Annotated in this window: 113 protein-coding genes and 2 pseudogenes (2 of these 115 running past the window's edge); 55 read left to right on the top strand and 60 right to left on the bottom strand. The window is 64.2% G+C overall.

The window, feature by feature from the left end; translation table 11 throughout:
• From gatB to gatC, 5 genes are all read right to left on the bottom strand, one after another.
• On the bottom strand, nt 1-1243 hold the 5' portion of the coding sequence (gene gatB, locus MTX23_RS15805; protein WP_280977596.1) for an Asp-tRNA(Asn)/Glu-tRNA(Gln) amidotransferase subunit GatB. Its footprint begins 245 nt before the window's first position; only the first 1243 of its 1488 coding nucleotides appear in the window; it begins with the start codon at nt 1241-1243; the stop codon falls past the left edge of the window.
• Between the two features lie 469 nt (nt 1244-1712).
• Nucleotides 1713-2003, bottom strand: a complete 291-nt coding sequence (locus tag MTX23_RS15800; RefSeq protein ID WP_280977595.1) for a hypothetical protein — start codon at nt 2001-2003, stop codon at nt 1713-1715.
• 3 nt (nt 2004-2006) lie between these two features.
• Nucleotides 2007-3482: an Asp-tRNA(Asn)/Glu-tRNA(Gln) amidotransferase subunit GatA gene (gene gatA / locus MTX23_RS15795; protein WP_280977593.1), complete on the bottom strand. Its 1476-nt coding sequence runs from the start codon at nt 3480-3482 to the stop codon at nt 2007-2009.
• Nucleotides 3479-3709, bottom strand: coding sequence for a hypothetical protein (locus MTX23_RS15790; protein ID WP_280977591.1), 231 nt, complete (start codon nt 3707-3709; stop codon nt 3479-3481). The genes gatA and MTX23_RS15790 overlap by 4 nt, the downstream gene beginning before the upstream one ends.
• 26 nt (nt 3710-3735) lie before the next feature.
• The gene (gene gatC, locus MTX23_RS15785) at nt 3736-4023 is read right to left on the bottom strand and encodes an Asp-tRNA(Asn)/Glu-tRNA(Gln) amidotransferase subunit GatC (protein WP_280977590.1); all 288 of its coding nucleotides are present in this window, start codon (nt 4021-4023) and stop codon (nt 3736-3738) included.
• Between the two features lie 369 nt (nt 4024-4392).
• Here gatC and MTX23_RS15780 point away from each other — a divergent pair, with 369 nt between their 5' ends.
• Nucleotides 4393-4563 (top strand): hypothetical protein, encoded by a 171-nt coding sequence (locus tag MTX23_RS15780; protein WP_280977589.1) that lies wholly within the window; start codon nt 4393-4395, stop codon nt 4561-4563.
• On the opposite strand, the gene MTX23_RS15775 is transcribed toward MTX23_RS15780, so the two are convergent.
• Both MTX23_RS15775 and MTX23_RS15770 read right to left on the bottom strand, forming a co-directional pair.
• A complete protein-coding gene (locus MTX23_RS15775; protein WP_280977588.1) occupies nt 4554-5633 on the bottom strand; it encodes a nitronate monooxygenase family protein in 1080 nt (359 codons plus the stop codon). The two genes, MTX23_RS15780 and MTX23_RS15775, sit on opposite strands and share 10 nt — an antisense overlap.
• Nucleotides 5634-5739: 106 nt before the next feature.
• Nucleotides 5740-6756 (bottom strand): nitronate monooxygenase, encoded by a 1017-nt coding sequence (locus tag MTX23_RS15770; protein ID WP_280977587.1) that lies wholly within the window; start codon nt 6754-6756, stop codon nt 5740-5742.
• A 104-nt stretch (nt 6757-6860) separates the two neighbouring features.
• Here MTX23_RS15770 and MTX23_RS15765 point away from each other — a divergent pair, with 104 nt between their 5' ends.
• From MTX23_RS15765 to MTX23_RS15755, 3 genes are all read left to right on the top strand, one after another.
• Nucleotides 6861-7751 carry a LysR family transcriptional regulator gene (locus MTX23_RS15765; RefSeq protein WP_280977586.1) on the top strand — a complete coding sequence of 297 codons (891 nt, stop codon included), beginning with the start codon at nt 6861-6863 and terminating at the stop codon, nt 7749-7751.
• A gap of 85 nt (nt 7752-7836) precedes the next feature.
• Nucleotides 7837-8319 carry a Holliday junction resolvase RuvX gene (ruvX, locus tag MTX23_RS15760; RefSeq protein ID WP_280977585.1) on the top strand — a complete coding sequence of 161 codons (483 nt, stop codon included), beginning with the start codon at nt 7837-7839 and terminating at the stop codon, nt 8317-8319.
• Nucleotides 8320-8321: 2 nt separating this feature from the next.
• A complete protein-coding gene (locus MTX23_RS15755; RefSeq protein WP_280977584.1) occupies nt 8322-9248 on the top strand; it encodes an AEC family transporter in 927 nt (308 codons plus the stop codon).
• Between the two features lie 7 nt (nt 9249-9255).
• Here MTX23_RS15755 and MTX23_RS15750 read toward each other — a convergent pair whose 3' ends face one another.
• The 4 genes from MTX23_RS15750 to MTX23_RS15735 all read right to left on the bottom strand — a co-directional run bounded on the left by MTX23_RS15750 (nt 9256) and on the right by MTX23_RS15735 (nt 13545).
• Nucleotides 9256-10101, bottom strand: coding sequence for a carbohydrate ABC transporter permease (locus tag MTX23_RS15750; RefSeq protein WP_280977583.1), 846 nt, complete (start codon nt 10099-10101; stop codon nt 9256-9258).
• Between the two features lies 1 nt (nt 10102).
• Complete coding sequence (locus MTX23_RS15745; RefSeq protein WP_280978091.1) at nt 10103-10705, bottom strand: sugar ABC transporter permease; 603 nt, start codon at nt 10703-10705, stop codon at nt 10103-10105.
• 340 nt (nt 10706-11045) lie between these two features.
• On the bottom strand, nt 11046-12068 hold the full coding sequence (locus tag MTX23_RS15740) for an ABC transporter ATP-binding protein (RefSeq protein ID WP_280977582.1): 1023 nt from the start codon (nt 12066-12068) through the stop codon (nt 11046-11048).
• Between the two features lie 130 nt (nt 12069-12198).
• Nucleotides 12199-13545 carry an extracellular solute-binding protein gene (locus MTX23_RS15735; RefSeq protein WP_280977581.1) on the bottom strand — a complete coding sequence of 449 codons (1347 nt, stop codon included), beginning with the start codon at nt 13543-13545 and terminating at the stop codon, nt 12199-12201.
• 984 nt (nt 13546-14529) lie between these two features.
• Here MTX23_RS15735 and MTX23_RS15730 point away from each other — a divergent pair.
• Entirely contained in the window at nt 14530-15171 is a 642-nt protein-coding gene (locus MTX23_RS15730; protein WP_280977580.1) for an NAD(P)-binding domain-containing protein, read from the top strand.
• Nucleotides 15172-15250: 79 nt separating this feature from the next.
• On the opposite strand, the gene MTX23_RS15725 is transcribed toward MTX23_RS15730, so the two are convergent.
• The 3 genes from MTX23_RS15725 to MTX23_RS15715 are packed head-to-tail and all read right to left on the bottom strand — an operon-like array spanning nt 15251 to nt 18411.
• Nucleotides 15251-16021, bottom strand: coding sequence for a CPBP family glutamic-type intramembrane protease (locus MTX23_RS15725; RefSeq protein ID WP_280977579.1), 771 nt, complete (start codon nt 16019-16021; stop codon nt 15251-15253).
• A 10-nt stretch (nt 16022-16031) separates the two neighbouring features.
• Entirely contained in the window at nt 16032-17675 is a 1644-nt protein-coding gene (locus MTX23_RS15720; RefSeq protein ID WP_280977578.1) for an acyl-CoA dehydrogenase family protein, read from the bottom strand.
• A 25-nt stretch (nt 17676-17700) separates the two neighbouring features.
• The gene (locus tag MTX23_RS15715; protein ID WP_280978090.1) at nt 17701-18411 is read right to left on the bottom strand and encodes a M15 family metallopeptidase; all 711 of its coding nucleotides are present in this window, start codon (nt 18409-18411) and stop codon (nt 17701-17703) included.
• A 281-nt stretch (nt 18412-18692) separates the two neighbouring features.
• Between MTX23_RS15715 and MTX23_RS15710 the strand changes: the two genes are divergently transcribed.
• From MTX23_RS15710 to plsY, 3 genes are read left to right on the top strand one after another with little or no spacing between them, the layout of a single operon-like run.
• Nucleotides 18693-19646, top strand: a complete 954-nt coding sequence (locus tag MTX23_RS15710; protein WP_280977577.1) for an aspartate carbamoyltransferase catalytic subunit — start codon at nt 18693-18695, stop codon at nt 19644-19646.
• A gap of 5 nt (nt 19647-19651) precedes the next feature.
• Complete coding sequence (locus tag MTX23_RS15705) at nt 19652-20953, top strand: dihydroorotase (RefSeq protein ID WP_280977576.1); 1302 nt, start codon at nt 19652-19654, stop codon at nt 20951-20953.
• Between the two features lie 38 nt (nt 20954-20991).
• Entirely contained in the window at nt 20992-21588 is a 597-nt protein-coding gene (gene plsY, locus MTX23_RS15700) for a glycerol-3-phosphate 1-O-acyltransferase PlsY (RefSeq protein WP_280977575.1), read from the top strand.
• A 7-nt stretch (nt 21589-21595) separates the two neighbouring features.
• On the opposite strand, the gene MTX23_RS15695 is transcribed toward plsY, so the two are convergent.
• Nucleotides 21596-22834 carry an amidase gene (locus MTX23_RS15695; RefSeq protein WP_280977574.1) on the bottom strand — a complete coding sequence of 413 codons (1239 nt, stop codon included), beginning with the start codon at nt 22832-22834 and terminating at the stop codon, nt 21596-21598.
• Nucleotides 22835-22938: 104 nt separating this feature from the next.
• Here MTX23_RS15695 and dprA point away from each other — a divergent pair, with 104 nt between their 5' ends.
• Nucleotides 22939-24045, top strand: coding sequence for a DNA-processing protein DprA (dprA, locus tag MTX23_RS15690; RefSeq protein ID WP_280977573.1), 1107 nt, complete (start codon nt 22939-22941; stop codon nt 24043-24045).
• A gap of 214 nt (nt 24046-24259) precedes the next feature.
• On the opposite strand, the gene MTX23_RS15685 is transcribed toward dprA, so the two are convergent.
• Nucleotides 24260-24658: a helix-turn-helix domain-containing protein gene (locus MTX23_RS15685; RefSeq protein ID WP_280977572.1), complete on the bottom strand. Its 399-nt coding sequence runs from the start codon at nt 24656-24658 to the stop codon at nt 24260-24262.
• 99 nt (nt 24659-24757) lie between these two features.
• Between MTX23_RS15685 and MTX23_RS15680 the strand changes: the two genes are divergently transcribed.
• Nucleotides 24758-25366, top strand: a complete 609-nt coding sequence (locus MTX23_RS15680) for an FMN-dependent NADH-azoreductase (protein WP_280977571.1) — start codon at nt 24758-24760, stop codon at nt 25364-25366.
• Nucleotides 25367-25417: 51 nt separating this feature from the next.
• Here MTX23_RS15680 and MTX23_RS15675 read toward each other — a convergent pair whose 3' ends face one another.
• Nucleotides 25418-25588 carry a hypothetical protein gene (locus tag MTX23_RS15675; protein ID WP_280977570.1) on the bottom strand — a complete coding sequence of 57 codons (171 nt, stop codon included), beginning with the start codon at nt 25586-25588 and terminating at the stop codon, nt 25418-25420.
• A 166-nt stretch (nt 25589-25754) separates the two neighbouring features.
• Entirely contained in the window at nt 25755-26528 is a 774-nt protein-coding gene (locus tag MTX23_RS15670; RefSeq protein WP_280977569.1) for an SDR family oxidoreductase, read from the bottom strand.
• A gap of 109 nt (nt 26529-26637) precedes the next feature.
• Between MTX23_RS15670 and MTX23_RS15665 the strand changes: the two genes are divergently transcribed.
• Together MTX23_RS15665 and MTX23_RS15660 are read left to right on the top strand one after the other, a co-directional pair.
• Nucleotides 26638-27114, top strand: a complete 477-nt coding sequence (locus tag MTX23_RS15665) for a helix-turn-helix domain-containing protein (protein ID WP_280977568.1) — start codon at nt 26638-26640, stop codon at nt 27112-27114.
• A gap of 429 nt (nt 27115-27543) precedes the next feature.
• Nucleotides 27544-28512, top strand: coding sequence for an IS481 family transposase (locus tag MTX23_RS15660; RefSeq protein WP_280972113.1), 969 nt, complete (start codon nt 27544-27546; stop codon nt 28510-28512).
• 363 nt (nt 28513-28875) lie between these two features.
• Here the strand turns inward: MTX23_RS15660 and MTX23_RS15655 are convergent, their stop codons facing one another.
• On the bottom strand, nt 28876-29115 hold the full coding sequence (locus MTX23_RS15655) for a hypothetical protein (protein WP_280977567.1): 240 nt from the start codon (nt 29113-29115) through the stop codon (nt 28876-28878).
• 227 nt (nt 29116-29342) lie between these two features.
• On the opposite strand from MTX23_RS15655, the gene topA reads away from it, so the two are divergent.
• The 7 genes from topA (at nt 29343) to MTX23_RS15620 (ending at nt 38205) form a co-directional block, all read left to right on the top strand.
• Complete coding sequence (gene topA, locus MTX23_RS15650; RefSeq protein WP_280977566.1) at nt 29343-32108, top strand: type I DNA topoisomerase; 2766 nt, start codon at nt 29343-29345, stop codon at nt 32106-32108.
• On the top strand, nt 32109-34439 hold the full coding sequence (rnr, locus tag MTX23_RS15645; protein ID WP_280977565.1) for a ribonuclease R: 2331 nt from the start codon (nt 32109-32111) through the stop codon (nt 34437-34439).
• On the top strand, nt 34427-34867 hold the full coding sequence (locus MTX23_RS15640) for a DUF983 domain-containing protein (RefSeq protein WP_280977564.1): 441 nt from the start codon (nt 34427-34429) through the stop codon (nt 34865-34867). Before rnr ends, MTX23_RS15640 begins: the two co-directional genes overlap by 13 nt.
• Before the next feature lie 36 nt (nt 34868-34903).
• Nucleotides 34904-35644, top strand: coding sequence for an NUDIX domain-containing protein (locus MTX23_RS15635; RefSeq protein ID WP_280977563.1), 741 nt, complete (start codon nt 34904-34906; stop codon nt 35642-35644).
• 301 nt (nt 35645-35945) lie between these two features.
• A complete protein-coding gene (locus MTX23_RS15630) occupies nt 35946-37271 on the top strand; it encodes an LLM class flavin-dependent oxidoreductase (RefSeq protein WP_280977562.1) in 1326 nt (441 codons plus the stop codon).
• Between the two features lie 127 nt (nt 37272-37398).
• Entirely contained in the window at nt 37399-37566 is a 168-nt protein-coding gene (gene rpmG, locus MTX23_RS15625) for a 50S ribosomal protein L33 (RefSeq protein ID WP_212499080.1), read from the top strand.
• Between the two features lie 120 nt (nt 37567-37686).
• Nucleotides 37687-38205 (top strand): hypothetical protein, encoded by a 519-nt coding sequence (locus MTX23_RS15620; RefSeq protein WP_280990727.1) that lies wholly within the window; start codon nt 37687-37689, stop codon nt 38203-38205.
• Here the strand turns inward: MTX23_RS15620 and MTX23_RS15615 are convergent.
• The 3 genes from MTX23_RS15615 to MTX23_RS15605 all read right to left on the bottom strand — a co-directional run bounded on the left by MTX23_RS15615 (nt 38202) and on the right by MTX23_RS15605 (nt 41529).
• Entirely contained in the window at nt 38202-38330 is a 129-nt protein-coding gene (locus MTX23_RS15615) for a hypothetical protein (RefSeq protein ID WP_280977559.1), read from the bottom strand. The two genes, MTX23_RS15620 and MTX23_RS15615, sit on opposite strands and share 4 nt — an antisense overlap.
• A 72-nt stretch (nt 38331-38402) precedes the next feature.
• Nucleotides 38403-39797, bottom strand: coding sequence for an ammonium transporter (locus tag MTX23_RS15610; RefSeq protein WP_280977558.1), 1395 nt, complete (start codon nt 39795-39797; stop codon nt 38403-38405).
• 499 nt (nt 39798-40296) lie between these two features.
• Nucleotides 40297-41529 carry an MFS transporter gene (locus MTX23_RS15605; RefSeq protein ID WP_280977557.1) on the bottom strand — a complete coding sequence of 411 codons (1233 nt, stop codon included), beginning with the start codon at nt 41527-41529 and terminating at the stop codon, nt 40297-40299.
• 133 nt (nt 41530-41662) lie between these two features.
• Here MTX23_RS15605 and MTX23_RS15600 point away from each other — a divergent pair, with 133 nt between their 5' ends.
• A complete protein-coding gene (locus MTX23_RS15600) occupies nt 41663-42277 on the top strand; it encodes a TetR/AcrR family transcriptional regulator (protein WP_280977556.1) in 615 nt (204 codons plus the stop codon).
• A gap of 131 nt (nt 42278-42408) precedes the next feature.
• The gene (locus tag MTX23_RS15595) at nt 42409-43617 is read left to right on the top strand and encodes a serine hydrolase domain-containing protein (protein ID WP_280977555.1); all 1209 of its coding nucleotides are present in this window, start codon (nt 42409-42411) and stop codon (nt 43615-43617) included.
• Between the two features lie 103 nt (nt 43618-43720).
• On the opposite strand, the gene MTX23_RS15590 is transcribed toward MTX23_RS15595, so the two are convergent.
• Nucleotides 43721-45094 (bottom strand): PleD family two-component system response regulator, encoded by a 1374-nt coding sequence (locus tag MTX23_RS15590; RefSeq protein ID WP_280977554.1) that lies wholly within the window; start codon nt 45092-45094, stop codon nt 43721-43723.
• A gap of 15 nt (nt 45095-45109) precedes the next feature.
• Complete coding sequence (locus MTX23_RS15585; RefSeq protein ID WP_280977553.1) at nt 45110-45475, bottom strand: response regulator; 366 nt, start codon at nt 45473-45475, stop codon at nt 45110-45112.
• Between the two features lie 229 nt (nt 45476-45704).
• Between MTX23_RS15585 and MTX23_RS15580 the strand changes: the two genes are divergently transcribed.
• Nucleotides 45705-46004 (top strand): DUF3572 domain-containing protein, encoded by a 300-nt coding sequence (locus tag MTX23_RS15580; RefSeq protein ID WP_280978089.1) that lies wholly within the window; start codon nt 45705-45707, stop codon nt 46002-46004.
• On the top strand, nt 45983-47299 hold the full coding sequence (locus MTX23_RS15575; RefSeq protein ID WP_280977552.1) for a DNA polymerase IV: 1317 nt from the start codon (nt 45983-45985) through the stop codon (nt 47297-47299). Before MTX23_RS15580 ends, MTX23_RS15575 begins: the two co-directional genes overlap by 22 nt.
• Before the next feature lie 3 nt (nt 47300-47302).
• Here the strand turns inward: MTX23_RS15575 and MTX23_RS15570 are convergent, their stop codons facing one another.
• Together MTX23_RS15570 and MTX23_RS15565 are read right to left on the bottom strand one after the other, a co-directional pair.
• Nucleotides 47303-47704, bottom strand: a complete 402-nt coding sequence (locus MTX23_RS15570) for a RidA family protein (protein WP_280977551.1) — start codon at nt 47702-47704, stop codon at nt 47303-47305.
• A gap of 160 nt (nt 47705-47864) precedes the next feature.
• Complete coding sequence (locus tag MTX23_RS15565) at nt 47865-48731, bottom strand: cell envelope integrity EipB family protein (protein ID WP_280977550.1); 867 nt, start codon at nt 48729-48731, stop codon at nt 47865-47867.
• Nucleotides 48732-48990: 259 nt separating this feature from the next.
• Between MTX23_RS15565 and MTX23_RS15560 the strand changes: the two genes are divergently transcribed.
• The 5 genes from MTX23_RS15560 to MTX23_RS15540 all read left to right on the top strand — a co-directional run bounded on the left by MTX23_RS15560 (nt 48991) and on the right by MTX23_RS15540 (nt 53304).
• Nucleotides 48991-49458, top strand: coding sequence for a RidA family protein (locus MTX23_RS15560; RefSeq protein WP_280977549.1), 468 nt, complete (start codon nt 48991-48993; stop codon nt 49456-49458).
• A 3-nt stretch (nt 49459-49461) separates the two neighbouring features.
• Nucleotides 49462-50214, top strand: coding sequence for a glycerophosphodiester phosphodiesterase family protein (locus MTX23_RS15555; protein ID WP_280977548.1), 753 nt, complete (start codon nt 49462-49464; stop codon nt 50212-50214).
• Nucleotides 50215-50368: 154 nt separating this feature from the next.
• Nucleotides 50369-51616 carry a GNAT family N-acetyltransferase gene (locus MTX23_RS15550; RefSeq protein WP_280977547.1) on the top strand — a complete coding sequence of 416 codons (1248 nt, stop codon included), beginning with the start codon at nt 50369-50371 and terminating at the stop codon, nt 51614-51616.
• A 53-nt stretch (nt 51617-51669) separates the two neighbouring features.
• Nucleotides 51670-52092, top strand: a complete 423-nt coding sequence (locus MTX23_RS15545) for an HIT family protein (protein ID WP_280977546.1) — start codon at nt 51670-51672, stop codon at nt 52090-52092.
• Nucleotides 52093-52275: 183 nt separating this feature from the next.
• Nucleotides 52276-53304, top strand: coding sequence for an IS110 family transposase (locus tag MTX23_RS15540; RefSeq protein WP_280973967.1), 1029 nt, complete (start codon nt 52276-52278; stop codon nt 53302-53304).
• Between the two features lie 343 nt (nt 53305-53647).
• Here the strand turns inward: MTX23_RS15540 and tsaA are convergent, their stop codons facing one another.
• Both tsaA and MTX23_RS15530 read right to left on the bottom strand, forming a co-directional pair.
• Nucleotides 53648-54139: a tRNA (N6-threonylcarbamoyladenosine(37)-N6)-methyltransferase TrmO gene (gene tsaA / locus MTX23_RS15535; RefSeq protein ID WP_280977545.1), complete on the bottom strand. Its 492-nt coding sequence runs from the start codon at nt 54137-54139 to the stop codon at nt 53648-53650.
• Between the two features lie 120 nt (nt 54140-54259).
• On the bottom strand, nt 54260-55192 hold the full coding sequence (locus MTX23_RS15530) for a lytic transglycosylase domain-containing protein (protein WP_280977544.1): 933 nt from the start codon (nt 55190-55192) through the stop codon (nt 54260-54262).
• A gap of 121 nt (nt 55193-55313) precedes the next feature.
• Here MTX23_RS15530 and MTX23_RS15525 point away from each other — a divergent pair, with 121 nt between their 5' ends.
• The gene (locus MTX23_RS15525; RefSeq protein WP_280977543.1) at nt 55314-56249 is read left to right on the top strand and encodes a glycine/sarcosine/betaine reductase selenoprotein B family protein; all 936 of its coding nucleotides are present in this window, start codon (nt 55314-55316) and stop codon (nt 56247-56249) included.
• 40 nt (nt 56250-56289) lie between these two features.
• Here the strand turns inward: MTX23_RS15525 and MTX23_RS36370 are convergent, their stop codons facing one another.
• From MTX23_RS36370 to MTX23_RS15515, 3 genes are read right to left on the bottom strand one after another with little or no spacing between them, the layout of a single operon-like run.
• On the bottom strand, nt 56290-56403 hold the full coding sequence (locus tag MTX23_RS36370; RefSeq protein WP_348637559.1) for a hypothetical protein: 114 nt from the start codon (nt 56401-56403) through the stop codon (nt 56290-56292).
• 24 nt (nt 56404-56427) lie between these two features.
• A complete protein-coding gene (locus tag MTX23_RS15520; protein WP_280977542.1) occupies nt 56428-57483 on the bottom strand; it encodes a phenylacetaldoxime dehydratase family protein in 1056 nt (351 codons plus the stop codon).
• Between the two features lie 34 nt (nt 57484-57517).
• A complete protein-coding gene (locus tag MTX23_RS15515) occupies nt 57518-58534 on the bottom strand; it encodes a carbon-nitrogen hydrolase family protein (RefSeq protein ID WP_280977541.1) in 1017 nt (338 codons plus the stop codon).
• 205 nt (nt 58535-58739) lie between these two features.
• Here MTX23_RS15515 and MTX23_RS15510 point away from each other — a divergent pair, with 205 nt between their 5' ends.
• The 4 genes from MTX23_RS15510 to MTX23_RS15495 all read left to right on the top strand — a co-directional run bounded on the left by MTX23_RS15510 (nt 58740) and on the right by MTX23_RS15495 (nt 62606).
• On the top strand, nt 58740-59696 hold the full coding sequence (locus tag MTX23_RS15510) for a helix-turn-helix domain-containing protein (RefSeq protein WP_280977540.1): 957 nt from the start codon (nt 58740-58742) through the stop codon (nt 59694-59696).
• Between the two features lie 150 nt (nt 59697-59846).
• Nucleotides 59847-60200 (top strand): PilZ domain-containing protein, encoded by a 354-nt coding sequence (locus MTX23_RS15505; RefSeq protein WP_280977539.1) that lies wholly within the window; start codon nt 59847-59849, stop codon nt 60198-60200.
• An 86-nt stretch (nt 60201-60286) separates the two neighbouring features.
• Nucleotides 60287-60982, top strand: a complete 696-nt coding sequence (locus MTX23_RS15500) for a hypothetical protein (protein WP_280977538.1) — start codon at nt 60287-60289, stop codon at nt 60980-60982.
• 205 nt (nt 60983-61187) lie between these two features.
• On the top strand, nt 61188-62606 hold the full coding sequence (locus MTX23_RS15495) for an MFS transporter (protein ID WP_280977537.1): 1419 nt from the start codon (nt 61188-61190) through the stop codon (nt 62604-62606).
• 114 nt (nt 62607-62720) lie between these two features.
• On the opposite strand, the gene clpA is transcribed toward MTX23_RS15495, so the two are convergent.
• On the bottom strand, nt 62721-65126 hold the full coding sequence (gene clpA, locus MTX23_RS15490; RefSeq protein WP_280977535.1) for an ATP-dependent Clp protease ATP-binding subunit ClpA: 2406 nt from the start codon (nt 65124-65126) through the stop codon (nt 62721-62723).
• 257 nt (nt 65127-65383) lie between these two features.
• A complete protein-coding gene (clpS, locus tag MTX23_RS15485; protein WP_280977533.1) occupies nt 65384-65716 on the bottom strand; it encodes an ATP-dependent Clp protease adapter ClpS in 333 nt (110 codons plus the stop codon).
• 466 nt (nt 65717-66182) lie between these two features.
• Here clpS and MTX23_RS15480 point away from each other — a divergent pair, with 466 nt between their 5' ends.
• Nucleotides 66183-66635, top strand: coding sequence for a hypothetical protein (locus MTX23_RS15480; RefSeq protein ID WP_280977532.1), 453 nt, complete (start codon nt 66183-66185; stop codon nt 66633-66635).
• Nucleotides 66636-66741: 106 nt separating this feature from the next.
• Here MTX23_RS15480 and MTX23_RS15475 read toward each other — a convergent pair whose 3' ends face one another.
• Entirely contained in the window at nt 66742-67077 is a 336-nt protein-coding gene (locus MTX23_RS15475) for a phasin family protein (RefSeq protein ID WP_280977531.1), read from the bottom strand.
• Between the two features lie 417 nt (nt 67078-67494).
• Between MTX23_RS15475 and MTX23_RS15470 the strand changes: the two genes are divergently transcribed.
• Complete coding sequence (locus tag MTX23_RS15470) at nt 67495-69249, top strand: serine hydrolase (RefSeq protein WP_280977529.1); 1755 nt, start codon at nt 67495-67497, stop codon at nt 69247-69249.
• A gap of 274 nt (nt 69250-69523) precedes the next feature.
• Here the strand turns inward: MTX23_RS15470 and MTX23_RS15465 are convergent, their stop codons facing one another.
• The 4 genes and pseudogenes from MTX23_RS15465 to MTX23_RS15450 form a co-directional block, all read right to left on the bottom strand.
• Nucleotides 69524-70246, bottom strand: coding sequence for a DnaJ domain-containing protein (locus MTX23_RS15465; RefSeq protein ID WP_280977528.1), 723 nt, complete (start codon nt 70244-70246; stop codon nt 69524-69526).
• Between the two features lie 94 nt (nt 70247-70340).
• Nucleotides 70341-71108 carry a VWA domain-containing protein gene (locus tag MTX23_RS15460; protein WP_280977527.1) on the bottom strand — a complete coding sequence of 256 codons (768 nt, stop codon included), beginning with the start codon at nt 71106-71108 and terminating at the stop codon, nt 70341-70343.
• Between the two features lie 105 nt (nt 71109-71213).
• On the bottom strand, nt 71214-72155 hold the full coding sequence (locus MTX23_RS15455; protein ID WP_280977526.1) for an alpha/beta fold hydrolase: 942 nt from the start codon (nt 72153-72155) through the stop codon (nt 71214-71216).
• 385 nt (nt 72156-72540) lie between these two features.
• Nucleotides 72541-73463, bottom strand: a pseudogene (locus MTX23_RS15450) (division plane positioning ATPase MipZ).
• A gap of 304 nt (nt 73464-73767) precedes the next feature.
• Between MTX23_RS15450 and panC the strand changes: the two are divergent.
• Nucleotides 73768-74619, top strand: a complete 852-nt coding sequence (gene panC, locus MTX23_RS15445) for a pantoate--beta-alanine ligase (protein WP_280977525.1) — start codon at nt 73768-73770, stop codon at nt 74617-74619.
• 208 nt (nt 74620-74827) lie between these two features.
• Nucleotides 74828-75894 (top strand): IS630 family transposase gene (locus MTX23_RS15440; protein WP_280971795.1). Its coding sequence is split into 2 segments (ribosomal slippage): nt 74828-75314 and nt 75314-75894, totalling 1068 coding nucleotides; the frame shifts between segments, so codons are not numbered across the junction.
• Nucleotides 75895-75905: 11 nt separating this feature from the next.
• On the opposite strand, the gene MTX23_RS15435 is transcribed toward MTX23_RS15440, so the two are convergent.
• From MTX23_RS15435 to MTX23_RS15415, 5 genes are all read right to left on the bottom strand, one after another.
• Nucleotides 75906-76346: a DUF1489 domain-containing protein gene (locus MTX23_RS15435; protein WP_280977524.1), complete on the bottom strand. Its 441-nt coding sequence runs from the start codon at nt 76344-76346 to the stop codon at nt 75906-75908.
• A gap of 152 nt (nt 76347-76498) precedes the next feature.
• Nucleotides 76499-77416 carry a hypothetical protein gene (locus MTX23_RS15430; protein WP_280977523.1) on the bottom strand — a complete coding sequence of 306 codons (918 nt, stop codon included), beginning with the start codon at nt 77414-77416 and terminating at the stop codon, nt 76499-76501.
• Nucleotides 77417-77567: 151 nt separating this feature from the next.
• On the bottom strand, nt 77568-77771 hold the full coding sequence (locus MTX23_RS15425; RefSeq protein WP_280977522.1) for a hypothetical protein: 204 nt from the start codon (nt 77769-77771) through the stop codon (nt 77568-77570).
• Nucleotides 77772-78091: 320 nt separating this feature from the next.
• The gene (locus tag MTX23_RS15420) at nt 78092-78460 is read right to left on the bottom strand and encodes a YidB family protein (protein ID WP_280977521.1); all 369 of its coding nucleotides are present in this window, start codon (nt 78458-78460) and stop codon (nt 78092-78094) included.
• Nucleotides 78461-78576: 116 nt separating this feature from the next.
• On the bottom strand, nt 78577-79230 hold the full coding sequence (locus tag MTX23_RS15415) for a glutathione S-transferase family protein (protein WP_280977520.1): 654 nt from the start codon (nt 79228-79230) through the stop codon (nt 78577-78579).
• 104 nt (nt 79231-79334) lie between these two features.
• Here MTX23_RS15415 and MTX23_RS15410 point away from each other — a divergent pair.
• A pseudogene (locus MTX23_RS15410) lies at nt 79335-80010 on the top strand (DUF599 domain-containing protein).
• Between the two features lie 16 nt (nt 80011-80026).
• Here the strand turns inward: MTX23_RS15410 and MTX23_RS15405 are convergent.
• The 9 genes from MTX23_RS15405 to MTX23_RS15365 all read right to left on the bottom strand — a co-directional run bounded on the left by MTX23_RS15405 (nt 80027) and on the right by MTX23_RS15365 (nt 88484).
• Nucleotides 80027-80860, bottom strand: a complete 834-nt coding sequence (locus MTX23_RS15405; RefSeq protein ID WP_280977519.1) for a hypothetical protein — start codon at nt 80858-80860, stop codon at nt 80027-80029.
• A gap of 236 nt (nt 80861-81096) precedes the next feature.
• The gene (locus MTX23_RS15400) at nt 81097-81882 is read right to left on the bottom strand and encodes an aldo/keto reductase (RefSeq protein ID WP_280977518.1); all 786 of its coding nucleotides are present in this window, start codon (nt 81880-81882) and stop codon (nt 81097-81099) included.
• A gap of 118 nt (nt 81883-82000) precedes the next feature.
• On the bottom strand, nt 82001-82885 hold the full coding sequence (locus tag MTX23_RS15395) for an alpha/beta hydrolase (RefSeq protein WP_280977517.1): 885 nt from the start codon (nt 82883-82885) through the stop codon (nt 82001-82003).
• A 30-nt stretch (nt 82886-82915) separates the two neighbouring features.
• Nucleotides 82916-84328, bottom strand: coding sequence for a dihydropyrimidinase (gene hydA / locus MTX23_RS15390; RefSeq protein WP_280977516.1), 1413 nt, complete (start codon nt 84326-84328; stop codon nt 82916-82918).
• Nucleotides 84328-85092, bottom strand: coding sequence for an aspartate/glutamate racemase family protein (locus MTX23_RS15385; RefSeq protein WP_280977515.1), 765 nt, complete (start codon nt 85090-85092; stop codon nt 84328-84330). The genes hydA and MTX23_RS15385 overlap by 1 nt, the downstream gene beginning before the upstream one ends.
• Nucleotides 85089-85886 carry a GntR family transcriptional regulator gene (locus MTX23_RS15380; protein ID WP_280977514.1) on the bottom strand — a complete coding sequence of 266 codons (798 nt, stop codon included), beginning with the start codon at nt 85884-85886 and terminating at the stop codon, nt 85089-85091. Before MTX23_RS15380 ends, MTX23_RS15385 begins: the two co-directional genes overlap by 4 nt.
• On the bottom strand, nt 85883-86677 hold the full coding sequence (locus MTX23_RS15375; RefSeq protein WP_280977513.1) for an aspartate/glutamate racemase family protein: 795 nt from the start codon (nt 86675-86677) through the stop codon (nt 85883-85885). Before MTX23_RS15375 ends, MTX23_RS15380 begins: the two co-directional genes overlap by 4 nt.
• A 51-nt stretch (nt 86678-86728) precedes the next feature.
• Nucleotides 86729-88033 (bottom strand): MFS transporter, encoded by a 1305-nt coding sequence (locus MTX23_RS15370; RefSeq protein WP_280977512.1) that lies wholly within the window; start codon nt 88031-88033, stop codon nt 86729-86731.
• Nucleotides 88034-88046: 13 nt separating this feature from the next.
• Complete coding sequence (locus MTX23_RS15365) at nt 88047-88484, bottom strand: hypothetical protein (protein ID WP_280977511.1); 438 nt, start codon at nt 88482-88484, stop codon at nt 88047-88049.
• Between the two features lie 276 nt (nt 88485-88760).
• Between MTX23_RS15365 and MTX23_RS15360 the strand changes: the two genes are divergently transcribed.
• The 12 genes from MTX23_RS15360 to MTX23_RS15310 all read left to right on the top strand — a co-directional run bounded on the left by MTX23_RS15360 (nt 88761) and on the right by MTX23_RS15310 (nt 97413).
• A complete protein-coding gene (locus tag MTX23_RS15360) occupies nt 88761-89582 on the top strand; it encodes a sulfurtransferase/chromate resistance protein (protein WP_280977510.1) in 822 nt (273 codons plus the stop codon).
• A 117-nt stretch (nt 89583-89699) separates the two neighbouring features.
• Nucleotides 89700-89933, top strand: coding sequence for a PepSY domain-containing protein (locus MTX23_RS15355; protein ID WP_280977509.1), 234 nt, complete (start codon nt 89700-89702; stop codon nt 89931-89933).
• Nucleotides 89934-89985: 52 nt separating this feature from the next.
• The gene (locus MTX23_RS15350) at nt 89986-90321 is read left to right on the top strand and encodes a hypothetical protein (protein WP_280977508.1); all 336 of its coding nucleotides are present in this window, start codon (nt 89986-89988) and stop codon (nt 90319-90321) included.
• Between the two features lie 68 nt (nt 90322-90389).
• Complete coding sequence (locus MTX23_RS15345) at nt 90390-91334, top strand: DUF1259 domain-containing protein (protein WP_280977507.1); 945 nt, start codon at nt 90390-90392, stop codon at nt 91332-91334.
• A 143-nt stretch (nt 91335-91477) separates the two neighbouring features.
• A complete protein-coding gene (locus tag MTX23_RS15340; RefSeq protein ID WP_280977506.1) occupies nt 91478-92032 on the top strand; it encodes a c-type cytochrome in 555 nt (184 codons plus the stop codon).
• Between the two features lie 63 nt (nt 92033-92095).
• Nucleotides 92096-92227: a twin-arginine translocation signal domain-containing protein gene (locus MTX23_RS36365; RefSeq protein WP_348637558.1), complete on the top strand. Its 132-nt coding sequence runs from the start codon at nt 92096-92098 to the stop codon at nt 92225-92227.
• A gap of 15 nt (nt 92228-92242) precedes the next feature.
• Nucleotides 92243-92839, top strand: a complete 597-nt coding sequence (locus MTX23_RS15335; RefSeq protein WP_280977505.1) for a Fe-Mn family superoxide dismutase — start codon at nt 92243-92245, stop codon at nt 92837-92839.
• A 262-nt stretch (nt 92840-93101) separates the two neighbouring features.
• The gene (locus tag MTX23_RS15330; RefSeq protein WP_280977504.1) at nt 93102-93395 is read left to right on the top strand and encodes a hypothetical protein; all 294 of its coding nucleotides are present in this window, start codon (nt 93102-93104) and stop codon (nt 93393-93395) included.
• Nucleotides 93396-93947: 552 nt separating this feature from the next.
• Nucleotides 93948-94373 carry a hypothetical protein gene (locus MTX23_RS15325; RefSeq protein WP_280977503.1) on the top strand — a complete coding sequence of 142 codons (426 nt, stop codon included), beginning with the start codon at nt 93948-93950 and terminating at the stop codon, nt 94371-94373.
• 22 nt (nt 94374-94395) lie between these two features.
• The gene (gene chrA / locus MTX23_RS15320) at nt 94396-95577 is read left to right on the top strand and encodes a chromate efflux transporter (protein WP_280977502.1); all 1182 of its coding nucleotides are present in this window, start codon (nt 94396-94398) and stop codon (nt 95575-95577) included.
• A 70-nt stretch (nt 95578-95647) separates the two neighbouring features.
• Nucleotides 95648-96601, top strand: a complete 954-nt coding sequence (locus tag MTX23_RS15315; protein ID WP_280977501.1) for a hypothetical protein — start codon at nt 95648-95650, stop codon at nt 96599-96601.
• 23 nt (nt 96602-96624) lie between these two features.
• A complete protein-coding gene (locus tag MTX23_RS15310) occupies nt 96625-97413 on the top strand; it encodes a hypothetical protein (RefSeq protein ID WP_280977500.1) in 789 nt (262 codons plus the stop codon).
• A gap of 663 nt (nt 97414-98076) precedes the next feature.
• On the opposite strand, the gene MTX23_RS15305 is transcribed toward MTX23_RS15310, so the two are convergent.
• Both MTX23_RS15305 and mgtE read right to left on the bottom strand, forming a co-directional pair.
• Nucleotides 98077-98397, bottom strand: coding sequence for a helix-turn-helix domain-containing protein (locus tag MTX23_RS15305; RefSeq protein WP_280977499.1), 321 nt, complete (start codon nt 98395-98397; stop codon nt 98077-98079).
• A gap of 117 nt (nt 98398-98514) precedes the next feature.
• Nucleotides 98515-99936: a magnesium transporter gene (gene mgtE / locus MTX23_RS15300; protein WP_280977498.1), complete on the bottom strand. Its 1422-nt coding sequence runs from the start codon at nt 99934-99936 to the stop codon at nt 98515-98517.
• A 78-nt stretch (nt 99937-100014) separates the two neighbouring features.
• Between mgtE and MTX23_RS15295 the strand changes: the two genes are divergently transcribed.
• Both MTX23_RS15295 and MTX23_RS15290 read left to right on the top strand, forming a co-directional pair.
• Nucleotides 100015-100836, top strand: coding sequence for a polysaccharide deacetylase family protein (locus MTX23_RS15295; RefSeq protein WP_280977496.1), 822 nt, complete (start codon nt 100015-100017; stop codon nt 100834-100836).
• A 96-nt stretch (nt 100837-100932) separates the two neighbouring features.
• Nucleotides 100933-102270: a polysaccharide deacetylase family protein gene (locus MTX23_RS15290; protein WP_280977495.1), complete on the top strand. Its 1338-nt coding sequence runs from the start codon at nt 100933-100935 to the stop codon at nt 102268-102270.
• On the opposite strand, the gene MTX23_RS15285 is transcribed toward MTX23_RS15290, so the two are convergent.
• On the bottom strand, nt 102267-102641 hold the full coding sequence (locus tag MTX23_RS15285; protein WP_280977494.1) for a hypothetical protein: 375 nt from the start codon (nt 102639-102641) through the stop codon (nt 102267-102269). The genes MTX23_RS15290 and MTX23_RS15285 overlap by 4 nt on opposite strands.
• Nucleotides 102642-103274: 633 nt before the next feature.
• On the opposite strand from MTX23_RS15285, the gene MTX23_RS15280 reads away from it, so the two are divergent.
• Complete coding sequence (locus MTX23_RS15280; RefSeq protein WP_280977492.1) at nt 103275-103565, top strand: hypothetical protein; 291 nt, start codon at nt 103275-103277, stop codon at nt 103563-103565.
• A gap of 307 nt (nt 103566-103872) precedes the next feature.
• Here MTX23_RS15280 and MTX23_RS15275 read toward each other — a convergent pair whose 3' ends face one another.
• The 4 genes from MTX23_RS15275 to MTX23_RS15260 form a co-directional block, all read right to left on the bottom strand.
• Nucleotides 103873-104724, bottom strand: a complete 852-nt coding sequence (locus tag MTX23_RS15275; RefSeq protein ID WP_280977491.1) for a hypothetical protein — start codon at nt 104722-104724, stop codon at nt 103873-103875.
• 14 nt (nt 104725-104738) lie between these two features.
• Complete coding sequence (locus MTX23_RS15270) at nt 104739-105551, bottom strand: uridine kinase (RefSeq protein WP_280977490.1); 813 nt, start codon at nt 105549-105551, stop codon at nt 104739-104741.
• Between the two features lie 52 nt (nt 105552-105603).
• A complete protein-coding gene (locus MTX23_RS15265; protein WP_280977489.1) occupies nt 105604-107706 on the bottom strand; it encodes a WD40 repeat domain-containing protein in 2103 nt (700 codons plus the stop codon).
• A gap of 305 nt (nt 107707-108011) precedes the next feature.
• Nucleotides 108012-109148, bottom strand: coding sequence for an ABC transporter ATP-binding protein (locus MTX23_RS15260; protein WP_280990725.1), 1137 nt, complete (start codon nt 109146-109148; stop codon nt 108012-108014).
• Nucleotides 109149-109401: 253 nt separating this feature from the next.
• On the opposite strand from MTX23_RS15260, the gene MTX23_RS15255 reads away from it, so the two are divergent.
• Together MTX23_RS15255 and MTX23_RS15250 are read left to right on the top strand one after the other, a co-directional pair.
• Entirely contained in the window at nt 109402-110313 is a 912-nt protein-coding gene (locus MTX23_RS15255; protein WP_280977486.1) for an extracellular solute-binding protein, read from the top strand.
• Nucleotides 110314-110318: 5 nt separating this feature from the next.
• On the top strand, nt 110319-111125 hold the full coding sequence (locus MTX23_RS15250; RefSeq protein ID WP_280978088.1) for an ABC transporter permease subunit: 807 nt from the start codon (nt 110319-110321) through the stop codon (nt 111123-111125).
• Here the strand turns inward: MTX23_RS15250 and MTX23_RS15245 are convergent.
• Nucleotides 111102-111173, bottom strand: the final stretch of a protein-coding gene (locus tag MTX23_RS15245; RefSeq protein ID WP_280977485.1) for a hypothetical protein. The gene runs 1176 nt beyond the window's last position; the window shows 72 of its 1248 coding nt (coding positions 1177-1248); its start codon lies beyond the right edge, outside the window — the gene reads right to left on this strand; its stop codon occupies nt 111102-111104. The two genes, MTX23_RS15250 and MTX23_RS15245, sit on opposite strands and share 24 nt — an antisense overlap.

Raw genomic sequence — 111173 nt, 5'->3', positions numbered from 1 at the left:
CGATCTCGAACAAGTCCTTGGCGATCTTGCCGGAAATCGTCCCCTCACCGATCAAATCGACGATCGCGCCAAGCTGCGCAGCCGACACCGGCGACGATGCAATGTCGCGGCTCTCCTTGTTCAGTCGGCCGAACAGCTCGTTGATCACCCAGTTGGCGGCGAGCTTGCCGTCGCGTGTCTTGTCGGCAAGGCCGGACAGCACCGTCTCGTAGAAGTCGGCGCTCTCGCGCTCGGCGACCAGCACGCTCGCATCATAGGGCGACAGACCGAAGCCCGCAATAAACCGGATCTTCTTCTGGTCCGGCAGCTCCGGCAGATGCGCCTTGAGATCGTCGACGAAGGCCTGGGTGAACTCGAGCGGCAGCAGATCCGGATCCGGGAAGTAACGGTAATCGTGCGCCTCCTCCTTGGAGCGCATCGAGCGCGTCTCGCCCTTGTTGGGATCGAACAGGCGGGTCTCCTGGTCGATGCTGCCGCCGTCCTCGATGATCTCGACCTGGCGCCGCGCCTCGTACTCGATCGCCTGGCCGATGAAGTTGACCGAATTCATGTTCTTGATTTCACAGCGGGTGCCGAACGCGGTCTCGCCAAAGCGGCGCACCGACACGTTGACGTCGGCGCGCAGATTGCCCTTCTCCATGTCGCCGTCGCAGGTGCCGAGGTAGCGCAGGATCGAGCGCAGCTTGGTCACATAGGCCTTGGCCTGCTCGGCATCGCGGATGTCGGGCTTGGAGACGATCTCCATCAGCGCGACGCCGCAGCGGTTGAGGTCGACATAGGACATCGTCGGCGACTGATCGTGCAGCGACTTGCCGGCATCCTGCTCCAGATGCAGCCGCTCGATCCCGACGGTGACGCTGCGGCCGCCGTCGAGCTCGAGCAGCACCTCGCCCTCGCCCACGATCGGCGACTTGTACTGGCTGATCTGGTAGCCCTGCGGCGAGTCCGGATAAAAATAGTTCTTGCGGTCGAACACCGAGCGCAGGTTGATCTTCGCGTTCAGCCCGAGACCGGTGCGCACCGCCTGGCGGACGCACTCCTCGTTGATGACAGGCAGCATGCCCGGCATCGCGGCATCGACCAGCGAGACATGGGAATTGGGCTCGCCGCCGAACGCGGTCGAAGCGCCCGAGAACAATTTCGAGTTCGAGGTGACCTGGGCATGGATCTCCATGCCGATCACGACCTCCCAGTCGCCGGTCGCGCCTTTAATCAGTTTATGGGGTGCGGCAGATGCGGTCATGGATCTCGTTTTCCGGATAAAGTGATATCTGGGATGAATTGGGCTTCGCGCAACCGACCGCGGCAGTCAAGCCGCCTTACAGCCCGCGCGGGGGCATTTGTCCCCCATGGTGAGGAGCCCGGAACGCGCGTCTCGAACCATGAGGCCCCATCTGTAGCCTACATCCTTCGAGACGCCCGCCTTGCGGGCTCCTCAGGATGAGGAGTTAAGGCGTTCGCCGAGTAAACGAGATCAGAGGCCGCGCCGGAACGATTGATACGCCGTGTTCGAGCGCAGGGCATCCGCCCCGCCGCGATCAGCTAGGGATTAATGTCGCTGCACAGCGCGTCGAAGGACGTCTTGCCGAACACGAAGGGCGTGCGGTTATGGATGACAGAGCACGTTCCGGCGCGTCCGGCACAAAGACGCTGCTTCTGGGCGCCCGCCTGGCGGGCAAAACAGGGTTAACGATCGCGGTGCCTCGGCACCATCAATTGCGCTCGGCTAACAGCGCGGAGACGATCCGCTCCCACTCCGCCTCGAGCGTGTCCTTTGCGACCGGCTGGCCGGCGCGGCGATACCAGTAGCCGGCATTGCCGAGATCGCCCTCGACCCGATGCAGATAGGCGTGCACCCAGGCCGCATTGGCGTCGCCCTCGTCTTGCACGATCTTGTGCGCCCGATCCCAATCATCCTTCGCGGCCCACCACAGCGCGGCGAGCGGCGGCGACAGCGTCTTGTCCGGCGCAGCGTCAGCGAGACTGGCCCGGAAATCCGCCATCGCTCACCACCATTTCGCCGGCGTGAAGCGGCCCGCGGCCTGCTCGATCACCTCGCCGAGCGAGAACAGCGTCTCCTCGTCGAACGGACGGCCGATCAACTGCAGGCCGAGCGGCAACCCTTGCGCGTCCTTGCCGGCAGGAACGGCGATGCCCGGCAGACCGGCCATGTTCACGGTCACGGTGAAGATGTCGTTGAGGTACATCTCGACCGGATCGGCGCCGGCCTTCTCGCCGACACCGAATGCTGCCGACGGGGTCGCCGGCGTGAGGATCGCGTTGACGCCCTTGGCGAAGCAGTCCTCGAAATCCTTCTTGATCAACGTGCGCACCTTTTGTGCGCGCAAATAATAGGCGTCGTAATAGCCGGCCGACAGCACATAGGTGCCGATCAGCACACGGCGGCGCACCTCCGCGCCGAAACCTTCGGCGCGTGTGCCTTCGTACATCTCGGTGATGCCGCGGCCAGGAACGCGCAGCCCGTAGCGCACGCCGTCATAGCGCGCGAGGTTCGACGAAGCTTCGGCTGGTGCCACGATGTAATAGGCCGGCAGCGCGTATTTGGTGTGCGGCAGCGGCACCTCGACGAGTTCAGCGCCAGCCGCCTTCAGCCATTTGGCGCCTTCGCTCCAGAGCTTCTCGATCTCGTCCGGCATGCCGTCGAGACGATACTCCTTCGGGATGCCGATCCTCATGCCCTTCACGGACTTGCCGATCGCGGCCTCGTAATCGGGCACGGCGACATCGACCGACGTGGTGTCCTTGGGATCGTGGCCCGCCATCGAGCGCATCAGGATCGCGGAATCACGGACGCTGCGGGCGATCGGGCCGGCCTGGTCGAGCGAGGACGCGAACGCCACGATGCCCCAGCGCGAGCAGCGACCATAGGTCGGCTTGATGCCGACGGTTGCGGTGAATGCCGCCGGCTGGCGGATCGAGCCACCGGTGTCGGTCGCGGTCGCACCCATGCACAGCAATGCCGCCACCGCCGACGCCGAACCGCCGGACGAGCCGCCCGGCACCAGCGTGGTGTTGGAGCCCTCGCGCCGCCACGGATTGGTCACCGGGCCGAAGCAGGACGTCTCGTTCGACGAGCCCATTGCGAATTCGTCGTTGTTGAGCTTGCCGAGCAGCACCGCGCCGTCGCGCCAGAGCTGCGAGGTGACGGTCGACTCGTAGGGCGGCAGGAAATTGCCGAGGATCTTCGAGCACGCGGTGGTTCTGATATCGCGGGTCGCGAACAGATCTTTGATGCCGAGCGGAATGCCGGCGAGCGGACCGCCCTCACCCTTGGCGATCTTGTCGTCGGCGGCTTTCGCCATCTCGCGCGCGCGATCCGGCGTTTCCAGCACATAGGCATTGAGCACGCGCGCCGATTCCATCGCCGCCAGATGGGCGTCGGTGAGTTCGCGCGCGGTGAAAGACTTGTTCGCGAGGCCCTGGCGGGCCTCGGCGATCGTCAGCGATGTCAAATCGGTCATTTATTGATCGGGCTGCAAAAGAACGGAGACAGGGTCGTGTCGTTGGCGGGATCGTCTTGCCGGGCGTTGGCATTTTCCCTGGCGCGCGCCGCATCGAGCGCCTCGAGATGATCGAGCACGGCGTCCATCGCCTCATTTGGATCGGCGACCTTCCCCTTCCGCTCCATCGCATCGAGGAAGTCCATATAGGCCTTGTAGGCCTTCTCGTCGTCACAGAGCAGACACATCGGACTGTCGTTCCCGAATTAGAGAGCTACTCGACCACCTTCGGCACCAGGAAGAAGTGGTTCATCGTGTCGGGCGCGTTCCTGACGATGGCATCGGCGATGTCGCCGTCATTGACCACGTCGGCACGCTTCTTCATCTCCATCGGCGTCACCGAGGTCATCGGCTCGACGCCGTCGACGTTCACTTCCGACAGCTGCTCGACAAAGGCCAGGATCGCGTTCAGCTCGCCTTGGAGATGGGGAACTTCGGCGTCGCTGACCGCGATCCGCGCCAGATGCGCGATGCGGCGGACGGTTGTGGCGTCAACGGACATTAATATATGGCCTCGGGGCTGAAAGGTCAGCCCGCCGTATAGCAGAGCCCGGTTTTGCACCGCAACCGCGGCGGCGGACCGCTTGGGCGATAGCCACTACCGGCGACCGGGCCGAACGTCCTGCCAAATCAGGCGCATTCAGGCAGCAACACCCCGCGACGAAACCACTTTGTGCCCCCGACGAAGTCGTCCCGAAACAGTCACGGCGCCTACTTCTCCCAAACGGAAGAATGTGGAGCGCGTCATGTCCATGCTCGGAAACACGCCCCGGCCGGAAGGCTGGGACCCGGCGCTTTGGTCGATCGGCACGGTGCTGGGTATCGCGATCCTCTACGTCGCTTGTCTCGTCTGAGTGAGGCGAGGACAGCCTTGTCCCAGGCAAAGGTTCTGCAGGAAAAGGCCGAGATGTTCGAGCGTCGCGCCGAAAGCGCGACCGACCCGATCTCCCGGCAACATTACAAGGAAATGGCCGCGCATTATCGCGCACTCGCCGCGGAGCACCTCGAGATCGGCCGCGACGAGTCCGCGCATCAGGCCTGAGATAGCGCGCCCATTCGCGCCAGCGCAGCGCCCGCCAGCGCCCTGGTCAGCTCGGCGGCCGGCATTTCCTTGCCCATCCGTATCGCCTGCCCGGCCCACAGATTGGTGAAATCCACCTTGCCCTGCTTTTCGGCAGCCGCCTTCAGCGGCCCGAGCGCCGTCGCTGCATGCGGGAACGCCGGCGCATCGGATGAGATCGGGCCGACCTCGCGCATCACGCGGTTGGCGACGCCGCGCGCCGGCCGTCCGGTCATCACGTTGGTGATGACGGTCGATTCGTCACTCGCCTGCGCCAGCGCAACCCGCGCGGCCGGAATTACCTTTGACTCCGGGCAGCGCAGATAGGCGGTACCGATCTGCACGCCGGACGCACCGAGCGCGAACGCCGCCGCGATGCCGCGTCCGTCAGCGATGCCGCCAGCCGCGATCACCGGCACTTTCACCGCATCGACCACCTGGGGCACCAACGCAAACGTGCCGGGCTGTTCGGGGATGTTGTCGGTCAGGAACATGCCGCGATGGCCGCCCGCATCCGCGCCTTGCGCGATGATCACATCGGCGCCGTTCTCTTCCAGCCAGATGGCCTCCTTCACGGTCGTGGCCGACGACATCACGACCGCGCCCGTCGCCTTTACACGCTGCAACAGCTTCGACTCCGGCAGGCCGAAATGAAAGCTCACGACCTCGGGCTTCAGCTCCTCGACCACCGCGCAGAACGCGGCGTCGAACGGCGCGCGGTTGGCCGCGGTGACAGGCGCGTTCGGATCAAGGCCATAGTCGCGATAGTAGGGCGCGAGCCGCTGCCGCCATGTGGCCTCGCGCGCGGGATCGGCATCGACCGCCTTGTGGCAGAAGAAGTTCATGTTGACCGGCGCCTTGACGCGCTGGCGGATGATGTTGACCTGCTCGCGCGCTTTTTCCGCCGACAGCATCGCTGACGGCAGCGAGCCAAGCCCGCCGCCCTGCGCCACGGCGATTACCAGCTCGGCGTCCATGACGCCCGCCATCGGTGCCAGCACGATCGGGAATTCGGTCTTGAAGAGGTCGATGATACGATGATCTGGCCACATGGTGTGTCTCATTGCTCGGCTGATGGGTAAGTACCCTCTCCCCTTGTGGGAGAGGGTGGCGCCGAAGGCGCCGGGTGAGGGGTCTGCCTCCGCGGAAACAGACCCCTCATCCGGCGCGTACTTTGTCCGCGCCATCTTCTCCCACAAGGGGAGAAGGAAGAGAGTTGCGCCGGCCCTGCAGGGACTGCTCGGCCTCGGCGACGATGCGCCCGACGATCTCGGCCGCTGGTGGAATATCATGGATCAGGCCCACGGACTCGCCGGCAAAGACGGCGGCGACATCAAAATTGCCGACGGCCTTCGCCTCGGCATATTCGGCGGCAATCTGGTCAGCGCGCTGCATCAGGTCGATCTCACGGCCGGTCCAGCGCCGCAGGTGATCGTTGGAGAGCGAGCGGGCGGAGAACGGCGAAGGCCACATCAGCTTGCGCGACCAGTCGAACACGACGCCACGCACGGTCTCGCCGCTCCTTGCCGCGCAAATCCGCCGCTTCGCCTCGTCGGCGCCGTCGGCTTCAATGCTGGCATAGAAGCGCGTTCCCATCAGCACGCCTGAAGCGCCGAGCATCAACATCGCCGCCAGCCCACGCCCGTCGGCAATCCCGCCGGCAGCGACAACCGGCACCCGCCCCGCTGCGAGATCGACGATCGCCGGCACGATATCGATCGTGGTGCGTGACGCGCCGTGCCCGCCGGCTTCCGTGCCCTGCGCGATCAGGACGTCGGCGCCGCAGTCGAGCGCCTGCCGTGCCATGTCCTCGGCCTGCACCTGGCAGATCAACAGCGCGCCCGCGGCCTTGATGCTGGGCGCGAACGGCGCGGGATCGCCGAACGACAGCATGACCGCATGCGGCCGCGCCTCGAGCGCTATGTCGAGCAGTTCGGGTCGCTTCGCCAAACTCCAGGTGATGAAGCCGATGCCGAACGGGCGGGCAAAATCCTTCAGCTTCGCGGTCTCGCCCGCGAGCCGGTCCCGGTCGCCGTAACCGCCGCCCAGGATGCCGAAGCCACCGGCTTCACTCACCGCCCGGACGAGCCCGCTTCCGGAGATCGTGTCCATCGGCGCCAGCAGGACCGGATGTTGGATGCCCAGTCGCGCGGTCAGTTCGGTGCTGATCGGCATGCGCTTGCTCCCTGTTCTGGACAGGGAGCCTAAGCGGGCCTAACATTCTTGAAAAATGAATACGAGAGAACGTTATCATCTCCAGAATGAAACGGAGCGCGGCCGTGGAACTGATCGATCTGCTCACCTTTTCTGCCGTCGCACGGCTCGGCGGCATCACGCGCGCCGCCGAGGAGCTCAACACGGTGCAGTCCAACGTCACCCAGCGCATCAAAGCGCTGGAAGCCGAGATCGGCACCGCGCTGTTCGAACGGCACAGCCGCGGCATGACGCTGACCGGCGCCGGCCGCAGACTGTTGCCTTACGCCCAACGCATGGCGGCGCTGACGCGCGAAGCGGTGTTTGCCGCACGCGACGATGGCGAGCCCAAGGGTCCCCTGTCGATCGGCTCGATGGAGACGACCGCCGCGGTGCGGCTGCCGACGCTGCTCGCTGAATTTCATCGCCGCCATCCCGCCGTGCGCCTGACGCTGCGGACCGGCCCGACCGCCGATCTAGTGGCCGCCGTGCTCGACGGCTCGCTCGACGGCGCATTTGTTGCCGGTCCAATCGAGCACGCCGAGCTCACCTCGACGGCCGCCTTCAGGGAGGAACTGGTTCTCGTCACCGCGCCGCGCTGGAAGTCGCTGGCCGCATTGCGTGCCGGCACAGCGGAATCCGGGCCGACGGCGCTCGTGTTCCGCACCGGGTGCACCTACCGGCAACGCCTTGAACAGGTCTTCACCGAGTTCGGCTGGCCGTCGGCCGCGCGCTTCGAACTCGGCACGCTTGACGGCATGATCGGCTGTGTCGCCGCCGACATGGGCGTGACCCTGCTGCCGCGCGCCGTCGTCGAACGCGATCACGTCCGTCGCGAGGTCAGTATCCACAAGCTCGACCCGCGGCACGCCGGCGTCGACACGCTGTTCATCCAGCGCCGCACCACGCATCAATACAGCGCACTGCAGGGACTGGTCGCCTGCCTTGCCGGCGACGATCGCGTGATCGCCGCATGACGACCTCAGGCGTGGCGTTTTCGCATGGACACCACGCCGTGATCGGGCTTTGCCTCACCGCGCGGGCGCATGCTATGCGCAGGCCATGCCCGCCCCTATCCTTCCTCTGATCGATGCAGCACCGCACTGGCCCGAGCGCGGCGCGCTGATCGGCCTCGACCTCGGCACCAAGACCATCGGCGTTGCCGTCTCCGATCCGGACCGGCGGCTCGCGACCGGTGTCGAGACCGTCAAGCGCAAGGCCTTCAAGGCGGACGCGGCGCGGCTGCTCGCGATCGCGGCCGAGCGCAACGCGGTCGGCTTCGTGCTGGGCCTGCCGATCAACATGGACGGCAGCGAGGGCCCGCGCGCGCAATCGACCCGGGCGTTCGCCCGCAACCTCGCAGGGCTCACCCCGCTTGCCATTGCGTTGTGGGACGAGCGGCTCTCGACCGCGGCGGTCGAGCGCGAGCTGATCGGGATGGATGTCAGCCGTAGCCGACGCGCCGAGGTGATCGACGAACACGCCGCGATCTTCATCCTGCAGGGCGCGCTGGACCGGCTCGCGAAGCTGCGCGCGGATCACTGACCATGGCCGTGGTGATTGCGGCGCTGTTGCCGGTGTTCCTGCTGATCGTGCTCGGCTTCGTGCTGAGGCGGACGCTGATGCGAATAGACACGCAGTGGCACGGGCTGGAGCGGCTGACCTATTACGTGCTGTTCCCGGTGCTGTTGGTGCAGACGCTGGTGAAGGCGGATCTGACAAAAGTGCCGATCGCCGGTGTCGGCGGTGCACTGCTGCTGTCGGCGCTCGCGATGTCGCTGCTGTGCCTTGCGCTGCGCTCCCCGCTCGCCCGCGCCGGCGTCGACGGTCCGGCCTTCACCTCGATCTTCCAGGGCGCGATCCGCTGGCAGACCTATGTCGCGCTGTCGGTGTCAGGCAATCTCTTTGGGAGCGTCGGGCTCGCGCTGGCATCGGTGGCGATGGTCGCGATCATCCCGCTGGTCAACGTCTTCAGCGTCGCCGTGCTGGCGCATTACGCCGCGCCGCAGAAGCAGTCGACCGGCGCGATCGTGATGACGGTCGTGAAGAACCCGCTGATCTGGGCCTGCGTCATCGGTCTCGCCATCAACGTGGCGCACATCCCGCTGCCCAAGATCTGGCACGAGGTTGCCAATGCGCTTGGTGGCTCGTCGCTCGCGATCGGCCTGCTCGTGACCGGCGCCGGATTGCATCTGGAAGGCATGTTCCGCCCCAGCCTCGCTGCCAGCGTCGCGCTGGTCCTGAAGCTGGTGCTGATGCCTCTCCTCGCCGTCGCGCTCGCGACGTGGTTCGGCCTCAGCGGCTCGAGCCTTGCGATCGTCGCCGCTTGTGCCGCGGTGCCGACCTCCCCCTCCGCCTATGTGATGGCGCGCCAGATGGGCGGCGACGCGCCGCTGCTCGCCCAGATCATCACGCTGCAAACGATCCTGGCCGCGATCACGATGCCGATCGCGATTGCTGCGGTCGGGCTTTAGCGCGCAGCTATTTGACGGCACCGCCGGTAATGCCGGTGATGAAGCGATCGAGAAGGAGGTTGTAGGCAATCGCCACCGGGACACTGGCAATCAATGCGCCAGCCATGATCTCACCCCAGAAGAAGATATCACCTCGAACAAGGTCTGTCGCCACACCAAGCGTGATCGGCTTCTGCGCGGACGAGGAAATGAAGGTCAGCGCGTATACGAACTCCTGCAACGTCAAGGTGAACGTGAAGATCACGGTCGTCAGAATCGCCGGCAACGACAATGGGATCACCATCCTGACAAAAGCGCCGAACATGCTGCAGCCGTCGACGATCGCCGCTTCCTCGATCTCGGGCGGCAAAGCCTTGAAGAAGCCCATCAACAACCACGTACAAAATGGAATGGTGAAGGTTGGGTAGACCAGCACGAGCGACCACATCGAATTCTGCAGTCCGAGGTTGGCGATGATCCGCGAGAGTGGCAGGAACAACAGGGTTGGCGGCACCAGGTAGGTCAGGAAGATGCCGATCCCCAGCGCTTCACCGTTTCTCCCGGTCAAACGTGCCAGGCTGTATCCGGCGGGCAATGCCACAATCAACGTGATCGCGACTACGCAGAGCCCGATCACCAGCGAGTTCAACAGCCAACGCGCGAACAGCGTCTGCTCGAACAGGTAGCGGAAATGTTCGAGCGTGGGCGCCTCGTTGAACCAGAACGGAACGTTGGTAACGTCGTACAGGTCTGGATTGCTCTTGAACGAGGTGATCAGCATCCAATAGAACGGGAAAGTGGTCACGACGACGAAGAAGGCAATTGCGAGATAGAACCCGACCTGACCGGCCACGTTGGTGACGACGCGTTGCATCTCAGACCTCCCTCCGCCGGATGAATCGCAACACGACGATGACCACGATGAGCAGGACCGGCAGCATGAACAGCGAGATGGCGGCACCGTGCGATACGTCGCCGGAAACGATGCCGACCTGGAACCCCCGAAAGCCCAGAACCGAGGTTGCATTGACGGGGCCGCCATTGGTCAGCAGGTAGACGATGGAAAGGTCGGTAAAGGTGAACACGATGCCGAAGATCAAGCCGACGGCGACGATCGGGAGGATCAACGGCAGCACGATCTGGTAGTTGCGCCGCCAGAAGCCGGCGCCGTCGACGGTCGCCGCGTCGATGATATCCTGCGGGACCGAAGTGATGCCCGCGAGGAAGATGACGATCGCAAAGGGAAAGAAGCGCCATGCGTTGACAATGATCACGCAGAGCATTGCCAGATGAGGGTTGCCGAGCCAGTTCGGCGCGTCCGAGCGGTTGATGATGCCCAGCGCGATCATCGACCAGTTGATGACGCTGTAGAGGGAATCAAACATCCACTCCCAGGCGACGGAGGCCAGCGCGATCGGCACGGCCCAGGGCAATATGATCAACGCCCTGACGATCTTGCGACCGGCGAACGGCCGCATCAGCAAGAACGCACCGAACTTGCCAAGGATCAGTCCCAGGAGCTGCGATCCAAACGTGAAGAGAAACGTGTTGCCCAGCGTCTCGAGAAACACCGGGTTCTTTATAATCTGCGCGAAATTTGCCAGACCCACGAAGCGCCACGACGGATCGTAGATCGTATAGGCGCTGACCGAGTAATACACTGCCAGCAGAAACGGCCCTCCGACCAGCAGCAGGACATAAAGGATCGCGGGCGCGACGAAGACGGCGCCGAGCGTTCCGCGCCTGTCCAGAATGTAGCGGAAGCGCGAGCCTGGTTTGGTGACTGGTTCAGCAATGGTAACCATTATACGACCTGGTTTAATGTCGACCGGTCCGCTTGCCGTCCTGGTCAAAATAGCGCAGGTCGCGGTTGTGCACGGCGAACAGGTGCCGCTCGCCGGGTCGGACGCTTTCTTCTGCGGTGTGGGCCGGCAACTTCGCCGTAATAAGCTGAGGCGAATCGAAGCCTTCAATCGCGCCGTAAACGATCCGTTCGGAGCCGAGATACTCGTAGCGATCGACACGGAACCAAAATTCTGTGACCGTACCGTCCCTCATCATTTCCATGGGGAGAAAATTCTCCGGACGGAAGCCGAGATACGCCCCATTGTGGGTGAGCAGGTTCATGGGCGGCGCGCCGACAAAGGTCGCGACAAATCGATCGGCGGGCTCGTCGTAGATCTCTGCCGGCGTTCCCACTTGCCGAACCTTCCCATGATCGACAACGGCGATGCGATCGCCCATGGCCATCGCCTCGACCTGATCGTGGGTGACATAGATGGTGGTGACGCCGACCCGCCGCTGGAACTGCTTGATCTCTTGGCGGGCTGAAGCTCGCAATTTGGCGTCGAGGTTTGACAGCGGTTCGTCGAGCAGGAGCGCGGTCGGCTCGCGCACCAGCGCACGCGCAAGCGCAACACGCTGTCGTTCGCCGCCGGACAGCTGACGCGGCGTCCGGTCGAGCAGATGCTCGATCCCGAGAAGGCGCGATGCCCAATTGACCTTCTTTTCGATCTCGGTGCGGGGCACGCGCTGGGTTCGGAGCGGAAAAGCGATGTTCTTGCGCACCGTATAGTGCGGATAGAGGCCGTAGCTCTGAAACATCATCGCCACGCCGCGGGCCCGCGGCGGAACGTCGTTGACGACATTGCCGCCGATGACGAGATCGCCGCTCGTCTGCCTCTCGAGCCCGCAGATGATGCGCAGGAAGGTCGTCTTTCCGCAGCCCGAGGGTCCGAGCAGGACCACGAACTCGCCGTCCGGTACCGTCAGCGAAATGCCGTTAACCGCGAGAACTTCATCAAACCTTTTGACGATGTTCCGCGCAGATACCGTAGCCATTGGTCATCCTAGCAGCGTTGATCTTTCGCGCCGCCGATCGCTTGGCGGCGCGTGGTTCCTGTCTGCCCTTCTGCTTCCAGTCTGCGCCGTGGCCTGCGTGCGAACCCAGGCCTGGGCGCGGGCAATCGCTTCACGTCTTCTGTTGCCACTTGGTGAGGATGGCCTCGCACTGTTGCGCAGCCCATTTGACCGAGTCTTCAGCCGTCATCGCGCCCGTTGCCGCCTTCGCCATCATGTCGCAGATGATGAAGTCGTTGTAGACCTCGTCGGTCGCGGGCGTTGCCGGCCCGGGATAGCCGGGAACGGCGGACCACTCGTCTGAGGTCTGCAGCGCGGCCAACTTGTCGCGCGGTGTCGAGGTTGGATCATCCGACAGCAGCGGCATTGGTTTGGGCACGATATTGGCAAAGATCGGGTTGTTGTACCCCGAACTCGCCTTGAACGCCTCGATCCAGTGGTCGGCGTAGTATTTGAGAAACTCGATCGCCGCCTCCTGGTTCTTGCCGAACTTCCAGATTCCGTAGAATTCCGAAGCGCCGCCCATCAACCGACGCACCGGACCCTTGGGGGGCTCCATCACGAAGATATCGTCGGCCACTTTCTTGTTGAGTTGCTGGGCCGTCCGATAGGCCGAGATCGGGTTGATGATCAGCGAGCTGACGCCCGAGTCGATGTACTGGTTGTTGCTGGCGTCGCTCCACGACAGGACGTCCGACGTCATCGCCTCCTTGTAGAGGGCGGCGGCGAACTTGACCGCCTCGACCGACCCCTTGCTGTCGAGAACGACATGCTTGCCGGCCTCGTCCTGGACGGCGCCGCCATAACTCCACAGCACGCCTCGCCACGTCGTGTTCGGATCGTTTGAGTGACCGAGCGAAATCCCGACCGGGTGACCTTTCTGCTTCAGCTTCGCGCCGCCGATCCGGACATCGTCCCACGTCTCGGGCTTCATGCCGATCCCCTCCCACAGACTCTTGCGGTACATGACCGGGAAATTGATGTAATAGTCGGGAAACGCAGACCAGGTGTGGTCGTCCTGGTTGTAACCAATCTGCCGCCCGATCACGGTGATCTTGCCGTACTTCTTCTCGACCGACTCGACCAGGCTGGTAACGTCGACCAGGAACTTGCGGTAGAGATGCGCCCCGCCCGCGCCGTTCCATCCGAACAGATCGTGCCCGGATCCGGCCGATGCTTCGGCGGCCGCGCGCGCGGCGACGTCCTGCACCGGAATGTGGTCGACCGTGACCTGGATGTGGTTCTTCTCGCCCCAATCCTTTGCGAATTTGTCGAACCATGTGTCATAGGCCGGAACGAAGTGACTCCATTGCACGATCGTCAGCGTCTTGGTGTCGGCCATGGCGCGGGATGCAAAGGGCGCGGACAGCACCGGAGACGCACCGGCGGCGGCAAGAACGAGGCTGGTGTCCCGCAAGAACCGGCGCCGGGTGATGGATGAAGGTCTGGCTGTACTCATCTGGGCTCCTCCCGGTTGTTTGCCGATTGTCCGGCAGCGGTTGGATGAGGCGCGCCCCACTCGATGAAATGTCTGCCTCGTCGTGTGTGAACCACCAACGAGAAGTTCCAACGAGAAGTTCCATGCGACTTTCGGACAAGCCTTGGTCGCGTTTTCCCCTCCCGCGGTTGCTGCACGCCCCCGGCAAATCACCCCGCGGCGCGCGGCTGAGTTCGTTGCCGCCGGAGATCTTCGGGCGAATTGATCGTCGACGGGCTCGCGACACCAGAGTGACTTAAGCCTTTCGATCCCGGCCAGCTCCGCCCCGCTTACGCCCGCGCAACATCCGCTTCCATGCGGACCAGCCAACGGATGACGCCTCGTCATAGCGGCGCACCAAGAGATGAGCACAAGCGACTGCCGCATGAATGCCAAACATTGTTGGATCCAGCCGGCTCAACTGCAGTGCGCGCGCAGCGTGGTCAATCGCGAGATCCGGTTCTCATCACCAAACCCTGAGCCAGGCACTCAGCCTCCAGGCCGATGCGTCCTTCCGTAGCCGCCCGCACGATATGGGGACCGGGTCCGAGAGTGATGTCTGGCCCCACGACCCCGTAGAAGCGCTCGGCTATTTCGGAAGCGCCGAGATTTTCTATTGCGCTAAAGCCCGCGCCGCGCAGCAACTCGTGCAGTTCGGCAGGCTCGAAGAGGCTGAGCCAAGGCTCACCGCGCGCCGCCGCTCTTTCGGCCGTTGCTATAGTGCTGGCGCGGTGCATACTCATAAAATAGTCACGTCGGCTTGCCCTCAATGGGCCCCGTTGCGGCCGGCGTTGTGGATACACGCCGGCCTTGGGCCTTTGCTGACATCGGGTGCGGCGTATGCGGTGGAACCAAATATCCGCATATCGTCGATGAGCACCGGGCCTTCGAGGGCGCGACCATAGCCAGCGGAATTGCTCACCATCTCGTTTGTTTTGATTGGCATCAGGAAGGGAGCATCGTGCCATGAAAATAGCGATCATCGGGACCGGTACCGTCGGTAGCGCCCTCGCGCGAGGACTTCGAAAATCCTCGCACTCGCACACTGTTGTTCTTGGGGCGCGCGATATCACCAATAAAGCCACACAAGACCTTGCTGCCGATGTCGGCGCAGGGCTGGCGTCACCGGCAGAGGCTGCCAAGTCTGCTGACCTGGTCGTTCTCGCACTTCCGTGGAACGTTGCCGAAGCTGCCATCAAGGCTCTGGGCGATCTTTCTGGCAAGATCGTCATCGATTGCATGAATCCGCTCGGGATGATTGGTGGCGTTCTCGAACTCACGCTCGGTCATACGACCAGCGGCGGCGAGATTGTGGCCAGCTGGCTGCCGGGCGCGCGCGTGGTGAAGACGCTCAATCAGGTCGGCGCGGAGATCATGGCCGACAATGCCGGCATGCCGCACAGGCCGGTGATGTTCATGGCCAGCGACGACACACAGGCGAAGGCTGCAGTCGCGACGGTATTGACAGATTTGGGTTTCGAGCCGCTCGACGCCGGCGACATCAGGACGTCGCGCCTCCTCGAACCCTTCGGAATGGTCTGGATCAACCAGGCGCTCCTGCGGGGGAAAGGCCGGACCTGGGCATTCGCTGCCGTGGACCGGACGTGAGCTCATGCTTCGAAGTTCGACATGTCGCTGTGCCTGCAACAACGTCGCAGCGAAGGTGAGCCTAGCCTCTACCTAACGGTCATCCCGTCAACCACCAGGTCTGGATCGTGGCCGCCAGGTTGTTCAGCCCGTGCAGCACGATGGTCAGCCAGACTGAGCCGGTGCGATAGCGCAGATAGCCGAACAACAGCCCGATCGACAGCACCTCGCAGAGGAAGAACCAATCGTACTGGAGATGCATCATCGTCCAGACCAGCGATGACAGCAGGATCGCGCCATAGGGGCCGAGCCGGGATTCCGACCAGCCGCGATACAGCCAGCCGCGCGCGAACAGCTCCTCCCAGATCGGCGCGGCAACCGCGAACGCGATCACCAACAGCCAGAGCGCGCCCTCGGCCTGAGCCGATTTCAGCACATCCCCCATGAAACCGGGGAGCACGTCGCGGCCGGCCGCGCGGGACACCATATCCCAGCCGCCGATCACTACGACGAGCGCGATGACGCCGATGACGACGTTGCGCCACGACGTCCAGCGCAATCCGAGATAATCGGCGAACGATATCCGCGTCGGACGGATCGCGACCCATAGCGCCAGCAGCACCATCGGCAGGCCTGCCATCACCGAAAGCGCAATCGTCACGCCGTCGGCGACCACATGGGTGATACCCTCGGTGGACAGCGGACCGCCCTGCTTGATCACGTAATAGATGATCACGGCGAGCTGGCCGAGAAACATCGCGGCGAAGATCAGAAGCCCCCACAGCGCCGTGCCCCAGAACTTCCAGACCCGTGGCGGGCGCGGCGACGGTTCGACGGCCGAGGGCGGCGGTTCGGGATTGATTGCGTCCATCAGCAGGCCTTCATGGCAGTGCGCGCACGAGCAGCGCGCGCTGGTCCTCGTCAGACAGTTCGACCGCGCCGTACATGCCGGCATGGTTTCCGGCGAGCCGCGTGGCCGCGAACAGTTCGGCGTGATCAGGCGCGATCCGGTTCAGCGCCGCGGCCGCCGCAAGCAGCGCGAGCTTCTCGACCGCAAGCCGGGCCACGCGCTCGCTGTCAGCCCGGCGGAACGCCTTGCCGACCGACGCGACGGTCTCGACGGCGCCCGGCAGGCCCTTGGTGTCGTCGGCGAGCGCGCGCAGCACGGCCAATGCGGCGTCGGCCTCGCGGCCGAGCGCGCGCAACACGTCGAGGCACATCACATTGCCGGAGCCTTCCCAGATCGCGTTGACCGGCGACTCCCGGTAGTGACGCGCCAGAATGCCCTCCTCGACATAGCCGTTGCCGCCGAGGCACTCCATCGCCTCGTAGAGGAAGGCGGGCGCGCTCTTGCAGACCCAGTATTTGATCGCAGGCGTCAGCAGCCGCATATAGGCGGCCTCACCCGCATCACCGGGCGCGCGGTCGAAAGCGCGGCAGAGCCGCATCGCCAGCGCAACCGACGCTTCGACATGCAGCGCCATGTCCGACAGCACCGCCTGCATCAGGGGCTGATCGGCGAGATGCTTCTGGAACACGCTGCGATGGCGCGCGTGATGCAGCGCATGCGCAAGCCCCGAGCGCATCAGGCCCGCGGAGGCAATCGCGCAGTCCTGCCGTGTCAGCTGCACCATCTGGATGATGGTGCGGATGCCCTTGCCCTCCTCGCCGATCAACTCGGCATAGGCGCCGTGGAATTCCACTTCCGACGACGCGTTGGAACGGTTGCCGAGCTTGTCCTTCAGCCGCTGGAACCGGATCGCATTGACCGAGCCGTCGGGCGCGAAGCGCGGCATGAAGAAGCAGCTCAAGCCGTCCTTGGCCCGCGCCAGCACCAGGAACGCGTCGCACATCGGCGCCGACATGAACCATTTATGGCCGGTGATGCGGTAGGCATCGTCGTCGCGCTCCGCCCGCGTCATGTTGGCGCGCACGTCGGTGCCGCCCTGCTTCTCGGTCATCCCCATGCCGAGCGTCATGCCACGCTTGGTCCACCACGGCGCAAAGCTCGGATCGTAGGAGCGCGCGCCGATCACCGGCATGATCTTCGCCAGAATGTCCGGCTGCGCGGCGAGCGCCGCGACCGAGGCGCGCGTCATCGTGATCGGGCAGAGGTGGCCGGTCTCGACCTGGGAGGCGATGTAGAACTTCGCCGCGCGCACCACCTCGGCCGCCCCGCCGGCCGGTTCGCCTTGGGCGGTCCAGGTCGAATTGTGCACGCCGGCATGCGCCGAGTGCGCCATCAGCTCGTGATAGGCCGGATGAAACTCGACCGTGTCGCGGCGATTGCCCCTGGAATCGAACAGACGGAGTTTTGGCGTGTTCTCGTTGGCGAGGCGCCCGCGTTCCGCCATCGCGGCGGAACCCCAATGCTTGCCGAAATCCGACAGCTCAGCCGTGGCCGTCGCCCCGCCATTAGCCGCGACCGCCGCAGCCAGCGGCGCATCGACCGCGAACAGGTCGACATCCTCGAACGGCGGCGACTGGTTCAGCACCTCGTGGGTGGCAAATGAAGCCTGCGTCATGGGCGTGTCTCGAACCTGTCAGAAATCAATTGCGGTGCGAAGGTATCGGGAAATCATAGGCTTGTCCGCCCGCCCCCGGCAGCGAAAAGTGCCACCATTCCTTCGAATAGTTCACAAATCCCTGCCTGGCCATGGCCGCCAGCAGGATGTTCCGCCATCGCCGCTGCGCCGGCGTGATCGTATCAGCGGCGGTGTGCCCTTTCGCACCGGAGCAGTCATAGCCGGTGCCCATGTCGACGCTCCCCTCTGGCGCCCGTGCCGCCGCCGGAGCGGTGCAGTCGGCGTAGTTGCGCGCGGGATCGAACTTGCCGGAATTGTCGGCGGTGAGATCGACCAAGGTGAGATCGAGGGCACCTCCGGTGGAGTGCCCCGAATGGGTGGCGATGTAGCCGAGGCGGAACAGTTCTGCCTTGGAGAAGGCCGGATTGTAGCGCCGCTCAGCCGCGGTTTCCCTGCCGTTCTTCGACCACGCGACCATGTCGGCGCCGGCGCGGGCCGGCCGGTAGCAATCGAACATCTTGAGCGAGAGTTTTCGCCGCGCGAGTTCCTGCTGCACGGCCTTCAGGCGAAGCCCGACCTCCCGCTTCACCACGCATTCGCCGGCACCGTAGCCCGCGATCGGCCGGCCCATGAAGTTGTTCGAGGTGGCGTAGCGGATGTCCTGGATGATGGACGGATCGATGTCGCGGAGGAACACGAAATCGCCGGCCAGGCCCTGCGCAATGGCCGGCGACATCCAGGCCACGACGGCAGCGACGATCACAACAATTTTCATGACTTCTCGCTCCATCCTCGTGGCCAGGACAGCGTCGCTACCGGTCACCTGTTGCCCTGGTCATCCACGTCTCTGTTCCCGAAAAACCAGCAAAGGCAAGACGCGGAAGGCTGGAGCAGCCCCCCTTCATCACAGAGCCAGCCAGCCGCTGTCGCCCCCTTCACCCTGCAGATGGGGATAACTTCCATCCCCCCTCTTCGCGCTTGCCCCTCGGGCCATCCGCGCCTATAGCTCTGGCTTTAATGACCCCATCATTGAAATCGACTTTCGTCCTCGGTCACCGGCATCTGCTGGGCATCGAGGGCCTTTCCGCCGACGACATCACGGGCCTGCTCGACCTCTCCGAGGAGTATGTCGAGCTCAACCGCCAGGTCGACAAAAAGCGCGCCAGCTTGCGAGGCCGTACCCAGGTGAACCTGTTCTTCGAGGCCTCGACCCGGACCCAGTCCTCGTTCGAGATCGCCGGAAAACGGCTGGGCGCCGACGTCATGAACATGTCGGTGTCGTCGATGTCGACCCGCAAGGGCGAGACGCTGATGGACACCGCGGTGACATTGAACGCGATGCACCCCGACATCCTGGTGGTGCGCCACCATGCCTCGGGCGCGGTCGAGCTGCTTGCGCGCAAGGTTGACGGCTCCGTGATCAATGCCGGCGACGGCAGCCATGAGCATCCGACCCAGGCGCTGCTCGACGCGCTGACCATCCGCCGCAACAAGGGCCGGATCGAGGGGCTCACGATCGCGATCTGCGGCGACGTGCTGCATTCGCGCGTGGCGCGCTCGAACATCCTGCTGCTCAACACCATGGGCGCCCGCGTCCGCGTCGTCGGCCCCTCCACGCTGCTGCCGCCGGGCATCGAACGAATGGGCGTCGAGGTCGCGCGCGACATGCGCGAGGGGCTCAACGGCGCCGACATCGTGATGATGCTGCGGCTGCAGCGCGAGCGCATGAACGGCTCCTTCGTGCCGTCGTCGGGCGAATACTTCCACTATTTCGGGCTCGACCAGAAGAAGCTCGGCTACGCCAAGCCCGACGCGCTGGTGATGCATCCGGGCCCGATGAACCGCGGCGTCGAGATCGACACCTTCGTCGCCGACGGCGCGCAGTCGCTGATCCGCGAACAAGTCGAAATGGGAGTGGCAGTGCGCATGGCGGTGCTGGAAGCACTCGCCCGCAACCTGCCGAACGCGTGAGACCGATGCTGACCGACCGCCGCCCTGTCCTGCTCGCCAACGCCCGCGTCATCGATCCGTCGCGCGATTTCGACGGCCCCGGCGACGTGCTGATCGCCGACGGCGTGATCCGCGACGCCAAGCGCGGCATCGGCGCTGCCGGCGTCCCCGAAGGCACCGACATCGTCAATTGCGCCGGAAAGATCGTGGCGCCCGGGCTGATCGACATGCGCGCCTTTGTCGGCGAGCCTGGCGCGAGCCATCGCGAAACCTTTGCCTCGGCGAGCCTGGCCGCGGCCGCCGGCGGCATCACCACGATCATCTGCCAGCCCGACACCTCGCCGGTCATCGACAATTCGGCGACCGTCGACTTCGTGCTGCGCCGCGCCCGCGACACCGCGATCGTCAACATCCATCCGATGGCAGCGCTGACCAAGGGCCTGCAGGGCCAGGAGATGACCGAGATCGGCCTGTTGAAGGCCGCCGGCGCCGTGGCCTTCACCGACGGCGACAAGAGCGTCACCAACGCCCAGGTGATGCGCCGCGCGCTGACCTATGCGCGCGATTTCGACGCGCTGATCGTGCATCACACCGAAGACCCGCATCTGGTCGGCGAAGGCGTGATGAATGAGGGCGAGTTCGCCACACGGCTCGGGCTATCAGGCATCCCGACGGCGGCCGAGTCGATCATGCTCGAGCGCGACATGCGGCTCGCGGCGCTGACCGGCGGCCGCTATCACGCGGCCTCGCTGACCTCGATGGAATCACTCGAGATCCTCAAGCGCGCCCGCGACAACGGGCTCGACGTCTCGGCCTCGGTCTCGATCAACCATGTCACCTTGAACGAGAACGACATCGGCCCCTACCGCACCTTTCTGAAGCTGTCGCCGCCGCTGCGCACCGAGGACGACCGCAGGGCGCTGGTGGCGGCGCTCGCCTCCGGGCTGATCGACGTCGTGATGAGCGACCACAACCCACAGGACGTCGAGGTCAAGCGGTTGCCGTTCGCGGAAGCCGCCAGCGGCGCGGTCGGACTGCAGACCATGCTGCCGGCCGCCTTGCGGCTGATCCATAATGGCGAGATGGAGTTCAAGACCCTGATCCGGGCGATGTCGACCCGGCCGGCGGAACTGCTCGGCCTGCCCGGCGGCACGCTGCGCGCGGGCGCGCCGGCCGACGTGATCGTGATCGACGCCGACACGCCCTGGGTGCTCGACCGCGACGACCTCAAGTCGCTGTGCAAGAACACCCCGTTCGACGACGCCCGGTTCTCGGGCCGCGTGATGCGGACCATTGTCAGCGGACGTACGGTGTACGAACATGTCTGACCCGTGCCACAATGTCCGGCACGACGGGAGCCACAGCCATGTCGGGTGACGGATTCCTCATTGTCGCGTTCCTGATCGGCTACCTGTTCGGGTCGATCCCGTTCGGGATGATCCTGACCAAGCTCGCCGGCACGCAGGATCTGCGCTCGATCGGGTCGGGCAATATCGGCGCCACCAACGTGCTTCGCACCGGCCGCAAGGGCCTCGCGGCGGCAACCCTGATCGGCGACATGCTGAAGGGCACGGTCGCCGTGATCATCGCTGGCTACTTCGGCGGCCCAAATGCGGCGATGCTCGCCGCGCTCGGCGCATTCCTCGGCCACCTGTTCCCGGTCTGGCTCGGGTTCAAGGGTGGCAAGGGCGTCGCGACCTATATCGGCGTGCTGCTCGGCCTGTTCTGGCCGGCCGCGTTGATCTTTGCCGTGATCTGGCTCGCCACCGCCTTTACCAGCCGCTACTCGTCGCTCTCGGCACTGGTCGCGGCCTTCGTGACCCCGATCTTCCTGTGGTGGTTCGGCCACAATGCCCTCGCCTCGCTATTTGCGGTGCTGACGCTGCTGCTGTTCTACATGCACCGCGAGAACATCAAGCGCCTGCAGACCGGCACCGAAGGCAAGATCGGCGAGACGAAGTAGGCTCCGTCTACCTCTTCAACGCGTCCTCGACGAAACTCGCCGCCGCCAGCGCCCGCGCGTCGGCGCCGAACGGCGCGATGACGGTGACGCCAACCGGCAGCCCTGCCTCGGCCACATGCGCCGGCACGTTGACGCAGGGCACGCCCATCAGCGTCCACAGCCGGTTGTAACGGGGATCGCCGGTCGACGATAACCCCTCGGGCGCGGCGCCGGGCGCCGACAGCGTCAGCAGCACGTCGACCTCGTCGAACACAGCCGCCAGCGCCTGCCGCGCGCGCAAGGCGACGTCCATCGCCGCATCGTAATCGGCCGCCGTGATGCCCTTGCTCTCGTCGAGCCGGCCGCGCAACAGCGGCGGCATCGCATCGTAGTTCCGCCGGTACTCCCAGGCGAACGATTGATGCGCCTCGAAATCCTGCACCACGGGATGCATGCGCCAGGCTTCCGCGACGATCTCGGGCATCGCGAGCTCGCGCACCGACGCCCCGGCCCGCTCGGCGGCGCGCGACGCTTTCTGCACCGCCTCCGCGCCCGACGGCTCCGGCGCGCCGGCGAACGCCTGCGTCACCACGCCGATCCGCGGCGCCGGCACCACCGACGGCACCACCAATTCCGGCCGGTTGGTCATCGCCGCAAGCCCCAGCGCGACGTCGCGCACGCCGGCCGCGAACAGCCCGACGGTGTCGAGCGTCCAGGAGAAGCATTTCACGCCGACGGTCGGCAGCAGCCGATAGCTCGGCTTGATCGCGGCGACGCCGCAGAACGAGGCCGGCCGGATCACCGAACCGCCAGTCTGGGTGCCCAGCGCCAGCGGGATCATTCCGGCCGCGACCGCCGCCGCCGAGCCCGACGACGACCCGCCGGACGTGTGCGCATGATTATGCGGATTGAGCGTGGCGGTCGGATCGTTGGCCGCAAACGCCGTCGTCGTGGTCTTGCCGATGATGGTCGCGCCCGCCTGCTTCAGCGCCATCACGACCGGCGCATCCGCGCGCGGGCGATGATCCCGATAGATCTGCGCGCCCATCTCGGTCGGGAAATCGGCGGTATCGATGATGTCCTTGATGCCGACCGCGACACCGCGCAGCGGCCCGGCCGTCTGCGCACCGGCGGTCTCGTCGTAGCGGACGAAGGCGCCGATGGTCTTGTGATCCGCGCGGATCGCGTCCAGCGATTGGCCGATGGCTGCCCCGGCCGACAGCGCGCCCTGTTCGATCCGGTGTTGAAGATCGGCGAGTGAGATCATGGCGCGCCCCCTGCTGCTGTCGACCGTTGTACGTAGCGCGTTGCGCGGGGTGTGCCAATGTGGCCGTTGATCACAATCCCCGCTTGGGCGAAGCTGGATCCCGCATGCACGACCGCCCGCACAAGCTCTCCGACCTCGAACGGCTCAGCCGCCTCAGGCTGATCCGCTCCGACAATGTCGGCCCGCGCACTTTTGCATCGCTGCTGCGCTATTTCGGCGATGCGGCCAGCGCGCTGGAGCGCCTGCCCGATCTCGCGCGCCGCGGCGGCGCGTCGGGCGTGGGGCGCATCTGCACCGAAGCAGATGCCGCCGCCGAACTTGCCGCCTGCCAAAAGTTCGGCATCGATCTCGTCGCGCCCGGCGAAGCGCACTATCCGTCGCGGCTCGCCAGCATCGACGACGCTCCGCCGCTGCTCGGTGTGCGCGGTGCGCTTGAAGCGCTGACGCGGCCGATGATCGGGATCGTCGGTTCGCGCAACGCCTCGGGCGCCGGCCTGAAGTTTGCAGGCACCCTGGCGCGCGAGCTCGGCGACGCCGGCTTTGTCGTCATTTCCGGCCTCGCCCGCGGCATCGACCAGGCGGCGCACCGCGCGACGATCGCGAGCGGTACGGTCGCCGTGCTCGCCGGCGGCCATGACAGGATCTATCCGCCCGAACATGACGACCTCTTGGCCGCTCTGCTCGATCAGGGGGCCGCGATCTCCGAAATGCCGCTCGGCCATGTGCCGCGGGCGCGCGATTTTCCCCGCCGCAACCGGCTGATCTCGGGCGCCTCGCTCGGCGTCGTCATCGTCGAGGCGGCGCATCGCTCGGGCTCGCTGATCACGGCACGGATGGCGGCCGAACAGGGCCGCGAGGTGTTTGCGGCGCCGGGCTCGCCGATCGACCCGCGCGCCGCCGGCACCAATGATCTGATCAAGCAGGGCGCGACGCTGGTCACCGAGGCCGCCGACATCATCAACGCCGTCACGCCGATCATGGAGCGGCCGGTCATGCTCGGCGCGCGCGAGGACGACGAACCGCTGGATTTCGCCACCGACGCGTCCGACCGTGCCCGCATCGTCAATCTGCTGGGGCCGAGCCCGGTCAGCCTCGACGATCTGATCCGGATGGCCGATGTGCCGCCCGCGATCGTCCGCGCGGTGCTGCTCGAACTTGAGCTCGCCGGCAAGCTCGAGCGCCACGGCGGCGGCCTGGTGTCGATGATTTAGGGGCGGTCCGCCCTGTGTACGGGTCCGATAAGAGGCCATGAATGCTGCCCCGTCATTGCGAGGAGCTCGCGACAAAATTGCAAGGCAATTTTGCGCTGAAGCGACGAAGCAATCCATGCCGCGCTCTGGATTGCTTCGCGGAGCCTGTCATCGGGCGGCGCTGCGCGCCGACCCGTTGGCTCGCAATGACGTGGATAAGCCGGGCGCTCAAACCTTACACATTCCGCGCGTCGAACCGCGTGCGCGCGCCTTCGATCTCCGGCAGATGCGCGAAGGCCCATTCGCCGAGCGCCTTGATCGGCTCGGCAAGGCCGCGGCCTAGATCGGTCAGCTCGTAGTCCACCCGGGGCGGGATGGTCGGGAAAATCGTGCGCGTCACGAGGCCGTCGCGCTCCAGCCCGCGCAGGGTCAGCGTCAGCATCCGCTGCGAGATGCCGTTGATCATGCGCTTCAACTCGTTGAAGCGCCGCGGGCCGTCGATCAGCATCATGATCACGAACACGCTCCATTTGTCGCCGATGCGCGCCAGCACCGAGGCGACTGCGCGGCAATCGCTGTGGTTGGGGTCGGGTCGCGGCGGCGGAGCAGGCACATTGGTGTTCGCGGGTCTCATGTCTGTGCTCGGGTTTCAAAATTGTGCGTTCTTGCGGAGATTTAGGGCAGTCACTCATATAGTGCCAGTTACAAACCTATACCAAAGGCGACCTCTGCCATGAAACTTCTGCACATCGATTCCTCGGTCCTCGGCCCGCACTCCGTCAGCCGTCAGGTCTCCGCCGCCGCCGTCGAGCGGCTGCGCCAGGCCAATCCCGGCCTCGTCGTCACCTATCGCGACCTGACGCAGACCCCGCTCGCCCACCTCACCGGCTCGCACCTGGCCGCCGGCCAGGGCGCGGCCCCGGAACCCGCGCTGCGCGACGATATCGCTGCCGGTCAGGCGGTGCTCGCGGAGTTCCTGGACGCCGATATCGTCGTGATCGGCGCGCCGATGTACAATTTCACCATTCCGAGCCAGCTCAAGGCCTGGATCGACCGCGTCGTGGTGGCAGGCAAGACCTTCAAATACGGCGCCGCCGGCGTCGAGGGACTGGCCGGCAACAAGCGCGTCGTCATCGCGATCTCGCGCGGCGGTTATTACGGCGCCGGCACGCCGATGGCCGCGCTCGAACATCTAGAAAGCTATCTGCGCGGGGTGTTCGGCTTCATCGGCGTCACGAATCTCGAGTTCATTTCCGCCGACGGCATCCAGGTCGGTCCCGATCATCGCGAGAGAGCCGTTGCGGGTGCGCTGCAGGCCGCGAGCAGCCTCAACGCGGCTTGAACCCGCAGGGCCAGCCGCCGCCTCGGCGGCGGCTGGCCTACGTCCGTGAACTCAGAGCCAGACGCCCTGGATTCCAGTGATGACAGCGACGAGCGAAATCAACAGGCCAATGCCGGAAAACAGCGCGACCGTTACCAATTGCGACGAATCTGGCTCTTCATCTTCGGATATGGACGAAACCGGAGCCGTGACCGACGTCGAAATGCGGGCCGTCTTGGGCATGCTGGTCTCCAAATAATTCCGTGGTGAAAAAATCCCCTGCCCTTCAGGAGTCCTGCCAGCCTCTACGAAGGTTCAATCCGTTTTGTGTCCGACGAGTAGACAGGCGCAAAAAAGCGTCGGCGTGATGCAGGCACTACACCGACCGCTTTGAACAATCAGAAATGATTTAGCCGCGATAGATCGGCGCGCCCGCGGGTGACGCCGTGGCGCCGCCGTCGACGAACAGCTCCTGCCCTTGCAGATGCGCGGAATCGTCCGACGCCAGGAACAGCACCGTCTTCGAAATGTGATCCGGTTCACCAATGCGCCCGAGCGGCGTCGACTTGGCGATCCGCGCCTCCAACATTTTCTCCGCTTCCGGCGTTGCGATCGCGGCGCCCCAGATCGGTGTGCGCACGGCGCCCGGCGCCACCACGTTGACGCGGATCCTGCGCGGCGAAAGTTCCGACGCCATCACCCGCGCCATCGCCCGCACACCGGCCTTGCTCGCGGCATATGCCGAATAGCCGGGATTGCCGAGCACCGAGATCACGGAGCCGTTGAGGATGATCGACGCGCCGTCGTTGAGACAGGGCACAGCCGCCTGCACGGTAAAGAACACGCCGGTGAGATTGGTCCGGATCACGCTTTCGAAGGCCGAAAGCGTGGTGCCGCCGACCGGCGTCTGGCCGGGAATGCCGGCATTCGCAAACAGGACGTCGTACTTGCCGAATTTTTCCGCGCCCTGCTTCGCGGCGGCTTCCAGCGCCGCGACATCGGTCGCATCGGCCGCCACCGCCAGCGCGTTCGGCCCGAGTTCCTTCGCCGCGGACGCGAGCGTCACACGGTTGCGCCCGGTGATGACGACCTTGGCGCCTTCAGCCACGAACAGTTTCGCGGTCGCAAGGCCGATGCCGCTGTTGCCGCCGGTGATCAACGCCGTCTTGTTCGCCAGTCTCATGTTCGCCTCCAAATTGGTTGCATTATTAAACTTGATTGCCCACGTAAGCCTCTAGTTTAATAATACAACCACTTGGACCGTGATCGCAGGCCCTTTGCCGGAGAGAGTTGTGATGAAGCGAACCAGCCTTGCGGGCGATGCCTGCCCGATCGCGCGGGCGCTCGACGTGTTCGGCGACTGGTGGTCGCTCCTGATCATCCGCGACGCCAGCCTCGGCCGGCGCCGCTTCGGCGAATTCCAGGCGAGCCTCGGCCTTGCCAAGAACATCCTCGCCGCGCGGCTGCGCGCGCTCGTCGAGCGCGGCATCCTGAAGATGGTCCCCGCCTCCGACGGCAGCGCCTATCAGGAATATGTGCTGACGCCGAAGGGACGCGGGATCTTCCCGATCCTGGTCGCGCTTCGGCAGTGGAGCGAGCAGTTCGACGAGCACCCGGACGAGATCGCGACAATCCTGGTCGACCGCAACAAGGGCAAGCCGGTGAAGAAGCTCGCGCTGTATTCGCAGGACGGGCGCGTGCTTGATGCCGCCGACACCTCGCTGAAGCCGCGGCCTGCCGTCAAGCGTACGCGGCGGGCGCTGGCCTGACGAACGCTCTCCGTCGTCATTCCGGGGCGACGCGCAGCGTCGAACTGTGGTGCGCTCTTGCGCACCTGAGAATCTCGAGATTCCGGGTTCTCGCTTCGCGAGCCCCGGAATGACCGGGAGGATGCCGCCCCTAGCGCTGAGTTGCCCGACGGCGCAAGCCCTTGCGCGCAAAATATTTCTGTTTTCCAGAAGTAAAATTCCGTGTATGAATCGCCCGTCTCACCCGCTTGAGGGGCGCTTCGCGATCGTCACGAGTGTTGGGTCGAGATGCGGTGGACGCCGCTGTCACGGCTGACGAGCGTGGCAGATAGCGGACGGTGAAGTCGTGCAGGCCTGACGCCCTAGTTGTGAGCTTTCAGGAGGTTGTCCATCTGGTCTGAACCGAGGAAGCTGAGGCTGCGACGCTTCAGGGTTCCCCGGAGAGACCAGATGAACATCCACAAGAATGCGCCTTTGACGCCAAAAGGTCGAGCGGCGATGGCGCGGAGCGTGATCGAGAGCGGCCTGACGAAGGCCGCCGCCGCGCGCCAATTCAATGTTACGGCGAAGACAGTCGCCAAATGGGTCAAGCGCTTCCGCGCAGAAGGCGTCGATGGTTTGCAGGATCGGTCCTCACGGCCGCATTCCTTGCCAAGCCAAACCCCGGCCGCCACATGCGCCGCTGTCGAGACGTTCCGCCGGCAGCGCCACACCGGCAAGCAGATCGCGCGCGAGGTCGGGGTCTCAGCAGCAACCGTCAGCCGGATCCTGCGCCGGCTCGGTTTGAACCGGCTGGCTGCGCTGGAGCCGGCTGAGCCGATCCGGCGCTATGAGCGCCAGCATCCTGGTGAGCTGATCCACATCGACATCAAAAAGCTCGGCAAGTTCAATCGGATCGGCCATCGGATCACCGGCGATCGACGTGGGGCGAGCAACCTGCGTTCTCGCCGTCAAGGACCAGGTTGGGAATACGTCCATGTTTGCATCGACGATGCGTCGCGGATCGCCTTCAGCCAGGTCATGAAGAACGCGCGAAAGGGCTGTGCCGTCGCCTTCCTCAAGGCGGCGGTGGCCTACTACGTGAGCCTGGGCGTGAAGGTCGAGCGCGTCATGACCGACAACGGCGCGTGCTACAAATCCGCCGCCTTCCGAAAGGCATGTCAGCGCCTCGGCCTCAAGCACATCCGCACCAAGCCCTATACGCCCAAAACCAATGGCAAGGCCGAACGCTTCATTCAGACCAGCCTGCGAGAATGGGCCTACGCGCAGGCCTACAACACCTCAACAGAAAGAGCCGCGGAGCTGCCACGATGGCTTCACCGCTACAACTGGCATCGTCCTCATGGCAGTATCGGCTCAAAGCCGCCGATCAGCAGGCTCGGATTAACCGGGAACAACCTCTTGAGGCTCCACACCTAGTGGCAGGTGTCTCACCAGCAGGAGACAAATTCTCTCGCTGATGACGGTGACAACAAAGCCCAGTCTCGCCGGGGAGAGCACGTATAAGCCGTAAACCATCGCGCAGGGAAAGCCGGAGTGTTATTCGGTCTCACCTGTGGTCCTACCTCCCGCGTTTTTTACTGCGCGGGACCCATGGGTGCGATCGGCACCCGGCTTTCCCTGCGCCCTCTGATCGAAGGGCGGCGAAGATGGCACCAAACCTCGGACGCATCGCGCCGCGAGAGTGCGAACGTATGACTCACAAGCGGTGCAACAAACTCGATGTCGTCCTGGCGCTCGGTTGCAGGTTGCTGCTTTCGCAGGGACGACTCGCGAGAACTCTCACGACAGCTTGCGCCGGCTGCGCAAGCGCAATTGCTCGTCGGCTTCCAGCCGCGCCATGGCAAGCAAGCGGTCGAGGACCTCGAATTTGTGGCGCTGGGCGAGTTTCGCTAGTTCGGTCGCAGCCGCTCCAATCAGGACCAGGGCGTCATCCGGGCTGCCCTCCCCACCTGTCTCGTCGCCTGCCGATCGCTGTCGGCCGAACGCTGTCCGCTTCCGGCCGCCTCCTGCCCTGGTCAAGAAGCCGCTTCCATCCCACCCGATGGAACAAGAGATACGCTCTTTCCGGCCACAACTCTAGGGCGCATTTTTCAACCTTTGAGGTAGGATTTTGCTACCCAAACCCACCCTTTCAATATCTGTCGATTTGACAGGGGCCGCCTCAGCACCCATGTTCGCCCCGAAACGGCGGGCCGCGAGTCTAGCGGAACCCGCCTTCAAGTTTTCCCGTAAGCTATTGGAATGACATGAATATCGTCATCGTGGAGTCGCCGGCCAAGGCCAAGACGATCAACAAATATCTGGGGGCCTCCTACGAGGTCCTGGCGTCGTTCGGCCATGTCCGCGACCTCCCGGCGAAGAACGGTTCCGTCGATCCGGACGCCAATTTCCAGATGATCTGGGAGGTGGACGCCAAGGCTGCCGGCCGGCTGAACGACATCGCCAAGGCGCTGAAGGGTGCCGACCGCCTGATTCTCGCAACCGACCCTGATCGCGAGGGCGAGGCGATCTCCTGGCACGTGCTGGAGGTGATGAAGGAGAAGCGCGCGCTGAAAGACCAGAGGGTCGAGCGCGTGGTGTTCAACGCCATCACCAAGCAGGCCGTCTCCGAGGCGATGAAGGCACCGCGCCAGATCGACGGCGCGCTGGTCGACGCCTACATGGCGCGCCGTGCGCTCGATTACCTGGTCGGCTTCACCCTCTCCCCGGTGCTGTGGCGCAAGCTGCCAGGCGCCCGTTCGGCGGGCCGCGTGCAGTCGGTCGCACTGCGGCTGGTCTGCGACCGCGAGCTCGAGATCGAGAAGTTCGTCCCCAGGGAATACTGGTCGCTGATCGCCACCCTGCTCACCCCCCGCGGCGAAGCCTTCGAGGCGCGCCTGGTCGGTGCCGACGGCAAGAAGATCCAGCGGCTCGACATCGGCTCCGGTGCGGAGGCCGAAGACTTCAGGAAGGCGATCGAGGCCGCGACCTTCAGGGTCGTGACCGTCGAGGCGAAGCCCGCACGGCGCAACCCGCAGGCCCCCTTCACCACCTCGACGCTGCAGCAAGAAGCCAGCCGCAAGCTCGGCTTCGCGCCGGCGCACACCATGCGCATCGCCCAGCGTCTCTATGAGGGCATCGACATCGGCGGCGAAACCACCGGTCTCATCACCTATATGCGAACCGACGGCGTGCAGATCGCCAACGAGGCCATCACGCAAGCGCGCAAGGTGATCGGCGAGGATTACGGCAACGCCTATGTGCCGGGCGCTCCGCGCCAGTACCAAACCAAGGCCAAGAACGCGCAGGAAGCGCATGAAGCGATCCGCCCGACCGATCTGTCGCGCCGTCCGGCCACGATCGGCCGCCGGCTCGACCCCGATCAGGCGCGGCTCTATGAGCTCATCTGGAAGCGCACGATCGCCAGCCAGATGGAAGCGGCCGAGCTCGAGCGCACCACCGTTGATATCGAGGCGAAAGCCGGCGCGCGCGTGCTGGAGCTGCGCGCTTCGGGTCAGGTCATCAAGTTCGACGGCTTCCTCGCACTCTACCAGGAAAGCCGCGACGACGAGGAGAACGAGGATTCGCGCCGCCTGCCCGCGATGAGCGAGGGCGAAGCGGTGAAGCGCCAGAGCCTCGCCGTCACCCAGCATTTCACCGAGCCGCCGCCGCGCTTCTCCGAGGCTTCGCTGGTCAAGCGGATGGAAGAGCTCGGCATCGGCCGTCCCTCGACCTACGCCTCGATCCTGCAGGTGTTGAAGGATCGTGGCTACGTCAAGCTGGAGAAGAAGCGGCTGCATGGCGAGGACAAGGGCCGCGTCGTGGTCGCGTTCCTGGAGAACTTCTTCTCGCGCTACGTCGAGTACGACTTCACCGCCGACCTCGAGGAGCAGCTCGACCGCATCTCCAACAACGAGATCTCCTGGCAGCAGGTGCTGAAGGATTTCTGGCAGGATTTCATCGGCGCTGTGAATGACATCAAGGACCTTCGCGTCGCCGAAGTGCTCGACGCGCTCGACGAGATGCTGGGTCCGCATATCTACCCGCCGCGCACCGATGGCGGCGATCCCAGGCAGTGCCCGACCTGCGGCACCGGACGGCTCAATCTGAAAGCCGGCAAGTTCGGCGCCTTCGTCGGCTGCTCCAACTATCCGGAGTGCCGCTACACCCGCCCGCTTGCGGCCGACGGCGCCGAGAGCGCCGACCGTATCCTCGGCAAGGACCCCGAGACCGGGCTCGACGTCGCGGTGAAGGCCGGCCGCTTCGGGCCCTATATCCAGCTCGGCGAGCAGAAAGATTATGAGGAAGGCGAGAAGCCGAAGCGCGCTGGCATCCCGAAGGGCACCTCGCCCGGCGATGTCGATCTCGAGCTTGCGCTGAAGCTCCTCTCGCTGCCCCGCGAAATCGGCAAGCATCCGGAGACCGGGCAGCCGATCACCGCCGGCCTCGGCCGCTTCGGGCCGTTCGTCAAGCACGAGAAGACCTATGCCAGCCTCGAGGCCGGCGACGAGGTGTTCGACATCGGGCTGAACCGCGCGGTCACGCTGATTGCCGAGAAGGTCGCAAAAGGTCCGAGCGGCCGCCGCTTCGGCGCCGATCCAGGCAAGCCGCTCGGCGATCACCCTACGCTTGGCGCGGTCGCGCTCAAGAACGGCCGCTACGGCGCCTATGTCACGGCGGGCGGCGTCAACGCGACGATCCCGAGCGACCGCGCACCCGAGGAGGTCACGCTCGCCGAAGCGATCGCGCTGATCGACGAGCGCGCGGCCAAGGGCGGCGGCAAGGCGAAGGCCAAGAAGACGAAGGCGGCCAAGCCCGCCAAATCCGAGGCAAAGTCCGCAAAGGCCAACGGCGATGCCGAGGCCAAGCCCGCCAAGAAAGCCGCGGCCAAGAAGGCCGCAGCGAAGCCGAAATCGGACGCGACCAGCAAGGCGCGCGCGCCGGTCTCGTCAGGCGCCAAGACCTCGGCCGCGAAGCCCGCGGCATCAACCAAAGCGCCCGCGAAGAAGAGCGCCGGCAAGGCAAGAGGATAAGTGAAACAAAAACCCGACCATGGCTTTCCGGCCCGGGACGCCATCGTCGCCTTCATCCGCGCCAATCCAGGCAAGGTCGGCACCCGCGAGATCGCGCGAGAGTTCGGCCTGAAGAACGCCGACCGCGCCGAGCTGAAGCGGATCCTGCGCGAGCTCGCCGAGGACGGCACGGTGGCCAAGCGCGGCCGCAAGATGCACGAGCCGGCCGCGCTGCCGCCCACCGTGCTTGCAGACGTCACCGGCCGCGACAGCGACGGCGAATTGATCGCCGCGCCCGCCGAGTGGGACGCCGAAGAGAACGGCACCGCGCCGAAGATCCGCATCGAGACGCCGCGGCGGCCGAAGCCCGGCACCGCGGCCGGCGTCGGCGACCGTGCCCTGCTGCGGGTCGAAATCACCGATGAACGCGACGGCACCCCCTATCGCGGCCGCGTCATCAAGATCATCGACCACGCGAAGAGCCGCATCCTCGGCATCTTCCGCAGCAACCCCGACGGCGGCGGACGGCTGATCCCGGTCGACAAGAAGCAGGCCGGCCGCGAACTCAATATCGCCAAGGCCGACACCGCCGACGCCAAGGACGGCGATCTCATCAGCGTGGACCTGATCCGCGGCCGCGGCTATGGGCTCGGCTTCGGACGCGTCAAGGAGCGTCTCGGCTCGATCGCGAGCGAGAAGGCGATCAGCCTGATCGCGATCCACACCCACGACATCCCGCAGGTCTTCTCGCCCTCGGCGCTGCGCGAGGCCGAAGAGGCAAAGCCCGCGACGTTGCAGGGTCGCGAGGACTGGCGCGACGTGCCGCTCGTCACCATCGATCCGCCGGATGCCAAGGATCATGACGACGCCGTGCACGCCGAAGTGGACCCCGATCCGAACAATAAGGGCGGCTATATCGTCCATGTCGCGATCGCGGATGTCGGCTTCTATGTGCGGCCGGGCTCCGTGCTCGACCGCGACGCACTCCAGCGCGGCAACTCGGTGTATTTCCCCGATCGCGTGGTGCCGATGTTGCCCGAGCGCATCTCCAACAACCTCTGCTCGCTGGTGCCGGGTGAGCCGCGTGGCGCGCTCGCGGTGCGCATGGTGATCGGTGCCGACGGCCGCAAGCGCTCGCACACCTTCCATCGCGTCTTGATGCGCTCGGCGGCAAAGCTCCATTACGCGCAGGCGCAGGCTGCGATCGACGGCAGGCTCGACGACACCACCGGTCCCCTGCTCGATCCGATCCTGAAGCCGCTGTGGTCCGCCTACGAGCTGGTCAGGCTCGCGCGCAACGAGCGCGATCCGCTCGATCTCGATCTGCCCGAGCGCAAGATTCTCCTGAAGCCGGACGGCACCGTTGATCGCGTGATCGTGCCGGAGCGGCTGGATGCGCACCGGCTGATCGAGGAGTTCATGATATTGGCCAACGTCGCCGCGGCCGAGACGCTCGAGAAGAAGGGCCTGCCGCTGATCTATCGCGTGCACGATGAGCCGACCCAGGAGAAGATCTACAATCTCCAGGAATTCCTGAAGACGCTCGACCTGCCCTTCACCAAGTCGGGCGCGCTGCGCCCCGCGCAGTTCAACCGGGTGCTCGCGCAGGTCTCCGGCGAAGACTACGAACCGCTGGTCAACGAGGTGGTGCTGCGCTCGCAAGCGCAAGCCGAATACTCCGCCGAGAATTACGGCCATTTCGGCTTGAACCTGCGCCGCTACGCGCACTTCACCTCGCCGATCCGCCGTTACGCCGATCTGATCGTGCATCGCGCGCTGATCCGCGCACTCGGCCTCGGCGAAGGCGCGCTGCCGGCAGATGAAACGGTCGAAACGCTCGCCGAGATCGCGGCGCAGATTTCCGTCACCGAGCGGCGTGCCATGAAGGCGGAGCGCGAGACCGCCGACCGGTTGATCGCGCATTTCCTCGCCGATCGCGTCGGCGCCAGCTTCCAGGGCCGCATCTCCGGCGTGACGCGTGCGGGCCTGTTCGTGAAGCTCGACGACACCGGTGCCGACGGCCTGATCCCCATTCGCACGATCGGCAGTGAATATTTCAACTACGACGAAACGCGCCACGCGCTGATCGGCTCGCGCAGCAGAACCATGTACCGGCTCGGCGACGTCGTCGACGTGCGCCTGGTCGAGGCCGCGCCGGTGGCCGGCGCGCTGCGCTTTGAGCTATTGTCCGATGGTCAGGCAATTCCGCGCGGCAGAAAACGCGAAGGCGCCAGAGCCGAGCGCCGCGCTAACGCGCATCAGGAGCGGAAAACACGCAGCAAGAAAAAGGATCGCAAGCCGGCGAAGCAGAAGTCCGGCAAATCGAAGCGAGGCAAATCATGGAAACGGTGACCCCGCCCACGGTGGTCTGGACCCGCGACGCAGCGCAGTCAGAGAAACGCGACCTGTGGAGCGCGATGAAGCGCGGGTTCCGCGGCCGCTGCCCACGCTGCGGTGAAGGCAAGCTATTTCGCGCGTTCCTGAAGTGCGACGGCCACTGCCCGGTCTGCGATCTCGATTTCACCCCGCATCGCGCGGACGACCTGCCCGCCTATCTCGTCATCGTGATTGTCGGCCATATCGTGGTACCGACCGCGCTGTGGATCGAGACCAATTTTTCGCCACCGGTATGGCTGCAGCTTGCGATCTATTTGCCGTTCACGCTCATCGCATCGCTGGTTCTGCTCCAGCCGGTCAAGGGAGCCGTGATCGGATTGCAATGGGCATTGCGCATGCATGGCTTTGACGAAAATGCCCCTAGCGACATCCCGCCGGTCTAGCTAAACCGGACGACAAGAAGAACCGAAAGGGATGAAATGACTGAGACTGCCGCTGTCGTCCACCAAGGCGAAAAAGAAGCCGATCATCATCCGTACTTCCGGCCGAAGGATGCGGCGACGCTGATCCTGATCGACCGCTCCGGAGCAAAGCCGAAAGTGCTGGTCGGCAGGCGCCACGACAAGGTGGTGTTCATGCCGGGCAAGTACGTCTTCCCCGGCGGGCGCGTCGACAAGGCCGACAACCGCGTTCCCGTTGCCGCGCCGATTACGCCGGAATTGGAAGCCAATCTGCTCAAGGGCAGCCCGAAGATCACGCCCGGCCGCGCACGCGCGCTCGCCAACGCAGCAATCCGCGAAGCCTGCGAGGAGACCGGTCTCTGCCTCGGCCGCAAGGTCGAGAAGACGCCCAAGCTCAACGGACCCTGGGCACCGTTCGCTGACGCCGGGCTCCTGCCCGATCCGTCCGGCCTGTTCCTGATCGCGCGCGCGATCACGCCGCCCGGCCGCGTCCGCCGCTTCGACACGCGGTTCTTTACGGCCGACGCCTCGACGATCGCTCATCGCGTCGAGGGCGTGGTGCATGCCGACGCCGAATTGGTCGAGCTGGTATGGGTCGAGATCGGCTCCGAGCCGCTCGCCGATGCGCATGCGATGACCAAGAACGTGCTCGCCGAGCTCGACCGCCGTCTCGCGACCGGCCCGCTCCGCCACGACGCGCCGGTGCCGTTCTTCCATTTCTATGGCGGCAAGATGCAGAAGGACATTCTGGGGGCGTAGGAAACGCCCTATCCCCGTCATTGCGAGGAGCTCGCGACAAAATTGCAAAGCAATTTTGCGCTGAAGCGACGTAGCAATCCATGGTCCAGCAAACGGTGAGATGGATTGCTTCGTGGAGCCTGTCATCGGGCGCACATTCGTGCGACCCGTTGGCTCGCAGTAATGATGACGGTAGAAGCGACTGCGGACTTATCCTCCGGCCGTTCCTCAAATTGCAAAATTCTTCTGGCGCCGTCGGGATGGCGCGTCGCGGACGGCCTCCCTATCTGTTCCGAAAACGACAACCACGACGGAACGGGCAATGGCGAAGCGTCAACTCAAGCTCGGCGCGTTCATGCGGCCGATCAGCATCCACACCGGCGCCTGGCGCTATCCGGGGGCCTGGCCCGACGCCAATTTCAACTTCGCTCACATCAAGCAGCTGATCAAAAAGCTCGAGGCCGGCAAGTTCGACGCTTTCTTCATGGCCGACCATCTGGCCGTGCTCAACATGCCGATGAACGCGCTGAAGCGCAGCCACACCGTGACGTCGTTCGAGCCGTTCACGCTGTTGTCGGCGCTCTCTTCCGTCACCGAGAATATCGGCCTGATCGCCACCGGCTCCACCACCTTCGACGAACCCTATCACGTCGCCCGCCGCTTCGCCTCGCTCGACCACATCTCCGGCGGCCGCGCCGGCTGGAATATCGTGACGACATCCAATCCGGATGCCGCGCTGAATTTCGGACTCGACGATCACATTGAGCACGCCGAGCGCTACAAGCGCGCGCGAGAGTTCTATGACGTCGTCACGGGCTTGTGGGACTCCTTTGCCGATGACGCTTTTGTGCGCGACGTCGAGTCCGGACTGTTCGTCGATCCCGAGAAGATGCACGTGCTCAATCACAAGGGCAAATATTTCTCCGTCCGCGGCCCGCTGAACATCGCCCGCCCAGTGCAGGGCTGGCCGGTCATCGTGCAGGCCGGCGCATCCGAGGATGGCAAGCAGCTTGCGGCCGAGACGGCCGAAGCCGTCTTCACCGGCGGCGGCAGCCTCGCCGACGGACAGAAGCTCTATGCCGACATCAAGGGGCGCATGCAGAAGATCGGCCGCGATCCCGAGCATCTGAAGATCCTGCCAGGCGCCTTCGTCGTGGTCGGCGACAGCGTCGAGGAAGCAAAGGAGAAGCGCGCGCTGCTCGACAGCCGCGTGCATTACGACAGCGCGATCGCTTCGCTCTCGGTGATCCTCGGCACCGACGCTTCCGGCTTCGATCCCGAAGGGCCGTTGCCGCCGATTCCCGAAACCAATGCCAGCAAGAGCGGACGGCAGCGCCTTGTCGACGTCGCCGCGCGCGACAAGCTCACCGTGCGCCAGCTCGCCCAGCGGGTCGGTGGCTATGGCGGGCTCGCCTTCGTCGGCACGCCGCAGACGATCGCCGACCAGATGGAGGAATGGCTGACGAGCCGCGGCAGCGACGGCTTCAACATCATGTTCCCCTATCTGCCGCAGGGGCTGTTCGACTTCGTCGACAGGGTCGTCCCCGAGCTGCAGAGGCGCGGGATCTACCGCAAGGAGTATGAAGGGCGGACGTTGCGCGAGAATTTGGGGCTGCCGCGGCCGAAAAACCGCTTCTTCGAGGGTTAATCGGCCGGAATCGGACCGGTTTGGAGCCGGAAATCCTTGACTTTGGACCGTTTGTGGCTAGTTTCCGGGCCAAACGCGGGCCGAGTTGGCCGGCTCCTGATTACCCCTGCATTTTTGAGGTTTGCACATGGCCAAGGCGGTCACCATCAAGGTCAAGCTCGTGTCGACGGCCGACACGGGCTACTACTACGTCGCCAAGAAGAATTCGCGCACCATGACCGACAAGCTGGTCAAGAAGAAGTACGACCCGGTCGCGCGCAAGCACGTCGAGTTCAAGGAAGCCAAGATCAAGTAAGATCGCCTGAGATTGATATTCAAAACGGGGCCCGCGCAGCCCCGTTTTTGTTTTGCGGCCCTGTGTCCTCCCCTATGCTTCCCGTTCCTGCCCGGGCATAGGGTTCACATGATCGCAACCTTGCAAGAGGGAAGTGTCGGCGGCTACTCCGTCGCCTACGCACGGGAGGACACCTACTTTCCCGTGTACATCACGGCTGCCCTGGCTGCGATCTTCCTGACCGCCACGTGGATCACCGGCGCCTTCTACTGGCTGGCGCTCGCGGCAGCAGCGGCCGGCTTCACCTACTACAACATTCCCCTGCTCGAGGCCGGCCGGCCGACCATCGGTGCCAATCAGTACGGCATCTTCATCCAGGCCTTCGGGTTGATCCGCTGGCGCGCCATCGAACGCATCGATCTCGTTCAGATCGCCGAGCGGGCGATGACCGTCCATGAGTTGCAGATTGCGCTCAACGTGCCGCTCGGCAGCGCGCTTGTTGCCGACTGGCGCAAGCGGCCGATGCATCGCCTGCTGATGCGCCTGCCCTGGCGCATGGACCACCGTGGCATCGTGCGCGTCAACCTGGAGCCGTTCGACCGGGCGCCCGATGACATCCACCGAACGTTCCTGAGAATGTGGCGCTACTACCGGAGCTAGCCGCCGAATGCCTGATCCCGCAGATGCGCATCCGCGACGCGCGCATCGGGATTGTGTGTGATGGTCATGAACCATATGAGGCTGAAGAATAGCGACCACGCTGTGTTCCAATAGAACCAGTTCATGGGAGCACCTCGAACAGGTTTGACCCGCGGGGCCGGCAGCGATCGCCCGCCCCGCGGAATGCCGCCCCATTCCTACTGCACCACTTCGCCGTGCAGGGCGAGGTCGAGACCCTCGCGCTCGATGTCCTGCGTCACGCGGAGGCCGACGAAGAAATTGACCACGAACAGGATGATCAGGCTCACCACGGCATCGTAGATGAACACGGTAGCGACGCCGATGCACTGATTGAAGAACTGGCCGACATTGCCTTCCAGAACGCCCGCCGTTCCGCCGTATTGCTCGACCGCGAACACCCCGGTCAGCAGCGCCCCGACGATGCCGCCGATCGCATGGACACCGAAGCAATCCAGCGCATCGTCGTAGCTGAACATGCGCTTCAGCCCGGTGCATCCCCAGTAGCAGAACACGCCAGCGGCAATGCCGATGGCAAAGGCCCCGACCGGCCCGACAAAGCCGGAGGCCGGTGTAATCGCCACGAGACCGGCCACCGCGCCCGAACAGATGCCGACGACGGTCGGCTTGCCCTTGAGCGCCCATTCCACCAGCATCCAGGTGAAGCCGGCCACCGCCGTGGCGATCTGCGTCACCAGCATCGCCATGCCGGCTTGCATTCCCGCCGTGACGGCAGAGCCGGCGTTGAAGCCGAACCAGCCGACCCAGAGCAGCGAGGCGCCGATGAAGGTCAGCACCATGTTGTGCGCCGGTCCGGTCTCGCTGCGCCTGCCAAGCATGATCGCGCACATGAGGCCTGCGACGCCGGCGTTGATGTGCACCACCGTTCCGCCGGCGAAGTCGAGCACCTTCACCCATGCGGCGTCGTTACCTGCCGAAAAGATCCCGTCAGGCCCCCAAACCCAGTGAGCGATCGGCGCGTAGACGAAAATCGCCCAAAGCCCGATGAACCAGAGCATGGCCGAGAATTTCATCCGCTCGGCAAATGCACCGGCAATCAGCGCGGGGGTAATGATGGCAAAGGTCATCTGAAAGCAGATGTAAACGGACTCCGGAATGGTCGCCGCCAGTGGATTGGGATTGCCAATCCCGCCCTTGCCGATGTCGCTCAGGATGTCCTTGAGAAACATGCGATCGAGGCCGCCGATGAACGGAGTGCCGGCTCGAAATGCCAGGCTGTAGGTGAGGACGGCGAACAGAATGGTGACCAGGCAGGTGACGGCGAAACTGGTCATCACCGTGTCGCCGACGTTCTTCTTGCGCACCATGCCGCCGTAGAACAGACCCAGCCCCGGGACCGTCATCATCAAGACGAGCGCAACGGATGTGAGCATCCACGCAGTGTCTCCGGAATTCGGCGTGCACTTCTCGAGAATCTTGCCGCCGCAGGCCGGCGGCGTCGCGTCGTCAGCCAGCGCGAGGCCGCTGAACAGCACGCAAAGCAACACCACTCCCAAGACAGCAACTACGATCCGCACGAGCCTTTGGCGCGTGTATGTCGCTAACTCCATCATCGTCCTCCCGTCGCAAGAGATGTCGGTGTTCAGAGCGTGCGCAGAGCACTCGGCGTCGGACGCCGAGCGTCGAATTGCCCGTCCGGGGCGTCTCGAAGCGCCGCGATGCGCACGGCGCCAAGCGGAATGGTCGCGGCAGCAGGGTGCGGGACCGGAGGCTCAAGCGCTCCCCGCGCGGCGGCGCGGCAAAGGCCGCCGTGCTCGGATGGCCGGAGATAAAACGGCGACCAGCCTCATCGTGGCCGGCCTTTCCCATTGGTCCCCAGGCCGGATACCTCAGCAACGCTTTCCGGCACCACTTCTAGCCAGATTCAATCAAGATTCATGCCATCGGCGGGGACAATGCAGCGCATTGAATATGCTTCAATTTCAATCGATGCACAGAAGAGCCCGCCACCCTCATGCATGTTCTTGCGGCAATCAACAGATTAAAAAATAGGCAGAGATTGAGGGCTGCCGTCTTGTTCGGCAGCCGTCAATCCTTCCGGGGGAGCAGAAGCTAGGCAGCCTTGAGCAGCGGTGGTTGCGACGGCCGGATCAGCGCAAACGCGAGCTGGATGATGCCGCCAGTCAGGCCGAGCGCGACGCCGATACGCCAGGCCAGGGTGTAGGACCCGAGCGAGTCATAGATCAGCCCTCCCCCATACGCGCCGAGGAAGCTGCCGATCTGGTGGCTCATGAAGGCGAGGCCCTGGATCATCGCCTGCCAGCGCAGCCCGAACATCTCTGCGACCGCACCCGCAGTCAGCGGGCCAACGCCCATCCAGAGGAAGCCCATGATGGCGCCGAACAGCAGCGTGGATGCTGGCGTTGCCGGCAGCATGAAGTACCAGGCGAGCGCCAGCGAGCGCAGGATGTAGATCGCGCCGAGCAGCGCGAGCTTGTTCCAGCGCTGGCCGGCCCAGCCGAAGAACAGCGAACCCAGCACGTTGAAGCCACCGATCATGCCGAGCGTCTGCGCGCTCAGCATCGGATCGAGGCCGCAGATCGCCAGATACGACGGCAGATGCGTGGTGAGGAAGACGAGCTGCATGCCGCAGACCATGTAGGCGCAGGTCATCACCACGAAGGACGCGTTGCTGAACGCGGTCTTTGCAGCCGTGACGGCGGTCGCATTGCCGATATCGTCGCCGGCAGGCTTCGGCAGCGGAATCCTGTCAACGCGGCCAGCGTACCACGCCGCCGGGATCATCACGACGGAGAGGATCACGAAGCCGGCGAGCCCGATGCGCCAGCCGAATCCCTCATTGAGCATCTGGCCGATCGGCGCCGACACCAGCGCGCCGAGCGAGCCCGCGGCGGATACGATTCCGAGCACCGTGGAGCGGACCGTCTCCGGCACTGCGCGCGCGGAAACCGACATCGCGATCGCATTCGCCGTGCAGGCGAGCGAGGTGCCGATCAGCACGCCGGCGCCGATCATGATGCTGATGAGCCCATGCGCGGTGGTTATCAGCACGAGGCCCGCAATGTAGGCCAGCGCGCCGGCCACCATGATCGGGCGGAAGCCGTAGCGCACCGTCAGCGCGCCGGCCATCGGCTGCAGAAAGCCCCAGGCGAGGTTCTGCACCGCCAGCGCCAGCGTGAAATCGGACACCGAGATGTGGATGTCATGCGTCAGCGGCTGCAGGAAAATGCCGAGGCTCTGGCGCAGCCCCATGCTCAGCGTGAGCATCATGGATGCGCCGATCAGGATAGGAAGCGTGGGTCGCAGGACTTGCAACAAGGGCATTGTTTTTGTTCTCCCGTTCGGGCAGGGCACCAAGATCGCAGCCTGCGCTTCCCGTATGTTTTAGTTACACAGACCTGTGTACTTAGGCTATACAAGGGCCCTGCTGTCAAGCGAAGAGGATCACGGCCGACGCATGGCATCCCCGCCTCCCAAACAGACCATGAAGGAACGAATCCTGGAGACCGCCGACAGGCTGTTCTACCTGCAGGGCATTCGCGCCATCGGCGTCGACACCATCGCGGCCGAGATCGGCATCTCCAAGCGCACGCTCTACAACCACTTCCCTTCGAAGGACGCGCTGATCTCGGCCTATCTCGAGCGCCGCTTCGTGCAGCCGCGCCCTTCCGACAAACCGCCAGTCGAACAGATCCTCGCAACCTTCGATTCGCTGGAGCGGCGCTTTTCGTCCAGGGATTTCCGCGGCTGCCCGTTCGTGAACGCCGTGGCCGAGCTCGGACCGGAGGATCGCGATGTCCGAAATATCGCCATTGCCTTCAAGGAGAGCCGCCGCATCTGGTTTCGCGATCTGCTGAAGCAGCTTGGTGTCGCCGATGCCGAGGGGCTTGCGACCCAGCTCGTGCTGCTGGTCGATGGCTCGATCGCGCAGGATCTGGTGCGCGACGACCCCGCGATGGCGCGCGCCGCCAAGGAGGCCGCGCGGGTGTTGCTGGCAAATGCCGGGATCGACGTCGGTCCATCCGGCCCGGCGGACAAGCCGAAGGCCGCGAAGACGAAGCGCCGCGGCTGAATCCGGTTGCGTCCCGAACGTCCGTTTGGTTGTTAGCGTTGACGACGCGTGACGAGATCTTCAACCGGATATTCCGTCAGGCGAGATGTCGACGACCGCGCGAACGGCCGCGGCACATGAGGGGAGCGACCATGGACGATCTGAAGGTGACCGCCACCGGCTACGATTTTGGGCCGGCGCGCGCGGCCATGCAGCGCTATATCGACAACAATCTTCTGTCCGGCATCTCGTCCGCGGTCATGGTGGGCCGCGAGCTCGTCGATGTGAGCTGCGTCGGCTGGGCCGACAAGGAAGCGCAGATTCCGCTGCGGACCGACCATATCTTCCGGGTCTTCTCCAACACCAAGCTGATCGCCTCCTGCGCGGCGCTGTTGTTGTTCGAGGAGGGACGCATCCGGCTCGACGATCCAATCGAGACGTTCATCCCGCAACTCGGCAACCGCAAGGTGCTGCGGCCGGGCGCAACGTCGCTCGACGACGCCGAACCGGCGCAAACCTCGATCACTATCCGTCACCTGCTCAGCCACAGCGCGGGCCTCAGCTATGGCCTGTTCGATCCGGGCACGCCGATCTTCAAGGCTTACAACGAGCGCAAGATCCTCAACCCGATGACGACGCTTGCCGACATGGTCGACAATTTGGCGGAGCTGCCGCTCGTCTTCCATCCCGGAACGTCGTGGGAATATTCGGTTGCGATCGACGTTGTCGCGCGTCTGGTCGAGGTCGTCAGCGGCCAGCCGTTCGACAAGTTCATCAAGGTGCGGATTCTCGATCCGCTCGGCATGGTCGACACCGGCTTCTTCGTTCCGGAGAAGGACCACAACCGGCTCGTTGCCTATTACGCCGGCGCCGATCTGACGGATCCGATGAAGCCAGGACTGACACGCACCGACAACTCGCCCTATCCGGGCGCGTATCTGCGCCCCGTGCCGCGCTTCAATGGTGGCGGCGGTCTTGTTTCCACCCTGCCCGACATGGTGGCGCTGATCCGCAGCCTGCTACCCGGCGGGCCGACGCTGCTCAAGCCGGAGACCATCGCGCAGGCGATGACCAACCAGCTCGCGCCGGGACAATGGATTCGTTTCGCGACGATGGGCGAGCAGCCCGGCAAGGTCTACGGCCTCGCCGGCGGCCTGATCCTCAATCCCGCTTCGCCGCTCGACCATCCCGACGCAGCAGGCGAACTCTATTGGGGCGGTGTCGCGGGCACGCAGTGGTGGATCTCGCCGAAGGCGAACGTCGCCGGCGTGATGATGGCACAGCGACAGATGGCGTTCGTCCATCCGTTTGCGTTCGAGTTCAAGCGGATGGCCTATGACGCAGTGAGGCGCGGGCGTTAGGAGTATTTGGTAGCCCGGATAGAGCGCAGCGAAATCCGAGACGCTCGTGCAAGCGACAAATGACCCGGATTGCGCTTCGCTGCATCCGGGCTACGAGATCGCACTACGCCGCCGCCGAGACGACGCGGTTGCGGCCGTCGTGCTTGGCGCGATAGAGCGCGGTGTCGGCGCGCTTGATCACGTCAGTAACCTGTTCGCCCTTGCGCTCCAGCGTGGCGAGACCGATCGAGATCGTGACCGAGATGCGCTTGCCGCCCTTGTCGACGGCAAAGGGCTCGCCGGCGATCGAACGACGCAGACGCTCAGCGACCATACCGGCGACATGCAAGTCGGTCTCCGGCATCACGATCACGAACTCCTCGCCGCCATAACGGCAGGCGAGATCGATGCCGCGGATCGACTTGCGGATGCGGGTGGCGAATTCGCGCAGCACGTCGTCGCCGGCATCATGACCGTAGGTGTCGTTGATCGCCTTGAAGTAGTCGATGTCGAGAATCATCAGCGCCAGCGGCTTGCCGCGCAGCGAGGCCTGCTCCGCGAGCGTGGCCAGATGGCTTTCCATGTAGCGGCGGTTGTTCAGGCCGGTCAGCGCGTCCGTGATCGCCATCTCGATCGAGTTCTGCACGTTGTCGCGCAGGTGGTCCGTGTAGCGGCGGCGGCGGATCTGGGTGCGCGCACGTGCCAGCAACTCGTTCTTGTCGACGGGGCGCAGCAGGTAGTCGTTGACGCCGATCTCCAGTCCACGCATCAGCCGCGTGTTGTTGTCGGCGTCCGAGATCGCGAGGATCGGGACCTGCCGGGTGCGCTCCAGCGACCGCGCCTGGCTGCACAGCCGCAGGCCGTCGTAATTGTCGAGGCTGAGCGACACGATCAGGAGGTCGTAATTGCCCTCCGCCGCGTGGAACAGCGCTTCGGACGGATTGGTTTCGACATCGACGGTATGCTCGGCGGCGAGGATCGGCGCCAGCTTCTCGTAGGACGACGGGCGGTCGTCGACCAGCAGGATGCGGCCGCCCATCCCCTTGTCGGCGATCGCGCTGCGCTCGGGCGCCCGCATGCCGATCTCGAGCGAGGTGATGGCGCGCATGCGCAGCTCATCGGTCATCATCTTGAGCCGCGTCAGCGAGCGCACGCGCGCGATCAGCACGACGTCGGAGACCGGCTTGGTCAGGAAATCATCGGCGCCAGCTTCGAGGCCGCGCACGCGGTCGGCGGGACTGTCCAGCGCGGTGATGATGACGACCGGAATGAAATGGGTCGCCGGATTGGACTTCAGCCGACGGCAGACCTCGAAACCGTCCATGTCGGGCATCATGACGTCGAGCAGGATGATGTCGCATTCGGCGCGCGCGCAGATTTCCAGCGCCTCGGTCCCGTTGGAAGCGGTCAGCACGTCGAAATATTCGGCCGACAGGCGAGCTTCCAGCAGCTTGACGTTCGCCGGAACGTCATCGACGACGAGGATACGCGCGGACATCGAACCACTACTCCCCTATCCGATAAAGCGTCGGACAGTCTCAATGAATTTGCCGACCGAGATCGGCTTGGACAAATAGGCCTCGCAGCCGCCCTCGCGGATGCGCTCTTCATCGCCCTTCATGGCGAAGGCCGTGACTGCGACGACCGGGATCGCGCGCAGATCGGGATCGTCCTTGATCCAGCGCGTGACCTCGAGGCCGGAAACCTGGGGCAATTGGATATCCATCAGGACGAGGTCGGGGCGCAGCTTGCGAACGAGGTCGAGCGCCTCGAACCCATTGCTGGTGCCCGAGGTGTGATAGCCATGCGCTTCCAACAGATCGCGAAAGAGCTTCATATTGAGCTCGTTGTCCTCCACGATCAGGACGGTTTTGGCCATCCCGTCCCTCCCAAAGCTTGGAAACGGGCCCGGCTGCGGCACCTCAGGCACCGCGCTCGGGGCGCGTCGAAAATGTGAATTCAAACTAGCGCCAGAATCGCTCTAACCCGTTAACCCCCAAGTCAACTTCCGTAGTGTGGTTTCCGTTTGCTTGAATACGAACGGAAGACTCGGGCATGATGGGTCTCTCAATAGAGATCATAAGTTAACGGAAAGGCAAATCGGCGCGTTGAAAAAGCCTGTTCACAACCCTCGGGAAGTCGCTGAAATCGTTGCGATTCAGGCGTTGAGCTTTATCGCCGGAGATCCCGAGCGGCTGGGCCTTTTCCTGGCCGAGACCGGGATCGGTCCGGAGACGCTGCGCAATGCCGCAGCCGATCCTCAATTTCTTGCGAGCGTGCTCGATTTCGTGATGCGCGACGATGCGACCGTGAAGGCCTTTGCCGACGCATCGGAACTGCACCCGACCAACATCGCCGCCGCCCGCCAGGTGCTGGGCGACCGGAAGTGGGAGCGCGACGTGCCGTGACCGCGGCGTCGGCACCGCTCGACGGCCCCCTCAATTTCTGCCGGGACTGTCTCGGCGACCTCGATATCAAGACAAAGCGGTGCAGCCATTGCGGCTCGCCGCGGCTGGTGCGTCACCGCGCCCTTCCCGCGCTCGCGTTGGCGCATATCGACTGCGACGCGTTCTATGCAACGGTCGAGAAGCGCGACAATCCTGATATCGCCGACAGGCCGGTCATCATCGGCGGCGGCAAGCGCGGCGTCGTGTCGGCCGCCTGCTACATCGCCCGTACCTATGGCGTCCGCTCGGCGATGCCGATGTTCAAGGCGCTGGAACTCTGCCCGAACGCAACCGTGATTCCCCCGAATATGGCGAAATATGTCCGCGTCGGACGCGAGGTCCGCCACGCCATGCAGGCACTGACGCCGCTGGTCGAGCCGCTGTCGATCGACGAGGCCTTCCTCGACCTCTCCGGCACGCAGCGTGTCCATGGCATGATCCCGGCCAAGGTGCTGGCCAAATTCGCGCGCGAGGTCGAACGCGACATCGGGATCACGGTGTCGGTCGGCCTGTCCCGCAACAAGTTCCTGGCCAAGATCGCCTCCGATCTCGACAAGCCCCGCGGCTTCGCGGCGCTCGACCAGGACGAGGCCCGCGAGATGCTCGCGGACAGGCCCGTCGGCTTCATTTACGGCGTCGGGCCGGCGACGCAGGAGAAGCTGATCCAGCGGGGCTTCCGCATCATCGCCGACCTGCAGCGCGCCGACGAGAACGAGCTGATGAAGCAGTTCGCGAGCGAAGGCCGCAGGCTGTGGCGGCTCGCGCGCGGCATCGACGACCGCCGCGTGGTTCCCGATCGCGGCGCCAAGACGATCTCGAGCGAAACCACCTTCGAGACCGACATCCGCGACTTCGCAACCCTGGAAAGGCTGCTCTGGAAACTGTCGGAGAAAGTTTCGGCGCGACTGAAGACCAGCGAACTCTCCGGCTGTACCATCACACTGAAGCTGAAGACCGCGGACTTCCGCCAGCGCACCCGCTCGCAGTCGATCCAGACCCCGACGCAGCTCGCCGCCAAGATCTTTGCGGTGTCGCGCGAGATGCTGGCGAAGGAGATCGACGGCACCGCCTTCCGCCTGATGGGCGCCGGCGTCAGCGCGCTGCGGCCGGGCTCGCAGGCCAACGACTCCGACATGCTCGACCGCCGCTCCGCCCATGCCGAGCGCGCGATGGACAATCTGCGCAAGAAGTTCGGCAATGCCGCCGTGATCCGCGGCATTGCCTATGAGGGGCCGACGAAGCCGGCCGAGGAGTAGAACTCAATCGACGACAGCCACCGCCTCGATCTCGATCAGCCATTCCGGGGCCGCCAGCGCGGTGACGCCGACCAGCGTGCTCGCCGGCGGCTCCATGCCTTCAAAGAAGGCGCCGCGTGCCTTGCCGATGATCGGGCGGAGCTCGGGCTTGTAGCCAACCACGAAGGTCGTGATCTTCACGATGTTGGCGTAGCTTGCGCCGGCGGCCTTCAGCGCCATGCCGAGGTTCTGCATCACCTGCGTCGTCTGCGCGGCGAGGTCGCCCGGACCGACGACCCGTCCCTCCTCGTCGACCGACACCTGTCCCGAAATGTAGACTGTGCGCGCGCCCGAGGCGACGACCACGTGAGAATATGCGGGGTTGTGGTGAAGGCCGCTGGGGCGAAGATGTTCGAGCTTGCTCATCATGTGCCTCCCTGACACGCGTTATGGACGGGAAGCCTATCCGGGGCCGAGACTTTCGACCAGAGAGCTCGTCATTCCGGGGCGATGCGAAGCATCGAACCCGGAATCTCGAGATTCCGGGTCTGGTCCTTCGGACCATCCCGGAATGACAACCTAGTTGTCACTTGCAGGGCTTGGAATTCCTGACGTCGAACTTGTCCATCGCGCCCGAGATCACGAAATCGTTGTAATCGAGCACCAGCGCGCGGGAGACGCCGTTCTCATAGAGCTCGAACGACATCGCATAGACCGGGGTCTGCTCGCCGTCGGTCGCCTTGGCGTCGCGATCGTAATAGCTCACCGTCACCGGCCAGCGCGTCATCGACTTCATCACGTCGCTTGCCGTCGACGGATCGGGCGACGTCGGGGCGTGATCGCCCGGGATGGCTTTGCCGATCACCGCGAGCGTGTTGTAGACTTTTTGGCCATTGTCGGAGCCGTCATACACCGTCAGCTCAAGCACCGACTTGCCCTCGCGCGCCGCCGCGATAATGCGCTTGATCTGCTCGGTCGGGAACACGACCTTGCCGTCGAGATTGAAGGTCTTCTTCACCGGCTGCGTCAGCTTCACCGTGATATGGTCGCCGACCCGCTCGGCTATGCCGTCGACCGGCGCGGATTCGCTGTCGTTCATGCGGGTGTCGATCTTGAAGCGGTAGCTCTTGCCGGCTGCGTCCTCCCAGGACGTCGAGCGCAGATCAGAGAGCGTGACCTTGCCTTCGCCGCTGTCGAGCTCGGACACCTGACGGAATTCTGAGGTGTAGCCTTCGCAGGAACTGCCGGAGAAAGTGTAGAGGATGCGGCCACGCGCATCGCTGACCGAGTTGTTGCCGCGCGACTTGACGAGGCTGAGATCGTAGAGCGCCTGGTGCGCGAGAAACGGCCCGCTCGCGGCCGCAGCGGCCGGCCCTTGGGCCAAGCCTAATCCTGCAGCAACGGCGATCGACAGTACCAGGGCACGCGACGCAGTCCGGGACGGCAGGATCATGGATTTTCCTCGAGGGGGACGAATCGGCACAATAGTGACGGCCCTATTGCGCCGCAACTGGGGCAAGGTTCACAAAAAGGTAACGGACGGATTACGGAAATGCCGGCTTTTTTCACCGGCCTTCCGTGAGAGTTCGCACGGATCGGGAAGAAATGTCGGCAGGGTTCCGTTCGCTTGCAAGCGTGGGCGCGATGGGCGAAACAAGGCGCGGCCTGAGCGCGTTTCAGGCAGCGGATCATCCAACCCAGGGACGAAAAAAATGGCGGGTACGGTCGAACAGAAGCTGACGTCACAAGGGATCACACTTCCGCAGCCCGCCTCACCGGTGGCGAACTATGTGCCCTTCGTGCGCAGCGGAAATCTGCTGTTCGTGTCGGGCCAGGTCTGCTTCAACGCGGAAGGCAAGCTGATCGCCAAGGGCAAGCTCGGAGCCGGCGTCACCCTCGAGCAAGGCACGGCCGCGGCGCGCGGTTGCGGCATCAATCTGCTCGCGCAGGTCAAGGCCGCGCTCGGCGATCTCGACAAGGTCGTGCGTGTGGTGCGGCTCGGCGGCTTCATCAATTCCGCGCCCGACTTTCTCGATGGACCGAAGGTTCTCAACGGCGCCTCCGACCTGATGGTGGAAGCCTTCGGCGACAAGGGCCGCCACGCCCGCACCACGGTCGGCGTCGCCTCCCTGCCCGCGGATGCGGCGGTCGAGGTCGAGGGCATTTTCGAAGTCGCCTGACGCATGCGCGCCCCTGATTGGCTGACCGGACGGCCGGTCGCGCATCGCGGCCTGCACGATGCGGCACGTGGTATCATCGAAAACATGCCGGCCGCGGCCAATGCCGCGATCGCGGGCAATTTCGCGATCGAGTGCGACATCCAGCTCAGCTCCGACGGCGAGGCGATGGTGCATCACGATGATGCGCTCGGCCGCCTCACCGAAGGCTCGGGCCTGCTCCTGACCAAGACCGCGGCCGAGCTGAAGGCGGTGAAGTTCACGGATACGTCCGAGCAGATGATGACGCTCGGCGATCTCTGCGCGCTGGTCGCCGGCCGCGTGCCGCTGGTGGTCGAGGTGAAGAGCCATTTCGACGGCGACCGCAAATTGGTACGGCGGATGGCCGAGGTGCTGTCATCCTACTCCGGCCCGGTGGTCGGGATGTCCTTCGATCCCGATCAGGTGCTGGCGCTGCGCGAGGTCATGCCGAGCCTGCCGCGCGGCATCACCGCCCAGCGCACCTATGACGATGGCTACTGGGCCAAGCTGACGCCCGCACAGCGCGACAGCATGCTCTATCTGCGGCACGGCTTCAGCACCCAGCCGCATTTCGTCGCCTTCTGGGTCAACCAGCTGCCGGCGCCGGCGCCCTGGATCGCCCGCAACGTCTTCGGCTGCCCGCTGCTGGCCTGGACCGTGCGGACGGCGGAACAGCGCGCGCGCGCGGCGCGCTACGCCGACCAGATGATTTTCGAGGGATTCGTTCCGGGAACCTGACATGCCCCCTGCAGCCTTGAAGTCGTCGCTGCGATGCACGATCTTTGGGGCGGTCACCATACGCGATGGTTGATCGCAGGAGCATGATCGGGAGAAGCAGAAGCCAGTCTTCCGCAAAGGTCGTGCTCGAACGAGGCACCGGTCTTCATTCTCAATGGCGTCTTCTGAAATCACCCTCGAAGCTGTTCCAGACATCAGCGACATCCCTGCCGCTGAATGGGACGCTTGCGCCAATCCGAAAGGCGATCCGGACAACCTGGACAATCTCGATACGCTGGCTTCAATCGATCCCGCAGGCAACTGCGAGGCGATCTCAAAGCCCGGCTATAACCCGTTCGTATCTCACGCCTTTCTCGCCGCCGCAGAGGCATCCAATTCGGCCTGCGCCCGCACCGGCTGGGGTCCGCGGCATCTCGTGGCGAAGCTCGACGGCGAGATCGTCGGCGTGGTGCCCTGCTATCTGAAATCGCACTCGCAGGGCGAATACGTGTTCGACCGCGGCTGGGCCGAGGCCTATCACCGCGCCGGCGGCAGCTACTATCCGAAGCTCCAGGTGTCCGTTCCTTTCACGCCTGCGACCGGTCCACGGCTATTGATCCGCGATGGTGTCGACCGCGAGCTGATGGGCTCGGCGCTGGCGCGCGGCTTGAGGGCGCTCTGCAACGCCACCGAGGCCTCGTCCGTGCATGTGACCTTCGCCCGCGAGGACGAGGCAAAGTTCCTCGGCGGGCACGGCTTCCTGCAGCGGACTGACCAGCAGTTCCACTGGCACAATGCCGGCTTTGCGACCTTTGACGATTTCCTCGCCACACTGAACTCGCGTCACCGCAAGGCGATCAAGCGCGAGCGCCGCGAGGCGGTCGCCGCCGGCATTACCATCCACTGGCTGACCGGTTCCGATATCACCGAGGAGGCCTGGGACGCGTTCTTCGATTTCTATATGGAGACCGGCTCGCGCAAATGGGGTCGGCCGTATCTCACCCGAAAGTTCTTCTCGTTGATTGGCGCGAGGATGAGCCAGGACGTGCTGCTGGTGATGGCCAAGCGCAATGGGCGCTGGATCGCAGGCGCGATCAACTTCATCGGCTCGGATACGCTGTTCGGCCGCAATTGGGGTGCGATCGAGCACCACCCGTTCCTGCATTTCGAGGTCTGCTATTACCAGGCGATCGATTTCGCGATCCAGCGCCGCCTCAAGATCGTTGAGGCCGGGGCGCAGGGCGAGCACAAGCTGGCGCGCGGATACCTGCCGCAGACCACCTATTCGGCGCACTTCATCGCCGATCCGGCGCTGCGCCGCGCGATCGCCGATTACCTCAAGCGCGAACGCGCCTATGTCGCCGAGGTTGGCCGCGAACTCACCGAGGCCGGTCCCTTCCGCAAGACGGCCGACGACGCTTGACGTTTTGACCTCGACCGAGACACTAAAGTGCCAAAACTTGAGGAGCCGCCGACATGCCCGCCTACGATAACAACAACATCTTCGCAAAAATCCTGCGCGGCGAGCTGCCCTGCTACAAGGTCTATGAGGACGAGCACGTCTTCGCCTTCCTCGACATCATGCCGCGCTCGCCCGGGCACACACTGGTGATCCCGAAGGTCCCTGCCCGCAACATCCTTGACATCAAGCCTGATGATTACGCCCATGTCGCGCGCGGCACCCACAAGATCGCGGCCGCCGCGATGAAGGCGTTCGAGGCCGACGGCATCACCGTGCAGCAGTTCAACGAGCCCGCCGGCGGCCAGGTGGTCTTCCATCTGCATATGCATGTGATGCCGCGCCAGGACGGCGTCGCGCTGCTGCCGCCCGCCAGCCGCAAGGAAGAGGCCAAAGTGCTCGAGGCCAGCGCGGCCAAGCTGATCGCGGCGTTGAAGTAGGCCGCGCCACGCGTCAAAGTTCGTAGATGGGGTAACGGGCCGACGGATATAGCCGCCCGGTCGCGACGGCGCGATGTGGAAGCGCGCTCGCGTGCGGCTTTTCGGGCAGGCGGTCGTCCCTCAAACTGATGGTGTTCAAACGGAGTCGGGCGAGCCCGCTCCAAGCATCATTAAGGGACGACCATGTACCACTATGCAGGAATCGACGTGTCTTTGGAAAGCTCGAGCGTTTGCGTTGTCGATGGCGCGGGCAAGATTTTGCGGGAGGCGAAGGTTGCCAGCGAGCCGGAAGCGCTGATCGCCTGGTTCCGATCGCTGGGCCAGGCGATGGAGCGGATCGGACTGGAGGCCGGTCCGTTGTCGCAATGGCTGTCCACGGCGCTGCGCGCGGCCGGGCTTGCCGTCGAGCTGCTGGAGACCCGGCACGTCCGCGATGCCTTCAAGGCGATGCCGGTGAAGTCGGACCGCAACGATGCCCGCGGCATCGCCCAACTGATGCGGCTCGGCTGGTTCCGGCCGGTCCACTGCAAGTCGATTGAAGCGCAGGAGACGCGGGCGGTTCTGACGGCCCGCAAGCTGCTGCAGTCGAAGCTGCGCGACATCGAGAACAGCGTACGTGGCGTGCTGCGGGGCTTTGGCCTGAAGGTCGGCAAGACCACCGAGCGCACGTTCGCCAACCGGATCCGGGAGCTCGTCGCCGGCCACCCCGGACTTGAGCTGGTGGCGCAGGCCCTGCTCGAAGCCCATGCCGTGTTGCTGCGCGAGTTCAATGGCCTGGACAGACACACCCAGAAGCTCGCCAGATCGCATCCCCCGGCCCGGCTTCTGATGACAACGCCGGCCGTCGGCCCGATCGTGGCGCTCACCTATGCCGCCGCGATCGACGATCCGATCAGGTTCCGTTCCTCGAAGGCGACCGGCGCGCATTTTGGGCTCACCCCGAAGAAGTATCAGTCGGGGCAAACCGACTACACTGCCCGCATCAGCAAGATCGGCGACGCGTCGGTGCGGGAGGCGCTGTACCAGGCCGCCCACGTCATGCTGACCAAGCCGGTCAGGAACTGCTCGGCGCTGAAGAGCTGGGCCATGCGGCTTGCCAAACGTGCGGGCATGCGCAAGGCCAAGGTGGCGCTGGCGCGCAAGCTCGCAGTCATCCTGCATCGGATGCTGGCTGATGCGAAACCCTTCAATCCGATGGCCCACGCAACCTAAGGAAGGAGCCTCAACCGATCTGGGCAGGCCACGACACCAGGCCTTCCCCGAGCGAAGTCCCTTTGCCGGGACGACGGATCCGGTCAGGCCGCCATCCGGGAAGTCGGTTCACAACCACGCTTCCGTAGATTGGCCGGCCGGCTCCTCAATGCACCCCATCAGGCGACGGCCACTGCGCCGATCCCGTACAGAAGCAAGTGCCCGGCAAGTGGACCACGCAAAAAGGGATTGACTAACCAAGGCCCGTTACAGAAGCCCGGATGAAGCGCAGCGTAATCCGGGATTCTTCGCGCGTTGTCGCACCGCCCCCGGATTTCGCTTCGCTCCATCCGGGCTACGGCTGTCACTCGGTCTCGAAGTCCCCCGCTTGCGGCGGGGCGAGCGGGGTGAATTCGCAGCGATCGGGCTTGACGTCGATCAGCGGCGTCTCGTCGAGACAGTCGAGCCCGCGCACCAGGATGACGTTACCCTCCACGCCAACCAGCTTCACGGTCGAGGTCCCGATCGGATTGGGACGCACCGGCGAGCGCAGCGAGAAGGTGCCGCGGGTGTTGCCGTTGTTCTTCGGGCTCTGCAGCACGATGTCCCGCCGCGACTGGTGCAGCCAGTAAAGCACCTCGAGGTTCGAGTAGAAATCGATGCCCTTGATCGCGGCGACCCAGGGCTCGAAGATCTCGAGCCGGCACACCGGGCCGTCATGCCGCCCCTGCCGCGGCGTCGCCAGCCGCGAGGTCCAGGGCGTGCGGATGCGGCCGATGAAGACGAGCCCCGCATCGCGCGCCGGCGGCATGTCGACGGCGACTTCGCCCTCGCGCAGTTCCATTTCACGTACCATGTGTCAATCCAGCGATATGTTCAGCGCAGTCTCGGCCCAGCTCTTCGGACGCAGCGGCGGAAAACCGGTCTCAGATACCATACCAGACACTGACCGCAATGACGCGGCAAGCGGCGCGCCTCACGCCCTGTTCCTCAGCACGAAGCACGCCCCGCCCGCCTTGCGGATGCGGTTGCAGAGGTTGTCCGCCTCGGGCCGTGTGTCGGCGCCGATGCGCACCTGGTAGAAAGTGGCGCTGCCGCGGCTGCGCAAATGCGAGCTCAACAGGCTCGGATCCTGGTCGCCGATCACGGCGGATAGGTGCTTCATGGCGCGGGCGTACATCGCCAACGCCTTGTCACGGCTGAAGCCGGCCGCCAGTTGCACGCCCCAGAGCTTGGCGGCGGACAGCGTGATGTGCTGCTCGAGCTCGGCCACGAACGGATTCGGCGCACGCTTCAACAGCGCCATCAACTCGCGGCAGCTCGTGGTCGGCGCGCGCTCGGGCATCTTGCCGTTGCGGCCGGCGGCGGCCCAGGTGTCGACGCTGGAGCCGGTGATCGCGAACACGTAAGCGCGCGTCTCCTGCGGCATGGAGCCGGTGCCGGCGAGCCAGTCCTGGATCCGGCGCGGCCCGGCATTGTAGGCGGCCGCCGCGAGGCCGAGATTGCCGAACTGGCTGCGCAGCTCGCTCAGGAATTCCGCCGACTTCGGCAGCGCCTGCACGGGATTGAAGGGATCGAGCAGCCCGCGCTCGTTCGCGGTGCCCGGCATGAACTGCGCGATGCCCTGTGCGCGCTCGCCGCTGCGGGTCATGGGCCCGACCGCATCCGCCTGGAAACGGCTCTCCTGCCAGATCACGCGGGCGAAGAATTCGAGCGGCAGGCCGTTGGCGCGCGCCGCCGACTCGATCATCAGGCACATCGCCTCGCGGGTGCCGCTCTCGCGCGCGCTCTCGGCCGGCTTCTCGCGCGGGATCGCGAGCTCCTCGACGCTCGGATGCACGTATCGCGGGGCTTCGGCCGGCGCGTCCTCCGCGCCGGCGCCGAGCGGCGACGCCAGCATCGCAAGCATACCCAATCCTGCGCACAGGGCTGTTCGCATCGCAATTCTGTTCCCGCGCCGCGCGGCTTGACACCGCGAGCGCCTGGTCTAGCTATGGCTGACAATGATGGCGCGCAAAAGGGAGCGCAAAATGGCCGCAGCTTCGGATGATCAACTCGGCTTCGCGCCCGACGACGACGCCCCGATCGGCTATATGAAGCGGACCCGCGACTATTACGCGGCGATCGGCTACACCACCCCCTACCGCTGGGCGCACTATACCTCCGCACCGTTCCAGCCGCTGAAGAAGCCGCTCAGCCAGGCCCGCGTCACCATCATCACGACGGCGGCACCGTTTGATCCCGCCAAGGGCGACCAGGGCCCGGGCGCGAAATACAACGGCGGCGCCAAGTTCTATTCGGTCTATGACGGCGACACGTCGCAACAGCACGATTTGCGGATCTCCCATATCGCCTATGACCGCGTGCATACCTCGGCCGAGGACAGCGGCACCTGGTTCCCGCTTCCGCAGCTCAAGCGTCTCGCAGCAGCAGGCAAGATCGGCGAGGTCGCGCCGCGCTTCTTCGGTGCGCCGACTAACCGCAGCCACCGCGTCACCATCGAAACGGACGCGCCTGAAATCCTCAAGCACTGCCGCGCCGACAAGGTCGACGCCGCCGTGCTGGTGCCGAACTGTCCGGTCTGCCACCAGACCGTCAGCCTGGTCGCCCGTCACCTCGAGCAGAACGGCATCCCGACCATCGTGATGGGCTGCGCCAAGGATATCGTCGAGCACGCGGCGGTGCCGCGCTTCCTGTTCTCCGATTTTCCGCTCGGCAATTCGGCCGGCAAGCCGCACGACGTCGCCTCGCAGGCCTTCACGCTGGAGCTGGCGCTGCGCGTGCTGGAGCAGGCTCCGGGTTCGCAAACCACCGTGCAGTCGCCGCTGCGCTGGAGCGAGGATCATTCCTGGAAGCGCGACTACAGCAACGCCGATGCGCTCAGCGCCGAGGAGCTGGCGCGCCTGCGCCGCGAGTTCGACGCGCAGAAGGAAATCGCCAAGGGCCTCCGCGAGCGCGTCGCGTAGGCCTTTGCATCATCCAAACTGAGATCGACCACGGTTTCGCTCAGCGAGCCCTCGCCAGCGCCGGAGCGGGAGGGTGGAGGGCTGCGTCCGTGATGCCGGCATAGCACCGTGCGAGCGCCGCGCAGGTCATGAGCTGGATCTGATGGAACAGCATCAGCGGCAGCACGACCAGCGGACGTCAGGCCGATTTGGCCGTCGCGACCGCGACCGCGTTCAGCATTCCGGTCCGTTCGTGGCAGTTCAGATATTCGAAGAACTGCTCGTCCGCGGCGGCGACCGTGACTTCGTGATACAGCCTGAGCTTGGCGTTCGGTCCCAGCGTCGACAGATATTTCATCGCCGCGCCGAAGATCCTGACATGGGTCGGATGCGATTCCGCCCAGCGCTCCAGCGCTGCCAGGCTCTTCCACCAGCTCTGGCCGTAGGACTTTTCTGTCGGCCGGCCGTTCGCGTCGACCACGCGCATGTAGCGATTGGCGTAGCAGCCGATCGGCACGCCGTCGTCGCGCAGGAAATCCATGCCCTCGCGCAGCACCGGCTCGACATCGCCGAGATACATCTTGCGCTCCGATGCTTCGGTGTCGCTCCAGTCCTGGCCGGAGCGGATCAGGCAGAGATTGTCGTGCGCGACGATGCGGATGCGCGCGCCGTCGCTGATAGCGCGCGGCTCGCCGCCTGGCACCATCGCATCGGTCTGCGACAGCGGAATGCGGTCGCGCATGCCGCCCCAATAGGCGTGCTCCTGCACTTCCCCGCTCATGGTCTCCGCCAACACCGCAACGCCCTCCGGACGGCCGAGCGATGAGAACAGCGTCTCGTAGCGCTCGACATGCGGCCGCAGCACCTCGATGAAGCGGCCGAGACCGTCGCCCGCGGCGCCGCTGCCCGTCCAGGCCTCGCGCGCCTCCGCAAACCAACGATCGAACCGCGCCGCGTCGTCCCAATAGGCCACCGAGACGACATTGCTGAAGCCGGCCTGATCAACATATTGCGCGCGATCCCAATGCGCCGGGCCGTTTTCCCTGGCGAAGCGCTGCGCGATCTGCGCGAGCGTCTCGGCCACCGCGGCCGTCGGCTCGCCGCGGTACTGCACCCCGAAATAGGCCATGATCACGCTGACGACCGCGGGCCGGTGGCGCGCGACGAAGGACGGGTAAGGCGGTACATAATCGTCGGGCACGCGCCGATGACGCGAGCGCGCGGTCTGCAAATGAGATGGGATGGCGGATTCCATGGCAGTCGCCTCCGTTGGATTTGCCCGTTGCAGCTTAGCTGGCGGCCGCCTGCAGCTCATCGTCTGCCAGGCTCTCGAGCGGCAGCGCAAAATGCTCGACGCGCTTCGACGGCTTCTTGTTCAGGAGCAGGCGCGTGACGTCGGGCCGCGAATAGTGCCCGGCCGGATCCGCGGCGTTCTTGGCGATCGCGATTGCACCGAGATCGATATCGGCGATAAGCAGGCCTTCCTGATCGGGCGGCAGCTTGTCGGCAATCGAACTGCCGTCCGGACCGTAGATCGCGGCGTGCCCGCCGCCGACGTGCAGCAGCGCGTGCTTGTCCCCGCGGTCGCAAAGCTCATCCACCATCGCCTGCGAGACGGTGGCGCAGGGCGCGAGCACGAAGCAGGAACCTTCGACGGCGTAGACGCGGGACGCCGCATTGTTGACCTCCCAACCGAGCGCGGGCGCGAACGGATCGTACAGCGAGAAGCTCGGCCAGGCCGCGACATGCACCTGCTCGTTCTGCGCGTACATCGCGTATTTCGACAGCGGCTGCAGGTGCTCCCAGCAGCACAGCGCGCCGAGGCGCCCGATGCCGGGGCGGTCATGCACCGCAAGATCGCTGCCATCGCCCTCGCCATAGACGGTGCGTTCGGCATGGGTCGGGCGCAGCTTGCGCCGCCTGGCGATGGTCTCGCCGTCGGGGCCGATCAGCCATTGCGCGAGATAGAGGCTACCGCCATCGCGCTCGGACAGACCGAGCACTGCGGTCATGCCGGCGTTCTTCACGGCGAGCCGCAGACGCTCGGCCTGCGGGCTGGCATAGGCCAGCGAGTTGTCGAAATAGCGCTGCACGAAGCCGCGCCCGATCGCCCAGGCCGGCGAGTCCAGCCAGATGTACCAGGGATAGCCGGGAATGAAGGCCTCCGGGAATGCGATCAGCTTGGCGCCCTTGGCCGCGGCCTCCTCGATCAGCGCAATGGTCTTGGCGACGGACGCATCGAGGTCAAGCCAGGCGGGTGCCGCCTGCACCACCGCAACGCGATATTTCGGATGTTCGATGCCCATGATGTCCTCCTCGCTGCCGGCGCCTTGGCAGGTTCGCACTTGATCGGCCCTATCGGCCTCTGACATCATGCTGCCGCGAAACCGGACGCGCCGTTCGACCGGGACGGAAGGAAAATTCGACTGCGGCGGAGGTCATCCCCGCCGGTCCGGTACGAAGCTTGTTTTTTTGAGTGGCCCGCGTTTGGACTCGTGAAGGGAGGAAATCATGCCGGCCCTGTTCACCACGGAAGACGCGCCCACGCATCGGCGCCTTGCACTCTGGCAGGACATCGTCTGCGACGTCTTCGTGCAGCTCGACTGCAAGTCAGATCTCGGCACCGCCTTCCACGGCGCTATCACGAGCTCCCAGGTGGGACCGGCGAAATGCTCGACCGTCTCGTCAAGTCAGCAACGGGTGTTGCGCACACCCTCGCGAATCGCGCGCGCGACCGAGGACTTCGTGCTGTTCGCGCTCGGCCGGCGCGGCGCCGGCGCCGTGTTGCAGGACGGCCGCGAGACTGTGATCCAGCCGGGCGAGTTTGCATTCTACGACACGACCCGGCCTTACGAGCTGCGGTTCGACGACGACTTCACGCAAACCATCTTTCAGGTGCCGCGCGCGATGCTGCACCGGCGCTTTGCCGGCACCGAGCCTCTCACCGCGACCACCTTCGCGCCGGACCGTCCGGTCGAGCGGCTGGCCTCCCAGTTCATCGCCGGGCTCTCCGAGGTCGCCGACCGGCTCGATGATGACACCGCGATCCGGCTCGCGGACCAGGCCGTCGATCTCCTCGCCATGGCCATGAGCGAGCGGCTCGGGCGCGCCACGCTGACGTCGTCAACCCATCGCTCGGGCCTTTTGTACCGTCTGAAGGCCCATGTGCTGGCACATCTGCCGAACCCCGATCTCGGCCTCGCCGAGACCGCCGCGGCGCTCGGCATCTCGCCGCGTTACATCAACAGCCTGTTCGCCGACGAAGACACCTCGTTCCAGCGCTTCGTGCTGGCGCAGCGGCTCGAGCGGTGCAAGCGCGACCTCGCCTCGCCCACCCATGCGCATCGCCACATCAGTGAGATCGCGTTCGCCTGGGGCTTCAACGACCTCTCGCATTTCGGTCGGGTGTTCCGCGAGCATTACGGCATGTCGCCGCGCGATTGGCGGCAAAGCCGGTTGCCGAACTGATCGTCGCAACTTTCGCGCCGCGAAAAATGCCCGGGAATCCGGAGGGTCGCGGCTGCAATCAGTTTACGTTAACTACAACAGTCGTCAGCGTCGACCTTCTCACCGCATCACGACCCGATAGATTGGTTCCATTCATTTGGAGGATTTCAGATGCAGGACCGGCGCCACGACGCACGCGACAAGGTGCTTTATGGCGGTGTCGCAAAAATCAATGAGCACGGTTCGACGATGGATTGCGTCGTTCGCAACATCAGCGAGCACGGCGCCTGCGTGGAGGTTGACCACGCGGAACGATTGCCCGAGGAGATCAAACTCAGCGTCGCCCGCAAGGGCCGCTCGTTCCTCGCGCGGCTGATCTGGCGCCAGGCCAACAAGGTCGGGCTTGCCTTCCGCATCATGACATCGGACACCCTGGTCAGCGATCTCGATGAGCGCCTGCGCCGCAGCGAGATCAAGAAGCGCCAGCTCCAGCGCCGGATCAAGGAACTGATTGGCGAGGGCTGAGCGCCTGCGCCCGTCCCGCTCCTGAGTAAGGATTCAGTCGTGTGTTGCCCCACCATAGACTAGGCACCATAGCGCTCACATTCTTCGTGTTGACCCTTTCGAGCCACGCCGCCGACGGCCGGCTTCCACAATTGCCGGATGGTAGATACCGCGTCGTCGTCAAGGACGTGACGGTCGCATTGCCGAAAGACGATCCGGAGAACACTCGCATCCAGTTTCAAACCGCTGCTCCGGCGGGAAAAGCCCCCGATCTCTTCAGGGTGTTTGATCTGGAGCGTGATCCAGAAAAGTATTTGTCCAAGCTGAAGTCGTCGGAATGGAGCGCCGTCGTCGCATCGGCGAACAGGAAAAATGACATTCTCGGGACGAAGATCCTCAAGGGCGTTTTCAACGTCGGCCTGCTGTCAGGCAAGGATGCCAATTGCGCGGCCTGGAAGCTTGATTGGGAGCGTTATCGCGCGACTGCCATCAACGAGAAGGCGGATCAGTATGGATGGATCAGGCTAGGCGAACCGCAAGATCCGTCGAGCAAGTTCATCAAGTTTCTCGACAACCAAACGCGCGCAGGCAGCCCCTATCACACTTTGGTTTGCGATTTTGCCGGTTATTGCCTGCTGAGCACCTGCCACGATGACCTCACCGTGTGGATCAAGATCAAATCGTCCAACAAGATCCAAGGAGAAGATTACTCGGTGAAGGATTTCGACGAGCAGATCGCTAGCGGAACCAAGGTTCTCGAGCGAATGCTGATCGGTCGCCGGGTCGATTTGACCCATCCCTGACGCGCCCAGCAAGAAAATGCCGGCCGTCTCGCGACGGCCGGCTCTACACTGATCTCAGTGGCTCAGGCCTTCACCAGTGGCCCGCGCGACGCCGGGCCGTTGCCTTGCCGCAATGCTGCATCGCGGCATTTCGGGGTTGCAAAGTCCGGGTCAATCCAGCATGCGGTAGGCCAACCCATGCCGGAACCGAAGGCAACTTCACTACATGTCAGCAATGATCGAGCATGCCGACGGCCTGCCGAAACCACAGCGCAATTGGGCCATTCTCACGATCGCGCTCGGCCTCGTGATGGCCGTCATCGATGGCTCGATCGCCAACGTCGCGTTGCCCACCATCGCGCGGGATCTTGACGCGAGCCCCGCGTTTTCGATCTGGATCGTCAACGGCTATCAGTTGGCGATCACGATTTCGTTGCTGCCGTTGGCTTCGCTCGGCGAAATCATCGGCTATCGCCGAGTCTATCTGGCGGGGCTGGTGCTCTTCACACTCGCGTCGGCGTTCTGCGCGCTGTCACACACCCTGCCGCTGCTGACCGTGGCGCGGGTCATGCAGGGATTTGGCGCAGCCGGAATTCTGAGCGTCAACTCCGCGCTGGTCCGCTTCACCTATCCGAGCGCGCTGCTCGGCCGCGGCATCGGCGTCAACGCGCTCGTCGTCGCCGTCTCGGCCGCGGTGGGCCCCACCGTGGCCTCGATCATTCTGGCGGTCGGAACATGGCCCTATCTGTTTGCCATCGACATCCCGCTCGGCATCGCGACGCTGGCCCTGGGCTGGCACTATCTGCCGCACACCAAGCCGGCCAGTCACGCCTTTGACTGGCAGAGCGCCGCCCTGAGCGCCGTTGCCTTCGGAGTTGGCATTACCGCGATCGACAGCGCCGGACATGGCGAGGCGCTGTATCTCTGTCTGACCGAGTTCGCCATCGCGGCCATCGCATGCGTCTTGCTGGTCCGGCGGCAGACGCACCTTCCCTCTCCGCTGTTGCCGGTCGACCTGCTGCGAATTCCGATTTTCGCGCTGTCGATCGGCACCTCGATCGCCTCCTTCTGCGGCCAGATGCTGGCCTTTGTCGCGATGCCCTTCTATCTCGAGCGGCACTTCGGATATTCGGCGGTGCAGATCGGCCTGCTGATTACGCCCTGGCCGATCGCAGTCGCATTTGCAGCCCCGCTCGCAGGCTGGCTGGTCGAGCGCTATCCGGCCGGCCTGTTGGGCGGCATCGGGTTGCTGGTGTTCGCGGTGGGATTGGGCACGTTGGCGATGATGCCGGCCGCGGCCTCACCCCTCGACGTGATCTGGCGCATGGCGCTCGCCGGCGCCGGCTTTGGTTTGTTCCAGACCCCCAACAACCGCACCATGATCGCCGCCGCGCCGCGCGAGCGCTCCGGCGGCGCCAGTGGAATGCTCGGAACGGCACGCCTGCTGGGACAGACCATGGGCGCAGCCTTGGTCGCGTTGCTGCTGGCGCGCTATCCGGACGATGGCACCCGGATCTCGCTCATGGTCGGCGTCGGCTTTGCCGTGGTCGGGGCGGCGCTCTCTACGCTCAGATTGTCGTCGGCCGGTAGCCGGGGCGCCGAGCGGGTGCGGATCCATGAGAGCCAGCGCCTGCGGGGCGAGTGACGCCGCGCAATGCGATCCGGATCGCCGCATCAGCCTCCGGTCGTCCACCCGCTGCGACAAACAAAAAAGGCCGGCTGTTCAGCCGGCCTTTTCATTTGATCGTTTGTTACAGCGTCACGCCTTGACCAATGGTCCGCGCGAGGCCGGTCCCTTGGTGCCGCCTCCGCCGCCTGGGCCACCCGACTTCGGCGGCTTGCGCTTGCGGGCGGGAAGCTTCTCGGGCTTGGGCGTGACCGGGCCCTCGACGAACTCGAAGCCGATCTTGTCCTTGCCCGTCGCCTCGTCCTTGACCAGCACGACGCGGACATGGCCGCCGCCCTTGAGCTGGCCGAACAGCACCTCGTCCGCCAGGGGCTTCTTGATGTGCTCCTGGATGACGCGCGCCATCGGACGCGCACCCATCTGCTCGTCGTAGCCGTGCTCGATCAGCCAGGCCTTCGCAGGCTCCGACAGCTCGATCGTGACGTCGCGGTCGGCGAGTTGCGCCTCGAGCTGCAGGACGAACTTCTCGACCACCATGCCGATCACGTCGGCATTGAGATGCGCGAACGAGACGATTGCATCCAGCCGGTTGCGGAATTCCGGCGCGAACTGGCGATTGATCGCCTCGTGGTCGTCGCCTTCCCGCTTACTGCGGGTGAAGCCGAAGGCCTGGCGTGCCAGGTCCGCCGCGCCCGCATTGGTGGTCATGATCAGGATCACGTTGCGGAAGTTCACTTGCTTGCCGTTGTGGTCGGTGAGCCGGCCGTGATCCATGATCTGCAGCAGCACGTTGTAGAGATCCGGGTGCGCCTTCTCGATTTCGTCGAGCAGCACCACGCAATGCGGATGCTGGTCCACGCCATCGGTGAGCAGGCCGCCCTGGTCGAAGCCGACATAGCCGGGAGGCGCGCCAATCAGGCGCGACACGGTGTGCCGCTCCATGTATTCGGACATGTCGAAGCGCAACAACTCGACGCCGAGCGACGCCGCGAGCTGCTTTGCAACCTCGGTCTTGCCGACGCCGGTCGGACCCGAGAACAGATAGCTGCCGATCGGCTTCTCCGGCTCACGCAGGCCGGCCCGCGCCAGCTTGATCGATGCTGAGAGTGACTCGATCGCCTTATCCTGGCCGAACACCACGCGCTTCAGGGTCTGCTCGAGATGCTTGAGCACCTCGGCATCATCCTTCGACACGCTCTTGGGCGGAATCCGCGCCATGGTCGCGATCGTGGTTTCGATCTCCTTGATGCCGATCGTCTTCTTGCGCTTGTTCTCGGTGACCAGCATCTGCGCCGCGCCGGACTCGTCGATCACGTCGATCGCCTTGTCGGGCAGCTTGCGGTCGTGGATGTAGCGCGAGGACAGCTGCACCGCGGCCTCGATCGCCTCATTGGTGTATTTCAACCGATGGTAATCCTCGAAATACGGCTTCAAGCCCTTGAGGATCGCGATCGCGTCTTCCACCGTCGGTTCGTTGACGTCGATCTTCTGGAAGCGCCGCACCAGCGCGCGGTCCTTCTCGAAGTGCTGACGGTACTCCTTGTAGGTGGTCGAGCCCATGCAGCGGATCGTGCCCGAGGCGAGCGCGGGCTTCAGCAGGTTGGACGCATCCATCGCGCCGCCCGACGTGGCCCCCGCTCCGATCACGGTGTGGATCTCGTCGATGAACAGGATCGCGCTCGGATGCGCCTCCAGTTCCTTCAGGACTTGCTTCAGCCGCTCCTCGAAATCACCGCGGTAGCGGGTGCCCGCGAGCAGCGTGCCCATGTCCAGCGAGAACACGGTCGCGGCCGCCAGCACTTCCGGCACGTCGCTGTCGACGATGCGCTTGGCGAGACCTTCGGCGATCGCGGTCTTGCCGACACCGGCTTCACCGACGAACAGCGGATTGTTCTTCTGGCGGCGGCACAGCACCTGGATCGCGCGGTTGATCTCGGCATTGCGGCCGATCACCGGATCGATCTTGCCGTCGCGCGCCTTCTTATTGAGGTTGACGCAATAGGTCTCGAGGGCCTCGCCCTTCTTCTTGGTGTCCTCGTTACCCTTGGCCTCGGTTTCCTCGTCGACGCCGCGCACCGGCCGCGCCTCGGAGACGCCGGGCCGCTTGGCAATGCCGTGGCTAATGTAGTTGACGGCGTCGTAGCGCGTCATGTCCTGCTCCTGCAGGAAATACGCGGCGTGGCTCTCGCGCTCCGCGAAGATCGCGATCAGCACATTGGCGCCGGTCACCTCTTCGCGACCGGACGACTGGACATGGATCACCGCACGCTGGATCACACGCTGGAACCCAGCGGTCGGCTTGGCGTCGTCAGCGCCGTCCGTCACCAGGTTCTCGAATTCGGTCTCGAGATAGTTGACGAGGCTGGTCCGCAGCTTGTCGAGGTCGACGCTGCAGGCCCGCATCACCGCCGCCGCGTCCGAGTCATCGATCAGTGACAGCAGAAGATGTTCAAGCGTCGCGTATTGATGGTGACGCTCGTTCGCGATCGCCAATGCACGATGCAAGGATTGTTCAAGGCTTTGGGAAAAAGTTGGCATTCGCGTCCTCTATGGCCCCCGGCCATCATGATCGCCATTGCCGGGTCAGGCAATAACAACCTTCGTGATCCCCCGTGATATAGTTACGATGGATCGTGGCGAAAGCCCGGTTCCGGCGTGATGGTTTTCCTCTAAATTTCAGGCACCATGATGTCGCACGACCGCCCCCCGTGACATACGGGATGCCGTTCGCTTCCGTCACGAATGCGATGCAAGACCCGTTCCGCTGACGCGGCGGAGCGGTGGCTACCGGCGGACTATTTCTTTTCCATCACGCATTGCAGCGGATGCTGATGCTTGCGCGCGAAGTCCATCACCTGCGTTACCTTGGTCTCGGCGATCTCGTAGGTGAAGATGCCGCACTCGCCGATCCCGTGATGGTGGACATGGAGCATGATCTTGGTCGCCGCGTCGGCGTCCTTGTTGAAGAACCTCTCCAGCACGTGAACGACGAACTCCATCGGCGTGTAATCGTCGTTCAGGATCAGGACACGATACAGGTTCGGACGTTTGGTCTTCGGCTTGACCTTGGTGATGACCGAGGTCGACGGGCCGCCGGCCCCTCCATTGCGGTTCTCGTCATTGCTCATTTGGGGCACTGACGGCGCCGAAGACGAAGGGGATGTGGACGTGGATCGCAACATGGCTCAGGCGTTCGAATTCCCAGGGGAAACCGGTAAGCGCATCGGGGATGTTTCGCGATTGCCGCAGCAGCCCATCGCGGAACCTCTAGCAACGCTTTCCAGATTGCCGCTCCCGGTCCGACCCAGCGGCTGGGTCGGCAGTTCGAATATGGGCCCGACGGCGCTTTGCCGCAAGCGCCGAACTGACGCCCGCAGCGGCCCCCGACCGGCCGCAATTCCCGTGGCGGCAATCGCCCTAAGGTTAATCGTTTCCGGCAGATTTGACAAAGGAGTCGCCCCGCTGGTTTAGCCGGCGTTGAGGATAAAGCGGGCTTTTTGCACCCGCTCCGGTATCCCTTGGCGGACCTAACGACACGCCGCACAACACGAACCAGCCTCGAGTGAGCGCTGTCGTCGGTTTCGCCAACAACCAATGGACTCCGACCACATCGATCCCCGCGGTCAAGAACGACTGGCAGCAGGCATCGACCAATCCGATCAGCACCTGGACGGGCTGCATCACGGACCGCACGCAGCCCAACGATGCGACGGGGTGCTGCCGGCAACGTCCGATGTCACGACGCCGTTCCCCGCCAACGAGTGTTACGAGAACGGCACCGCCTATTGCAGCAGCAGCGCCTTGTTGCAGCTCGAGCCGATCATTCCGCTGAGCTACAACTGGAGCGCGCTGAAGACCGCGGTCAACGCGATGCAGCCGACTGGCGGCACCGACCAGGCGATCGGGTTGGCCTGGGCGTGGCAGTCCCTGATCCCGGGCGGTCCCCCTCAACGCACCGGCGGAGGACTCCAAAACCACCTACAACAGGGTCATCATCCTGCTGTCCGACGGACTGAACACCGAGGACCGCTGGCCCGACCATGGTGACGGCAGCACACAGCAAGCTGCGGCTGGCAAGATAGTCGCGCAGCGCCCGCAACAAAAAGCCCGGCCGAAACGGCCGGGCTTTTGATTTTCGAGATCTTCGAGCCGCTTACTGGGCTGGCGAGAACTTCCCGACCAGGCCCTCGAACGGCTGGAAGGTCTGCTTGGCACAGTCGCTGTAGAGGCCGGCGATCTTCTGCGATTCCGACACGAAGGTCTCGTAGGTCGAGCGCACGAACTCGCTCTGCGCCTCGATCGCCTTGTCCAGCGACCTCACGCCCGAGAGCTGCTCCACAAACGACTTGGTGTCTTCAAAGGACTTCTTGGCGTAGTCGCCATAGGCCGCCGCGATGGCCTGAACGCCGCTCTGCAGATTAGTCGCGGACGCCGTGACCGATTCCAGATGCTGCTTGCCGTAGTTCTGAATGTCTTCGATCTTGATCATGAGTTCCTTATCCCAGACTTGAAAACGCATTTGCATTATTGCCGGGAAGCTCCCGGCCCCCTGACGCCGGCAAGATAGTGCACCGCACAATAAAGTCAAGGAATCTTGTGCATCGCACAAATCAGTGGCTTGATTCCCGGGCATTTGCCATAAACCGTGGGGGACTACGCAACGGTTGCTTAATCTTTTGGAAACTCGGGCCGCCTAACCTGATTCCCGGGCTTCGTTCGCCTTCCGACAGACAGCCTGAAAACTGTTTGTGAACAGCACCTTAGCTAGAAGAGCAAACCTGAGCCGCAAGCAGGGCAGAGCATTCTGCCCAGATCGGCTTGTTGCGCAGGCAAGGATCGGCGGGCGTCGGGCACAATTTCGCCTAACGCACCAGTGATCTAGATAGAAATTGGGACGGGGAAGTAGATGCTTCGTACAACCTTGGCTTCCTCGCGCGCATTGCGAGTTGGCGTTCTCGGGCTCGTTACCCTCACGACGACGATCCTGATCAGTGACAGCGCCGAGGCACGCCGCTACCGGCACCGTCACGCTCGCCATCATCACAGCCAGGACGCAGGCGAGAGCTACGGTCCGAAGTTCGCCTCGATCGTCGTCGACGGCAATTCAGGCGCGGTGCTGGCCTCCAACAGTCCCGATGGCCTGCGGCACCCCGCTTCCCTGACCAAGATGATGACGCTCTATCTGCTGTTCGAGCGTCTCGACTCCGGCAAGATGAAGCTCGACACCGAAATGCCGGTCTCCGAGCATGCGTCCGAACAGGACCCGACCAAGCTCGGTCTCCGTCCGGGTCAGACCATCAGGGTCGAAGATGCCATCAAGGGCCTCATCACCCGTTCGGCCAACGACGCCGCGGTCGTGATCGCAGAGGCAATCGGCGGCAGTGAAGACGATTTCGCCAGGATGATGACGCGCAAGGCGCGCGCACTCGGCATGAGCAGGACGGTTTATCGCAACGCCTCCGGCCTGCCCAACGACGAACAGGTGACGACGGCACGCGATCAGTCCATCCTCGGCCGCGCGCTCCAGGATCGCTTCCCGCGCTACTATCGCTACTTCTCGACGACGGCTTTCAATTTCCGCGGCCACACGATCACCGGTCACAATCATCTGCTCGGCAGCGTCGAGGGCGTGGACGGCATCAAGACCGGCTACATCCGCGCCTCCGGCTTCAACCTCGTGACCTCGATGCATCGCGGCAACCGCTTCCTGATAGGCGTGGTGCTCGGCGGCCGCAGCGGCGGATCCCGCGACGCCATCATGCGCAACTTGCTCGCCGAGAACCTGCCGAGGGCCGCGACGACGCGGACCGCCGCCGCGATAACCGAGCGCAACCCGGCCGATGCCAATGTCGAGGTCGCCGATGCGGATGACGCGCCCCGCGCCGCCGAGAGCATGGCCGCCGCTTCCGAACCCGCCGCGACCGCCATGCCGGCGCCTCGCCCGGCCAACAAGCCTTCGCTGATGGCCGCAGCTGCTGCGGCCCTACCGCCGCTGCCGGCCAAGCCTGCCCCGCAGGCCAAACCCGAGCCGGCGCCGCTGACCAGCGGCGTGATCCAAAGCCAGGCAATGGCCGCGATCCCCGGCTCGGCTGAACCGATGAAACCCGTGAAGGTGAAGACGGTTCAGGTCAAGGCGGGACAGATCAAGCTCGCTGCCGCCGGTCCCGCGCAGTCCGCGCCGCCGATCACCAACACGGTCCCGTCGCGCAACGAGGTTGCCGAGACCTCCAATGCGATGATGACGCGGGCCGCCAACATGCCGCCGCAGCCGGCCAATTTCGGCACCGGCAACGGCATTCTCGGCGTGCTGCCGGCTTCGGCCGTGCAGGCACCCACCCCGGCTGCGCCTCAGGCGGTGGCCTCGATCGAACCCGCCCACAGCCAGCCCGCGAGCAAACCGGCCGCGGCGACTGCCCACACCGGCTGGATTATCCAGGTCGGCGCGCTGGAGTCCGAGAGCGAAGCCAGGCAGCGCATCGATCTCGCCCGCAGTTCGGCCCGCGGCATGCTGAGCAAGGCCGATCCGTTCACCGAGACGGTCGCCAAAGGCGATCGCAAGCTCTATCGCGCCCGCTTCGCCGGTCTCGAGCGCGACCAGGCCGAAGCGGTCTGCCGGACGCTGAAGCGCGCGGACATCTCCTGCATCACGGTTCGCAACTGATCGACCGCTTCCTCTGAAACTCGCAAGGCCGGCGCCGCAAGCGCCGGCCTTGTGCTTTTGGCGGGCAACCGCGACGGCCGATCCGCGCGCCGCGAGGTTACGAAAACTTCTCGTCAAGAATTTACGGTTAAGTTTTCCCGAAAGGACGGTCGACCACGCCGAACGAGGGCGGGCGACCGCAGCATGATGCCCGCAGTCGCATCATGTTCCAGGGGCATCGACCAGAGATCGACGGAAGCAGCTCTCGGCTTGTGGCGTTGGTAGCGTGCCGGAGTTAGAGATGCGTGCGAAGCAGAGTATCCTTGGCCTCGTTTACACGGGCCGCGAGGTACGTAGACCCCCCCTGGTCGGGATGGAGTTTCTTCATCAGGGTGCGGTGGGCCCGGCTGATCTCGTCACGCGTCGCTCCCGGCTGCAGGCCAAGGATCTGATAGGCCTCCTCGTTCGTCATTTTGCCACCCGCCGCCGGGCGGCGCTGCCCCCCTGCCCGGTCGTCCTGCGCGTTCTGACGCCAGGCGGGAAACCGGCGGTCCAGGTAGCTTTCAAGTAGCGCCACGCTCTCGGCATCGAACGCCGGAACCATTGCCAGCAGTTGCGGCAGATCGAACTCGTCGAGCATATGGCCGGCCTGCGGCCCGTCCACGATCCGGCCGCTGAGCACGCCGGTAGTGTGATCGAGGCTCATGTCCAGATATTGCGAGCGCACCCGCGAGCTTTGCCCTGCCGTGCGCTGTGCGCCACCGAACACGCCGCCGAGACTGGAAAAGCCCGTGGTCCCGAACGGCGACCAGCCGAGCAATCCCGCGCCGAAGATGCCGAGCGGAATCGCGACCGCGAGTTCGCCCCTGACGCCGGTGAAGGCGGCGACGGCGAGCGCGAGCACCCCGCCGACGATCTTGATCGCGCGCGCGAGCACGGCCGGATTGGCCGCACGAAACATCTGCAGCGCGGAATAGAGAACAATTACGGCAACGATGCCGGCGATCAGGGTTGGCATGTGCGGACTATACGCATCCCAGCGACAAAAAGCATGCGCGGCTTCGCCTCCCCGGAGCGTGAAGCGCCGCCCGCTGCGCGACGCCGTGCCCCGCTCATTTCATCTGGCCGATCAGCCTCGCCGCACCGCTCCCGCTCTTGGCGAGTTGCAGCAGCGCGTCGCGACCGCCGGCAGCGTAGGCCGCGGCAGCGCGCAGCAGCTCGCGGAGCTGGGCGGCGGCACCGGGATCGAACCTGCACCACGCCCCGCCGGTCAGGCGCGCAATCTCGCGAAACGCCTGCTCGGCAACCGCGTCCCCTCCTTCCTGGAACATGAAGACCGGGACCTTGAGCAGGCCCAGCTCGCCCGCTTTCGCGCAGAGCTCGTCGACCCGTTCTTCCATTGCATCGCCGACGAACACGACCGCGCGGACGCCGGAGGCGACCGCTTCCCGTCGCGCCTCCGACAGCACCTTGCCGATCTGGGTATTGCCGCCCTGGCAGCTGATCTTGCCCATCAGCTTCGCCAGCCGCGTGCTGTCGGAAATCCACCCGGTGGCGCGGCACTCATTGAAGCCGCGATAGTAGACGAGACGGATGTCGAGGCTGCCGAGCGATGCGGCCTCGCGGAACATGTCGGCCTGCAGCGCGCACGCCATGTCCCAGGTCGGCTGTCGGCTCATGGTGGCGTCGAGCGCGAACACCAGCCTGCCCCGCGCGCCGGCGCGATGCGGCGACGTCGCGCGCGCCTTCGCCACGAAGGCGGCGATGTCATCCGAGGTCGACCTCCGCGCCTCCGGCACAGAACCGGACATGCGCGCGTCACCCGAGTTCGCCGGACGCACGTCGTTTCCGGATATCGGTTTGGTCGGATCGCCAGCCATCAGTGCTTGCCCGTTACAGCAAGCACTATGTGGGCCACGATGTCGGACTGGTCAATGCAGCGAGGCCGCGTGGCGTGCCGGTCGGGACGCCAGGTCACCCAGGGATCAGTTGGTGGCCCGGGACGACTCCCGCTCGGTCTTCTTCAAGGTCAGCGCCTTCTTCACCTTGTCGGTAAAGCTTTGGGGCTCCTTCTCGACCGGCACGTAGAGCGAAACCGGGCCAGGTTCCAGGATCTTCGGTGGCGCATTCCTGGTGTCGACGGGAGCGATAGCGCTGTCCGTGTCGGCAAGGAATTTATCGAGCATGGCCTCGATCGAGGTCTTGGCCTGCTCCGGCCCGGTGTCGCGCATGTCGTTGTGCTGGAAGTTGGTCCTGACAACCGTGATACCGGCCTTCTCGCATTCCGCCTCGTCCGGAATGACGCCCGGATCCGTCTTGAACTGCGGGTCATGGGAACGGAATGAGAGGATCTTGAACTTGCCGTCGGTGATGAACGGCACGCGCAGATTGTCCAGCGTCACGACCTTCTTGATCTCGTCGGGATACTGCTTGGCGAAATACATCGCGATGTCGCCGCCATTGGAATGGCCGACCATCGTCAGCTTGCTATAGTCCGCGTTCGGCTGGATCTTCTTCATCTGCTCGATGGCGAACTTGATGTTGGTAATGCCGCGCTGATACTGCGGCAGCCGGCCGACATAGAGCTCGCCGACCTTGGTTACCATTGGCCCGTCCGACGGGATATCGTTCTGGATGCTGATCGCCAGATAGCCGCGCGCGGCGAATACGTTCGCGAGGAAGGAATATTCAGTAAACTTGACGGTATTGCCATGATTAAGAATCGCGACCGGCAGCGTGATCATGCCAGCGTCGGCCTGCATCTCCTTGTCGCGACGCACCGCGACATCGACCGCGACCGGGCGTTCGTTGCGCGTCGGATCCTTGAACATGATGGTTTCGTGACGGATCGCCCACTTGCTCGCGGTGAAATAGGCCGCCGTGACCACCACGGAGAGCGAAAGCAGAACGACAATTCCACGTTTCATGACGTCCTCGAAGCGCCTGTTCAAGGGCTATTTTTTGGCCGGAGACTCTTTGGCCTCCTTATTGAGAATATATGTCACAGCGGCGTGACAGGAAGTCCAAATGTTGTGTATCGGCAGCACGTTCGTTGTGCGGTGCACCCGCCGCTTGTACAGCTTCACTTGGAAAAGGTGTTATAATACTCCAGCCCCTTCGGGCACGAACGCCCCAGACACCGAGAGAACCTGACCGAATAAACTTTGTTCCGCTATTTTGTTGGCTGGAACTTACCAAAGTTCCGGCAAGGATAGCGGTGTTCCCCGACGCGCAACAGTGACGAAGGTCATCTCTTGAGAGCGAATTCGAGGGCTCCCCTCCCCAGGACAGATCAGCTCTCAGCCGCTCCGCCTAGCTACCAATGATGTCGTGAACCTCAAGGAGCTTGTCGGCCTGGCTGAACCATTCGGCCCGGTTGGCGGCCCGGCGCCGTCCTCGCTCGTCGAGTGGCAGCTTGAGCTGGCGCAGCAGGCTCATGACCTCCTCGCGCGCGGTGACATGGCCGAGGTCGGGCGGGTTCCGAGCGTCGCCTCGTCGATGTCGTCGAGCGCCGTCAGCCCGCGCGGGAAGAATTCGCGATACACCACCCGCTCGGCAAAGCCGTCGACCGATCGGAACCCGAGCCGCAGCGACAATTGCTTCAGGCCCTCGCCGACGAGCTGCTTGTTGCGCGAACCGAGCATCGACAGGCGGTTGCGGACCACGATCCAGTCGGTGCTGGAGCCATCAAGCTGGCGGCGCTTGCGCCTGGCGTCGCGCACCATCTCGGCATAGTGGCTTTCGCCGATCACCACATAGGTGGCGGGATCGACGGTCCCCAGCACATCGAAATCGAGGAAGCTGTCGTTGATCGGCGTCACCAGCGTGTCGGCCATCGAATGCGCGAGCCGCATCAGGTAGCTGTCCGAGCCCGGCGTATCGATGACGATGAAATCATAGGCACGCTCGACCGCGCTCACCGCCTCCATGAACTGCTGGAATTCGGCGTTCTCATTTTCCGCGATCTGCATCGTCTCGCCGTACCTGATGCAGATGTGCTCCGGCAGTTCGAGATCGAGCCCGGTGCACCGCGCCCATGCCCGGCGGTTGTTGATGTAGCGGGTGAAGTTTTGCTGACGACAGTCGAGGTCGATGCTGGCGACGCGCTGTCCGGCCTTCATCAGCGCGACTGCGATATGCACGGCGGTGGTTGATTTGCCCGAACCGCCCTTTTCATTGCCGAGCACGACAACATGCGCGGAGCCGGAATGACCCTGACCAGCCTGAACCAACATGACTTGACCCCCGGCGATATCCTCAAATCGAGCGCGGCTGCGGTCAAGTCAATTGCACCACACTGGTAAGAAATCGAATCCAGTCGCCCTCAATCATGAATCAATAGAAGAAAATTGCTGTGTCGATCCGCAGCACAATGCCGCTGGTACGTGTGCAGCCCACGTCAGGCAATGCTGTCCTATCACACGATTTGCCGGCTGCGTTTCGCTCTTGGTAAAGTGCCGTGACCCGCCGAACGTCAACGACCTCGCCCAGGCGACCAAGTCGTCTCACCCAAGCTTTGCCGCAAGAGACCAAGACCAGATGCCGAGAAATCCTGCCGTCGTCCGCACCGTCCCTGCTCTGCGTCGCGCCGTCGACGCCCTGCGCGCCAAAAAGGCAACGATCGCGCTGGTCCCAACCATGGGAGCCCTCCATGACGGCCATGTGTCGCTGGTGCGGCTCGCCAAGCGCCGTGCAAAGCGGGTCGTCGTCTCGATCTTCGTCAACCCGACCCAGTTCGCGCCGACGGAAGATTTCGGCTCCTACCCGCGTACCTGGAACGCCGACGTCACCAAGCTTGCGGCCGAGGATGTCGACCTGATCTGGCATCCGGAGGTAAAGGCGATGTACCCGGAGGGCTTCGCAACCCGGATCGTTCCGGAGGGGCCGGCCACCGCCGGGCTCGAGGATCGCTTCCGGCCGCACTTCTTCGGCGGCGTCGCCACGGTGGTCGGCAAACTGTTCACGCAAGTCCGACCCGACGTCGCGATCTTCGGCGAGAAGGATTTCCAGCAGCTCCGCGTGGTGACCCAGATGGCCGCGGACCTTGATCTCGGCGTCAAGGTGATCGGCTCCAGGACGGTGCGGGAGCGCGATGGGTTGGCGATGTCCTCGCGCAACGTCTACCTCTCGCCCGAGCAGCGGCGCGTCGCGCCCGAGCTCTACCGCGTGATGAAGGAAACCGCCGCCCGCCTGCGCGCCGGCGAGGATACCGAAGCGGCCATGGCGGCCGGCGCCGCGTTGATCACGAAGGCCGGCTTCGTGCTCGACTATCTCGAAGTCCGCCACGCGAACACGCTGGCGCCGATCGCCTCGCTCAAGGACGGACCGATGCGGATGCTGGTCGCGGCGAGGCTCGGCAGCACGCGCCTGATCGACAACATCGCGGTGTAGCCGCCGAGAACGTCGTGTCGTGCTTGTGCCGCCCAGCGGCACTTTGCTGGCGACGGGCGACACCAGCGCAACCCTGAGCCGCACCAATCCGAGCAGCGACAGCAATCCGATTGCTTATACCAACGGCCCCCGGATTTGACTCACATTTGGGATTTCCAAATCAGTGAGTTTCTGAATCGATGTTGCTGCGTAGACAGGAGCAATATCGATGGGGGCAGCGGTAGCGATTACGCGGCTTGATTTGACCGCGGGCGAGCTTCGGAAGGCGGCGCGCAGAGAGAAGAATAGTACGGTAGCGCGGCGGATATTGGCGCTTGCGCTTGTGCTGGAGGGCGCGGACCGCAAGAAGGCAGCCGAAAGTTGCGGGATGGATCGTCAGACCCTGCGGGACTGGGTGCATCGTTATAACGCCGAAGGCTTGGCGGGACTGCGGTCGCGCAAACCGACGGGACCGCGGTCGCGGCTGACGACAGAGCAGCAGGCCGAATTGGCCGCGTTGGTCGAGGCCGGTCCCGATCCTGAGCAGCATGGGGTCGTACGTTGGCGGCGGGTGGATTTGCGCGACGAGCTTGAGCGGCGGTTTGGCGTCAAACTGCACGAACGTTCGGTCGGCAAGGTTCTGGCCAAGCTCGGGTACCGCCGGCTCTCGGTGCGGCCGCGCCATCCGCAAGCCGATGAAGCGGCTCAGGAAGCGTTCAAAAAAACTTTGCTACGACCCTCACGACAACGCTCCCCGCTCACGCCCAAGGCAAGCCGATCGAAATCTGGTTCCAGGACGAGGCGCGGATCGGCCAGCAGGGCACGCTGACACGCGTGTGGGCCAAGCGTGGCTCACGGCCTCGCGCGCCGCGCGATCGACGTTACGATTGGGCTTATCTCTTCGGTGCCGCCTGTCCTCAACGGGGCGTCGCCGCGGGTCTTGTCATGCCGACGGCAAATGCAGAGGCGACGTCACTGCATTTGGAGGCAATCAGCCGCAAAGTTGCACCCGACGCACATGCCGTTCTCGTCTTCGACGGCGCCGGCTATCACAGTGCCGGCACCGTCCGAGCTCCGGAAAATATCACTCTGTTACAGCTGCCGCCTTATGCGCCCGAGCTCAATCCGATTGAAAACGTCTGGCAGTACCTGCGCGCCAACAAGCTCGCCATCACCGTCTTCGACGACTACGACGATATCGTCGCCAAGACCTGCGAAGCCTGGAACTTCTTCGCAAATGATCCAGGTCGCATCGCCTCAATCACAAGCCGCACTTGGGCAACAGTCAATCCTTAGGGCCATTGGTATTACAGCAATCCGAGGTCGCGCAGTTCGCGGCGCATCGGCTCCGGCATCGAGGCCACGCTGGCGGCGCTCGACTTGGTGAGATCGGGCGGCGCGGCGTCCGCGGTCAGATAGCGCCAGCCCTGGAACGGTCGCATCGGCCGCGGCGAGACGGCGATCACCTTGGGCTGCATGACCAGGCGGCAGCGCCCGATGCCGTCCTTGTCGCGGAATGGCTCGATCGCGATGATCTTCTCGCGCGCGGCGATCTCGCCGCGGATCACCCAGTAGAGCGAACCGCCGGCGAGGATCTCCTCGTCGCGCTTCGGCGTCATGCGCGTGATGTGGACGTGACGGAGCGGCAGGCCCTTTTTCTTCGCGGTCGCCATCCGTTCGGCGACCCAGCCCTTGAGTTCCTTGACCGACTCGCAGCCGACGGCAAGCTTGATGAGATGAAGCGGCATACGCCGGATTTAGCGGCCGGCGCAGGCTTTGAAAAGGGAGCACGATCCGGAACAGTGGATAGCGTTTTCCTCGCGACCGACGCAACGCGGACATCATGCGCCGAGCGGCGAAGGCTCAAGCGCGATGACGGTCAGCCCGACGTTCTCGCGCCTCAGTTCTGGCTCGCGGCTGCGGGTGCGCTCGGCGCGGGCGCGGCTGGTGGTACAGCCGGCGCGATCTGAACCGGCGCGTGCCTCGGCGCCGCCCGCTTCGCCGAAGCTGCCGGGCGTGCAGGCGCTGCGGGCTTGGTCGGCTCAGGCGTCATGATGCTGACCGGCGGTGTCGACGCGGAGCTCGGAAACTCTGCATTGGTCGGTTTGCCGGTCGGCACCGACGGCGGCAGCGCCGCCACCAGCCCGGCCGCGGCCATCGGCGCCACGCCGGGCACAGCGTTCCAGGAAGGCGCGTAGCGGGTGATCAGGTTCTCGTAAGTCCGATCGTTCATGTTGGCGACCACCTGGTGATTGTCGCCGAGGGAACGAAAGGCGGGACACGCCGTCGGCGTGCAGTGGTCGCGGGCCATCAGCACGTAGGCCATCAACCCGTAACGGTCGTGCTCAACCGCACGGCGCAACGCCTGCAACTCGGGGGTCGGATTGCGTTCGGCGGTCGTGATGTCACCGAAGGAGGTCAGGCGCGAGATCTGCGCGGCCGCATAGCTGACGGCCGCGGCGGCCGAGTCGGCCGAACCGAACAGCACCTTCTCGCACGCGTTCAGAACAGCGTCGCCCGCGAGGTCATCGACGCAGGCGAGTGCCGGCAGCGTCGGTCCTGTCGCTTGCGCCGTGCGCGTCTCGGCCGGAGCGGTCTGGCCGCCGGGCCCGAAGCCACGGATCGTCGCGGCGACCGCAACCGCGATCGACAGCAACGTGATGACGGTCAACGCGCCGTTGGCGACGGATTTCTCCGCGCGCAGCAGCGTGACCAGAACGACAATTCCAAAAAATCCCGCCGCGGCCAGCGTCAGCCACGTCGGAAAGGTCGGCGAGCGCCAAATCTGATCCAGTGAGGAAGCCCAAGCCCAGTTCATGCGCGATGTCCCTCGACGCAGCATAGCACAATCAGCGACGGCAAATGCCGCCACCCGGCATTCAACCTTCGGCAGAATGGGTCCGCGAACAGGGCCTTTTAACGGCGGCCAGGGCGAAACCGCCCAGACCGCCGGCTTGCGTACAGTCCCCTCAGGACAGCGCGAGCTGACTCTCCTTGGCCACCCGTTCGAAAGCTTCCGTCGAGCTCTTGATCCGATACTGGCAGTCGTCGCCTTCAGTCGGCAGCAGGCGGATCACCTGATAGGTGCCGCTCGCGGCGGGACGCGCCACGTTGCTCGCAGTGAAATAGACAGTCTCTCCAACGGAGTACTTATGCTTCAACGCCCTCTCCATTTTTTAGAGATCGCTGGCCCGGCCTACAGTCCCGCTAGCACTGGCCAACCTATTGAGAACCCTACGACAACCTAGCACACTGACAGGCCCGGAATCCAGCAGGATCGGGACATGACCAGTGCGCAAATTTTGCAGACTTTTCAGAACGATAGAGGGCCAGCCGCAAATCACCCGCCGAGGCGACGAAAAACCGGGTTCCGGGGCGTTAGGGTTCCGGGCGTAGAGTGGCTTCGAGCGAAGTGGACACCACTTCGCGTGAACAAAACGCGTCAAAACAAGAATCTGGAGCTTTCGGTTCTGATTCAATCAGAACCATGACTCTAGGCGCTGTGCGGCAGCTTGCCGTCGGGGCTCGCACTGTCGACCGCCCCAGGAAGAGCCTGGGCGAGCACCTTTGAGAGCTGGTCGACCGGGATGTTGAACTTGGCGGCCAGTTGCCTGACCGTGTCGCTGCCGAGCACCTCCTGGAGCTGTTCGGCCGTGATCGGCAGGTTCTGGCCGTTGCCGATCCAGGATTTGACCTGATCGCCGAAGCCGGCCTGCTCGAGCTTGGCGACGATCGCCGACAACCCGCCCTGCCCGCCATTGCCCAGCACTTCGCCGAGCACGGCGGGGATCACCGCCGCGCCAAGCTGGCCGAGCATTCCCTTCAGCTCGGGCGAGTTTTCCAAGGAGTCGAGAATGCCCATGGACCTAGTCCTTTCGCAAATCGCAAAGAGCGGTTCCGGATTCAGACTCTTCGGCGCCACGACGTCAAGCCGCGAAGTTTGCGGCCGCTGTCACAATTCGGAAGTCGTGAGCCCCGTCAGACGTGCTCGAATCGGTCGATCAGAAGCGTCTCGGCGAGGCCGTCGCGGGTCCACTCCTGGAATGCGGGCAGCGACATCATCGCGTCGACATAATGCTGCGCCTCCGCCTTTACCGGAATCGCGTAAGTGCGAAAGCGATGTACCACCGGCGCAAACATCGCGTCCGCGCCGGAAAATGCACCGAACAGGAACGGCCCCTGCTTGCCGTAGCGCGCGTGGCAATCGGCCCAGATCTCCTGGACCCGGGCGACGTTGGCGCGCGCATCATCCGACAGCGCGACGGGACGGATCGGCCGGTGCAGGTTCATGCCGCATTCGTTGCGCAGCGCCATGAAGCCAGAATGCATTTCCGCGGAGATCGCGCGGGCATGCGCGCGCGCGGCGCGATCCGCCGGCCAGAGCTTCGCGTCGGGAAATGTCTCGGCGAGATATTCAATGATCGCAAGCGAATCCCACACCGTGACGTCGCCGTCGATCAGCGCCGGCACCTTGCCGGCCTTGCTGACGCTGAGAATGCGATCCTTGTCGGCCTGGTCGGTGTAGAGCGGAATGAAGATTTCCTCGAACGGGATGTTGTTGGCGCGCAGCGCCAGCCAGGGCCGCATCGACCATGACGAATAGTTCTTGTTGCCGATGACGAGCTTCAGCATGTCCGGAGAATCCTGTTGTGACCGGTATCTTGCCATAGTGCATTGCACGCGTCCAACCTGTACATGACGCGTGACGCGGCCGCGCATTCTCGGGGGTTGGCAACATGGCGGGCTATCGGGTCGATGTCGTTGCGGTCGGCTTCTTCGTCATCGAGTGGTTGATCTACGCGATCACGCTCGAGCACACCGCCTACGGCCGCGACAGCCTGTCGTCGCGCATGCATGTCTATCGCGAGATCTGGGTCAGAAACCGCTCAACCGCGAGGCGCGGATGGTCGACATGCAGATCATGGCGTCGCTGCAGAACGGCACCGCGTTCTTTGCCTTCACGAGCTGATCGCGATCGGTGGCGCGCTGACGCTGCTCCGTGCGACCAGCGACGCGATCGCCGTGCTCGGGACGCTTCCGATCAACCCGAGCCCCTCGCTCGCGCTGTGGGAGATCAAATGCGTCGGGCTGGTGCTGATCTTCATCTACACGTTCTTCAAGTTCGCCTGGGCCTATCGCCTGTTCAACTACGTGGCGATCCTGTTCGGCGCGATGCCGCCCGCAACCCAGCGCGACACGCCGGAGGCCGAGGCCCATGTGATCCGCACCACGCGGATGTTCGAAAACGCCGGCCAGCACCTCAATCGCGGCCAGCACGCATTCTTCTTCGCGCTTGGCTATCTCGGCTGGTTCGTCAGCCCCTGGCTGCTCTTCATCATCACCGCCGCGGTCGTGATCGTGATCTGGCGCCGGCAATTCGTGTCGAACGCCTGGCAGGCGATGGGAAGCTAGCGGGCGGCACCGCAAGCTACGACGCAAAGTCGCGCGGCGTGAAATCGAGGTCGAGCACCTTCCACTCGCCGTAGCGATCCCTGGGCAGCATCGCATAGGGCTGGCAGGCCTGCAGCGCGCTGGTCGCGCTCTTCATCAACAACGGGCCCTTCATCGAGGCACTGGCCTCGATCAGCTGCGGAGCGGCTGCGAGCTTCCCGTCCGGCCGCATGAACACCCGCAGCTTCACTCTGACATCGTCGCTGCTGCTCAGCGTCGCCGGAAGCTTCATGCAGGTCTTCAGATGACGGCGGAATTCGGCGACCACGCCGGAGCCGATGTCGGCCCTCTCGGTGGCCGGTGCGTCGAAATTGTCCTTGCCGGCGTCGGGGCCGGACGGCGCCGCGGCGGGCGATGTCTCCGCGGGGACATAAGGCGGCAGACCGAGCATGACGTGGTATTTGACGGTAGGGTCGGGCTCAGGCTGCGTGTAGGCAGGCGCCGGCGGCACCGGTTGCTGCGCCGCTGACGGGGTTGGCTGCGTCATCGGAGGCTGCTCAACCTTAGCCATCTGTTGTGGGGTGGGACTCGGCTGCGGCGCCGGTTGCGGTGTCGCCTGCTTCTCTGGCGGCTGCGGCGCGGGGGCCTGCGGTTCGGGTTGGGCCGCGGTGGACTCGGTCGGCTTGTCGGGCAACCGCAGTTCCGGCGTCGGCGATGGGGTCGGCGTCGGATCGGGCGCGACCTCGGCGACCTCCTGCGGCGTCACGACCTCGACCGGCATCGTGTCAGCGGCGACGGGATCGAACTGATGGACTTCCGAATAGAGGAAAATGAGCGCGAGCAGCAACAGGTGCACGAGCACCGACGCCATCATATCCGCATTTGGCCGGAACTTCATCCCACTCGATCACGTCGTGATGTCTCCCCGCCAGCTACAATAGCGGTCGAGGCCTGTCTGCCTCAATCCCATTTCGGCGCAAAACCGAAATCGGTCAATCGGCCAGAGCATGATCCGGAAATAATGTGGGCGGTTTTCCCTCGCGACAAACGCGGAACGCGTTCGCGCGGAGAGCATGCTCAAACAAGGACGTAAGTGCGATGATCAAATCATTGCACTTCACAGCTGCCCATCGCGGAAATCTCGCGCATGTCCTCCTCGGACAGTTCGAAATCGAAGACATTGATGTTTTCCTGCAGCCGCTCGAGCTTCGAGGTGCGCGGAATCGCGGACACATTTTGTTGCACCAGCCAGCGCAGGCAGACCTGGGCGCCGGTCTTGCGATAGCGGTCGCCGATCCGCGCCAACGCCCGGTCGTTACGGACTCGCCCCTTCGCGATCGGGCTGTAGGCGACGACCGCCAGGCCGTGGCGCGCGCAGGCCTCCATCACCCTGGCCTGGTCGAGATAGGGATGGTACTCGACCTGGTCGCAGGCGAGCGGCTCCGGGCACGCCGCCACCGCCTCCTCGATCAACGCCACCGTGAAGTTGGACACGCCGATATGGCGCGCCAGCCCCGCCTGCCTGACCCGCGCCAGCGCGCCAAGCGTGTCCGCCAGCGGCACCTGCGGATTGGGCCAATGCAGCAGCAACAGGTCGACCTCGGTTAGGCGCAGCCGCGCCAGACTTTCCTTGGCGGACCGCTCGAGGTCCTTCGGCTTGAAATGGCTGGTCCAGACCTTGGTGGTCACGAACACATCGTTGCGCCTGACGCCCGAGGCGCGCAGCCCCTCGCCGACCTCGCGTTCGTTCTCGTAGATCTGGGCGGTGTCGATATGGCGATAGCCGAGCCGCAGCGCCTGCTCGACGATGCGCGCGCAGGCGCGGCCGCGCAATTCCCATGTGCCGAGCCCGATCGCAGGAATTTTGGCACCGTTGCCTTCGACGAAGATCATGCGCCCATTATGCGCGCGTGATCAGGCACTGCCAACTCAACTCGGCGTGGCGGCAGGAAAGCTGCTGGAATGACGGATCGGGTGCCGGCCCGACGAGGACTGGCCGACGTGATTCCGCCTAGTCCTTCATTCCCGTGATGGAAGCACTGACGGCCCTGGGATCGCGGAGCGGCCACCGGCCGCTCTCGACCTGCGACAGGAAATCACCAACGATCCGGTTGTACTCCTCGGGCTCTTCGATGTTGATGGCGTGGCCGCAGTTCGGCATCACCGCGAGCGCGGCCGACGGAATGCTCTGCTTCAGCAGAATGCCGGGCAGAAGACAGGGCCAATCTTCGTCGCCGGTGATGATCAGCGTCGGCACCGTAATGCGCTTCATTTCGTCGACCAGCGTGTAGAGCGAAGGACGCTCCTTCTGTACACCCTGCTGTGTGTTGGCCGATCCCACCGCCGAGTGCTCGGCCAGCATGGCCTTGAACTCGGCGTGGCCGCGCGGGTCCTTGTTTTCATACTGCACCCGGGTCGGCCCATAGGCGTAGCGCTCTGCGAAGGCCGCCATGCCCTCGTTGCGGATCATGTTGGCGATCACGTCGGCCTCGGCGCGGAATGTCTCCCGCTTGTCGAGTTCGGCGCCGTAGCCGCAGCCGCCGATGCAGAGCGACAGCGCGCGTCCAGGGTGGCGCATGCCGAAATGCAGGGTCGCAAAGCCGCCCATCGACAGGCCGACGATATGGGCTTTCGGTTCGCCGATGTGATCGAGCACGGCGAGGATGTCGTCGGCGGCGCGCGCCTGCGAATAGGACGAGACCTGCTCCGGCACATCGGACGGCGGAAAGCCGCGCGCATTGTAGGCAATGGTCCGATAGCGCTTGCCGAAATGCCGCATCTGCGGCTCGTAGCTGCGCAAGTCGCCGGCGAATTCATGGACCAGGATCACTGGATGGCCTGATCCGGTCTCTTCGAAATAGAGGCGTACTCCGTCATCTGCTGTCGCGTAGGGCATGGTGATCTCCTGCCTTCTCTTGTTCGCGTGTTACGGGATGGTTGCGGCTCCCGGCGGCCTGGCGCGCGGCAGGTACATGCCATGATCCTTGCTGCCGACAAGCTCGCCGTCATCGACGACGACCTTGCCGCGCACCATGGTCAGGACCGGCCAGCCCGTCACCTCGAGCCCTTCATAGGGCGTGTAGTCCGCGCCATCATGGATCAGCTCATGACGGATAGTGACCTTCCGCGTCGGATCCCACAGCGCGATGTCGGCATCCGAGCCGACCGCGATCGTGCCCTTGCGCGGATAGAGGCCATAGATCTTGGCATGATTGGTCGCGCTGAAGGCGACGAAGCTGTTGAGGTCGATGCGCCCCTTCACCACGCCTTCGGAGAACAGGATCGGCAGCCGCGTCGCCACGCCCGGGATTCCGTTCGGCACCCAGCGGAAGCTGGTGCGCCCCTTCGGCGCCAGCTTGCCCTGCGGATCGTCGTAGCGGAACGGGCAATGGTCCGACGAGAACACCGAGAACACCTTCTGCTGCAAGCCTTCCCAGCAGGCCTTCTGGCTGGCGACATCGCGCGGCGGCGGTGAGCAGACGTATTTCGCACCGTCCATATTGAGCTGATCGAGATCCTTCTCGGTCAAGACAACATATTGCGGACAGGTTTCGCCCATCACCCGTAGTCCGCGCTGCTGCGCGCGCCGGATTTCCTCCATCGATTCCCGGTTCGACACGTGCACGATCATGACGGGCACGTCGACGAGCTCGGACAGCGAGATGGCGCGGTGGGTGGCTTCGCGTTCGACCGGGATCGGCCGCGAGGTGGCGTGAAAGCGCGGCGCGGTATTGCCCGCGCGTTCGAGGCGGTCGGTGAGGAAGCGGATGGCATCGTAGTTTTCGGCGTGCACCATCAGCATGGCGCCGGTCTCGCGCGCGACCGACATGGTCTCGAGCAGTTCGCGATCCGAGAGCGCCAGGCCCTCATAGGTCATGAAGACCTTGAGCGAGGTGTAGCCGTCCTCCACCAGCGCCGGCAGCTCCTGGCCCAGCACGTGCTCGGTCGGATCGGTGACGATGAGATGAAAGGCAACGTCGACGTGACATTGTCCTTCGGCGAGCGCGTGATAGGCCTTGAGCGCCTCGCGCAACGTCTGCCCCTTCTCCTGCAGGCAGAACGGCAGCACGGTGGTGTTGCCGCCGAACGCCGCGGAGCGCGTGCCGCTGGCAAAGCCGTCGGCCATCACGATGCCGTCGCCGGACGGCTGGGCAAAGTGGACATGGCTGTCGATGCCGCCGGGCAGCACAAGCCGGTCCGTCGCATCGATGATCGCAGTTGCCGCGCCGAGATCGTGTCCGAGCGCGACAATCTTGCCGTCGCGGATACCGACGTCGCAGGCAAAGGTGTCGGCGGCGGTGACCACAGTGCCGCCGCGGATGATGGTGTCGAAGGACATCAGCGGGCTCCCTCCTTCGGTGAGCGATGTTCGATGACGGCGGCCAGCGGCTCCGCCAGCCCGAGCGTTGGCTTGGGGTCGGGACGGCGGAAGGTGCCGGCGACCGCCTTGCGTGGATTGAGAACGGCGAGCGTCTCCGCCTGACGCACCGCGGCCGCGACGGGATCGATCACCGGCACCGGAATGCGATCGCGGACCTTGGCCGCAAGCCCGGCCAGCGGCGCGCCGGACAGGATGACGACATCGGCCTTGTCCTGCTCGACCGCCTGATTGGCCAGCGCGACCAGCAGATCCTCCTTCTCGGCCTGAACTTCCGAGATCGACCGGAACGAACCGTCGAGAGTGCGGATTCCGGCGCAGCGCGAGGCAAGGCCATGCATCGCGACGCATTCCTCGTACCAGGGCGTCAATGCCCCGGCAAAGGTCACGATGGAAAACCGCCGCCCCACCATGCAGGCGGTCAGCATCGCGGCTTCGGCGAGCCCGACGACCGGAAACGCAAACAGTTCGCGCGCACCGAACAGGCCGGGATCACCGAATGCGGCGATGATGGCGGCGTCGAAACCGGAGCCGGCTTCCGCGAGCATCTCGAGCGCGATCGCGCCGCCGATCTGGGCCTCGGCGCGGGTGGCGATATAGGGCACGCCGCGCGGCGCGGTGGCTGGCACGAGCTCGGTGCCGGCCGAAGCCACCTTGCTGCCGGCGGCATGGAGCAGATCCGTCACGGCCGCCGTTGTGTTGGGATTGAGCAGCAGGATCTTCATTGCGCAATTTTCCTTGTCTTGCGGCCGCGCGACTTCTCAGATCCTTCCGGCGCATCGACGACATCCGCCTTGCCGTCCAGCGTCTCGGCGACGATCTCGCCGGTGCGGCGCACGTGATGGGCAAGCAATTGTCCCGCACGGGCCGCGTCGCCCGCCTTCAGCGCGGCCAGGATCTCCTGATGCTCGCGTACCGATTCTTCCCATCGGCCGAGCACGGACAGCGCGAAGAAGCGTGCGCGCTCGGCCCGCGCCAGCAGGGCGTCGTGGGTCGCCTTCAGCACGGCATTGCGCGCGAACCCGACAATGACCGAATGGATCTGCTGGTTGATCTGGAAATACTCGCGCAGCTCGCCACGGCCATGGTGCCATTCGATTTTTTCCTGCAGCGCCTCGAGCCGCTCGACGTCGGACGGCTCCATGCGTGCAGCGGCAAGCTCGGCGGCGCAGCGTTCGATGCCGCTGACGGTCTCAAACAGATCGGTCAACTCCGCACGTCGGAACGGCGCGACCACGGCGCTGTGGTTGAGGCGCAACTCGACCAGGCCCTCGGTCGCGAGCTGCTTCAACGCCTCACGCAGCGGCGTCCGCGAAACACCGAGCGCATCGGACAGATCCGCCTCGCCCAATAGCTGGCCGGGCGCCAGCTCGCCGCGGACGATCATCGTGCGCAGCCGCTCGGCCGCCTGCTCGTGCAGCCCGATCCGCGGCACGCGCAGGCGGCGCCGTTGCAGCGCCGTCATCGGGCGCGCGCGCTTGGGATCCTTCTTGCGCCTCGTTGTCTTCGCTTCAGTCACGCTTCGCCTTCATCACCACGACCGAGGATCACCTCCTCCGCATCGATCGCGGCCGCCGCCCGCAGATCGGGGTTTGAGAACAGGCTGCCCCAGCCGTGAATGCGCGACGGATCGCAGCCGGTCGCGGCCAGGCACGCCCACAGTGTCACCGCAATCGAATCGAGCACGGGAACGCCAAATCCGCGCTCCAGCCGCGCGGCGGCACCGGCGCCCCGCATGTTGGTGCAGAGCACCACCGCCGCATCGCAGCCCTCGCGCACCACCTCCTCGATCAGTCTTGCGACCTCGGCTTCGCTGACCTCCGCAAAGGAGAAATTGTCCTGCAGGGCGAGATGCCGCTCGGCGAAGCAGTGCAGCCCTTCCGAATTCCAGTTGGCGATGATCCTGTCCTGGACGTCCTTGCGATATGGCGTCACCAGCCCGATGCGCTTGGCGCCGATCCGCCGCAGCAGATCGCGATAGGCCAGCACCGTGGTGCTGGCCTTGATGCCGGTCGACGCCGTGATCTGCTCGCACAGGCTCTCGTCGCGATCGAAGCCGAGCCAGCTCGCCGACGTCCCGTTCCACGCGATGACATCGACCTTGGCGTGCGCCAGCAATTCGGCGGCGCGCAGGATCTCGCTGGCGTCGAACTGGCGGAGCGCCGACTCGGACAGCGCGATCTCCGTCACCTTGAAGCGGGAGAAATGCGCCGAGACGTCATCGATGCCGGCCAGCATCGCATAGGTCATCGGCTCGAGCGCGGTGTTCGAGGACGGCGTCAGCATGCCGAGCCGGACGGGACGTGTCATTCACTGGCCTCATCAACGGGCCGGGCCTCGATGGGCCCGGCCGCATCCGTTCTAGACAGGTAGCTTGCGGCTGTAGTCGATCAGGGTCGAGCAGATCAACAGCGCAATGCCGGCGGCGGCGAAATACATCAGCGCCAGGAAGTAGGAGCCCGTGGCCTGCACGATGAAGCCGACGATCAAGGGCGTCGTGATGCCGGCGATGTTGCCGCCGAGATTCATGCAGCCGCCGAGAAAGCCGGACTTGCCGCGGCCCGCGAGCGCCGAGGGAATGGCCCAGTACATCCCGCACCAGCGCAGGAAGAACAGCGTGGTCGACAGCAGCACCACGACCGCGACCGGATTGGAGACATAGGCCACGAGGAAGATCGAGACGGTGGCCATGATCGCCGCGATGCCGAACAGCGTGCGGAAGACCGTGTTCGGCGCCCCGCCCCGGGCTCGCCAGCTATCGCCGATCCAGCCGCCGACCAGTTCGCCGACAAAGCCGGCGAAGAAGATGATGAACGAGGCGCTGCCGAGCACCTTGATGTCGAAACCGTGCACCTTGTACAGATAGTTCGGCATCCAGGTCAGCAGCCCGTAGAATGTGGTGTTGAAGAACATCCAACCCAAGCACATGCACCACACCGAGCGGAAGCGGAAATAGGCCATCCAGCTCGCGCCCGACGAGGGCGGCGTGGCCGCGTCCTCGATCGCATGCGCCTCCTCGAGATAGCGCGCCTCCGCCTCGTTGACCGAGGGGTGCTGGCGCGGCTCGTTGCGGATGTAGTACCACGCCCATAGGCCGCACAGCATCGTTCCGACGCCCGCGACGATGAAGGCCAAGCGCCAGGAATCGAACGCCGCCATCAGCCACGCGATCACGATCGACCCGAGCGCCGCCCCGAGCGGCGCGCCGCCGTCGAGCAAGGTGGCGCCGCGTCCGCGCTCCGTTTGCGTCATCCAGATCGCGTTGAGCTTGCCGCCGGCCGGATAGATCGGCGCTTCCGACGCGCCGAGGCCGAGCCGGGTCAGCAGCAGCAGGAACCAGCTCGTGGACAACGCCGCGAGTGCCTGGAACGCGCCCCACAGCAGCGTTGCCGACGCGATCACGATCCGCGGCTTGAACCGGTCGGCGAGCATGCCGCCCGGCACCTGCATCACGGCATAGGTCCAGAAGAACGAGCTCAGGATCAGGCCCTGCATCGCGGGATCGATGTCGAACTCCTTCGCGATCAGCGGCATCGCGACCGAGAGCGAGGCACGATCGATGTAGTTGATCGAGATCAGGAACAGCATCAGCAGGAAGATCTTCCAGCGCACGCCGGTCGGTTTCGCCGCGTCTGCGATCGCGATGGTGGAAACCTGTTCGCTCATTGCTCACCCCCTGTCAGCGGCTTGGTTTTTCCTCGCGTGACCGTTCGCCATTGAAGGTCATCCGCCTGCCCTGCCCGGAGCGAAGTCTGTTCCAGCCGACGCGAAACGACAAGAACATTTTGTATTCTGTATGCAATATTATACAACCAATTGATTTAGATGAATAAATATATGATCTTGCACTGTTTTCAATCAAACCGGTGATGAGGATTTGGGCAGAACCGGCATGGCGCCGGCAGCGGCCGGCACACCAAATGCGCTCGGGATCATTCGCGTCGGTTGCGAGATGCGCGCCCCACATCAGCAAAGCGCGGCGCGCGACCGGCAGCGTTGAGAGGCGCTGGATGCCCTCGCCCGTCGAGGCGGCGCAAGCAATGGCAGCGAAGCGTCGTGGGCGCGCCTGAGCCGGCGGTTCGCCGGCACAGCATCGCCCATCACCGCAGCTGCGCACACTCCCCAATCATCAAGCCGTTTCTCGATGCGGTTCGACCGATGAAAAGACGAACCCGCACAAGTCGTGCCATCGCCCGTTCCGTTCTGGCCGACGCCCCCGTCCATCGAAACGGCAAGCGGCCTGTCATGTCCGCCTCGCAATTCGTTGAAGTCGCCAGGCACTGCCGAGGTTGACAGCGCGGACCGCAGGGTCTTCTATTTTGCTCACGGGGAAAGCGATCTCCCCGCGAGGCGGCATGCCCAAGAATCGCGTCCAGATCATCAAGGACGCAGCATGTCATTATCCTACACATCCATCTCATCGGAAAAGCTTTCGCGGCTGATCGGCACGGCAAACGCGCCGACCCTCATCGACGTTCGAACCGACGAGGATTTCGCCGCCGATCCACGACTGATACCCGGCGCGGCGCGCCGGTCGCATCTCGACGTCCAGGACTGGGCCTCGCAAATGAGAGGCCAGTCCGTGGTTGTCGTCTGCAACAAGGGCCAGATGCTCAGCGAAGGCACCGCGGCCTGGCTACGGTGCAACCATGTTGCAGCGGAAATACTCGACGGCGGACATCTCGGCTGGCGAGAAGCCGAACTTCCGACCGTTCCAGCAGACAGAATCCCGAAGCGTGACGGGCGCGGCCGCACCGTCTGGGTCACGCGATCGCGGCCGAAGATCGATCGCATCGCCTGCCCGTGGCTGATCCGCCGCTTCGTCGATCCAGCCGCCGTGTTCCTGTTCGTCACCTCCTCCGAAGTCGAGGCCGTGGCCAAAAAGTTCGAGGCCACGCCGTTCGATATCGAGAACGTGTTCTGGAGCCACCGGGGCGAACTCTGCACGTTCGACGTGATGGTCAAGGAGTTCGGCCTCTCCACCCCACCGCTGGAACGGCTTGCAACGATGGTGCGCGCGGCCGACACCGCGCGGCTCGATCTCTCGCCGGAGGCGCCTGGACTGCTCGCGGCCTCGCTTGGTCTGTCGCGCATGTTCGACGACGACCTCGAACAGCTGAGCGCCGGCCTCCTCGTTTACGATGCCTTCTATCGTTGGTGCCGCGACGCGACCAGGGAGACGCACAACTGGCCGACCAACAAGGTGAAGCCATGACGGACGTGGCGGCCGCCGGGATCACGGGCATCGCGCTGCGCTTTGCGGGCGTCGTCTGAAGCGAGGGAACCCGCGCATCTCGAAACCCTGGGGCAGAACACGACCAGGAGAACGACCATGCAGACACGACGGCTCCCTCACCTGTTTCTCGCCTTGGCAATTGCGGGCGCAGCCGCGCCCGCTTCTGCCCTGACACGGGACGAGTTAGTCGCGAAGCTGCAGGCCGCCGGCTACGCGGAGGTCAGCGACATCAAGTCGACGGCCGAGGGCACGACCGCCAGGGCGATGAAGAACGGCAAGCAGGTACGGCTGGTGATCGACAGCAGCGGTCAGGTCAAGGAACAGGACTGAGACGTCCCGCCTGCTCGAAGCAGTCGACATCGACATGATGGAGTGAACGACCATGATGAGATCGATGATGGCCCTCTGCGCGGCCGTGCTGTGGCCATGCGCGACGCTGTCGGCGCCGCTCGACGTCGGCAGGAACCAGGACTCGGTCGTTGCGTTGGCCGAGGTGGCAACCGTCCGTCCGCCGCCGATCGAGAAACTGCGCGGCATCGTCGAGAGCGTCGACGAAGGTAATGACACCATCAGGATCCGCCTGTCCCCCGACAGGACGGAGCCATTCAAGGTGCAGGACGGTCTGCTCTTCAACGCCGTGCGATTCGGCGACCCTGTCGAGATCGCCGTCCAGGACATCTCTGGCGCCCGAACGATCGTGGGTCTTGCGAAGGAATAGGGCGACGGAGCCCTCATCGCTGCAAGGGAACTGGAGCAACCGTAAAATCTGCTTCAAGGAGCGTGACAATGCGAAACATCATCGCGGCAGTGGTTGGGATCGGCGCGTATGGCATCGTCGCCAGCGCAAACGCCCAGACCATCGACTGGCAGGTCTTCGCAGAGCCGTTCGTCGCGACAGCTCATGCGCAGAGTATCGATTGGCAGAAGGTCGATGAGACGCTGGGCAGAAAACCTGCCGTTGCGGGCGATGTGCATCGCTACGGCTTCCCTCGGACAGATCTCACGGTGACTCTTGATGGCGTGACTATCAAACCGGCGCTGGCGCTCGGAGGATGGGTCGCCTTCAAGCCCGAGCACGATGGCGTCATGGCCATGGGCGACCTGGTGCTGCTTGAATCCGAGATCAACCCGGTCATGTTGAAGATGATCGCGAATGGTTTGCAGATCACGGCCGTGCACAACCATCTGCTGCGCGCGAGTCCGGCGACCTTCTATATGCACATCGCCGGCCACGGCGACCCGGTCAAGATCGCCACGGCAATCCGTGACGGGCTCGCCGAAAGCAAGACGCCGCTCAAGACCGCGGCGCCGGCTGCGCCTCCGCCGGCGGTCGATCTCGATACCGCCCAGCTCGATCAGATCATCGGCGTCAAGGGCAAGGCCAACGGCGGCGTTTATCAGTTTAACGTTCCGCGCCGCGACCCGGTCAGCCAGGAAGGGATGCAGCTGAGCCCGGTCGGACCGATGGGCGTCGCCATCGGCATCAATTTTCAGCCGACCGGTGAAGGCAAAGCGGCCATCACCGGCGATTTCGTGCTGACGAGCGACGAGGTCAACCCGGTGATCATGGCGCTGCGCTCGCACGGCATCGATGTGACCGCGCTGCATAGCCATATGCTGGAAGAACAGCCGCGCCTGTTCTTCATGCATTTCTGGGCCAATGACGACGCCGTCAAGCTTGCCAAGGGCTTGCGGGCCGCGCTCGACAAGACGGCGAGTACGAAGAGTTGACGCCATTGTCGCACGATCTGTGATGACGCTAACAAGGACAATGTTGATCAATGTTGATGAAGAGTTCCGTAGCCGAGCGGCCGTTGCCGCGACGATTGATGGCCCGGTCTCTCCTGCTGCGATCGGCCTTCGCAGCCTGCGCGATGGCGGCCAGCATCGGCTCGGCTGCGGCAGATGCCGACAACGGAAGAACCAAAGCCGAGACGTGCGCGACCTGCCATGGCAACAACGGCATCTCGACAATGGAGAATGTGCCGTCGCTCGCGTCGCAGCCCGACCTCTTCCTGCAATGGCAGTTGATCTTTTTCCGCAGCGGCGCGCGGAAGAACGAAACGATGGCGCCTATCGCGGAACAACTCACCAATGAGGACGTCCGCGACCTCGGCGCCTACTTTGCCTCGCTCAAGGCTGCCGACTCCTCCTCCGCCAAAGCACCGGACGACCATCCGGAGTTGGCCGAGGTCGGCAAACAGGCGGCCGCCGCTGGCAAATGCGCGTCGTGTCACGGCGAGAACTACTCTGGAAACAAGGCTGCGGCCCGCATCGCGGGCCAGCGCGAGGAATACATCGTCAAGGCGCTCCACGATTACAAGGCGGGTGTGCGAACCGGAGGCGGCGTGGCCGCGATGGCGGAAGTTGCTTATCCGCTCGGCGACGACGCCATCACGGCGCTCGCACACTACCTCTCGCGCCTTTGATTCATGCAGCTTCGGGACGGCCCTGCCACGTGCAAGTGAGCTGGGAGAACGCGAGAACGAGGCATGGTTCAACACTTGGTTGATCGGATGATCATGAACACAGAGCGTCGAAACTTCGTCGCGGGGGCCGGCGCGGCTGCAACATCAACGGTCGTGCTCGGCACCAAACCAAGCCTTGCCGAAGTCGATCAATAGACAGGAGCCAAGGCCATGTCCTATCAGGCGAAACCGATACCATTCGATCCGAAGTCGATCAGCGGCATCTCGGAAAAAATGCTCGTCAGCCACTACGAGAACAACTACGTCGGTGCCGTGAAGAGGCTCAACGCGATCAGCACGCAACTTGCCGAACTCGACTTCACCAAGGCGCCGAACTTCGTGATCAACGGACTGAAGCGCGAAGAGTTGATCGCGTCTAACTCGATGATCCTGCATGAAATCTATTTCGACGGGCTCGGCGGCGTCGGCAAGCCGAGCGATGCGCTCGCCGAGGCGATGGCGCGCGACTTCGGCAGCATGGAGCGCTGGCGGGCGGAATTCGCGGCCATGGGCAAGGCGGAAGGCGGCGGATCAGGTTGGGTGATTCTTGCCTATTCGCCCCGCGACAAGCGGCTCGTCAACCAATGGGCCGCCGATCATACGACCACGCTCGCCGGCGGCCGTCCGGTCCTGGTGCTCGACATGTATGAGCACGCCTATCACATGGACTTCGGTGCTGCGGCTGCCCGTTATGTCGACATCTACATGGAGGCCATCCGCTGGGATAACGCCGCCAGACTGTACGGGCAATATTCGAGAGAAGCCTGAGGAGCGACGAATGAGCGAGAGAGTGGGACGCGACTCGATCGGCGGCAAAAGCTGAGCCGTGTGCTCTGTCGGGCCTGCCTCCAGGGCAGACCTGCCCCCATCGAACGACAGACAGGAGACGCGATCGCGCGTGGCTGCACCTCACACAATTCTCTTTTGTGGTGACGTGGAGCAGGCAAGAGCAGGCTTTGCGCTGCCCTCGACGCATAGAGGCCCACGCGAATCTGCTGATGACAAGCATCAGGGCGAAAGGAGAGCCGAAATGATACGAACCTGGATTCTGCTCGGCAGTGGCCTCCCGCTTGTGGGAATAGTCGGCGTCGCCATGGTCATCGCCGAGCCGAGCAAGGGCCCCGTCCTAATTCCCGGAGATCAACCGGTCAGCGAGGACCAGGTTCGGCAGAAGCTGCAATCGGATGGCTGGTCGAACGTGCAGATCATTCGCGATGGCGGGTACTTCGAGGCGATAGGTTCGAAGGGCGGCCAGACCGCGAAGGCTGTGATCGACGCGCGGAACGGAAGATTGCGTGCGGCTGACGAGGACGATGACGACTAAGTCAGCGTGACCTTGCCCCGTCAAGGTTTTGCGGCACGGCGTGGCGTTCCACGCCGGAGGTGGTGTATGTCTGTGCGTCGGCACACCCGAGGCGTACCCCCTCGACAGGACAACGTGCACCTGGTCTTTACGGCATTGACAAGTTCGCCGGGTTGTCGCTAGTAAATTTGTACGGGGAAGCGATCTCCCCGCGAGGCGACATGCCAAAGAATCGCGTCCCATTTTTACGAGGACGCTAGATGTCTGCCAACTGCTGGCTGTTTTCCAAATCTCTTCCGCGCCATCGACCGCCTCATTGGAGCCGTCCGCTTCTGGCTATCTCGGCGGTACCCTCAGATCGATGCACCGCAGAGTCCGCGCTGGCGCGCGATGCCGCGACACGACAGTGGAGATAGCGCCGATGCGAAGCATAGCCCTCGTTCTTTCCGTACTGGCCGCCCTGCTCGCGAGCGAACGCGTAGTTCGAGCCCAGTCCTGCAAGGTCTGTACCGACCAGCGAGCCGCCTGCATGAAGAATTACGCCGGGCCGACTTGCCAGACCGAGTACCGGATGTGTCTCAAGTCCTGCAAAAAATGAGCGCGGCCAAACCAGGCACCTTGCGCACGACGTCTCTCATCGCGGTCCTTGTCACCGGCGTCGGGGGCTCAGTTGCCCTCGATGCCGGATTTTTTGCTGCGAGGGCTCTCGAGAGGCTGACGGGTCCGCAGATTCACGCCAGGTTTGTCGGGATGGAGCTGACCGACGAGGTGTACTACCGCCTTGTCTATGAACGCGACGGCACGCTGAGGAGCATGTCGGCGGGCGCGAAGACGCGCGGCAGATGGGCCATCGAGAAAGATCAGCTTTGCCTCTATCTCCAAGAAACCGACGACGGCTGCTACGACGTCGCCCAATCCGGTGAGACATTCGTACTGACGCCAACGGGGCTTGGGCTCCCCGTTGAGGGCATTCTTCGACCCATCCCGGATTCACAATGAGAAGTTTCTACGGAGTCTTGACGTGATCACGCCGACAATCCCGCAGCACAGCCGTCTGACCGAGTTGGCGCGCTACTTCCTGCGCCTCGGTTTTCTTGGCTTCGGCGGGCCGGTTGCGCTCGTCGGGCAGATGGAGCGCGAACTGGTCGACGGCAAGAAGTGGCTGACCAAGGATCAGATGAGGGAATCGATTGCTATCTGCCAATCGCTTCCGGGGCCGTTGGCGATCCAGGTCGGCGTCTACGTCTCCTGGCTTCGCGGCGGCTTTTGGGGAGCCTGGGTCGGTGGATGGTGCTTCATCCTCCCCAATTTTGTGATCGTGGCTTCGCTCGGCGCCCTCTACGTCTATCTCGGCGATCTCCAGCCGGTCACCGCGATCTTCTACGGCGTCAGCCCTGCGGTCATCGCGTTGATCCTGCACTCCTGCTACCGGCTCGCCAAGCTGGGCATGGAGGACTGGCTGCAATGGGCGATTGCGGCGGTCTGCCTGGCCGTCACCGTCGTTCTCCAGGCGGAAGTCGCGCTGCTGTTCATCGGCGCCGGAATCGTGGGCATCCTCTACTATGGCAGCCTGTTCAAGCGCACGCCTACGACCCTGTCGGCAATCGTGGTCGTGCCGGCCGCCGCGGGTCCCATCGCGCCTGCGGCCACCGGCTCCACGCTCGCCAAGCTTCTGCTGTTCTTCCTCAAGGCCGGCTCGCTGACATTCGGCAGCGGCCTCGTCATCGTGCCGTTTCTCGAGCAGGGGCTGGTGCAGCAGTACAACTGGCTCGACGAGCGGCAATTCCTCATCGCGGTGGCGATCGGCATGATCAGTCCGGGACCGGTGGTGATCACCGCGACCTTTGTCGGTTACCTCGTGGCCGGTTTTTGGGGCTCGCTCGTCTCCACGGTGGGCATCTTCCTGCCGTCGTTCCTGCTGGTGCTGATCGTTGCGCCGCTGCTGGCCCGGCACCGCGAAAACGCGAATGTTCAGGGGTTCGTGAAAGGCGCTTATGCGGCCGCGATCGGGACCATTCTCGGCGCGTGCATCCTGCTCGGCAAGATCGCGATCGGCGACTGGCTGACAGCGCTGATCGGCGCGATCTCGCTTGCCGTCCTGTTCCGCTGGAAGGTGAGCAACCCGCTCTTGATCGCGGCGACCGGCGTGGTAGGCCTGATTGCGTATCCATGGCTGCAGCCGACCTGGGTGATGGTTCACTGACCGGACGTAGGGGGACGTGATGACATTTCCGTTCCGGAGGATATCAGCAGCATCGGCGTGCATCGCCATTTTGGCCGCCGCCCCGGCCTTGTCCCAATCGGCTGATAGCAGCGTCCTGCAACTCGAAACCAAGGTTTTGCTGGGCGACGTGCACGGTCGCATCGACCACATGGCGGTCGATCCAAAGCGGCTACGGCTGATCGTGGCCGAACTCGGCAATGACACGGTCGGCATCGTGGATCTGGCAAGACGGAGTGTGATCCAGAGAATCACGGGGCTGAAGGAGCCGCAAGGCGTCGGCTACGAGCCATCCAGCGACACACTCTATGTGGCCAATGCGCAGGATGGTTCGGTGAGGTTTTTCCAAGGAGAGACTTACGAGGCCGCAGGAGGCATCGATCTCGGCAGCGACGCCGACAACGTCCGCATCGATGCTGCCGCCAAGCGAGTCGTCATCGGCTACGGAGACGGAGGCCTCGCGGTCCTGGACGCCGTGACGCGCAAGAGGATCGAAAATATCCTGTTGAAGGCGCACCCCGAGAGTTTTCAGCTCGATCCCGACGGCGGCCGCATCTTCGTCAACCTGCCTGATGCCCACGCGGTCGCGGTGGTCGACAGCGCGTCCGGACAATCGTTGGCGAGTTGGCCGACGGACAAGGGCGGCAACTTCGCGATGGCCATCGATCGCGATCGCAAGCGACTCCTGGTGGCCTTCCGCAGCCCGCCCAAGCTGTCTGTTCTCTCCATTGCGGATGGAAAGGAAATTGCGAGCGTCGAAACTTGCGGCGATATCGACGATCTCTTCGTCGATCGAAAGCGCAACCGCATCTACGCCAGTTGCGGAGCGGGCTTTGTCGACGTGTTTGAGGTCGACGGCGCCGTCTATCGCCGGCTGAACCGCATCCCTACCACGCAGGGTGCACGCACGTCCTTCTTCGCGCCGGAGCTGGATCGTCTGCTGGTCGCCGCGCGGGAAACTTCCACCGAGCCGGCAGCGATCTGGATATTCCGCCCACTCCCTTAGGCTTATGGCCGTGAGGCATGCGCATGTTCAAACCCAGCCAGTGCAAAGGACGTCTTCACAAGCTTCTTATGTCGGGCTCGGCGATCACTCTGGGCTTGACGGTATTGTCTCCCCCTGCGCGGGCCTATCGCCCCTTCGACGGCACCGATGCCGCCGTCGCCGCTCCGGGCGAAGTCGAGATCGAACTGCAGCCTGCCGGACGGCGGCATGACATGGAAGGCACGACACTCGTCGCGCCCGCTGCGGTTTTCAACTACGGTCTTAGCGAGGACTGGGAGGCCGTCCTCGAGGGTCAGGGTGAAACCCCGCTGTCGCCTTCCGGCCCCACGAGCCTGACGGCAGCAGGGGCCTTTCTCAAACACGTCATCGTGCCTGGAAGCCTGCAGAACAAGACCGGACCAAGCGTTGCCACCGAGTTCGGCGTGCTTCTCCCCGACAGCACCGGCATGTCCGGCGTCGGCGCGAGCCTGGCGGGTATCGTCTCGCAACGCTGGGATTGGGGAACGATCCACTTCAACGCCGAGACCGCACTCACCCGCGATCATCGTGGCGATGTTTTCTTCGGCACCATTCTGGAAGGGCCGTCAAAATGGACGGTGAGGCCGGTCGCCGAAGTGTTCTACGAAAATGAGTTCGGCAAGGAGGAGACGATATCGGGTCTAATTGGCCTAATCTGGCAGATTCGCGACAATCTAAGCTTGGACGTTGCGTTTCGGCGCGGCCTCACGAATGGACACCCCGTCGACGAGATCCGCGCAGGGGTGACCTTTGGCTTCCCGCTCCGGTTTCTTGACGGTCGTGCCACCCATTGATGAGTTCGTCACAACACGGATCACTGATTTGCCCGACGGCGCAAGTCCCTGCATCGAAAATATTTCTGTTTTCCAGAAGTGCAACTCAGTGTATGAATGGCCCGTCTCACCCGCTTGAGGGGCGCTTCGCGATCGTCACGAGTGTTGGGTCGAGATGCGGTGGACGCCGCTGTCACGGCTGACGAGCGTGGCAGACAGCGGACGGTGAAGTCGTGCAGGCCTGACGGCCTAGTGGCAGGTGTCTCATCAGCAGGAGGCCAAGCCTCTCGCCGATGACGGTGACAACAAAGCCCAGTCTCGCCGGGGCGAGCACGTATAAGCCGTAAAGCCATCGCGCAGGGAAAGCCGGGATTGCTCCGGTTTCACCTGTGGTCCTACCTCCCGTGCTTTCCATTTGCACGGGACCCATGGGTGCGATCGGCACCCGGCTTTCCCTGCGCCCTCTGCTCAAGAGAGGGCGAAACGAGATGCAAAGCTCGGACGCGTCGCGCCGCGAGAACGCGAAATCACACCCTCTCAGTCGTCATGGCCCGCGCAGGCGGGCCATCCAGTACGCCGCGGCCGCTCGGCTCAAGCCCAGCCGTCTCTGGAATACTGGATCGCCCGGTCAAGCCGGGCGACGACATCGAGGTCGCGGCAACGGCGAGTCACGCGTCCCCCCGTTCACGCCGGCGTCGGCTCGTTCGACAGCGCCGCGAACACGGTCTCGGGCGAATGGGCGATCACGGCGAGCAGCGCGCGGGCCGGACCGCGCGGCGCCCGCTTGCCCTGCTCCCAGTTCCGGATCGTCTCCACGGGGACGCCGAGCTTGGCGGCGAATTCAAGCTGGGTGAGCTGGGCCCGGCGGCGCAGGTCGCGCACCGCCGGTTGCGATGCTGCCGCCGGTACCGCCGCGGTGGGCGGCTGCGGCGGCGCGAGCGGGATTTCCTTCCCGTCGCGCAACTCGACGATCCGTCCGTCCGCCTTGAGCCGCAAGCGCTGCATGGTGTCCCCCTCTTGGGAATGGGGACATCATCGGTGAAGGCGATTAAGGGCCGCTTAACGATAAGCGAGCCGCTGTCTGCGCGTCTTCGGCGGGCCGGTTCGTGCGGCAGCGCCCTGCTATTTCAGGCCGAACCACAACGTGGCGATGCCGAGGAAGGAGAAGAAGCCGACCACGTCGGTGACGGTGGTGACGAACGTGCCGGAGGCCACCGCGGGATCGGCCCGCACCCGCTCCAGCACCATCGGGATCAGGATGCCGCCGAGCGCGCCGGCGACGAGATTGCAGATGATCGCAAGCCCGATCACCATGCCGAGGCCGGGGATCTTGAACCAGGCCACCGCGGCAACGCCGGTGATGACGGCGAAGGCGATGCCGTTGACGAGTCCGACCATGGTCTCGCGCAGCACCACGCGCATGGCGTTGAAGGAGCCGAGTTCGCGGGTGGCGAGCGCGCGCACCGCGACCGTCATGGTCTGGGTCGCGGCATTGCCGCCCTGGCTCGCCACGATCGGCGCCAACACCGCGAGCGCCACCATCTTCTCGAGCTGGCCCTCGAACAAGCCGAGCACCGACGACGCCAGGAAGGCGGTCGCGAGATTGACCAGCAGCCAATTGAAGCGGCCGCGGGCGATGGTCCAGACCGAGTCGGACAGCTCTTCGGGATGGGTGACGCCACCCAGCGCCTTGAGGTCTTCGTCCGCCTCCTCCTCGATCACGTCGACGACGTCGTCGATGGTGATCACGCCGACCAGGCGATCGGTCGTGTCGACGACGGGAGCCGCGACCAGATTGTACTTGCCGAATATCCGCGCGACCTGCTCCTGATCCTCCAGCGCGGAGATGCGGCGGCGGTCTTCCTCGATCACGTGAGTGATCGGCAGCAGTCGGCGCGCGCGCAACAGCACGTCCAGCGAGACCGCGCCAAGCCAGTGCCTGTCGGCATCGACGACATAGATTTCGTAGAAGCGGTCCGGCAGGTCGGGCGTTTCGCTGAGATAATCGATCGCCTGCCCGACGGTCCAGGCCGGCGGCACCGAGATGAATTCGGTCTGCATCCGGCGGCCGGCGGAATTCTCCGGATACAGCAGGCTGCGCTCGATGTCCTCGCGCTCGGCGGGCGACAGCTTCTCCAGGATCTCTTCCTGATCCTCCTCGTCGAGGCCTTCCAGGAGTTCGACCGCGTCGTCGGACTCGAGCTCGCGGACGCCATCGGCGACGGTCTCCGGCTTGAGTTCCTCGAGGATCTCCTCGCGGACGGCCTCGTCGACCTCGTTGAGAGCGGAGAAGTCGAAATCCGTGCCCGTGATCTCGACAAGGGTGACGCGGTCCTCCGGCTCGAGGGCCGAGATCAGGTCGCCGAGATCCGCCTTGTGCAGTTCCGCCACCACCTCACACAGCAATGGCCGGTCGGCGGTGCGGATCGCCCGCGTGATCTCCTCGACGAATTCGTGGCGAAGCTGGCCCGCGTCGTCCCGCATCGGCATGCGGTCGAGCACAGCTGTCTTCGCCGGCGGGGCCACGTCGATTTCCTCGGCCATGCCGTAACTCACCGGTTTGACAGGAGCGGAAAACACGGTAATGCGGAACGGATTACCTAATCGGCAACGGCTTCCGCAATGAGAAATATGTTCAACGGACCCCGATTACTCCCGAATACCTTTGCAGTTCTCGCCGCGATCGTCCTTCTGCCGATCGCCCTGACCGCGCCTGCGCGCGCCGCCGAATGCCCGCGCAAGGACGCACTTGGAACCTCGCGCGTGCTCGAAGTCGATCCGGCGACCTACCCGCGGGTCGGTCTGAAGAGCTTTCCGCAGACCTTGCCGCTTCAGGATCACGAGATCGTTCTGACCTTCGACGACGGCCCGACGCCGGAGCTCACCGACAAGGTGCTGGAGGCGCTGTCGGCCGAGTGCGTGCACGCCACCTTCTTCATGGTCGGACGCGGCGCAGCCGACCATCCCGATCTGGTGCGCAAGGTCGCGCGCCTCGGCCACACCATCGGCTATCACACCTGGGACCATCCCCACCTCAACAAACTCGCGCCCGACCAGGCCGAGGCCAACATCGATGCCGGTATCTCCGCGGTCGAAAAGGCCCTGCACGGAACTTCGAGCACGAACCCGACCACGCCGTTCTTCCGGTTCCCCTACTTCGAGTCGACGCCCTACCTGCTGGGGCGGCTGGAAGAGCGCGGTATCGCGGTGTTCGGGGCAGATTTCTGGGCAAGCGACTGGAACAAAATGACGCCCGAAGAGGAGCTGAAATTACTCACCGGGCGGCTGGAAACGATCCGCAAGGGAATATTATTGCTCCACGACCCCAGGCAGCAAACGGCGGACATGCTACCCGCCTTCTTGCGGTATTTGCGCGAGCACAATTATCACGTGGTTCACATCGTTCCGACTGCGGCGAAGACCGTTTCCGCGCAGACACATTGAACCGGAGGCCAAGGCGGGATTACAAAACCGTTAAGGCAACATTCATGGCGCCGCCATTAAGGATACTCAGTTCGATTGGAATGCGGCCGAGGTTCAATGTTTGCTAGCGCCCTGGCGAGGCTCCGGAAGCGGTCATCGATCGCTGCGGGCGCAGCATTGCTGGCCGCCTTGATGACGCAGGCCGCGCTTGCCGCGGACTGCCCAGGCAACCCCAACGCACTCGGCACCTCCCGCACCCTCGTCGTCGATCCCAGGGAGCATCCGCGGATCGGCACCATGCAGTATCCGGAGACGCTGCCGCTCGCCGACCACGAGGTGGTGCTGACCTTCGACGACGGACCGCTGCCGAAATACAGCAACCAAGTGCTGGCCATTCTCGCCAGCCAGTGCATTAAGGCGACCTTCTTCACCATCGGCAGCCAGGCCAGGGCCAATCCGGAAGGTGTGCGGAAGCTCGTCGCGGCCGGACATACCGTCGGCACACACACCCAGAACCATCCGCTGACCATGAACAAGATGCCGGTCGACAAGGCCAGGCAGGAAATCGACGACGGCATTGCCTCGACGCTGGCCGCGCTCAATGGCGACAAGAGCAAGCTGGCGCCGTTCTTCCGGATCCCCGGATTGCTGCGCGCCACGGCCGTCGAGGACTATCTGGCCTCCCAGGGCATCCAGGTCTGGAGCGCCGACTTCCCGGCCGACGACTGGCGGCACATCTCGCCGCAGCGGGTGTACGACCTCGCGATCCAACGGATCGAGGCCATGGGCCGAGGCATCCTGCTGCTGCACGACATTCAGCCGCGCACCGTCGCGGCCCTGCCGCGGATCCTGAACGAGCTGAAGGCGCGCGGCTACCGCATCGTCCACGTCGTGCCCGCGACACCGGACCGGCCGGCGACGCCGACCCAGCCGCAGCAATGGTACCTGCATCCGCCGACCGAGACAGTGGCGATCTCGCGCTGGCCGAAGATTCCGAATTTCATTTTCACCGCGACGAAGACGCTGCCGGCGCCGGTGTTTTCCGACATGGACTGGCGTGACGCCGAGGTGCTCGACCACGCGCAGCATGCCCGCATCGGCCTGCCCAGCCGGACGCAGTGGCCGCAGCCGCTGCTTGCGCAGGCGGCTCCGGTCTCGACACTGCCGATTCCGGCGGCCAGCGTATTCAGGATTCCGGAAGCGCGCCGCCTGACGCTGCTCGCAGCCCACCATCTCGCGCCACCCGGCACGCCGCAGGCTTGGTCCGCGCGCCAGGCGAAGCGCCCCAAGCAGGCCGTGCATCAGCCGCCGGGTGCGGCGCATGGCAAAGGTCCGGGCCCTTCGCAGCATGCCGGCGCTCCAGCGGAGCCGGGCGACCCGGTCCATGTCGCCAACCTGAAGAAGCGGTCGCCGCGCGCAGAGGCCACGGCCATCGTCAAGCGCGTGCCGGACTAGCTGGTCACGATCTTGGCGATGCAGAGCAGGATCACCAGCGCCAGGAAGAACAGATCGATATAGGCCTTGATCTCCCCGGCATGCCTGAGCTCGGTCACGTCGCCGATGATCTGCTTGCGCGACGCTGCCGAATTGGGCCCCTCGCCGGCCGCCGAAGCCAGCCGGCGCGTCTCGCCCTCCAGCCGCTCGATGCGCTGGAAGAAATAGAACGAGCGCAGAGCCAAGAACGCATGCATCGCCGCATAGATCAGAATCAGGATCGCGACGGTGGCGCGCTGCTCGTACTTCTCGAGGAAGTTCAGACTGAAATAGACCAGCCCCAGAAACACGAAATTGGAGACGACTCGGTAGGCGTAGCTCAGAAACGTCATCAGGCGCTCCGGGTGAAGCTGGCTTGCGGCCCGCGCGATCGGGAGAATCAGCCACGTCCGGCCGGCAGCGCCGAACCAGCAGGGCATGCGTCCGCGACGCTACGCGACCGGTGTTACAGAAAGGGTATCGACCTGTCCCGCCGCCGCAAAAATGACCGGTGCAACCGGCCGGTCACAGCGGTCCGGCAAGGCCGAATTGTGCAGGTAGTGATGGCGCGCTCGGAGCGCGGAGAAGATACGAACAATATCAATTACTTGCCTGGAATGAGCTAAAGGTGAAGTGCATTTTCCGCCTTTAGGTGCCTTTCAGCGCCAAAGCGGAGCTACACTAAGTTACATCAATATCGATTTTGGCACACATTTGGCACACACAGGAATCGTGACCGAGCCGCGCGTCCTTATGCTTCCCTACTTCGAGTATCGAACGGTTTTGAGATGCCGTACTTTGGAGAGGCTTTCTGCTCAGCGGGTCCTAGGTTCGAGCCCCAGCGAACGCGCCAGGATCGGACACGACGCAACGCCTACATCGTCTTCCTGTACGGATATTCAGGAAGATTAATTCTTGCGTTGTTCACGACGCCCTGCACAACCAGTTGACACCGCAAACGTTCTCTCTCCTAGGAGGAGAGTTCCATGAACGTGAAGCTTGCTATCGTCGGCCTTGCCGCACTCGGCGGCGTCGCGCTAACCGCCGCCCCTGCTTCGGCCATGCCGAATGGGATTCCGAACGCGGGCCAAGTCTCCAATGTCGAGCGGGTGCGCGTGGTCTGCAATCCGTGGGGCCGCTGCTGGTCGCGTCCGAACTACTACGGCGCATATGCCTATGGCGGTCCTCATCCGGGGTGGCGATGGCGTCACCCGGGGTGGCGATGGGGTCACCCGGGGTGGCGATGGCGTCATCCAGGGTGGCGATGGGGCTACTAGCGATCAGGAAACGGCGGCTGTGGTCGTTTTCTTGATGCAGACTACGGCGCCGCAAGCAAGGTCTTATATTAGTGGCATCTGCGGTTCCGTTGCTGCTGCCAAACTGCACGGCTTGATGCCATCCGCCCAAGCCGTGTGGGCGGCGCGATCGTCTTCCGCCTCGCCACGCACGAACTGGTGCAGTGAACTCGGTGAACCCTCACGTGTCCGGACCAAGATCAGCCGAATCGTCACTCAGGCGAAGAGCTGCCCGCGCAGACAATTGGAGGCACATCCCACACACGCGTGAGGCCCCCACATTGGCGCATCAGTGCGCGTCCTGCCGCACGATCGTGCCAACGTGTTCACCGCGCAGCGCCGCCTCAAGCAAGTGCGGCTTCAATCCATTGATAATTTGAAAGCGTTTCACCTGACGCGCACAGGCGAGCAGATCGATCAGCACCCGGTCGAAGGGGAGCGTGGAAAGATTACGTTCCTTCAACTCGCTGACGGTGATTTCCTTTATGAAATTGGCGTTCGGGTTGGTGTTCGGATCGGCGTCGTAGAGCCCGTCGACATCCTTGATCAGCGTGTGGGTGGCACATCCGTAACACTCCGCCAGCAGGAACGTGCCAGCGTCCGTGCGATGCGGCGGGATGCGGCCCAAACGCGGCGGATGCTCCCAGATCGAGAACGGTGGATCGCCGTTGCAGATTACGCCGGGCGCCGACTTAATGAAAAATGGCAACATGTGCCCAAGAATTTCCGGCGGGATTGCAACGACGCCATAGGGAGCGAGAAGTGTACCAAGCAAGTGGGCGTTGCCTAGCGCGTCAATGATCCGCAACTGCGCCAGCACCCCGGTGGGTAAGCCAAGGTCCATGCCGATCGATGTGACATGGCGACTGCGAATGCCGCCCCCAAGTCCAATCACGAGCTTGAAGTTCTGAAGAGCGGCAGCGAGCGCGTCTACCAGCGGGTATGTCGCATTGCGGCCCTTGTCGATGATGGATCGTCCCCCGATCTTGAGCACATGAGCGAATGGCAGCATGCGAACGACGGGCATTTCAGTCGAGGACATGACCTGCTTGTCGAGGAGGCTCTCGCGCATGAGCATGGATTCGACGTGATGGCGGCGGTCGGCCGGAATCTCGCCAAGCGGCGACTCTAGTGACGACATGACACAACCTCCAATCAAGCGGTGATAATGGTTCCGACCGGCTCGCCATTGAGCGCGCGGGTAAGATTGCCCTTTTTCAGGCCGTTGATGACTTGCACCGAGCGGCGGTGCTTTGCCGATTTCATGAGCTCGAAGACGGTTCGCTCCAGAACGACATCAAGGAGATCCAGCTTTTCAAGCTCCTCGACAGTGATCCTCGCGATAAAGCGCGCATTGCGATCCTTCTTGGGATCCGCGGTGTAAAGACCATCTTCGTCCTTTACGAATATCATGGAGCGCGCGCCCAGCACTTCGCTGATCAGATAGCAGCCGGCATCGGTGCGATGAGGCGGGATGCGCCCAATCGCCGGATTGGGCTGCCAATACGCATAGGGCGGCATCCCGACAGAAACACAAGCCTGGCGCTCGGCCAGATAGAGCGGCAATTGCGCGAATTGGGCCGGCTCGATGGACGGAATGCCGTGCTTGGCCAACAGGTAATGAATCATTTTTGCGTTTTGTATGCTCACGAAGAAGCCGAGCACACTCAACACGCCAGTTGGTACGCCGAGATCCAGGCCGACGCTGTAGGCGTGACGCGCCCGTGTACCGGCGCCGGTACCGATGATCATCTTGTGGCGGGGGAGATTCTCGACGATCTCGTCGATGAGAGGGAACACCGCGGCGCGTCCGCGATCGATGAAGCTCTGGCCGCCGATTTTGACGACATTGGCCTCAGGGAGGATTTGCACGACCGGCTGATCGTCGAGACTCGCCATCTTTTCGTCGTCGGTAGGACTCGCGCCCATCAGCGCCATCATCATTCGATCCAGGATTTCCTTGTCCATCTCGTTTCCTCCCTCGGACATGACAATTGCGCTGTCACGACCATCTTTGAAATCAGCGTCCCTGCCCTATCGCGGCCCGGCACTCGGCCGACAGCTCGTCCGTATACTGGCGTAGGCACCTGCCGACATGCTCTTCGCCGGGGCACAGTTTGTCGATTTCTGTCTGGCAGGCGGAGCGTCCTCGCCCGCGATGGCTAGCTCCTTCCTGCTTCTCTTCATGGTTTTTGGGATTCTCTTCGGAGGCGCGCGCGGTTGACTCCTTGGGTACGTTCCAGAGCTTCACCTTGCGATCCATACCCGCTGTCGCCACCCACGCGCCGTCATGCGAGAACGTCACGAAATGGATCCGCTGCTGGTGGCCCGTGAGCGCGGCAATCTCTTTGTAGTCGGCAACGTCCCAGAACCTCACGACATTGTCGAGACCGACCGAAACCAGCATCTTGCCATCGGGCGAGAAAGCACAAGAGCGGACCCAGCTGGTATGGCCCTTGAGACGTGCGAGCTCTTCGTGGGTCGTGACATTCCAAAGCTGCACATCGTTGCCGGCGCCGGCCGTTGCCAGCAGCTTGCCGTCGGGAGAGAATGCTACCGCGTGCACCGGCCCCGTGTGCGTTTCAATTGTCGCTATCTCGCTCCGGGTAGCAGGATTCCAGAGCTTGACGGTACCGTCGACGCTGGCCGACGCGAGGACGCGATTATCGGGAGAGTAGGCCAGCCCCTCAACGCCACCGGTGTGTCCGACGAGTGTGGCGAGCTCCTTTGCGCTCGCGACATCCCAAATCTTGATCGTTCGATCATACCCTCCCGACGCGATCGTCTTGCCGTCTGGCGCGTACGCAACCGCTTGGACCACGTTGGTGTGGCCGCGTAAGGTCGTACGCTCTTGACCGCTTGGCATATCCCAGAGCCTGACCGTGTGGTCGTGGGAGCCGGTGGCAAGGATCTTCCCGTCGGGTGAGAGTGCCAGCGTCACGATCGCGTCGGTGTGACCGCTGAGGGTAACGAGTGCGCGGCCGGTTGCCACGTCCCAAAGCCGGGCCGTGTGGTCCTGGCTGCCGGATATGACGATCTTGTCGTCCGGCGTAAACGCCACGGCGGTCACGTAGCCGGTGTGACCTGCGAAGGATTCCCGCTCTTCGTCCTTCACGGCTTCGGTAGGCGTCCGAATTCCCCGCTTGAGGACGTCCTCAACATTCCACACCTTGGCTAGTTTATCCATTCCGGCGGTCGCCAATGTCTTGCCATCCGGAGAGAACGCCACTCCACGCACACGATCACCAGCGTGCGGCACGCTCGCCAATTCTTGTCCGCTCGCTGCGTCCCAGATTATCAGGGAGTCGTCCTGGCTGCCCGCGGCAATGAGTTTGCCGTCAGGGGAATAGGCGACGCAGAGTGCCTCGCTCTCGGTCCCCTTAAGGGTCATGCGCTCGGCGCGCGCGGTGACATCCCACAGCCGCACCGTTGTGTCCATGCTGCCGGTGACCAGGGTCTTGTCGTCCGGCGAAAAGGCGAGCCCCCGCACGCTGTTTTTGTGCCCCGTCAGGGTTGCTTCCTCGCGGCCGGTCGCAACGTCCCAGATCTTAATGGTATTGTCGTTACTGCCCGATGCCAGGAGCTTGCTGTCGTGGGTGAATGCGAGCGATCGGACCGCGCCCTCGTGATTGAGCTGCGCCCGTTCCTTGCCGCTCGCGACGTCCCACAGCTTGATCGTGTTATCGTGGCTGCCAGAAGCTACGGTCTTGCCATCGGGGGAGAACGCTAGGGAGCGGATCATGTTGGTGTGGCCGCGAAACGTCGCGACCTCTCTTGCAGCAGCCCAATCCCATAGTTTCACGGTCGCGTCATAGCTGCCCGTCGCCAATAGTTTGCCGTCCGGCGAGAAGGCCACAGCTTCGACCACACCTTCGTGTCCTGTAAGGGTGACGAGCTCCTTGCCGCTTATGGCATCCCACACCCTCGCGGTGCGATCATAGCTGCTCGTGGCGATGTATTTTCCGTCCGGCGAGTAGGCCACGGAGGCGAGCGCGAGCGTGTGGCCTTTGAGCGTGGCGCGCACTTGCGCTTGCACCGAAGACACGGCCAAGAGCATGAGCAGCAGTGTCGCGATGAACAGCGCAAGCACCGATTGAAGTCTAATCCGACCGAAGCGTGACATGGCCTCCTCCTGGTCCAGGCTTGGGCGCGCTGCCTGGCATTCGTGGAGCAGCCATGGCGTTCCTGGCTCACTCCCTCGGAATCAGGCGAATGGCAGGGGCTTTGACCAAAGCAGTTTTCATCCCGGCCGCCGCGCGTGAGACCTCCTTCGAGACCTCAGATGAGCTTCGCAGCAGGTCGTTCAGCGCAGCCGCGCTTATTAACTTCCGTTTCCCCTTTCAGTTCATCGTGAACGCGCAGCCACCACCTTTGCCGCAAAGGCAACCCATCTCGAAGCGACGACAAGCGGGCCAAGCGGTCTTGCGATCATGCCTGCCTCGTCGTGGGCGGCATGATGTGAAGATCATCCGCAAGCAGCGAGACCGTAATCGGCTTGCCGACAGCAACCCCGTACCGCATCGCGGTACGCGTCGGGACGCTGAAGGCCAGCAAGTCGACCGCATCGCAGTTGACCGTACCCTTGACGCGCACAAGAATCTCCGCAGTGCCGCCAAGGACGAGCATCTCCGCGACGGTGCCGCGCACTGAGTTCCAATGATCGCCGCGCGATGACCGGTGTTGCCGATGCAAGACGACACTGCACGGCGGTACCAGCCAGTCTACCTGTGATCCTGCCGGAAACGCCGGTGCAAGGCGGGCTTCAAGGGTGTAACCAAGCCACCGCAGGAGAGTACGATCTGAATCGGACCGACGTCCGATCACCTCCCCTTGGAAGAGGTTTTGCTGGTCGACGAGGCGCGCTACCTCGGCGTCGCGTGGCCGGCTCATCACCTCCGCCGGCGAACCCGCCTGCAGCGACCGACCACGGTGGAGAACGACCATCCGGTTGGCCAGTGAGACCGCCTCGTCGAGATCGTGCGTGACAAGGATAATCGGAAGCCGAATCCGCTCGCGAAGCTGCGCCAGCTCTCGCTGCATTTTGCGGCGCGTGACCTGATCGACGGCCGAGAATGGCTCGTCGAGCAGTAGGACGGCCGGGTCACGTGCGAGCGCACGGGCGAGCGCTACGCGCTGCTGCTGACCGCCGGAAAGTTCCGCCGGGTTCCGACCTTCGAGCCCCGAGAGGTTGACAAGCGCAAACAACTCGTTTGCCCGAACCGCGCGTCTGCTGCGGGGCAAACGACCAAGCGCAAAGCGCACGTTGGCTTCGGCCGTCAGATGCGGAAACAGAGCGTAGTGCTGAGGGACGAATCCAACCGAGCGGCGTTGGGGCGGCAAGTTGATGCCGTGCCCTGTGTCTAGCCATGTCGTTCCGTCGCACGCAATGAATCCTTGCTCGGCCCGGTGTAACCCTGCAATGCAACGCAGAATCGTTGTTTTGCCGCTGCCTGACGGGCCGACAAGCGCCAGCAGCTCGCCACGCCCACAGTCAAGCTCAACGTCGAGGGGGATTGGCCTCTCCTGCCGGAGTCTGACGCGCAGGTAATGCGTGTCGTCAGACACGGAGGAAAGAGCACACTCCACATCATTCGTGCGCGAAACAAGCCCTGTCATGGAGGTACAAAACTCGGGCCTAATGGGCGCGTTCCATCTGCGAAACCGAGAGACCGCGCCTTTATTTATTCCGCTGCGATCGGACTTATGCAGCCGCCTTCTTCGGGCCGTTCGCAAGCGACTTTGCTTGAAGATGCCGACCGCGTCTCAATATACCTAATGGATAATATCGGCTCTCCGGCCGGGATCGTGGGAGGTTCCTATGCGTTCCATCTTCTGCGCGGGGGCACTGTTGGCCGCCCTATTCACGCAGGTTCCCACAGCTCGGGCCGAAGCGATCCGAGTGGGATACGCCGGTTCGATGGGGGTCGTCATGGACCGCGTCCTCGGCCCTGCGTTCGAGAAGGCGCACGGTGTTCAGTTCCAGGGCATCGGCATGGGTTCTTATGCGCTTGCCCGACTGCTCGCAGCCAAGCAGCAGCAGGCGGATGTCTTCGTCTCCATCACGCCAGGTCCGGTCAAGGTTGTTCAGGAGGCGGGACTGCTCGGCGAAGGCGTTCCCGTCGCAAGCACCCAGATGGTCATCACGTATAGCCCCAAAAGCCGCTTTGCCTCACAGTTTGAGGCTGCGGCTGCCGACAGGACACCTTGGTGGCAAGTGCTGAAATCGCCCGGACTTCGTTTTGGTCGCACCGACCCCGCGATTGATCCCCAAGGGCAAAACATCATCTTCACGATGCTTCTCGCGGAGCGATACTATAATCAGCCCGATCTGGTTTCGACGATCCTTGGCAGCTATCAAAACCCAAGGCAGATCTTTACCGAGCCTTCGCTGTTAACCCGTCTGGAAGGCGCGCAAATCGACGCAGCCTCCGGTTACCAAAGCGCGGCCATCTCCCACCATCTGCCTTATGTTCCTCTTCCGGATGAGATCAATCTGAGCAACCCGGACAAGGTGTCCGACTGGTACAGCAAGGTCGCGTTCACGATAAAGCTTCCGAGCGGTAAGGAAGCCACTTTGCAAACGCAACCTCTCGTGTTCTACGCGGGAGTGCTAAAGAATGCCCAAAATCCGGAACTCGGAAAGCAGTTCGTCGATTTCCTGTTGAGCCCCGAGGGCCAGAAGCTTTTTCGCGATTCTGGCTATGCAGAACCCAAAGGGGGGAAGATTTGACGAACGTGCTGCTATCCGAGCATGCGTTGGGCACGGGGGGCGACACATGGCGTCCTGTTCATCCGATAGCGGCGATGGTCGGAGTGCTGGCGCTTTGTTTCCTGATCGCACCATTCGTCACGCTGATCTTCGTCACCGATTGGCGCGGCTTTCAATTCGCGCCCGGCGATTGGGGCGCGGCGGGCATCTCCCTTCTTTACAGTTTCGTATCAATGCCGATCTTGATCTGCCTCGGGACGCCGCTTGCCTGGTGGCTGGCGCGCAGTGAGTTCGCTGGCAAGTGGGTTGTTGATGCGCTGCTGCTGTTGCCCCTGCTCACGCCGCCGCTCGCCATGGGCATGCTGCTAATGTCGCTCTATGGACCGTATAGCAGCGTTGGTTCGACGCTTGAGGCGCTTGGGGTCGTACTCACCAACAGTGCAGGAGCCTTCACCTTGGCTCAGGTATACGCGGCAACGCCCTATTATGTCGTGTCGGCACGAGCCGCTTTCGAAGCTGTACCGCAAGACCTTGAGCAGGTTGCGCTAACGTTGGGCAAGGAGCCCTGGCAAGTCTTCCTCGAGGTGACCCTGCCATTGTCGCTCCTGGGTCTCGTTGCAGGATTGGCGCTTGCCTGGGTCAGGGCCCTCGGGGAATTCGGTATTGTCCTGATCGTTGCCTACTATCCGCAGGGAATTCCCGTAAAGCTCTGGGTCAATCTCCAGGATATCGGGCTTACGGCGGTATATCCGTTACTCTGGCTGTTCTTCGCTGTCGCCATGCCGCTGCCATTGTGGTTAGGCCTGCTTTCACGGCGACGTGGCATTTTTTGAGTGATCCTGTGCCGCCTCCGCCCTGTCTGGTGGCGTTTTCCCGCCACG

Source organism: Bradyrhizobium sp. ISRA436 (assembly GCF_029910015.1).
In the GTDB taxonomy this organism is placed as follows: Bacteria; Pseudomonadota; Alphaproteobacteria; order Rhizobiales; family Xanthobacteraceae; genus Bradyrhizobium.
The sequence above is the reverse complement of the archived record's forward strand: the minus strand, read 5'-3'. Positions and strand labels throughout refer to the sequence as shown.

What these genes read in the sequence shown, in the direction of transcription:
- MTX23_RS15800 (WP_280977595.1), bottom strand. Translation starts at nt 2,003, where the DNA reads ATGGCGGATTTCCGGGCCAGTCTCGCTGACGCTGCGCCGGACAAGACG.
- gatA (WP_280977593.1), bottom strand. Translation starts at nt 3,482, where the DNA reads ATGACCGATTTGACATCGCTGACGATCGCCGAGGCCCGCCAGGGCCTC.
- MTX23_RS15790 (WP_280977591.1), bottom strand. Translation starts at nt 3,709, where the DNA reads ATGTGTCTGCTCTGTGACGACGAGAAGGCCTACAAGGCCTATATGGAC.
- gatC (WP_280977590.1), bottom strand. Translation starts at nt 4,023, where the DNA reads ATGTCCGTTGACGCCACAACCGTCCGCCGCATCGCGCATCTGGCGCGG.
- MTX23_RS15775 (WP_280977588.1), bottom strand. Translation starts at nt 5,633, where the DNA reads ATGTGGCCAGATCATCGTATCATCGACCTCTTCAAGACCGAATTCCCG.
- MTX23_RS15770 (WP_280977587.1), bottom strand. Translation starts at nt 6,756, where the DNA reads ATGCCGATCAGCACCGAACTGACCGCGCGACTGGGCATCCAACATCCG.
- ruvX (WP_280977585.1), top strand. Translation starts at nt 7,837, where the DNA reads ATGCCCGCCCCTATCCTTCCTCTGATCGATGCAGCACCGCACTGGCCC.
- MTX23_RS15755 (WP_280977584.1), top strand. Translation starts at nt 8,322, where the DNA reads ATGGCCGTGGTGATTGCGGCGCTGTTGCCGGTGTTCCTGCTGATCGTG.
- MTX23_RS15750 (WP_280977583.1), bottom strand. Translation starts at nt 10,101, where the DNA reads ATGCAACGCGTCGTCACCAACGTGGCCGGTCAGGTCGGGTTCTATCTC.
- MTX23_RS15745 (WP_280978091.1), bottom strand. Translation starts at nt 10,705, where the DNA reads ATGCGGCCGTTCGCCGGTCGCAAGATCGTCAGGGCGTTGATCATATTG.
- MTX23_RS15740 (WP_280977582.1), bottom strand. Translation starts at nt 12,068, where the DNA reads ATGGCTACGGTATCTGCGCGGAACATCGTCAAAAGGTTTGATGAAGTT.
- MTX23_RS15735 (WP_280977581.1), bottom strand. Translation starts at nt 13,545, where the DNA reads ATGAGTACAGCCAGACCTTCATCCATCACCCGGCGCCGGTTCTTGCGG.
- MTX23_RS15730 (WP_280977580.1), top strand. Translation starts at nt 14,530, where the DNA reads ATGAAAATAGCGATCATCGGGACCGGTACCGTCGGTAGCGCCCTCGCG.
- MTX23_RS15725 (WP_280977579.1), bottom strand. Translation starts at nt 16,021, where the DNA reads ATGGACGCAATCAATCCCGAACCGCCGCCCTCGGCCGTCGAACCGTCG.
- MTX23_RS15720 (WP_280977578.1), bottom strand. Translation starts at nt 17,675, where the DNA reads ATGACGCAGGCTTCATTTGCCACCCACGAGGTGCTGAACCAGTCGCCG.
- MTX23_RS15715 (WP_280978090.1), bottom strand. Translation starts at nt 18,411, where the DNA reads ATGTCGCCGGCCATTGCGCAGGGCCTGGCCGGCGATTTCGTGTTCCTC.
- MTX23_RS15710 (WP_280977577.1), top strand. Translation starts at nt 18,693, where the DNA reads ATGACCCCATCATTGAAATCGACTTTCGTCCTCGGTCACCGGCATCTG.
- MTX23_RS15705 (WP_280977576.1), top strand. Translation starts at nt 19,652, where the DNA reads ATGCTGACCGACCGCCGCCCTGTCCTGCTCGCCAACGCCCGCGTCATC.
- plsY (WP_280977575.1), top strand. Translation starts at nt 20,992, where the DNA reads ATGTCGGGTGACGGATTCCTCATTGTCGCGTTCCTGATCGGCTACCTG.
- MTX23_RS15695 (WP_280977574.1), bottom strand. Translation starts at nt 22,834, where the DNA reads ATGATCTCACTCGCCGATCTTCAACACCGGATCGAACAGGGCGCGCTG.
- dprA (WP_280977573.1), top strand. Translation starts at nt 22,939, where the DNA reads ATGCACGACCGCCCGCACAAGCTCTCCGACCTCGAACGGCTCAGCCGC.
- MTX23_RS15685 (WP_280977572.1), bottom strand. Translation starts at nt 24,658, where the DNA reads ATGAGACCCGCGAACACCAATGTGCCTGCTCCGCCGCCGCGACCCGAC.
- MTX23_RS15680 (WP_280977571.1), top strand. Translation starts at nt 24,758, where the DNA reads ATGAAACTTCTGCACATCGATTCCTCGGTCCTCGGCCCGCACTCCGTC.
- MTX23_RS15675 (WP_280977570.1), bottom strand. Translation starts at nt 25,588, where the DNA reads ATGCCCAAGACGGCCCGCATTTCGACGTCGGTCACGGCTCCGGTTTCG.
- MTX23_RS15670 (WP_280977569.1), bottom strand. Translation starts at nt 26,528, where the DNA reads ATGAGACTGGCGAACAAGACGGCGTTGATCACCGGCGGCAACAGCGGC.
- MTX23_RS15660 (WP_280972113.1), top strand. Translation starts at nt 27,544, where the DNA reads ATGAACATCCACAAGAATGCGCCTTTGACGCCAAAAGGTCGAGCGGCG.
- topA (WP_280977566.1), top strand. Translation starts at nt 29,343, where the DNA reads ATGAATATCGTCATCGTGGAGTCGCCGGCCAAGGCCAAGACGATCAAC.
- MTX23_RS15640 (WP_280977564.1), top strand. Translation starts at nt 34,427, where the DNA reads ATGGAAACGGTGACCCCGCCCACGGTGGTCTGGACCCGCGACGCAGCG.
- MTX23_RS15635 (WP_280977563.1), top strand. Translation starts at nt 34,904, where the DNA reads ATGACTGAGACTGCCGCTGTCGTCCACCAAGGCGAAAAAGAAGCCGAT.
- MTX23_RS15630 (WP_280977562.1), top strand. Translation starts at nt 35,946, where the DNA reads ATGGCGAAGCGTCAACTCAAGCTCGGCGCGTTCATGCGGCCGATCAGC.
- rpmG (WP_212499080.1), top strand. Translation starts at nt 37,399, where the DNA reads ATGGCCAAGGCGGTCACCATCAAGGTCAAGCTCGTGTCGACGGCCGAC.
- MTX23_RS15615 (WP_280977559.1), bottom strand. Translation starts at nt 38,330, where the DNA reads ATGAACTGGTTCTATTGGAACACAGCGTGGTCGCTATTCTTCAGCCTC.
- MTX23_RS15610 (WP_280977558.1), bottom strand. Translation starts at nt 39,797, where the DNA reads ATGATGGAGTTAGCGACATACACGCGCCAAAGGCTCGTGCGGATCGTA.
- MTX23_RS15605 (WP_280977557.1), bottom strand. Translation starts at nt 41,529, where the DNA reads ATGCCCTTGTTGCAAGTCCTGCGACCCACGCTTCCTATCCTGATCGGC.
- MTX23_RS15600 (WP_280977556.1), top strand. Translation starts at nt 41,663, where the DNA reads ATGGCATCCCCGCCTCCCAAACAGACCATGAAGGAACGAATCCTGGAG.
- MTX23_RS15595 (WP_280977555.1), top strand. Translation starts at nt 42,409, where the DNA reads ATGGACGATCTGAAGGTGACCGCCACCGGCTACGATTTTGGGCCGGCG.
- MTX23_RS15590 (WP_280977554.1), bottom strand. Translation starts at nt 45,094, where the DNA reads ATGTCCGCGCGTATCCTCGTCGTCGATGACGTTCCGGCGAACGTCAAG.
- MTX23_RS15585 (WP_280977553.1), bottom strand. Translation starts at nt 45,475, where the DNA reads ATGGCCAAAACCGTCCTGATCGTGGAGGACAACGAGCTCAATATGAAG.
- MTX23_RS15570 (WP_280977551.1), bottom strand. Translation starts at nt 47,704, where the DNA reads ATGAGCAAGCTCGAACATCTTCGCCCCAGCGGCCTTCACCACAACCCC.
- MTX23_RS15565 (WP_280977550.1), bottom strand. Translation starts at nt 48,731, where the DNA reads ATGATCCTGCCGTCCCGGACTGCGTCGCGTGCCCTGGTACTGTCGATC.
- MTX23_RS15560 (WP_280977549.1), top strand. Translation starts at nt 48,991, where the DNA reads ATGGCGGGTACGGTCGAACAGAAGCTGACGTCACAAGGGATCACACTT.
- MTX23_RS15555 (WP_280977548.1), top strand. Translation starts at nt 49,462, where the DNA reads ATGCGCGCCCCTGATTGGCTGACCGGACGGCCGGTCGCGCATCGCGGC.
- MTX23_RS15550 (WP_280977547.1), top strand. Translation starts at nt 50,369, where the DNA reads ATGGCGTCTTCTGAAATCACCCTCGAAGCTGTTCCAGACATCAGCGAC.
- MTX23_RS15545 (WP_280977546.1), top strand. Translation starts at nt 51,670, where the DNA reads ATGCCCGCCTACGATAACAACAACATCTTCGCAAAAATCCTGCGCGGC.
- MTX23_RS15540 (WP_280973967.1), top strand. Translation starts at nt 52,276, where the DNA reads ATGTACCACTATGCAGGAATCGACGTGTCTTTGGAAAGCTCGAGCGTT.
- tsaA (WP_280977545.1), bottom strand. Translation starts at nt 54,139, where the DNA reads ATGGTACGTGAAATGGAACTGCGCGAGGGCGAAGTCGCCGTCGACATG.
- MTX23_RS15530 (WP_280977544.1), bottom strand. Translation starts at nt 55,192, where the DNA reads ATGCTTGCGATGCTGGCGTCGCCGCTCGGCGCCGGCGCGGAGGACGCG.
- MTX23_RS15525 (WP_280977543.1), top strand. Translation starts at nt 55,314, where the DNA reads ATGGCCGCAGCTTCGGATGATCAACTCGGCTTCGCGCCCGACGACGAC.
- MTX23_RS36370 (WP_348637559.1), bottom strand. Translation starts at nt 56,403, where the DNA reads ATGCTGTTCCATCAGATCCAGCTCATGACCTGCGCGGCGCTCGCACGG.
- MTX23_RS15520 (WP_280977542.1), bottom strand. Translation starts at nt 57,483, where the DNA reads ATGGAATCCGCCATCCCATCTCATTTGCAGACCGCGCGCTCGCGTCAT.
- MTX23_RS15515 (WP_280977541.1), bottom strand. Translation starts at nt 58,534, where the DNA reads ATGGGCATCGAACATCCGAAATATCGCGTTGCGGTGGTGCAGGCGGCA.
- MTX23_RS15510 (WP_280977540.1), top strand. Translation starts at nt 58,740, where the DNA reads ATGCCGGCCCTGTTCACCACGGAAGACGCGCCCACGCATCGGCGCCTT.
- MTX23_RS15505 (WP_280977539.1), top strand. Translation starts at nt 59,847, where the DNA reads ATGCAGGACCGGCGCCACGACGCACGCGACAAGGTGCTTTATGGCGGT.
- MTX23_RS15495 (WP_280977537.1), top strand. Translation starts at nt 61,188, where the DNA reads ATGTCAGCAATGATCGAGCATGCCGACGGCCTGCCGAAACCACAGCGC.
- clpA (WP_280977535.1), bottom strand. Translation starts at nt 65,126, where the DNA reads ATGCCAACTTTTTCCCAAAGCCTTGAACAATCCTTGCATCGTGCATTG.
- clpS (WP_280977533.1), bottom strand. Translation starts at nt 65,716, where the DNA reads ATGAGCAATGACGAGAACCGCAATGGAGGGGCCGGCGGCCCGTCGACC.
- MTX23_RS15480 (WP_280977532.1), top strand. Translation starts at nt 66,183, where the DNA reads ATGGACTCCGACCACATCGATCCCCGCGGTCAAGAACGACTGGCAGCA.
- MTX23_RS15475 (WP_280977531.1), bottom strand. Translation starts at nt 67,077, where the DNA reads ATGATCAAGATCGAAGACATTCAGAACTACGGCAAGCAGCATCTGGAA.
- MTX23_RS15470 (WP_280977529.1), top strand. Translation starts at nt 67,495, where the DNA reads ATGCTTCGTACAACCTTGGCTTCCTCGCGCGCATTGCGAGTTGGCGTT.
- MTX23_RS15465 (WP_280977528.1), bottom strand. Translation starts at nt 70,246, where the DNA reads ATGCCAACCCTGATCGCCGGCATCGTTGCCGTAATTGTTCTCTATTCC.
- MTX23_RS15460 (WP_280977527.1), bottom strand. Translation starts at nt 71,108, where the DNA reads ATGGCTGGCGATCCGACCAAACCGATATCCGGAAACGACGTGCGTCCG.
- MTX23_RS15455 (WP_280977526.1), bottom strand. Translation starts at nt 72,155, where the DNA reads ATGAAACGTGGAATTGTCGTTCTGCTTTCGCTCTCCGTGGTGGTCACG.
- panC (WP_280977525.1), top strand. Translation starts at nt 73,768, where the DNA reads ATGCCGAGAAATCCTGCCGTCGTCCGCACCGTCCCTGCTCTGCGTCGC.
- MTX23_RS15435 (WP_280977524.1), bottom strand. Translation starts at nt 76,346, where the DNA reads ATGCCGCTTCATCTCATCAAGCTTGCCGTCGGCTGCGAGTCGGTCAAG.
- MTX23_RS15430 (WP_280977523.1), bottom strand. Translation starts at nt 77,416, where the DNA reads ATGAACTGGGCTTGGGCTTCCTCACTGGATCAGATTTGGCGCTCGCCG.
- MTX23_RS15425 (WP_280977522.1), bottom strand. Translation starts at nt 77,771, where the DNA reads ATGGAGAGGGCGTTGAAGCATAAGTACTCCGTTGGAGAGACTGTCTAT.
- MTX23_RS15420 (WP_280977521.1), bottom strand. Translation starts at nt 78,460, where the DNA reads ATGGGCATTCTCGACTCCTTGGAAAACTCGCCCGAGCTGAAGGGAATG.
- MTX23_RS15415 (WP_280977520.1), bottom strand. Translation starts at nt 79,230, where the DNA reads ATGCTGAAGCTCGTCATCGGCAACAAGAACTATTCGTCATGGTCGATG.
- MTX23_RS15405 (WP_280977519.1), bottom strand. Translation starts at nt 80,860, where the DNA reads ATGGCGTCGGTGCTCGTGCACCTGTTGCTGCTCGCGCTCATTTTCCTC.
- MTX23_RS15400 (WP_280977518.1), bottom strand. Translation starts at nt 81,882, where the DNA reads ATGATCTTCGTCGAAGGCAACGGTGCCAAAATTCCTGCGATCGGGCTC.
- MTX23_RS15395 (WP_280977517.1), bottom strand. Translation starts at nt 82,885, where the DNA reads ATGCCCTACGCGACAGCAGATGACGGAGTACGCCTCTATTTCGAAGAG.
- hydA (WP_280977516.1), bottom strand. Translation starts at nt 84,328, where the DNA reads ATGTCCTTCGACACCATCATCCGCGGCGGCACTGTGGTCACCGCCGCC.
- MTX23_RS15385 (WP_280977515.1), bottom strand. Translation starts at nt 85,092, where the DNA reads ATGAAGATCCTGCTGCTCAATCCCAACACAACGGCGGCCGTGACGGAT.
- MTX23_RS15375 (WP_280977513.1), bottom strand. Translation starts at nt 86,677, where the DNA reads ATGACACGTCCCGTCCGGCTCGGCATGCTGACGCCGTCCTCGAACACC.
- MTX23_RS15370 (WP_280977512.1), bottom strand. Translation starts at nt 88,033, where the DNA reads ATGAGCGAACAGGTTTCCACCATCGCGATCGCAGACGCGGCGAAACCG.
- MTX23_RS15360 (WP_280977510.1), top strand. Translation starts at nt 88,761, where the DNA reads ATGTCATTATCCTACACATCCATCTCATCGGAAAAGCTTTCGCGGCTG.
- MTX23_RS15355 (WP_280977509.1), top strand. Translation starts at nt 89,700, where the DNA reads ATGCAGACACGACGGCTCCCTCACCTGTTTCTCGCCTTGGCAATTGCG.
- MTX23_RS15350 (WP_280977508.1), top strand. Translation starts at nt 89,986, where the DNA reads ATGATGAGATCGATGATGGCCCTCTGCGCGGCCGTGCTGTGGCCATGC.
- MTX23_RS15345 (WP_280977507.1), top strand. Translation starts at nt 90,390, where the DNA reads ATGCGAAACATCATCGCGGCAGTGGTTGGGATCGGCGCGTATGGCATC.
- MTX23_RS15340 (WP_280977506.1), top strand. Translation starts at nt 91,478, where the DNA reads ATGGCGGCCAGCATCGGCTCGGCTGCGGCAGATGCCGACAACGGAAGA.
- MTX23_RS36365 (WP_348637558.1), top strand. Translation starts at nt 92,096, where the DNA reads ATGGTTCAACACTTGGTTGATCGGATGATCATGAACACAGAGCGTCGA.
- MTX23_RS15335 (WP_280977505.1), top strand. Translation starts at nt 92,243, where the DNA reads ATGTCCTATCAGGCGAAACCGATACCATTCGATCCGAAGTCGATCAGC.
- MTX23_RS15330 (WP_280977504.1), top strand. Translation starts at nt 93,102, where the DNA reads ATGATACGAACCTGGATTCTGCTCGGCAGTGGCCTCCCGCTTGTGGGA.
- MTX23_RS15310 (WP_280977500.1), top strand. Translation starts at nt 96,625, where the DNA reads ATGTTCAAACCCAGCCAGTGCAAAGGACGTCTTCACAAGCTTCTTATG.
- MTX23_RS15305 (WP_280977499.1), bottom strand. Translation starts at nt 98,397, where the DNA reads ATGCAGCGCTTGCGGCTCAAGGCGGACGGACGGATCGTCGAGTTGCGC.
- mgtE (WP_280977498.1), bottom strand. Translation starts at nt 99,936, where the DNA reads ATGGCCGAGGAAATCGACGTGGCCCCGCCGGCGAAGACAGCTGTGCTC.
- MTX23_RS15295 (WP_280977496.1), top strand. Translation starts at nt 100,015, where the DNA reads ATGAGAAATATGTTCAACGGACCCCGATTACTCCCGAATACCTTTGCA.
- MTX23_RS15290 (WP_280977495.1), top strand. Translation starts at nt 100,933, where the DNA reads ATGTTTGCTAGCGCCCTGGCGAGGCTCCGGAAGCGGTCATCGATCGCT.
- MTX23_RS15285 (WP_280977494.1), bottom strand. Translation starts at nt 102,641, where the DNA reads ATGACGTTTCTGAGCTACGCCTACCGAGTCGTCTCCAATTTCGTGTTT.
- MTX23_RS15280 (WP_280977492.1), top strand. Translation starts at nt 103,275, where the DNA reads ATGAACGTGAAGCTTGCTATCGTCGGCCTTGCCGCACTCGGCGGCGTC.
- MTX23_RS15275 (WP_280977491.1), bottom strand. Translation starts at nt 104,724, where the DNA reads ATGTCGTCACTAGAGTCGCCGCTTGGCGAGATTCCGGCCGACCGCCGC.
- MTX23_RS15270 (WP_280977490.1), bottom strand. Translation starts at nt 105,551, where the DNA reads ATGGACAAGGAAATCCTGGATCGAATGATGATGGCGCTGATGGGCGCG.
- MTX23_RS15265 (WP_280977489.1), bottom strand. Translation starts at nt 107,706, where the DNA reads ATGTCACGCTTCGGTCGGATTAGACTTCAATCGGTGCTTGCGCTGTTC.
- MTX23_RS15255 (WP_280977486.1), top strand. Translation starts at nt 109,402, where the DNA reads ATGCGTTCCATCTTCTGCGCGGGGGCACTGTTGGCCGCCCTATTCACG.